Below are 107,547 nucleotides of genomic sequence, written 5' to 3'. Positions count from 1 at the left end.
GAGCCTCCAGCGCCCTTGCGCCGGAGGACCTGGACGCCCTCGACCGGCTGCTCGACACCGACGGCCCCCTGAGCATCCTGCGCCGAGGCGACCTCGCCGTCCGCACCGAACGCACCGTGTGGAGCGCGCGCCGCGACGGAGGGAGTTTGGGCTTGAAAGCAGCTATCCGGAGCTGATCACTTACGCGTAGTAATGGGTGCGCGGTCCGACCGGCCGTCCATGATCGAAGGAGCCGCCACCCATGACCCGCTTCCGCACCACAGGTATGGCCCTGATGGGCACCGCGGCACTGTTCGCCCTGACTGCTGCGCCCGCCCATGCCGCCCCCGGTGACGTCACGACCTCCTGTGCCAGCGTGCTCACCCCGGCCGGCTTCGTCGACGTCAGCTGGGGCTACAGCAGCAGCTGCGGGACGCAGAGCTTCAGCCCCAACATCAAGCAGATAAAGCAGCTCACCGGCCTCCCCGTCGGCACGGTGGTCCAGGCCTGCGCCTCCACCTACCAGCCCGCCGGCTGGATCCAGACCCAGTCGTACTACACCAGCAGCTGCGTCTACTCGTCGAACCCCAGCTTCAACAACAACGCATGGACCCTGAAGCGCGTCTCCTGACCCAGCGCGTGACGCAGCGGCAGAAACCAGGACAATCCATAGCCGATGCCGCCGTGGAATGCCTGGCTGAATCCGATATGTGAGGTGAGCGCTTCATCCATCGGACTGATAACTTCCGCGAGTTGATCTTGTCGGCCGCATCCGCCCGGTACCTTCACGGGCGGATGCGGTGACGGCCACCCCTCGCGCAAGGAACCCACATTGCTCCGCCCCGTACCGCTCCGGCCCACCCGGCCCGCCCGTCTCGCCTCCCGCGCCGCAGCTGCGGCCGCCCTGCTCGTCCTGCTGCCCGCCGTCCCGGCCGCAGCCGACGCAACCCCGCACCTCGACTCCGTCGAACAGGAGCTGCGTCAGGTCTCGCCCGGCCTCGAAGGCCGCGTCTGGGAACGCACCGCGGGCAACACCCTCGATGCCTCGACACCCGGCGGCGGCGACTGGCTGCTCCAGACCCCCGGTTGCTGGGGCGACAGCGCGTGCACGCAGCGGCCCGGTACCGAACGCCTGCTGTCGAAGATCACCGAGAACGTCTCCCAGGCGAAGCAGACCGTCGACATATCCACCCTGGCGCCGTTCCCGAACGGTGCCTTCCAGGACGCCCTCGTCACCGGCCTGAAGGCCTCGGCGGCGCGGGGCAACAAGCTCAAGGTGCGCGTCCTCGTGGGCGCCGCACCGATCTACCACCTGGGCGTGGTGCCGTCGAAGTACCGCGACGAGCTCGTCGCGAGGCTCGGTGACGACGCGCGGAACATCGACCTCAACGTCGCCTCGATGACGACCTCGAAGACCGCGTTCTCCTGGAACCACTCCAAGATCCTGCTGGTCGACGGCCAGTCGGTGGTCACGGGAGGGATCAACAGCTGGAAGGACGACTACCTGGAGACCACCCACCCCGTGGCCGATGTCGATCTGGCGCTGAAGGGGCCGGGCGCCGCCTCGGCGGGCCGCTACCTCGACGAGTTGTGGTCCTGGACCTGCCGGAACAAGAGCAACATCGCCAGCGTCTGGTTCTCCTCCTCCAACGGCACCGCCTGCATGCCCGCCATGCCGAAGGCCGCCGCGGCCCCGGCACCCCAGGGCGACGTACCCGTCCTCGCCGTCGGCGGGCTCGGGGTCGGCATCCAGCGCAACGACCCCGCCTCGGCCTTCCGGCCGCAACTGCCCACCGCCCCCGACACCAAGTGCGTCGTTGGGCTCCACGACAACACCAACGCTGACCGCGACTACGACACGGTCAACCCCGAGGAGAGCGCTCTGCGGACGCTGATCTCCTCGGCAGACCGGCACATCGAGATATCCCAGCAGGACGTCAACGCGACCTGCCCGCCGCTGCCGCGCTACGACATCCGCGTGTACGACGCGCTCGCCGCCAAGCTGGCCGCCGGGGTGAAGGTCCGCATCGTGGTCAGCGATCCCGCCAACCGCGGCGCCGTCGGCAGCGGGGGCTACTCCCAGATCAAGTCCCTCGCCGAGATCAGCGACACCCTCCGCGACCGTCTCGCCCTGGTCACCGGCGACCGCGCCACGGCCCGCACCAAGATGTGTGCCAACCTCCAACTGGCCACCTTCCGCAGCTCGTCCGCGCCGACCTGGGCGGACGGCCACCCGTACGCCCAGCACCACAAGGTAGTCGCGGTGGACGACGCTGCGTTCTACCTCGGCTCGAAGAACCTCTACCCCGCCTGGCTCCAGGACTTCGGGTACGTCGTCGAGAGCCCCCGAGCCGCCCAGCAGCTCACGGACCAGCTTCTGACCCCGCAGTGGCAGTACTCCCGCCAGACCGCCACCGTCGACCACGAACGGGGCATCTGCCCCGCCGCCTGAGCCGACGGGTGCCACTGCGCCGCCCGACGCCTACACCTGCGACGCCTGGTGATCCGGGACCTGCTCGACCAGGCTGGTGCCACTGCCCGCCTGGGACTCCCACGTCCATGTCTCCTCCAGACGGAGGCGGCCGTCGGGCAGCTCCCTCACGAGGGAGACGCAGTGCCCGGAGGCGGTCGTGCCGTCGGTGCGGAGCTGGACGTAGCGGAAATCGAGGGTGTCGCCGGCCCGGGTGCCCACCAGGTGTCCCCTGACGACGTCTCCACCGGAGTACTCGGCCCAGACGCGGCCGACTTGCTCGTGGTACTCGAACCGGGTCTGCCGGCCGACCTGACCGGGCGCCTGGTCGGCCACGGGGACGAAGACGAGGCCGTCGAGCGAGCGCGTCATGGTGACTCCTGTGCGATGGCGGTCCGGTCCGGCCCCGGCGGCGTGGACGGTCCGGACCACCCTAGACGTCAGCGGAGGGCGGGGATCACGTCGCGGGTCTCGTCCACCTCGATGCCCGTGGTGCGCAGGCCCAGCGCGCCAGGAGGCGTCTCGTCCGCGCAGACGGTGCCCCGTGCGGGCAGCGCCAGGGTGGCGAGGTACTCGGTGGCCAGGGTGCTGACGCACGCGCTCCGGTTGTAGGCGGTGTGTCCTTCGGCGGCGAACGTCAGCAGCCGTCCGTTGTCCAGCGTCGCTGCGAGCGCGACGGCGTCCTGGTACGGGGTGTCAGGGTCCCCGGTCGTGCCGAGGACCAGGATCGGCGCGGAGCCGGCCGCCCGGTAGGAGCCCTCGAAGCGGCTCGGGCGCTCGGCCTGCCACTGGGCGCAGGTGGGCGCGTGGTTGTGGTCGTAGGTGGGCGGTCCGAGGCCGATGGGGGCTCCCAGCAGCGGGGCGGCTGCGACGTGGGCACTGACGAGCGTGCCCAGCAGCAGCGGGCCCGCCGGGTAGACCCGGTCGGCGCACTCCACGGCCGTGTTGACGTTGAGGAAGTCGAAGGATCCGGGTGAGGGCGGGTTCAGCAGGAACGAACCCTGGCGATCCTGGGCCGCCCGCAGGGCCTCTCCCAGGTACGGCCAGATCTCCTTGCCCGCGTTGATGTTGAACATCAGCCGGTAGGCGAGGGTGTAGCCGGTGGCCGGGCGTCCGCCGGCGGTGATCACGGGGTCGGCGTCCAGCGCCCGCTTGAGCTGTTCGAAGGCCTGGCGGGGCCTGCCCTCGCCGAAGCCGCAGGTGGTGGCGTTCTGCGCGCACCAGTCGAGGAACCGGCCGACCGCCGCGTCCAGTGCCACGAACTGCGCGCCGTCGTAGGCGTACGGCACGTCGGCGTAGAGGCGCGGATCGTAGGCCCCGTCCAGGACCATGGCACGCACGCGCCGCGGGAACTGCGCGGCGTAGACGGTGCCGACGTAGCTGCCGAAGGAACGGCCGTAGAAGGAGAGCGTCTCCTCGCCGAGGGCCTGGCGCAGCAGGTCGATGTCCTTGGCGTTCGATCCGGTACCGATGAACGGCACGAGGTCGCCGGAGCGCTGCTGACAGGCGGTGGCGAAGTCGAGGCCCTGCCGTACGGCCCCGCGCAGGGCGCCGGGGCCGGGCACACCGCGCGCGGCGTCCACGGCGGCCGCGTACTCGGTGTCGTTCCAGCACTCCACCTGCCCGCTGCGCGCCACGCCGCGCATGTCGTACCCGACGACGTCGAAGGCGTCGCGGAGGGAGGCGGGGAGCGCGTCGTAGCTGTTGCGGGCGAAGTCCACGCCGGAATTGCCGGGTCCACCGGGGTGCAGCAGGAGCACACCGGTGCGGCGGGCGGGGTCTGCGGCGAGCTTGCGGGTGACCGCGAGCGGGATGGTACGCCCGTCCGGATGACGGTGGTCCAGCGGTACCCGGGCGGTCGCGCACTCGAAGCCGTCCCCCGGGCCGGCGCAGGGCCCCCAGGTCAGAACGGGCACGGGCGGGGCGGCGGGGGTCGTTGCCGTGGCAGCCCCGGGCGAGGTCCCGAGGAGCGCGGTGACCGCGATCAGCACGAGGGCTATGCCCCACACCCCTCGCTTGCGCGGGTCATGAGCCAAACGGGTCTCCATGCAGCGGTCCTCCGTCAGCAGGTGGTGCGCAACGGACGACACCGTAGGCGCCGTCCACCTCCTGTGTCGGCCCACCAGGAGTTGATTCCTCTGTACCACTGGGGGAAGAGTCCGGCTACAACCAGAGTTGTACGTCCCGGGCATGCGCCATGGTCCGCTGCTCAGGCGAACGTGTAGACCAGGACGATGGAGACGATGGCGATGGCCGCCGCGGCGAAGACCGCCGCGGCGACCGCGAGGACGGTGGCTGCGACACGTTCCACGCCGCGACGGTGGTGGTCCGGTTTCCATTCACGCTGGTTCATGCGCCCAGCTTGTCGCCGCGGACCGGATGCCGCATGAGTACGTGTACTCAGTCAGCGGCTCCGGCGTTGCGCCTCCACGATGCGGCGGACCGTCCCGTCGACCCCGGCGCGGCTCTGCACCCGTTCGGAGAAGGCCGGGAACTGGCCGGCGATGGCGCTGAGGAGCTTCAACTCGACCGGGGCGACATTGACTTCGCACAAGTTGCGCTCCACGGCCCGGATCACGCCCCGCGCCACCTGGTCCGGCGAGACCGTCCGTGCGCCGCCAGGGGGAGTTGCCCCGGTCGCGGCGAACATGCCCGCGTCCCGGACGTATCCGGGCTGGACCAGGGATACGCCCACTCCGGTGCCGTGCAGATCCTGGCGGAAGGCCAGAGCGAAGCCGCGCAGCCCGAACTTCGTCGCGTTGTAGAGGGACGACGACTTGGTGGCCGCCTTCCCGGAGATCGAGCCGACGAGGGCGATGTGCCCCCGGCCCGCCGCGACCATGCGGGGGGCGAGCAGGCGCGTCAGCATGACCGGTGCCCGTAGGTTCACCGCGAGGGCGCGGTCGATCTGCTCCGGGGTGTAGTCGAGGAGCTCACCGCTGGACGGCAGGGCGGCGTTGGCGATGAGGATGTCGGTCTCGGGGCATGCCTCGGCCAGGCGGGCGACATCGGAAGCTTCGGAGAGATCGGCGACGACGGCCCGGGCGCCGAGTTCGTCCGCCACTGCCTTCAGGGCCTCCTCGCGGCGTCCGGTGACGATCAGCCGCGCTCCCTTCGCGGCGAGCGAGCGGGCCAGTGTCAGGCCGATGCCGCCCGTGACTCCGGTGACGAGAACGGTCGATCCGGTGATGCGCATGTGCATGCCTCCCTGTCGTTCGTTCGAACGAACAGTAGGGATCAGCTGCGTGTCGTGTCCATGCCTTGACGCGCCTGTCGTGGGACCGGGGCCGGAACTCGCCGTCCGGCCGCCATCGGCGGGCCGACGCGTACGGAGGTGTGTGACCATGGCGACCACGGCCGAGTGCGGCAGGCAGGGAGGGGCATCGTGGAACAGCCGGCCCGACGGGCCCGGGTGGACGAGCGCGCCGCCGACGGCCGCGCCGAGCGTGGACGCCAGACCCGGGTGAAGATCGCCGAGGCCGTCCTCTCCCTGCTCGACGACGGGGAATCCCACTTCCCGGCGGAGCGGGTCGCCGAACGCGCCGGTGTGTCCCGGCGCCTCGTGTTCCACCACTACGCCGACCTGTCCCAGCTGGTGGAGACGGCCATCGCGCGTCGGCTGGAGCAGCTGATGGAGCAGATCAGACCGCTGCCCGCGGACGGCCCGCGGGCCGTCCGGGTGGCAGCGCTCACGGAGCAGCGGGCCCGGATCCTGGAGTGGATCACGCCGGCCCAGCTGGCGCTGATGAGACTGGAGACACCACGCGAGCGCGTCGACGAAGTCACCCGCCAGGTCCTGGACTTCGCCCGGGCGCGACTGGCGGAGGTCTTCGCCGAAGAACTCGGACGCTTGCCCGCCGCGCGCAGGGCCGAGGTGCTCCACGGGCTGGACGCGGTGACCACATGGGGCGCCTGGTACCACTGGCGAAGCAGCGGCCTGAGCATCGCATCGGCCACCCGCACCATGGACACGGCGGTCCACGCCCTGCTCGCCACCGCGGATCCGCACCACGGGCCGGCCCCCGACGGGGACGCCGCCCGTGATCCGGCGCGATAGATTGGGCCCGTGATCGACTTCCTTGGTGGCGCCCCGGTAGTCGGCAGTCTCGATGTCGAGTGGCATGCGGGATGGCCGTCACCCAAGCACGACCCTGCTCCGGAGATCCAGGTCCACGCGTACACCGAGGACACGTTGATCCTGCGTCAGAACAAGTCCGTGCACTACGAGGCGCCCTTCCTCTTCCTGCTCTTCGGGAACGAGGGCGCGCTGCTGATCGACACGGGTGCCACCTCCGCCCCCGGCCACTTCCCCCTGCGGGCGACCGTCGACGCGCTGATCGAGGACTGGCTGACGCGCAATCCACGAGCGCGGTACGAGCTGACGGTCGCCCACACGCACGGCCACGGCGACCACGTCGCGGCCGACGGACAGTTCGCCGACCGACCCGGCACCACGGTCGTCGGCATCGGACTGGAGGAGGTCACGGCCCACTTCGGGCTCGCCGACTGGCCGCACCGGACGGCCGAACTGGATCTGGGCGGACGGGTCCTGGACCTGGTCCCCGGTCCGGGACACCACCGCGCCGCGCTGGTCTTCTACGACCGGCACACGGGCCTGCTGCTGACCGGGGACTCGCTCTACCCCGGGCGGCTCTACGTGGAGGACCGTGCCGCGTTCTCGGAGACCGTGGACCGGCTCCTAGAGTTCTGCGCGACCCGCCCGGTCACGTACGTCCTCGGCTGCCACATCGAGATGGCCACCACTCCCGACACCGACTACCCCAGAGGTACCACCCACCAGCCGGACGAGCTCCCGCTCCAGCTCACCACCGCCCATCTGCGCACCCTGCGCCAGGCCCTCGATGCGACCGCGGGGCAGTCGGGCTCTCACCCCTGCGGCGACTTCATCGTGGTGTACACCGCCTGACTGGCGGCGTCGGAGGGAGCGGAGCCCCGCGACAGCCGGGCGTGCAGCGCGGGGCCGCACGCCACGACGAAGGCGAACAGGAACGCGGCGGTGACCAGGTTCGGGTCGGAGAACCACCGGCCGGCGATCCGGTCGACGAGCAGGGCCACCGCCACGAGCAGCATCTTCGCGGCCAGCAAGCCGAAGAAGAGGCGACCGCTGACCGGGACGCGCCCGGTGCGGGCGAGTCGGCGGCGGACCAGGCGCACCGCCACGCTCACGCCCAGGATCAGCAGCAGGAGGCGCAGCGCGTGCTCCCACGCGGGCGTGTCCCCGCCGAGGGCCCACACGGCCGCCATGACCGCGCCCACGACGGCATAGGCCGCTCTGTGCCCGCGCCCGGCCGCCGCACGGCCTTCGCGGCCTTCACGGGCGGGAGGCGCCGGGGGTACGTGGTCACTGGTGATGGACATGGCTATCCTTTCGCCGCAAAACAGACTCTTCGGCCCCGAGTGCCACAAAACAACTTGCACTCCGAGTGTCATTTGTTTGGTTGCGGCCGTCAAGCCCCTCCAAGGACCCCCGCGCACCAGGGGACCGCGCCGCACGAAGCCGGAGCCGGCTCCCGACGTAGGCTGCGTACGGCAGGCGAGGGAAGGAAGCCGACGTGGCCGAAACGACGGTGGCCGAGGTGATGGCCGAGCTGGCCGCGCTGGAGGACCCGAAGGCACGCGCGGTGAACGAGAAGCACGGTGACGACCACGGTGTGAACCTCGGCAAGCTCCGCGCGCTCGCGAAGCGGCTGCGGACCCAGCAGGAGCTCGCACGCCGGCTCTGGGAGACGGAAGACACCGCGGCGAGGCTGCTGGCGCTCCTCATCTGCCGCCCGAAGGCGTTCGAACGCGACGAGCTGGACGTCATGCTCCGCGAGGCGCGCACACCCAAGGTGCACGACTGGCTCGTCAACTACGTGGTCAGGAAGAACCCGCACGCCGAAGAACTGCGCCTGGCCTGGTCGGCCGATCCGGATCCCGTGGTCGCGAGCGCCGGATGGGCGCTGACCTCCGAACGCGTGGCCAAGCAGCCCGAGGGCCTCGACCTCGAAGGACTGCTCGACGTCATCGAGGCGCAGATGAAGGACGCCCCCGACCGCCTGCAGTGGGCGATGAACCACTGCCTGGCCCAGATCGGGATCGAGCACGCCGAGCTCCGCACCCGGGCCATCGGCATCGGTGAGCGCCTGGAGGTGCTCAAGGACTACCCGACGTCCCCGGGCTGCACCTCGCCGTTCGCGCCCGCCTGGATCGCCGAGATGGTGCGCCGGAAGCACGACGCGTAGCCCTCGACCCCCCCACACGCCACCTCCCGACCTCACCTGGGCGGACCCGACCCCCGGGACCGGAATTCGTTGAGACGGGCTGCCTGGCGCGTCAGGTGGTCGCGTTCGGCGAGGTTCGGTGCCTTCCTGGCCGCGTCGGCGTACAGCCGTGCCGCCGTCACCAGGTCACCGTCGCGCTCGTGCAGGTACGCCGCCACCGCGGCCCGGCGGGGCAGCGCCTCGTCCAGCTCCGCCAGCGCCGCCAGGCCGGCGCGCGGTCCGTCGGCCTCGCCGACGGCCACCGCACGGTTGAGCCGGACCACCGGGCTGTCGGTGAGGCGCGCCAGCTCGTCGTACCACTCGACGATCTGCACCCAGTCGGTCTCCCCGGCCGTGGGCGCGTCGGCGTGCAGCGCCGCGACGGCGGCCTGGGCCTGGTACTCGCCCAGCCGGTCACGGGCCAGAGCGGCCTGCAGGACCACGACGCCCTCGGCGATCGCCCTGCGGTCCCACCGGCCCCGGTCCTGCGCAGCGAGCGGCACCAGGCTGCCGTCGGGCGCGGTCCGGGCAGCGCGCCGGGCGTGGTGGAGCAGCATCAGCGCCAGCAGGCCCGCCACCTCGGGATGGTCGATCGACGCCGCGAGCTGCCGGGTGAGCCGGATGGCCTCGGCGGCGAGGTCGACATCGCCGGAATAGCCCTCGTTGAAGACCAGGTACAGCACGCGCAGCACGGTGGCGACGTCACCCGGCTCCTCGAAGCGCACACCGGAGACGGTGCGCTTGGCCCGGCTGATGCGCTGCGCCATCGTCGCCTCCGGCACCAGATAGGCCTGGGCGATCTGGCGGGTGGTCAGCCCGCCGACGGCGCGCAGCGTGAGCGCGACCGCGGACGACGGAGTCAGGGACGGGTGGGCGCACAGGAAGTAGAGCTGGAGCGTGTCGTCCACCGCGGGCGCGGGCCCGGGCGCCGGCTCCTCGTCGACACGGTCCTCCCGCCGGCGCCGGGCCACGTCCGCCCGGGTCGCGTCGAGGAACCGGCGCCAGGCCACGGTGATCAGCCAGCCCTTCGGATCCCGAGGGGGATCCTCGGGCCAGACGCGGACCGCCTCGACCAGCGCCTCCTGCACGGCGTCCTCGGCCGCCGCGAAGTCGGCTCCGCGGCGGACGAGGACTCCGAGGACGCTCGGCGTGAGGCTCCGGAGCAGGGCCTCGTCCATCGGGGAGGTCACTCGGTGATGGTGGGCGGCGCGGTCAGGAACGGGCGCAGCTCCAGCCACTCGTGGATCGGCTTGCCACCGGCCCCGGGAGCGGCCGAGAGTTCCCCGGCCAGTTCGACGGCCCGCTCGTAGCTGTCCACGTCGATCACCATCCAGCCGGCGATGAGGTCCTTGGTCTCGGCGAACGGGCCGTCGGTGACCGGCGGGCGGCCTTCGCCGTCGTACCGGACGAACGTCCCCTCGGGAGCGAGCGCCTGACCGTCGACGAACTCGCCGGTCCCCTCGAGACGGGCCGCGAAGTCGTGCATGTACTGCACGTGGGCCGTGATCTCCTCCGGAGTCCACTGGTCCATGGGCACGTCGTTGACCGCGGCCGGGGCGCCACGGTAGTGCTTCAGCAGCAGGTACTTGGCCATCGTGCTTCTCCTCGGTACTCGTGCGACCCATTCTGGTCGCCTTCACCGCGGGGACGGAGCCGCTCACCGGTTCTCGACACGGGCGGCGGAACTTTTTTCAATCCGCCGGAACCCGAGCCCGCGGCCGCCCGCGCCGGGGCAGTGTTCAGGCCATCGTTCCGTCACCTGATCGGCCGATCAGGTCCTAGAGTGTGCGCGTGACCAAGCAGAACTCCGAACTCATCGCCGGGCGGTACCAGCTGCTCGAACGCATCGGCCAGGGCGGCATGGGCCGGGTCTGGCGAGGCGTCGACCAGCAGCTCTTCGGACGCGAGGTCGCCATCAAGGAGATCCTCTTCCCGCCGGGGCTGGACGACGGCGACCGCGCCACGCTGCTCGGGCGCTTCACCGGCGAGGCCCGGGCAGCGGTCACTCTCAGCCACCCGGGGATCATCACCATCCACGACGTCGTGGAGCACCACGGTGCCCCGGTCATCGTCATGGAGTTCATCCGGGGGGAGTCCCTCGCCGCGGCCATCCGGCGCCAGGGCCGGCTGCCGGTGCAGCGGGTGGCGGAAATCGGCGCCGCCATGCTCGACGCGCTCGCCGAGGCGCACGACGCGCGGATCGTCCACCGCGACATCAAGCCGGACAACGTGCTCCTGACCAAGGACCGGGTCGTCATCACCGACTTCGGCATCGCCCACCTCGCCGATGCCACGACCAAGCTCAGCCACAGCGGGATCGTCATCGGCACCCCGCAGTACATGCCGCCGGAGCAGCTGGAGGGCAAGCGGCCGACTCCGGCGAACGACCTGTGGGCGCTCGGCGCCACCCTCTACCACGCCGTCGAAGGCCGTCCGCCGTTCGACGCCGAGGGGCTCCACGCCCTTGCCGTGGCCGTCTTCACCCGCCCCCACCTGCCGCCGGCCCACGCCGGCCCGCTGGGCCCCGTACTGGACGCGCTCCTCACCAAGGACCCGGCGGAGCGTGCAGGAGCCGCCGAGGCCGCCGAACTGCTGGCGTCGGTGCTGGGGCCCGCCCGCTCCAGGGCAGGCGTGGGCACCGAGGCCGCAGACACCGCCGAGCCCGCGCCCGTACCCGTACCGGATGCGCCGACGGTGACCGCTCCCACCCCGACGGAGCCGGAGCCGCCGTCCCTGCCACCCCTGCCGACGCCCACGGCCAGGGACTGGGCGTCCACCCCCGACGCCCCCCGCCGCCCCGTACCGGACCGGCCGACCGTCCGGCCCACACCCACGCCCGTACCCCCGGCCGAGGACCTGGTCTCGCTCGGCGGGACGGTCCCGGAAGGACGCAGCCAAGGAGCCTCCACCCGGCGGCGCACCCTCACCCGGCGCTCCGCCGTCCTGGGCATGGCGGTGGCCACGCTCGCCGTCGGCTCCGCTCTGACCTGGACCCTGACCCGTGACGGATCACCCGGCGGCGGTAGCGGCGGAGGAGGTGGCGGCGGCGGTGCGGCCGGCAGCGGATCCTCGGCTTCCCCCGTCACGGTGGTGATCGGTGTGGACGCACCCCTCAGCGGCGGCCTGTCCTCCTGGGGCGTCGGCATCAAGAACTCCGCAGACCTGGCGGCCAAGACCGCCAACCGCAAGCACCACGTCCCCGGCGTGAACTTCGAGATCAAGGCCCTGGACGACGAGGCCAGTCCCGTCAAGGGCGGGCCGAACGCCACTCGGTTCATCGCCGACGACAAGGTGCTGGGCGTCGTCGGACCGCTCAACTCCGGCGTCGCGAAGACGCTGGTCGAACCGCTCGCACAGGCGAACCTGATCAACGTGTCACCGGCCAACACCGACCCCGCGCTGACGCTGGGCCCCCACTGGGCGGACGGCGCCAAGTCCCGCCCGCACAAGACCTACTTCCGCACCGTCGCCACGGACGTCGACCAGGGTCCGTTCGCCGCCCGGTACCTCCACGACGAAGCCGGGAAGACGAAGCTCTACGTCGTCGACGACAAGAGCGCCTACGGTACGAGCCTCACCTCCGGGTTCACCGCCGAGTTCACGAAGCTCGGCGGAACCGTCGTCGGCGCGGACCACGTCGATCCCACGGGCAGCGATTTCGCAGGCCTCGCCGCGAAGGTCCGGGCCTCCGGCGCCGACGCCGTGTACTTCGGCGGCTACTACACCACGGCCGGGCCGCTCTCCGAGCAGCTCAAGCAGGCGGGCGTGACCGTTCCGCTGATGGGCGGCGACGGCGTCTTCGACCAGCAGTTCATCACGACCAACCCCAAGGCCGAGGGCGACCTCGCCACCAACATCGGCGTCCCCGCCGAGAACCTGACGGGAGGAGAGGACTTCCTCTCCCGGTACCGGACGGCGGGCTACCCGGAGGAGGCCGGTTCGTACGGCCCCTACGCGTACGACGCGGCCTGGACCGTCATCGAGGCGGTCAAGGCCGTGGTGGCGGCCAACGGCGGCACCCTCCCGGCGGACGCCCGGGCGAAGATGCCGCAGGCCGTGGCGGGGCTCGCGTTCGACGGCGTCACGGGCCGCGTCTCCTTCGACGGCTACGGCGACACGCTCAACCGCTCGCTGACGGTGTACGCGGTGAAGGGCGGCAGCTGGACCGCCGTGAAGAGCGGACCCCGGACCCCCTGACCAGCTCGTCCACGTCCCGGACCTGCCCCGACCTGCCCTGACCCGACCTGCGAGACCATCGTCCCCGCCGGGGAACCGTTTGCCGCTGCGGCCTGCCGCGGCCCGGAGTGAAGTCGGAGCCTGCCGATGCTGGCCCTTGAATACGGGTACCCGGTGCTGCCGGGCGCAGCCCTGGAGACCCCCGGAGTCGCGGAGGTGCTACGGCGCCGGGAACGCGGGCTGCGCCGCGGGGGATGGGCGATGGCCGCGGAGGCGGCGCTGCTGGTGGCGGTGTTCGCAGCGGTCGGCCCCGGGTCGCCGCTGGCGGTGGGGACGGCCGTGGCGCTGGTGCCCGTGTTCGCGGTGACCGCCGGCCTGACCTTGCTGTGGCAGCGGGCGAGGCGCCGGGAGCGGCTCGTACTGGCCACCTACGGATGGCAGGTGTGGCCCTGTGCCGGCCGGGAGGTCCGGGTCGTGGCCGGCGAGGGGGAGCGGGCGGGCGGCCGACGCTGGGCCTCCGACGGCCGGGTCGTCCTGCTCGGGCCGGACGGCCAGAGCATCTGCTCGTTCCCGCCGCCCGGCGCCGACTGGGACGGCCCGACGCCCGCGGTGGGCCAGGAGGTGTGGTTCGCCGGGGACACCCGCTTCGGTGGTGTGCTGGCGCTTCCGGGCGGGATGCCGTTCCGCTACGTCACCCGGGCCGAGCCGGGGCGCCGCCAGGGTTCGGTCGCCGAAGACGAACTGGCCCGCCGCGCCGGGCTGCTGGGGCGGGGCTGAACGGGCTCAGGTCTGGCACTGCTTGGTGGCTGCGGGCGACCAGCCGCTCCAGGCAGCGCCGTCGGCCCGGGCGTGCACACGGATCTCGACCTTCACGGGGCCGCACACCCGGGTCGTACTTCCCACTTCGACGGGGCCGATGCTCTCGCCGGCCCGGACGTAGGTGCGCCCGCTGCCGACCTTCTCCCAGTGACCGCCTTTGACCACGCGGAAGAACGCCTCGTACGACACGTTCAGCGGCTTCGTCCCGGTGTTGCGCGCCCTGATGTACGCCGTGATCTCGCGGGTGGGGGCCTTGCCGAGGGACCCCCGCTCGGCGCTGATGCAGCCGTTGACGGCCACCCGGCCGGTCGACGTCCCTCCGCCGCACGCGACTGCCGCGGCGTGCGCGTCGGCGGGCATCGTCAGCATGGTCAGGGCGAATGCGCCGAGGACCGTTCCCGTACGCCTCAAGTGCAATGTTCCGTCCTCTTCTTCGGGTCTTCGGTTCTTCGAGCCGGTTCTGGAAAGACCATGGCTCGACCCGGGGCACGAAGAGCAGGGTCTCCTCGGGTTTTCGCCCGAATGGGCGCAGGGCGGGCCGTCGGTCTGAAAGCATCGGCAGTCCAACGACCTGGGGGGTACCCGTGCGCGCACGCGCTGCTGTGATCGCTGCTGTCGTCACCGTCCTGTTGGCCGGATGCAGTTCGTCCCCCGCCGAAGAGCTCGAGGACTGGTACTCGGACGGCGGTGAGAAGCAGATCAAGCAGATGGCGGAGGACGCCGGGGAGGTCGCCAAGGCGAGCGGTCACAAGCTCGACATCGTCGGGGAGGCCTGCCAGAAGCTGGCGAAGCACCTTCCGGCCGCCGAGAAACTGGATCCGATCCCCGACAAGGCCGCCCGGATACGGTGGGAGCGCGCACTGACGGAGCTCCGTGCCGGGTCGGACCAGTGCATCGCCGGCGTCGCCGCCAACGACGTGCCGACGGCCCAGGAAGGCGTACGGAAGGTCCAGCTCGACGGCCTCCACGTGCTGCCCGACGTCACCGACCGGATCAGGACGGTGCTGGCGGAGAAGTGAGTTCCGCGGGCCGCCGGGACCGGCGCGGGCGCCCGTGGTTGCGGCCGCGCCGGATACGCCGGCGGCTGACCTGGAGCCGGGCCGGCGCCTCGGGGTCCTGAGCCGCCAGCCCGGCGAGTGCCGGGTGCGGAATCTGCCGGGTCAGCCCCTGCGCAAGGTGGGCCTCCCGGCGGGTGCCGTCGCGCAGCCTGCCGTACCTCACCAGGCAGCCGATCTGCACGACCAGCGCGCAGCAGGTCACGATCGCCGCCGTCCCTTCCACCGCCCCGGTCGGATCGGTACCGATCATGGGGAAGGCCGTCCCCGCGATCACTGCCAGCCCGATCCACACGGCCGACGTGGCGAGGCGGCCCGTCCCGCCGGGTTGTGCGGGAAGCCGGGAGCGCAGGCGCTCGCGGCAGGCGGCGTGGAAGTCTTCCCGCACCGTGCGGAATGCGGCGTCGCGCAGGACGACGTTGCCGAGGGGAGCGGGCGCGGTGCGCCGTCGCAGGGCGGCGAGCAGGGCGTCCGGCACGGGGTGGCCGACCAGGACCCGCGGGTCGGCGCCGGCTTCGGTGAGGGTGAGGTTGCCGCGGCGGTTCACCGTGACCAGCCCGTCGAGCAGCAGCCTGGCGGCAGCGGCCTGGGCGTCGTCCCAGAGCAGCCAGAGGCCGCAGGCGGCGTGGTAGGGATCCGACGACCAGCTCGGCGGCCCGCCGGGCGGCGACCCGCCACCACCTGCGCTCCTGGAAGGTCCGCATGGCGAGGACCCCGTACAGCACAGCGGTGACGGGCAGTACCTCGGAGGCGAGTGCGACGGGGTCCACGCGCCGAGATCGGGACGAGGCACCGGGGCGCGTACAGCCGATATCTGCGATCCGGCCGGGTCCGGTCCGGTCCGGTCCGGCCCGGCCCGGCCGGGTCCGGCTCGGCAGGCCCGGAACCGGTCCGGCCCGTCGGAGGAATCTCCGGCCCGCGTCGCGATGAGTTCGGGCCCCGCGGCCGGTCTACCCTTCAGACCCATCGTCCCGGAGGAGCGCCAGATGACCGATACGACGACTCTCGACCTCGGACCACAGACCCGGATCGTGGCCCGTCTCGTGGCCGGCGTCCCGGACGCCCGGCTCACCGGCCGGACGCCCTGTCCCGAGTACGCGGTCAGCGGCCTGCTGGGGCACCTGGCAGGCCTCGCCGTCGCCTTCCGTGACGCCGGCCGCAAGGACCTGGGGCCCATGACGGACACCGTCCCCGACCCGGCCACGATGTCCCTGCCCGCCGACTGGCGTGAGCTGCTGCCACGGGTCCTGGGAGAACTGGCCGAAGCCTGGGAGGATCCGGCCGCCTGGACCGGTATGACCCGCGCGGGCGGTCTGGACCTGCCCGGTGACGTCGCGGGTGCGGTGGCCGTCGACGAACTGGTGCTGCACGGCTGGGACCTGGCCCGGGCCACCGGCCAGGAGTACGTGCCCGATCCGGCCGCGCTGAGCTCCTCGCACGCGTTCCTGCTCGCAGCCGTAGAGGAGGGCAGCACCGGCGACATCTTCGGCCCCGTCGTACCCGTACCGGCCACCGCCCCGCTGCTGGACCGGGCGGTCGGGCTGAGCGGGCGTGATCCGGGCTGGACACCGCCGTCGCCGTGACGCGGCACGCCCGTCACCGCAACGCGCAGGGCCCGGCACGTTCCCGGATCGTCCGGGAGGCGCCGGGCCCATGACCCGCGGCGGTACGGCTCACACCAGCTCGGGCTGCGGCTCGCGTCGCTGTTCCGGCAGGTGCACGGGTACGGCAGCCCGCTCCCACCGCCTGGTGGTCCGTACGTAGCCGAAGATCACCGAGGCCATCGACAGCATGATCAGCGGCCCGAACACCCACGGATGTGCGGCCATCTCCGACGACAGGTAGCGGTACGACGTCAGGATCGCGGCGAAGACGACGGTGCCGAAGACGACGAGCCGGATTCCCTGCCGGTCCCAGCCACGGTCGTACGCGCGCAGCCCCGCCTCGATCGTGAGCGTGAAGACCACACCGGCGACGATGTCCCCGCCGTAGTGGTAGCCGAAGCCCAGGGTCGCGCCGAGCGTGGCGATCAGCCAGAACGTGCCCGCGCACCGCAGCGCCAGGGGACCCTTGCGGGAGTGGAGGAAGATCGCGGTGGCCCATGCGGTGTGCAGGCTGGGCATGCAGTTGCGCGGGGTGAACTCGTCGAAGGGCATCGGCTGAGGGGTGCCGATCGGCGGGGGCGTGTTCGGCCACAGGTCGGCCACGGCCCACTGGGCCCCGTCGGCGCCGTAGGCGAAGATGGGGCCGACCACCGGGTAGATCATGTAGATGCCCGGGCCGAGCAGGCCGATGACCAGGAAGGTGCGCACCAGGTGGTGGCGCGGGAAGCGGCGCTCGACCGACACCCTGCGCAGCTGGTAGAGCGCGACGACGACGGCGGCCACCGCGAGCTGAATGTAGACCCAGTCGAGGACGTGGGCGCCGATCGAGCCGGTGGCCTCGACGATGCGGCCCACCACCCATGACGGGTTGCCCAAGGCGTGATCGGCGGTCGCCACGTACTGGTCGAGCACCATGGGGCGCGTCTTCGACGTGATCAGCAGCCACGCGTAGCCGGTCTTCCGGCCGGCCACCAGCAGCAGGGCCAGGCCGACGCCCTTCAGCAGCAGGGCGCGGTCGCGGCCCGTCCGACGCGTGAGGGCGATGACGGCGCAGGCCAACGTCACCCACAGGGCGCCGTTCCCGTACATCATCTCGGCGTCGACCGCCCACCGCACGAGCCAGAAGACGAGGTCGATGCCGATCGCGGCGCCGAGCGCGATGAAGCGCTGCCGCCAGGGGAGCACGACCAGCATCAAGGCCATGCTGACGTACAGCACCGTCCCCGACCTGGGGGCGAAGATCACTTCGCGCGCCTGGTCGGTGATCGGCCCCGGCTTGCCGTAGTGACGCGCGGCGATCTCCAGCGCAATGAAGAACCCGAGGGCCACCACGCCCACCGCGACCCACAGCATGGTGCGGGGCCGGCGCGGTGCCGTGGACCTGAAGCTGCCGTCTATTCGCGAAAGGACGCGTTCTACCGTAGATATCAATTTTCAGCCGATTTATTATATTTTGAACGTGATCGTTGCGAGCTCGAACATGTTAACGGAGCGGGGCGCTGACATGAATGCCGCGGCCGCGAAGCAACGATTGTGCGGCGTGGTGCGTCCGGGGAGGTGTGCGGGTCGGCCTTGGGTGTGGCCCGGCCCCGTCGAGGGGGTTCCTGTGGCACAGGACGTGGAACGGGAGCGCGGCGCGCAAGCGGCACCGAACGCGCACGAGCGGGTCCTCGCAGAGGGCCGGCGGGTGATGCGGGAGGCCCTGCGCACGAGCCGGAGCTGGGCGCACTTCGGTCTGGCGCTGACGGTCCTGGTGCTCGGGGCGGTCGGGTACTCGAACGGCCCTCAGTGGCCGTCGATCATCGGCGGCGTGTTCGCGCTCTGGTTCGCGCCGGCCCTGGCCGTCGTCCGCAGCCGCGGCGGGCGGGGCGCGAAGGCGATCGGGCGTGCGTACATCGCGACCTTCGGCTGGGCCGCGTGGCTCTGACCCGCCCCGCCCCGACCGACCCGACTTGACGTGACTGTTCCTGCGGGATTCAGAAACCGTCCCCTGGCTGCCCGTGCCGAAGAGAAGTCCGCCACGAACTCGTGCACGACAGGGATGAGTTGGCTCTGGTGTTGATGCCCGGAACCCGAACTGTCCGCTACGGCATGGGGCCGGCCCCGGACGGCAAGGTCCGGGGCCGGCCAGGGTCTTGCTCGCCCCTACGCTGGTCAGTCCGCGGTGCGGCGGAGGTCCGAAGTGCGCTGCTGGGGCAGGGTCCGCAGGCGCCGCGGCCTGCGCTGCGAGGAGCGGTCAGCACCGGATCCGCGGCGGTGCCGGGCCGTGCCGTGTTCGGACGTCGTACGCCCCGCCGGAGGCGCGAGTACGAGCGCGGTGATCATCGCCACCACGATGCCGAGGATGATCACGGTACCCATGGACATGCGTGCCGCCTTTCATCGGTTCCTCAATGACCTGTAGCTCAGTGTTACCACTCTGTGACTCTTTAAACACGGTGCGTCACTCGCGAAGGGAATTCGCAGCGGAACGTGGCGGGATATGGCCTGCGCCGGTGAACGGACGAGGTGATCCGAGGAGTTCCCCGACGAGGAACACAACACCCCCACCCGGTACGGAAAGTGCCGGGGTCGAAGGGCTGTGCATTCCCGTGGGCCGAAAGGCGGCTGACCTGTGCGAAAGCCGTGTCGCCTGTGTGCGTGGGGTGCCCGGGGCCCGGTGCGCGGTGCGTCCGGTTCAGCGCTGAAGGGCGGTGAGCCAGTCGGTCAGCAGGCGGTTGACCTCGTCGGGGCGTTCCTGCTGGATCCAGTGGCCGCAGCCTTCCAGCAAGTGGGAGGCGGACAGGGCGGGGAGGGTGGCGGGGTAGGCGTTGATGGCGTCGGCCATCCAGGTGGTGGAGGCGTCCAGGGCGCCGCCGATGAACAGGGACGGCTGCCGGATCGGGGCCCCACGGTGGGGGGCGAGGTCCTCCCAGTCGCGGTCCATGTTGCGGTAGCGGTTGAGGGCGCCGGTCAGGCCCGTGCGCTCGAACTCCGCGGCGTAGACGCCGAGGTCGTCCTCGCTCAGCCAGGCGGGGAGCTCGCCTGTGGGGAAGCGGTCGCGCAGTCGGCCGCCGTGGGTGACGAAGTGCGGGTCGGGCCCGCCCTGGGCGGGCAGGGTGTCGCCGGACAGCGCCGCGTAGAAACCGGCGAGCCAGCCCCGGACGTCGGGCTCGATCTCCGCCTCGGCACGGCCGGGCTCCTGGAAGTAGGAGACGTAGAACTCCTGCTCAGGACCGCCGATCCGGCCGAAGACGTCGGAGGGGCGGGGGCCGCCCGGCGGTGCGTAGGGGACGCTCAGCAGGCCGACGGCGCGGAAGACCTCCGGGTGGAGCAGCGCGGACGAGGCGGCGATGTTGGACCCCCAGTCGTGGCCGACGACCACGGCGCTCTCCTCGCCGAGGGCGCGCACCGCGGCGACGTTGTCCTCCACGAGGTCGAGCATCCGGTAGGCGTCGGTCGCGGCGGGCTTGGAGGAGCGGCCGTAGCCGCGAACGTCGATCGCCACCGCCCGGTAGCCGGCGGCGGCGAGGGCCGGGAGCTGGCGGCGCCAGGAGTACCAGGACTCGGGGAAGCCGTGCACGAGCAGGACCAGCGGGCCGGTGCCCTGCTCGACCAGGTGCAGGCGCCCGGCCGGGGTCTCGACGGTGCGGTGACGGTGTTCGGCGGTCGGCTCGGGCCGCATGGGCTTCTCCTCGGTTCGCGGGGCGGACGCGGGTACCCGTCGATCATGCGGCGCGGAGGCGGCCCGATGCGATCAGCCTTGCCATTCTGGCAAACTCGCAGGACAGGGCGGTGGGGCGGCAGGGTGTGCGGCGGGAAGGAGCGGGAACAGTGACGGACGGCGACTGGGCCGGCGCGATGGCGGCGATGGGGCCCAGGCTGCGAGCCGCGCGCGAACGGCACGGCGCCACGCTCGCCGGCATCAGCCGCGCGACCGGCATCTCGTCGAGCACGCTGTCGCGGATCGAGACCGGCCGGCGCAAACCCACCCTGGAGGTGGTGCTGCAACTGGCGAAGGAGTACGGCGTCTCCCTGGACGAGCTGGCCGGTACCCCACCCGCCCCGGTGGCCGAGCCGCGCACCTCGGCGCCACTGACCTTCGGTGACGACAAGGCGGTGCTGCCGCTCACCCGGTACGTCGGCGGTCTGCACGCCCACAAGCACGTACTGCCCGCCGTCGAGGATCCGCCCGTACGGCCCCGGCAGGTCTCCCACGAGGGCTACGAGTGGCTGTGCGTCCTGTACGGGCGGCTCTGGCTCGCGCTGGGCGGCCAGGACCTGGTCCTGGCCGCCGGGGACGTCGCCGAGTTCGACACCCGCACCCCGCACGGGGTGGCGAACGCGGGCCCCGGCGGGCCGGTCGAGTACCTGATCCTGTTCGGGCCGCAGGGCGAACGACTGCGGCCGCGGACCAAACCGGCCCCCGGGCGCGGCGCCCCGTAGCCCTCAGCTGCGCGGCAGTGGGTTGCCGCCCATCCCGATGGCGCGGCGAAGTCCGTTGGCCGTGTGGTGGTTTGGCCAGGTGGCCGGCACGTGATCAGGGCCGTTGACCGTTCGGGGGCCGAACCATCGGCAGGCCTGCCGGCCAGCCCCGTGCCGCGCCCGGAACAGAAGCCTGACGGTGGGCGTGAGGCCCGTACGGCTCCAAGAGCGGGGGGATTCGACATGTCCGAAGTGGTCTCGTCAGACGGCACGGCAATCGCCTGTGAGCAGCACGGCGACGCAGGTCCGGCGGCAATTCTCGTCGGCGGCACCTTGATGACCCGGTTCCGGCACACACCGCTCGCCTCGCTGCTGGCAGGTGACTTCAGCGTCATCAACTACGACCGCAGGGGCCGCGGTGAAAGTGGCGACGGCCCCGTTTACGACGTTCAGCGCGAGGTCGACGACCTGGAGGCGCTGATCGAGCGGGTGGGCGGGGGCGGGCCGGTGCTGCTCTTCGGGATGTCCTCCGGAGCCGTCCTGGCCTTGGAGGCCGTGGCCAGGGGGAGCGCGGTGTCCGCCCTGGCCCTGTACGAACCGCCGTTCATCGTCGACGACGCCCGCCCACCGCAGCCCGCCGAGTACGTCGACCGCATGAAGGCGATCGTCGCTCGGGACGAAGCCATCGCGCAGATGCGGCGCACCCCGGTCTGGGCCGCGTGGGAGGCAGCCGCCCCGACCCTGCCCTACGACGGTCAGCTGATGGCCGACTTCATGTCCGGCCGGCCGCTGCCCACCGACCGCCGGCGGTCCGTGAAGGTGCCCGTACTCGCCGGCTACGGCAGCGCGAGCGAGACGTACCTGGCCAACGGGGCGAAGGAACTCGCCGCCCGCCGGGACAACTACACGTTGCACGCCCTCCCCGGCCAGACCCACAACGTCGACCCACACGCCCTCGCGCCTGTGCTGACCACGTTCTTCGCAGCGGCGGGATAGGTCCCGGTCGGGAAGGGACGTCGAGATCAGCGCGTTCAACCCCGCCCGGGTCTCTCAGCGACCTGGACGGTCGCTTGCTGGGGGGCCTTCTCGCCCCACCCCGGGTTGATCTCCGGGCCCACCCGCAGGGGCCGTACGGCCGCGCGAGCCCCCTGGGCGGCGGCGCCCGCTGACCGGGCATCGGCTGGAGTGCCTGCCGGAATTGGCTGGCAGGTGCATGACGGGTTGGTGGGGTGCGGGGCTACCTTCTTAGGGCTCCGGAGAGGCGGCTGTCCGAACTCGCGGGCCACAGGCGGGCGGTGGCGGCGTCTCCAGTGCCCCGGTTCCGCCGAGGGGCCGGGTCCCCCCACGCCTGAAGGAAGACGACCATGTCTCTGGGTACCTGGCTGAAAGTCGGCACATCCGCTGCCGCGCTGGTCCTCGCGGCGGCAACCGCCGCGACCGCGGCACCCGCACCCGTACCGGACTCCACCGCAGCGGTAGTGACGCTCCGCTACGACGACAGCCGGGCCGGCGGCTGGGAAGCGGCCATCGCGGCCGGGGTCGCCTCCTGGAACGCGAACGTCAGCAACGTACGGCTGGTGGAGGCCGCGCCCGGGACCCGGGCCGAGATCGTCATCGTGGCCACCACCGGCTGGCCGCAGGCCACCCTCGGTCCGGTCCGTCCCGGGCGGCAGGTACGAGTCGAACTCGGCGCGCAGGCCGTGAGCCAGGGGTACGACAAGACGCGCATCGCTGCGCACGAGCTGGGCCACAGCCTGGGCCTCCCGGACACCAAGCCGGGGCCGTGCTCCCAGCTGATGTCCGGGTCCAGCGCCGGGACGGCCTGCGCCAACGCGGTGCCCAACGCGACCGAGCGGTCCCGCGTGCAGAACGCGTACGCGAACGGGCTGGCGGCAATCGTGCCGACCGACGGCCGGGTACTCATCGACGCCCCCTGACCGGCCGGGTCAGCGGTTGGGTCGGTGTGGGAGCCTGGCCGGAACGAGACACCTGGACGGCAGCCGTACCGACCCACTGGAAGCCGCTCCGCGCTCGGGTACTGCTTCTGCGGTGTGCGTGGGAGGGAGACCCATCCGACCCTGTGCATCCGTGAGTTCGGCCCGGCGAGGCGAGGCGGCGGCCCCGCCTCGCCGGACACCCGCGATGGCGGACGGTATCCAACTCCCGGCCGTCACGGCCGCGGAGGCCGATACGGAGGCCCCGCCCCGCTCCCGTCGCCGCCCCCTGAACCGGGCGACGGAATGGGGCCGACGCCCGCGGAGCGAGAGCCTGGTGAGCCCGAACGCGAAGATCCGGCCCCCTCTGCTCCGGGCGGTGCCACGGCTCGGGCCGAGAAGACGCATCCGGGTCGAGGCGTACGACCAAGGCGCATGGCACCAGGTCCGGGCTCGCCCTACGACCCCGACCTTCTTTCTGGCCACAGGCATGGACGTTCCGGCGGGCAGTACGGTCGAGATCCCGGTCCGCGTCACACTGCCGACGCTCTGCTCGGTGAGATCTGGCTCGAAGCCGCGTGCGGCAGCCACCTCAGCCAAGAGGTGCACTCCACCTCCGAGCCCGTCCGGACCGAGATCGTCCGCCCGAGCGAGGAAGGCCCGGGCAACGGCGAGTTTCCCGGTAACGGGGACCCAGGTACCCAGCACCCCTGCCGACCCCTCAGCCCGAGCCCGAGCCCGGTGCCGTGCTGGCCGAGGTCTGCCTGATCCGCACGCATATCGTTCGCGCGGTTCGACTGCTCGGTGGCAGAGTGCGGTGATGGATCAAGCAGAGGTATTGCTCATCGGAGGGCGCCCGGGCGTCGGCAAGACGACGGTCGGGTGGGAGGTCTCAGCACGTCTGCGCGCCGCGACGGTTGCGCACTGCGTCATCGAAGGCGACTTCATGGGGCAGGCCCATCCCGCTCCCGAAGGGGACCCCCGACGCAGGAGGATCGCCGAGCGCAATCTGACGGCGCTCTGGTCGAACTACGCCGAGCTCGGGTACCGCCGCCTGATCTACACGCACACGGTGAGCGTCCTGGCCGAGAACGAGGGCATGTTCCAGCGCGCCATGGGTTCGGACGTCAGGATCGTACGCGTCGTGCTCACCGCCTCGGATGCCACCGCCCGCGAGCGGCTGACCGGTCGGGAGCTGGGCTCGGAGCTGGAACACGAGCTGGAGAGCAGCACCCGTAAGGCGCGGGTTCTGGAGGAGCAGACGCCCCTGGACACGGTGCGCGTGGCGACCGACGGACGTTCCGTGGTCGACATAGCGGGCGAGGTGGTGGGCGCTACCGGCTGGCTGCCCAGCGCCTGCGGTTAGGTTCTTCGCCGTCGTCGGGGGCGAGGTCGTGGCCCTCGAACCACAGGGCTGCGGCCACCTCGAGGACCGCGGGGCGGTCGGGCCGGCGACGGGGAGCACGGGCAGCACCGTGCTCCCCCTCGGCACGCACCGCGCGCTGCCGGTGAAGACCCGTGCGAATCCACTCCTCAAGAGAGCTGCCTCGGTCCTCACCAGGTCCCAGCCGTCGGCGAGCTGGGTCGTTCGAGAGGTCCTGGCGAGTCTGTGGGTCTTCGCAGGCCAGGAACGCGGAGAGGCAAGCCGATCGGTAGTCGTCGCGGAGATCCGCCAGCGCCTTCAGTGCCGCCTTGCTCTCCTCCGTCGGTACTCCCCGGCGCAAGTCCTCCATGGAGGCGTACTGGAGCTCCGGGCGAGCGAAGTACCAGGCCATGTCGGCACCGACCTTTTCGGAGTCGGAGCCGGTCCGCATGTGGTCAATGATCGCTCTCTGGACCTGGCGGTGGCCGCAAGCTGCGACCCGCTGGCAGAACGAGCTGCAGTATGCCGCTGCGGCATTGATCGTGCACTGCGGCCAGAGTGAGGAGGCCCGCGTGCTGCCGTGTCGCCGCGGGGTCCTTGGCTGCGGCCTCGCCGAGCTGGTATCGCTTCACCTCGTTGCGGTGGTACTGGTGCTCATCTTCCATGATCGGCCGCAACTGCCAGTTCGGGCAGAAGATCGCAAGGAGCTCGTCCAGCAGGGGTTCAAAGTCAACTTCCCGCCCGGCTCGGTCAGGGAGCATCTCTACTGGCATTCCGTGGCCCTCCCTGGTTCAGATGTCTCAGCCCAATGAGAGCCTCGGCTCAGGCCAGGCCGTCTCTTCCGGTCAGCCACCTCCGCAGCGCGGCACTGGGCGCGCAGCGTCCGGCCGGCGGCCGCGTCGCAAGCCCTGGCGCGCCCGGAGCGGCTACCGCGCTTCAGCTGCCCGCGCGCAGGCGGTCACCTGCGCCCCGGCGGTGTCGTCGCCGACATGCGAATTTACTACAGGCCCGCTATAGGAACGCTATACTGCAAAATTTTACGAATACTTGAGGTTGACGTCTTTGGCGGGCTCCAAGCAGGATCGGCAGTGGGTATTCAAGAGGGGTGGGCGGGGATCGAGTTCTTCGTTCTCGCTTTATCTGGACGTCACCCCGCCGGTTCGCCTTTGCAACTCAAAGGAATATTCCAAATGACGCCTCATGCCACGCTCGCGAGGATTCGCGAATACATGGTGGGCCCCACTCGGTTCATGACCCTGGTCTCCTGTTTCGAGCTCGGCATCATCGACAGGCTCCGGGAGAATTCCGGTCTCACAGCGTCCGAGCTCGCCGAGACGGCCGGGGCAAAGCCGGACGCCGTGGAGCAGCTCCTGCTCCTGCTGGTCAAGGAAGGCTTCGTCTCGTACGACGAGTCGACCGGGGGCTACTCCCTCGACGCACTCGCGGACGTCCCCCAGTCCGACCTCGAACACGTGCTCGCCGGACTGCAGATGATCAAAGGCGCCGCGCTCAGGCAGCTGTACTACCTCACCGAGAGCGTGCGGTCCGGTTCCCTCGTAGGTCTGAAGGAGCTGTACGGATTCGAGGGAAACCTGTACAACGCCATGGCCGTGCACACGGAACTGCGCGAGCCCTGGGCGAAACTGATGAACAGCGAGACGAAGCGCATCGACCCGTGGTTCTTCGAGAACATCGACATCGCCGCCGGCGCACAGGTCATCGACGTCGCCGGCAACACGGGGCTCGGGGCGATCCACACGTACAAGCTGAAGACCTCGCCGGGGCTTCGGGTGACGACCTTCGACCTGCCCCCGAAGGAGGCGGAGTGCCTGGAGAACTTCCGGGCGCACGGCGTGGAGGAGCACTGCTCGTTCATCGGCGGTGACGTCTTCGCCGGGATCCCCAAGGGCTTCGACACCGTGCTGATCAAGCACTTCCTGCCGATGTTCGACAAGAGTGAGGTGTTGCGGATCCTCCGGGCCGTGAACGAGTCGCTGGAGATCGGCGGTGAACTCAACATCCTCACACCGGTATACCCCGAGGACACCAAGGACGCCGACTTCCGCTCCATCGATTTCTTCCCCGCTTTCTTCCTCGGCTGCGCCATGGGTCAGGGCGGGCCGCAGAAGATGTCGACGTACCAGCGATGGCTCGAGGAGTGCGGGTTCAAGGTCACGAAGGCGATTGCCGAGGAGGCCGCCAGCATGCCTCCTGAGGCATTGCCGGTGGACGCCATCCTCTGTGCGACGAAGATCGCCTGAACCATCGATCCCGCCGCATCAGGGCCGGGGACCGATTCTCCGGTCTCCGGCCCTCGCGGCTTCTGCTCCATGGGAGCGCCATCGACGCAAGCCTGCGAGGGCGGGCGGTATAGGGGCAGGCCCTGGGTACCGGAACGGGGCCCGGGGCGAAGCCGGCTCCGACGGGGCCGAGCGGGTGTGCACTGCGGCGCCCATGCATTCATCGCGGATGGCTAGGAGTTTTGGCAGGACGCGGATCCTGGCGAAGCCGGCGGCCCTTGTGAGAGCGGGGATTTCGAGACCGCGGTCGCCTTTTCCCTCACCGACGACGGATCGGTTCGCTGGGTGACTGTTGGGCTGCGGTGCCAGAAGGATGGTGTCGCAGGGGTCCATGCCGACTTGAAGATCGACTACAGCCCCACGGACCACCTCCCGACCATGGTGTAGGGCTCCAGGACGTCCAGGTGCTGCAACCGCTGCCCCAGTACCCGCCTCAGCGACGGATGGCTCTGGGAGAGCAGGCCGTGATGCCGGGTCGCGACCCTGGTGCCTCGCCGGCCAGGTCGCCGTCGAACCCGACGATCATCTCCAGCTCGGCGATCCGCCGCATTGTCGGCCCCGGGAAGGCAAGCCACGGGGCAGCCCGTGTCCTTCGCGACCGTCAGCGGCAGAGCGCCGATCGAGGTCGTCCGGTCGACCCGGGTGACGGCGGCGGCGTGGTGTTCGCCCTTGCCGCGGTCCGTCGATGCCTTCGGATTCGGTGACACCACCCCCTCGGATCATGAACGACAAGGGGGAGGGGGCGTCATGCCGGACCCGAAAGGGGGCGGGCCGACCTGCCAGTTCTCCTGGCTGTTCGTCGGCTGTGCACGGCAGGTCCGTCCGCTCTGGCTCGACTACGCTGGTGGAGCCATCCCACGTGAACGAAGGACGCATATGGCTCGCCCCTACAACCCCGGACCGAAGCAGTTCGTCTTCGCTGTCGGCGATGGCAACGACCAGCAGGTCTCCGTGGGCGACCCTCAGGAAGCCTACGTAGCGTTCTCCGCGTTCTTCCGTGGTCGAGATTCCGACACCTACACCATCAAAGATGAACTGTCGGGGCAGGGGTTGGTACTCATGCCCGGGCAAGGTGTGATCTCCCGGATCAGAGATGCGGACCGACCCCGGTCGGAATACCTCCAGGTCGACAGGGGCAATCGCTTCCTTCCGAGCGCGATGCTCTTCTTCGAGAACGGATATGCCGGACTCGACCGCTTCGGCCAGTGGTTCTCCGACCTCGCCGACCTCGACGCGTCACCGGAGACCCGCGGTGCCGCCCGCGCCGCCGCGATCACGACAGAAGCAGCGGCGATCGAAGAAGTCGCGCGGATCTGGGCGGATTCGGGCTACGTGGACCCGAGCGACCAGTACTACGTCTTCTTCGACTCGCATGGTGTCGACGATGACCGGGCCGAACGAGCCGAGCTGCTCAAGCTGATCGAGTTCCTCGGTCTCGAACGAGTCGACGCCCCGGCCGAGGCCGCCGGGGGCGAAGTCTGGGTGCGCACCGACACCCGCCTCGACGACGAATTCGCACGGTGGTCGTGAACAGATCGTGCGGGGCAGGGCTGCACCATCGCGGTGCTGCAGGCCGGCGCCGTTCCGCGGGAGCCTGAGTCCATGAGAGACATCGTTTTCACGCGGCAGAGCGGCTGGATCCCGAACGTGATCCGCGAGGACGGCGAGCTGAAGCTGATGCTCGGCGCCGGGGCCGACGCGAACCACGAGCCCCGCACGTTCACGTTCTCGATCAGCGAAGCCCATCTTGCGGTGATCCGGGAGGACCTGGCCAGACACCTGCTGCTGTGGAGTGCGGTCCTTCCGCTGTGCGACGCCGCCGGAACCCGGGGCCGGCTCGACGAGGACGCTGCCGTCGCGCTCCTGGACCCGATCCTCCTTGCCGCGCCCGCGGACGTCGACGCGCTCTTCCAGCGCATCCGGTGGGACAGGAGCCGGCTCATCGCCCACGGGGCCGACATCGGTCTACTTGAGCACGGTCAGGTATGCGCAGCGATGCGCGCGGCGACAGAGACGTCAAACGAGAAACGAGCTCAGGAGTACCACGCGGACCGCCGTCGCGCCGAGCGCGGAGCAGTACTCGGTCCACTGGACGCCGCGATTCTGCGGTACACGGGCCAGTATCTGCACGGCTCGACGGTTCCGAGGCGGATACCCGATGCCGTCGACCCCGCGCTGCTGCCCGAGGTCATGCGGGTGATCGCCACTGCGGAGCAGGCGTGTGCCGGGATGCGGATCGGCCGCGATCCGCGACGGGGGAAGCACGCCACGGACAAGCGCGACTGGAATCGGATGGAGACGACGGTCGACGCGGCCGTGCGCCGTGCACACCCTGAGCTCGTCGATGACGCGGTGCGGACCGTGAGCTTCCTGATGTGCTCGGAGGCCGCGGCCCGCTCCAGGAACACGCCCCTGGAGGATGACGAGGAGGCGGCCGGCCACCACGCTGACTTCGGCGGGAGCGCAATGAAGACGGTCCTTTCGTTCACCGACGACAAGGGCGTCGAGAAGAAGTGGCTACGCGGCAGTGCCCGCACCGCCGCCGCGGAGTTCTGGGAGTTCGTCGGCGAACGCTCTGCCGCGGACAACGAAGTGTTCACCATCGAGGACGAGGAGAGGGGCGAAGGGATCCAGCTCCACTTCTACGCGGACTCCATCGCCCGGATCACGACGTTGCGCGAGGGCGAAGGCGGGGCGGATCCGGAGTACCGGGTCGAGTACAGCCTGGTCGACGGGATCAGCGGGTACCGGACCCTGGTGAGCGCCTTCGCCCGCGGCGGCTGCGCCGCACTCGGACAGCACGGCCCCTGGATGTCGGATGTCGCCGAGTTCGAGCGCGCGCGTAGGCGTAGGCGGCGCGACGCCCGGTAGTCCCATCGGGAGCCCGGGACAGCAGGTCGTCGAAGCCCGGGTGCGAGGCGTACCCCTCTCGAAAGCGACTGGTACTCGGGCGCCAGACCGGGAGGGGGTCGGAAGAGCGACTGGATTCCCGTCCGCCCGGTAGGCGTGGCCGCGGCGCGGGATCCCGCGGCCGCGGCTCCTGGTCTGCTCTCACGTACCGCTCGGCTGGATCATCTTCCGGCCCGCGGTGCTTCCGCCGTCCACGGTGATCGACGCACCCGTCATGTAGGGGAAGTCGTCGGACGCGAGCCCGAGCACCGCGCGCGCGATCTCCTCGGCTTCAGCCATCCGTTCGAGACCGTCGACGTTGAGCGGGCCCCATGCCTGCTTGTACTTCGCCCAATCGGCGTCCGGGATTCCCGGCGGGCGGACGAAGGGTGTATCGGTCGTGCCGGGCAACAGGGCGTTGAGCCGGATCCCCTTGGGTCCGTACGCGAGGGCTGCGGCCTTCACCATGCCCTGCACCGCCCGCTTGCTTGCGGTGTACGCGGCGCCGTTCGGCCGCGCCTGTTCGGCCGCTGATGACGACGTGCAGATGATGACGCCGCGCTGCGCCTTGAGCATGTGCGGAATCTCGTACTTGATCGCGAGGAACACGCCCCGGGCGTTGGTGGCCTGCACGTCGTCCCACTCCTCGACGCTCATCTCATGGGGTAGTTTGCCGCCGCCGATGCCCGCGTTGTTGAAGGCGACGTCGATGCCGCCGTAACGGCTCGCGACTCGGTCCACGAAGCCGCGAACTTGGGTGTCCAGGCGGACATCGGCCTCGATGTACGTGGCTTCGCCGCCCGCGTCCCGGATCTCGCGTTCCACCTGACGCCCCAACTCGGCTCGTCTGCCGCAGAATCCGACATGGGCGCCCTCAAGGGCGAACGCCTTCGCTGCCGCCCTGCCTATGCCGGAGGTGCCACCCGTGATGAGCACGGACTTTCCCTGGAAGCGTGCGGCCTTGGTGCGGGACCTCGACCGGGTGCCGGTCGCGTGGGCGGTGGTGCCGAAGGCCGCGCTTCCCAGCCCCAGAGCGGCCGCACCACCGAGGAGGGAGCGCCGTCCCATGGCGGTGGATCCTGTGTCTGTGTCTGTGCCTGCGTCTGCGCGTGCGTCGGCGTCGGCGCTCGTGGCCGTAGGTGCATCAGTGTCCATGCCGTTCACTCTCGCCGCCCGACCCGGCTTCCCGACTCCTTCCACGGGCCGGACATGGCGGCCGGTGGGAGGAGTCGGCCTCCTCCCGTGGCAGGACCCGGGCGTACGGGCATCCGCCTATCGTGGGGGTGTGAACAGAGCTTGGATCGAGCCTGTGTTCGACAGAAGATTCGCCGGCCTGCGGATCCTGGTGCTGGCCGGCGTCATGGCCGGCTATGTCCTCCTTCTGCAGAGGCCGTCCGGGGCACGCGACGGGGGCCTCGCCGCAGCCGGGCTCGTGCTGTGCCTGGCCGCGGGGAAGTGGGTGTTCGGCGCGCTCCTGGCGCAGTCGGGCCTGCTCGTTGCCGCACACGCGCTGGGCGCGAGCACCGTTTCTTCGCTGAAGGTGCTGGCCGCCGTCACTCTCTTCGAGCTGGCGGTACAGCAGTCCGGACGCTGCCTCGCCGCCGGGGCGACAGGACTGGCACTCGCTGTCGCCGTGAACCGCTTCGAAGATCTGCCCGGCGAACTCCTGCCAGTGCTCTACAAGATGGCGATCGTCGCAGGCCTGCCGCTGCTCCTTGGCGCGTACGTACGCGTGACCCGCGACGCTGCGGTGCAGGCCCGTCGGCACGCGGAACAGCAGCAACTCCGTGCGGAACAAAAGCTGTTGGCCGCTCGTGTGGCGGAGCGCACGATCATCGCACGCGAGTTGCACGACCTCGTGGCCCACCATGTGTCCTCCATGGTGCTGCGCGTCGGTGTTGCCCGGCATGTCACCGCAGCCACGAGTACCACTGACCCGCGGATCACCGAAGTCCTCGACGACCTGCACGCCAGCGCCGGCGCGGCACTGACCGATCTGCGGAGCCTGGTCGCCGTACTGCGAGCCCCGGACCGGACCGGTCCCGACACCGGCCCCCTGGTCGAGCCCGGAGCTCTGCCGGCGGCTTTGGAGTCGGTGGTGGAGCACAGCCGCCGAACCGGACTGACCGTAACGGCATCCGTGGATCCCCGCGTCGCGCGGCTCGACGCCGTACGTGGCCTCGCGGTCCTCCGCCTGACCCAAGAGGGCCTGGCCAACGCGGCCAAGCACGGCGGGCCCGGCGCGCATGCCGAGCTGGCCGTGCGGGTGGCCGACGATGCCGTTCACGTGACGATCCACGACGACGGCGCCGGAAAGTCCCGGCCACCGGCCTCCGCTCCTTCCGGACACGGCTTGATCGGCATGCGGGAACGCGTGGACCTGCTCGGCGGCCGGCTGCAAGCGGGCCCCACCGCTCAGGGCTGGCACCTCACGGCCGAACTCCCCGTCCTCACCTTCGACATGGAGCCCCAGCCGTGATCCGCATCCTCATCGTCGACGACCAGCAGCTCGTCCGCATGGGACTGCGCATGCTCTTCGAGCAGGCGCAGGACATCGAGATCCTGGGCGAGGCGGACAACGGCGCGGAGGCGGTACGACTGGCGGAACACCTGACTCCCGACGTCGTCCTCATGGACTTGAGAATGCCCGGCGTGGACGGCATCACGGCCACCCGTCGCATCCTGGCTGCACGCCCCGCCACCCGGGTCGTCGCCCTCACCACGTTTGACGACGACGACCATCTCTATCCGGTGCTCGCGGCCGGAGCCTGCGGTTTCCTCGTCAAGGACACCCCACCGGCCGAACTGCTGGAGGCCGTACGCCGGGCCGCCAACGGAGAGGCCCCCTTCAGCCGTGACGTCCTTGACCGCCTCGTCGCCCAGGCTCTCCACACCCGTTCCTCCTCGGACACCCCTACGGACATCCCGGTGCCGGCCATCACCCCGCGCGAGCGGGAGGTGCTCGGACTGCTCGGCGTAGGCCTGTCCAACAAGGAGATCGCCGACCGGCTGCACCTCGGGATCACCACGGTGAAGACGCACGTGGCCAGCCTGATGGCGAAGACGGGCCGGGACAACCGCATCCGTCTCGCTGTACTCGCCGTCCTCACCGGCATCACGCCGAACTGAGCCGCCCGAGCTGCTGCTGCCGTCACGACGTAGAGGTGGTGGTCGCGGGCGCGCGGCACCGTGCCGAAGTGGCAGGAGGGGTCACTTCATCAAGCAGAGCTGGCGGTACGCCTCGTCGTAGGCGACGTCGTAACCGACGCGGTAGCCGTTCTGGTACGCGGTGATCAGTGCATCCGGCTTCGTCGGTGGGACCAGGTTCGCGTGCTCCCGGGTGCAGGTCAGCCGGGCGTCCTCCTTGCCCCAGGTGGCTCCCGCCGCCTGGCCCGCGGCGGCCATGCTCTCCGGTGTCTGCGTCTGCGGCGGCTTCTGGGCCGGAGGAAGCTTCGGCAGGTCGCAGTTCCTCTCGTACGTGTGGGTGAAGGCCCCGTTGTAGCCGTCCACGTAGCCCTGCCGCTTCCCCTGCTCGTGCGGAGTGGGGTTCACCGGCGCGAGCGGGGGCGGGAGTTTCCGGCAGGCCAGGCCGTCCTGGTAGCCGGCTGCCGTCCCCAGCCTGAAGCCCTCGCGGCAGCCCAGGTGGTACGGGCCCTTGGGCTGGCTCAAGAGGTGGCAGACGTTCGGGACGGCGGGAACGGCCGCGGCGGCCGGCGCGGCCGGAGCGAGCGTGAGCAGGGCGATGAGCGGCGCAGCGCCGAATGCAGTGAGTCGTGCTGCTGTGCTGTTACCGGTCATGGCCGTCCCCCTGGTGGCGCAGTGGACGATGACGGGGTTGGAGGCCGGCGCGGGGAGGGTGGGTACGCACGAGCCTGTTCATGACGCTCCTCGTGGGACTGCGCGAGCCGGATGCCCGTCGGCCCGAGGTGGGGAGCAGGATGCAGGGAGCTGAGCGGACGGGGCTGGTCCGCAGCCTTCGCGCCGTTTGCCGGTCGGCTGGCGAAGGGGGGCGCCGAAGCGCGTCTCTTCACCTCCATCGTCCCGCTCCCTTGGCACGGTGTCGACCGGTAGCTTGCCCGAGCCGGGGCCCTCTACCGCCGGGCTTCCCTTCTGTTCCCCCAAGAATGCAGCCACGGCCCATGAGCCAGGAATGATCGTGAACCTGCGGTCCACGGCGGAGATCACCGACCTTCGGATTCAGCTGGCCCAGCCGAGCGTTGCGACATGGGCCCGTCGAGGGGCGTCCCAGCCACGGCCACTGCCGATGTGAATCACTGCCGGCGCAATGACCGGGCCAGCCGGACCGACCGGCCGCGACCGCACGGTGCGCCCGTCTACCGGACTGCGCGGAGGCGTTCGACCTGCTTGGTGATGACATCGGCTGGGAAAGAAGAGGTTCCGCCCACGCTGACCGCCGAGGGGAGCCGGCCCGTGCATCCTCGCGCCGACGTGCGTGAGCGTGACGGCACAGCGCCGTGCTTGGCGGTAGGGAGCGCGGGTAGATTTTCGTCCGGCGGCGATACGGACGGCTGCCCGGCGGTAAGTCGACGTGGAGGAGCGCCATTTGGAACTCTTGGGCGAGGGCGGCCAACGGCTGCTGCTGGGTTCTGTCGGGCTCCTCGTCATATCGGTCTCCGTCGCACTCGCCGTGCGGACATGCAGCCGGTGGCTGCTCGTCCGCAAGACGTTCGACGAAGGGCTACCCACCGACGGCAGAGTGCTGGATGCCTACGTACTGACGGAAGGCCAGGGCCGGGCGGGCCTACAGCACGCCATCGTGGGCTTCCGCGCGGCCGACGGGCGCGAGTACCGGCTCGACATCGACACCGACCGGCGACGGCCCCTGGGCGCGCAGGTGCGACTGCGCTACCTCCCGTCGAGCCCGGAACGAGCAGTCCTCGTCGAAGCGGGCCGGGGCACCGTGCGTACGGTGCTCACCCTCCTGTTTCTGGTGGTCCTCGGGCTGGTCGGCGTCCTCCTCACGGTGCTGAGCCTGCTCTAGATCTTGCTTCCGGCAAGCGTGTCAACCCGCCCTGGCCGACCATCCAATCGACCGGCCACTGGCGGGCCACCCAGGTGGTGATGAGGCCGACGGACCCGTTTCCCCGCGACTCGATGGAATCCCGCCTCCCTGAGCAGCCAGGGGGGGCAGCAGCTCCGGGATGCCCTGAATGCCGATCATCTGGAAGGTCGGCGCGGAGCGCTGCCAGTCGGCCTCAGGCCCCAGGACCTCGATCTCTGCCACAGCGGCTCCTCCCCACGGCCACCCGCCAGCTGCTGATCAACCAACCTGGTCATTTTCGCCAGAACAGGTGGTGCGTCACACCGCTCGGGCTGGGTACGACATCGAGGTGGAACCGGTCGAGCAGCTCATCGGGGGACTCCCAGAGCCGTACTCCGGAGCCCAGCTTCACCGGTGAGACCGCCACGTGCAGGGTGTCGACGAGGTCGGCGTCAAGGAACTCCCGGATGGTGGTTGCCCCGCCGCCGAGCCGGACGTCCTTGCCCTGCGCCGCTTCCCGTGCCAGTTCGAGGACCGCAGCCGGGTCGGCGTCGACGAAGTGGAACGTGGTGTCGGAGAGCGTGAACGAAGGACGCTTGTGGTGGGTCATCACGAACACCGGGGTGTGGAACGGGGGCTCGGCACCCCACCACCCGCGCCAGTCGTGGTCCGTCCAGGGTCCGCGCTGGGGACCGAATTTGTTGCGTCCCATGATCTCGGCGCCGATGTTGCGTGCGTAGTCTCGCGTGAGGTAGTCGTCGAGGCCCCGGCTGCCTCCGGGGTCGGTGCGCATGGGCCAGCTCGCGGTGGCGCCGGCCCAGGAGAACAGCCTCTCGGGATCGACGTGCCCGAATGGCCTTTCGAGGGTCTGGTCCTCACCGGCACCGATCCCGTCACTCGAGACGTTGAAGTTCTGGACTCTGAGCAGCTGAGCCATGTGCTCCTCCTGTGTTGTCGACAGCGATGGTGAGACTTGCCGGGTCGGGAAAACTCATCGCTGCATGGGTGACGGGTCAGAAACTGGGCAACTCAGAGTACCGATCTGCCAGGTTTGCGTTGTTTATGTAGGCGCCTGTCGGGAGTGGGTGTCCCGGCCCGATGGCGACCGCTACATTGCGTGCGGCAGTGCATGGCGCCCGAGCCGAGCCGGCAGTGACGAGCGCCATGGTGGCCTTGGTGTCCCGTCCGGGTCCAGGCCCTTCGGCCAAAGCCAGGTGAGCCCCTGTGGTGTCAGGGGAAGGTAGTGCCGGAACCTCGGCGTCTCCATGGTCGGCGGCCTGCCGGGCCAGGGCTTCGGCTTCCTCCAGGCCCCCGGCCTCCACCCTCATGCCGACCATGACGTACAAGGCGTAGGCGCTGCCGTGGCCGGCGGCGCGGTGGAAAGGCGGTGGGGCCCGTTCTGGGTGGTGGTGAGTGCAGTTGGCAGGCCGCTGACCGAACGCGAGCAGCGTTTGTCGGCGGAGGTGGAGCAGGACCGCGGTGAGCAGGGTGCGGTGTTTGAGCGGAGGCTTCGCACCATGTGATGGGCAGGTTCTGGCGGCAACAGCAGCCTGAGGGTGCTCGCCGGGCTGGGGCAGCCGGTTTCGGATAAATGGAATCGGAAGATCATGACGTCGGCTTCGTGCCAAGCTTGGGTGAGGTGTCGCTACATGGCTGGGCCGGGCCTGGATGCATACGAGATCCTCAGGAAGGCCCAAGACCTTCAAGCCGCGAAGCGGGCAGCCGTGGCCCCGCTCGCGGAACTCCTCGCCACCCGGATCCGCTTGCAGAGCGAGTTCGCCGGGACCGAACGCCCGTACAGGAAGGCCTACGCCGTGGCGGCGGCAGGCTGGTGCTTCCGGACCGGCAGGCCGCGTCAGGCGGCCGGGAGAGGGATTCGGCTGCGCCCAGAGGGCCTGGGCAGGGCTCAGGCCGGAGGCCAGTCGCGGTCGGCTGTCGCCTCGCGGGCCAGGCGATGCCACTGGTCCACCCCGCCGGGCAGGGACCAGGCCCAGGTCGGCTGTTCCGCGGTGTCCAGGCCGTGGAGGAGGCGGACGAGCCGCGGGCCGGCGCCGGCGGCCCCGTCCGGGACGGTGGGGCCGTGGACGGCGCGCAGCTCGGCGAAGCGCGCCAGTTCGTCCTCGTAGGAACCCACGGCCTCATCGATGCGCGCGGCCCGGTCATCGCGTGCCACCGTGCGGTGCAACTGCAGGAGCGGGGGCTCGACGGATTCGGCGATCGCCGCGGCGAGCCGCGCGTGCCCGTCCAGGATCAGGTGGCAGTCCAGGCCGCTGACCCACCACAGCAAGACGGGCGGGAGCGTGCCCTCACGGGCCTGCTTGCGGTACGCCTTGACCCGGCTGTCGTCGGCATCGGGCATCGGTCGCAGCGCAAGGACCTCCCACCCGTGGGAATGGAGGAACCAGTCGATGTATCCGTCCGGATGGCCGTCGACGAGCATCGAGCTCCAGTACTGGGCATGCGATTCGTCGGCGTGGCGCCAGCGCCGGAGCGGGCTGTCGCACGAGAGCAGCCACCGGCCCTCGTGCAACGGGCTGTCCGGCGCGTCGATGAGGTACTGGGCGAAGCGGTGGGCCCACCGTTGCGGGCTGCCCGCCAGGGCGCGCGCCGCATCGGCGCGCAGCGGCGGGACGACGGAGCGGTACTCGTCGGTGCGCCAGAAGTCCACGCCGTCGAGTTGCTCGTCGACGACGGCGAGCAGCACGGGCCGCGACAGCCGGGAGACCAGGAGTCGCGGCCCGGCACTGAACACGCACAGCCCCGGCTGGTGGCGGTCCTGGACGTCCAGTGACAGGCCCACCCAGGTGCCGTCGGCCCGCCTGACATCGCTGCGCTGCATGCAGCGAGCGTAGACGGCTGCTGCGCGGGACCTCGAAGGCCACCCTGTCTCCCTGGCTGTCCGACATGACGGTGCCGGCCTCGCCGCCTTCGGCATCGGCAGATCAGTCCGTCGCTTCGCGGACGTCCTTCCCCTGCTCGGCGAACGCCTTGAAGTCCTGCATGTGCAGCCGCGACTGCTTGCGGAACGCGCCGGGCATCAGAAGTCCCACCAGCTTCATCAGGAAGCCGCTGAACCGGTATTCGTTCTCGCTCTCCCAGAGCGTCCTTTCCGGTCCTGCTTCGGTCAGCCGGTCGCGCACGGCGCTCCACATTCCCTCGCCGACGATCTCGCGGTCGAAGTGGACGACGCCCGATTTCGGAATCTCGCGCAGGTCCGCCGGTTCCCGGCGTGTGATGGTCTCGGTGCACTCCATCTTCCGCTGGCCCATCTGCATCACGACCCGCGACGTGGTGCCGAGCTGCCCGTGCTCCCCGCTCAGCGGCTCGTGGAGCACCAGGCCCCGCAGCCAGTTCGGCAGGTGTGCCGGGTCGGCGAGCAGCTGGGCCACCTTCTCCCGAGGCAGGGCGATCTCGATGGAGACGGTGTATTTCATGGGGCGCATCATTCTTTTCCTTCTGGGTGTGGGACAACGCGCTTTTGTACTGCTCCTCGTACTCCTCGGCTGAGGGCACTGGCTTCTTTGTCCATAAAGTAGAGGGCAGACGCCGATGATCTGCGGTAACCGTCCGCCATCGGGCTCGGTCGTCGCGGGCGAGGCCTGTAAGGTCACGGCCCGATGGCCGCGAGCAGGCGGCCAGTTGATGCACGGGGGGTCATCGCACATGCCTACACCTGAAGAAATCTGGGAAACCGCCGATCTGCCCGCGCGTCGGCTCGCCGGGGTGGCTCTGAATCCGTCCTCGCCGCAGGACGTACTGCTGCGGCTGCTCGCCGACGGTCCGGCGGCCGTACGGATGGTGCTGTGCCGGGACCGGATCCTGCCCGAAGCCGTTGTCAGCGCTGTGCTCGAGCACCCCGACACCCGCACCCGCTCGTTCTTCGCCCGCAACCCCCATGTCGATCCGGCACAACGGGCCCAACTGGTGGACGATCCGGAATGGTTCGTCCGTGCCCACCTCGCCGCGGCTCCCCGGGTCCCTGCCGGCAGTTTCGTCAGGCCACTGCCCGACGAAACGGCCGTGCACATGATCAGTACGTACGACGACGAACTCCTCCACGGCAACTTCTACCAGCAGACCTCCATCGAGCTGCGTCGGTCCATGCCCACCCATCCGGTCGCGAAGGTCCGCTGCTTGGGGGTCGGAATGTGGGATCTGCTGCCCGCCGGCGTACAGGCCGCACTGCTGGCAGACCCCGACGAGCACGTCAGGGAACGCGCACAGAGGCACGTGCAGAGCCAGGATCCGGCGTGGACGGAGCGCGAACTGCCTGACCGGGCGTGTCACGCACGCTGGGACATCCTCATGCACCGGGCCCTGAGCAGAACCGTCGTGGACAAGGTCCTCACCGCTCCGGTCGCCGAAGGAGAGCGGGCGGCGATCGCCCGCAACCCCAGCCTGCCCGCCGACGTGGTGGTCCTCCTGTCCGCCGATCCGGACCCGGAGGTGCGCGAGACCATCGCCCACCGCCCGGACCTCGGAGCTGCCGAGCGCCGTGCGCTCGCCGCCGACCCCGACCCGAAGGTCCGGCTCGCCCTGTCCGTGCACCCTGAGCTGAGCGAGGAGGAACGCGACGCGATCGACTACGAGATCCCCTTGGACGACTCGTTCCACTCGTATCCCGAGCCCTACGTGCCCCGGGACCCCGAGGACGTACGCCGAAACGCGGGCTCCGGTCACCCGCTGCTGCGCCGGAGGGCGGCCACGGACCGCTTCCTGCCGCTCGACCTCGTAGAGCGCCTGGCCGCCGACGAGGATCTCGGCGTACGCGTACAGCTGGCCCTGAACCATCCGGACGCCCCGGCTGCGCTGCTGCTGCGCAGCTTCCTGGAGTACGACGGCCATGAGCGTGCGCACCTCACCACCCGGCCGAACTTCCCCACCACCGGCCTGGCCGCCTTTGCCGACCACGACGACCCCGAGGTCCGCGCCCTGGCCGCCCTCGACCCCCGGACCGCGCCGGCAACCGTGGAGCGGCTCACCCGGGACCCCGACCCTGCGGTACGGGCCGTGCTGGCACGCCACCCGAATCTCCCGCAGCCGCGGCTGATGGAACTCCTCGACGACGAGGAGCTGGCCCACGTGGCCGCAGCGAACCCGGCCCTGGATCCCGTGGTGCTGCACCGGCTGGTGGCGATGCGGGGACAGTGGGACTGACCGCTGCTGTCGGCATGGCCCTACGGCTGGGGTCAGGCGGTGCGTGGCGGTCGGCGCGGCTCGGACCGGGCGCAGTGGACGCAGGTGGTCGCCGCCGGACGGATCTCCAGGCGCTCGGGCGCAATCGTCGTGCCGCAGACTTCGCACTGTCCGTACTCGCCCTGTTCGAGGCGTTCCAGCGCCCGGTCCAGTTCGTCCAGGTGCTCGCGTGCCCGCGCCATCAGGGCGGCCACGTGGGCCCGTTCGAAGGCGGTGCTGGCTCCCTCGGGGTCGTGCTCGTCGTCGACCGCGACCAGGGCGTTCGCCGCGACGATCCCGTCGAAGTCGCGGCTCAGCGCGGCCGTCCGTACGAGGGTGTCGGCGCGGTCGGCCGCGAGGCGTGCGCGGACCGCCGCGGAAGCGGCCGGGCCGCCGCGCTCATGGCCGTACGGGGAAGCTTCGCCCATGCAGGGGGCAACGCAGCGGTCGTGGTCCTTGATTCCCGCCGCACGGCGCCGGAGGGACGGCGGGCAACCCCTTGAGGAGTGCAGGAGCGCGCACGGAGCGGCGCAGGGCTGGACCTGGCGCGAAAGAGCGGTCGGAATCCCGCGCTCGGCCACTGCGCGGTTCGGTTGGCCGGTTCTGAGCCCAGGTGCTGACTGGTGTGCGGGCCGTTCTCGCAGGCGAGGTCCTGTGCCAGGCGCCGTCGGCTGATAATCGACTCTCGGCCTGGTGGCCTGATTCTGCTCTTTTGCCCTCCGTAGCCGTACCGCTTCTCTTGGCCCGTGCGCCGATGTGGCGACCACACCACTCGAACCCGTCCCTTGGAGGACCCATGGCATCGGCCCAGGAATGGAAGCTCGACGGCGGAACCGCGCGCCTCCTTCCCGCGAACGGCGAAGGCATCGTCAAGCCGCTCATTCTGGCGAGCAAGGCGGGAGCGGGTGTGACCGACCTGGATGCGCTCCAAGCCCGCCTCTACCCCGCCGCGTACTCGTTCGGCGATGCGGTGCGCGCCAGTGGCTACGACCTCGTCCTGGTCGGCTTCGACGACGGCGCTGCCCCTCTGGCGGACTTGGCGGACACGGTCGCGGAGGTTCTCCGGCGGACGGCGGCCGAGCAGACCGGCGAGGCCCCCCTGGCCGCGGGCGGCATCGGCCGGGGAGCCCTGGCGGTCCGCTACGCCCTCGCCAAGATGGAGAGCCAGGCGGAGGACCATCGAACCGCCACGTACGTCTCCTTCAACGGAACGGCGCCCTCCCCGGAGGAGAGGCCCGCGCTGGGCGCGCTCGGCAGCTGGCCGCGGAAGCTGAAGATGGTCAAGGTGGTCAGCGGCGACTTCACCAGCGAGCTGAGCGACGGCGACTTCGACGACAACACCACCGGCGCCGCGGACCCGGGCGGCCTGCTGATCTCCGACGCGCACGGCTCCTGGCTGCTGGAACACCTGGCCTAGGCTCCCGCGAGGGCCGTGGCGATGGCCGAGGCCACCGGGGTCGTCGGGCGTCCGATGAGCCGGGCCAGGTCGCCACTGGTCCCGGCCAGCCGGCCGCGCGAGATCGCCGCGTCCACGTCGACGAGGAGCGCCGCGAAGCCCTCGGGCACCCCGGCGCCGGTCAGGATGCCCAGGTGGGTGTCGGCCGGCACCTCGGCGTACGCGACCTCGCGGCCGGACTGGCCCGCGACCTCGGCGGCGTACTCCGCCAGGCTCCAGGCCGTGTCGCCGGACAGCTCGTAGACCGCGTCCAGGTGACCCTCGCCGGTCAGTACGACGGCGGCGGCCGCGGCGTAGTCGGCCCGCGCGGCGGAGGTGATCCGGCCTTCGCCGACGCTGCCGACGACCGTGCCGTGCTCCAGGACCGCGGCCAGCTGGGCGGTGTAGTTCTCGTGGTACCAGCCGTTGCGCAGGAACGTGTACGGCAGCCCCGAGTCGAGGATCGCCTGCTCGGTGGCCTTGTGCTCGGCCGCCAGGTCGAAGTCCGCCCCGGGCCCGCCGAGGATGCCGGTGTAGGCGAGCTGTGCCACGCCGGCCGCCTTCGCCGCGTCGATCACGGCGGTGTGCTGCGGCACCCGGCGTCCGACCTCGCTGCCCGAGATCAGCAGGACCCGGTCGCCGGCTCCGAAGGCCCCGGCCAGGGCGGCCGGCTCGTCGTAGTCGGCGACCCGGACGTCGATGCCGCGCGCGGCCAGGTCGGCCGCCTTCTCCTTGTCGCGTACGACGACGGCGACGCGCTCGGCGGGGACCCGTTCGAGGAGTTCCTCGATGACGAGGCGGCCGAGGGATCCGGTGGCTCCGGTGACGACGATGCGGCTCATGGTGCGCTCCTGGGTGGGGTCCGGCGGTGCGGGCGGGTCGGTTGGTGTCACCACCGTACGGAGAGCGCTAACTATTCGGAAGTACACACTTTTGGGTAAGGTACTTACATGCAGGTAAGTGTGAAGGCTCCCATGTGCCCCTCCCGCGGCGTGCTGGAACACGTCACCAGCCGCTGGGGCGTCCTCGTCCTCGCCGCCCTGGTCGAGCGCCCGTACCGGTTCAGCGAACTACGCCGCGAAGCAGCCGGAATCAGCGAGAAGATGCTGACCCAGACCCTCCGCACGCTGGAGCGCGACGGGTTCCTGCGGCGCGACGCGCAGGCCGTGATCCCGCCCCGCGTGGACTACTCGCTCACCGACCTGGGCCGTGAGGCCGCCGAACAGGTGTGGGCGCTCGCCCGGTGGACCGAGCGCCGTACGGCCGACGTCCAGGCGGCGCGCGCCGCGTACGACGAGGCCCGTAGCGCGTAGCCCGTAGGGCGTAGCACTTGGTCCACGGCGGCGGGCCGGGTGCCCGCTGCTAGCGTGCCGTCCATGATCAAAGGTGGGCCGGCAGGCCGGATAGGGCGCATGGCGGGGGACAGCGGGCCGGAGCGCGTGCTGATCGCCGCCAGTTTCACCAACCGGGTCGGCAACGGTCTGTTCAACGCGGCGTCGGCGCTCTACTTCACCTTGGTCGTGGGCCTGCCCGCGGTGCAGGTCGGCGCCGCGCTCACCATCGCCGGACTGATCGGCTTGTGCGCAGGGATACCCGGTGGGCATCTCGCCGACCGGCGCGGGGCGCGCACGGTCATGATGCTGGCCCTCGCGGTCCAGTCGATGTCGATGGCAGCCCTCGTCCTCGTCGAGAGCTGGGCCGCGCTCACGGTCATCGCCACGGTCGACCAGATCGCCGCAGCGATGGGCGGGGCCGCCTGGGGCGCTCTGGTGGTCCGGGTCGGGGGTGAGCGCCCGGCCCGGTTCCGGGCGAAGCTGCGCACCTTCGTCAACCTGGGCGTCATTCTCGGAACGGTGGGTGCCGGGCTGGCGCTGGCCGCCGACACCCGTGGCGCCTATGTCACGCTGATCCTCGGCAACGCGGCGAGCTTCGCCCTGTGTGCGGTGCTCCTGCTCCTGCTGCCGCGCTATCCGGTGCTGCCGGCACCGCCGCAGCAGCGTCGCTGGCTCGCTTTCACGGACCGCCCGTACCTGACGTTCACCGCCCTCTACGGGGCCATGGGCCTGCAGTACCCGGTGGTCTCCCTGCTCCTGCCGATCTGGATCTCCGAACACACCGAAGCGCCGCGCTGGACGGTGGCGGCGCTGTTCGCCGTCAATGCCGCCTTCTGCGTACTGATGCAGACCAGGATCGGCTCCCGTATCGAGACCCCGTACGACGGGGGCAGGGCCTTTCGCACTGCGGGTCTGCTCTTCCTCGTCAGCTGCCCGATGATGGCGCTGGCCGCTTACACCCCGGTCTGGGCGGCAGCGGGACTGGTCCTGGCGGCGATCTTCGTCCACAGCCTGGCAGAGGTCTGGGAGTCCTCGGCGGGCTTCGCCCTGGGCTTCGGTCTCGCCCCCGACCATGCCCAGGGCCAGTACCAAGGCCTCCTCGGTCTCGGCTTCAGCGCCGGCCAGGCCCTTGCCCCCGCGATCCTCACCACGGTGGTGCTGGGCCTCGGCACGACGGGCTGGCTGCTGCTGGGGCTGTTCTTCGCGGCGCTGGGCGCTGCCGGCCCCTCCCTTGCCCGCTGGGGCGTGCGGACCCGCCCGCAGCAAGGCGTTGCCGCGGTCACCCGCTGACGCAGCGGGGCCCTGGAGAGGGAGCGGACCGCAGGGCCCGGCCGGGCCCTGCGGTCCGCTGGCTCAGGCCGTCACGCGGGTTCGACGGGCAGCCACAGTTCGCAGGTCGCGGTGCTGAAGTCCGCCGCGCGCTCCAGGACCGCGACGATCGAGGGGCCTGGCCGCAGACGCCAGGGGTTGGAGGGGAACCACTCGGTCGCGGTCGCGGCCCAGGTCGTCTGCAGGGCCTGCGGATGCGGCCCGGCACTGCGGAAGACCGCCCACCGGCCGGCCGGTACCTCGATGGCGTCGAGGTCCTCGGGGGCCGGCGTGTCCCCGGAGACGGCGACCCCGTGCAGGTAGGTCAGTTCGCTGCCCTCCGCCCCGTCGGGGTCGAGGTCGTCGCAGACTTGCAGCAGGCCTCCCGGTTCGGCATCGGCGAGGGCCTTCAGCCGGAGGTGCTCCTGCGGCGGCAGTGCGGTGATGTGCTCCTGGATGTGCGGGTTGACGCCCTGGTGGATGAGCGGGACCCGGGCTGCGTGTCCGACCAGCCGGAACGCGGGGCGGTCGACGAGACGGGTGTCCATGGGGATGCTCCCTTCGACGGTCAGGCGGATCCTGAGCCGTGGTTGTGTGCGCAGGGGGCCTCCGTCGCGGCGCACGTCACGGGGGCCGGCGCCGTGGACCGCGCGGAACGCGCGTCCGAACGCCTCGGTCGAGCCGTATCCGTGCCGGACGGCGATGCCCAGCAGATCGTCCTCGCCGCGGACGACGTCGGCAGCGGCGACCGTCATCCGGCGCCGGCGCACGTACTCCGACAGCGGCATGCTGGCCAGCGACGAGAACATCCGGCGCAGGTGGTATTCGGTCGTGCCGAGCTCCCTGGCCAGTCCGTTGACGTCGAGCTCCTCGGCGAGGTGCTCCTCGACGAGGTCGACGAGCCGGTTGAGTTCCGAGATCACGAGGCCTCCTTTCGCTGTCCACCCTGCCGGAAGAACCCCGGCCGTACCCGACCGCTGCGGTCCGATCCGATCAGGCGCCAGCCGGTCCCGAGGCGGGCGTGTCAGTGCAGTCCGCTGTAGGCGGCCATCACGATCTCCATGCCGCGGTCGTCCTCCTGCTGGTCCCGGTCGCTCATCTGGTTCATGACGTAGGCAACCGTCATCCGCGAGCCCGGATCGCTCACGACCAGCGAGCCGCCCCAGCCGCCCCAGCCGAAGGTGTTGCCGAACCTGCCGAAGCCCGCCGTCCAGGACATCGGTGTCCGCAGGACGCGGTCATCGCCGTGGAACACCTCCTGCCATGCGGGCTCGCAGCCCTGGGGGGACAGCAGGCGTACGCCGCCGGCCGACCCCTGGTTCGCCAGTACCGACTGGACGAGGCCGACGGAGCGTGCGTTGCCGAAGCCGTTCACCGCGGGGATCTGCGCACGGCGCCAGGCCACGGAATTGGCGTCCTTGACCCGGATCGCGGGGCCGGTGTGCTCCCGGCGTGTGCCGTCCGGCCCGGGCGGTGCGCTGGCGGTGTACTCGTCGGTCAGCGCCGGCGGCGGGATGAGTGGTGCGACGCGGTGGTCGTGCTCGGCGGACAGCCCGATGTGGAAGTCCGCGCCCAGCGGCTTCGCCACTTCCCCGGCGAAGAACGCGCCGAGGCTGCGGCCGGTGATGCGGCGGACGATCTCACCGACCAGGAACCCGAAGGTGAGCGCGTGATAGCCGGCGGCCGTTCCCGGCTCCCATTCGGGGGCCTGCGCGGCGAGCCCCCTCGTCACGGCCTCCCAGTCGCAGAGCTCCTCGACCGCCGTCGGCCCGGACAGGTCCGGCAGGCCCGCCGTGTGCGACAGCACGTGCCGTACCAGCACGTTCTCCTTGCCGGCCGCGGCGAACTCGGGCCAATAGGCGGCGACCGGCGCCGACAGGTCGAGCTCGCCCCGGTCCGCCAGGACCAGTGCGCACAGGGCGGTCATGTTCTTGGTCGTCGAGTTCACACCGGTGAGGGTGTCGCGCTCCCAGGTGACGCAGCGGTCCGCGTCGGCGTACCCGCCCCAGATGTCGACCACCGGCTCGCCGCCGACGTAGACGGCCGCCGAGGCGCCCACGTCCTCCTTGGCGAGCGAAGCGGCAAGTGCCTCACGGACGGCGCCGAACCGCGGGTCGCAAAATCCCTTAATGTCAGTCATGGGGGTAATCCTCAGATGACGCCAGGGTCTCCTGCCCGACAGTTCCCGTACCGGATCTGTCGGGCGGGACGCGATCGGATTGCCTCTACTCCGTCATGACGGCCCGAGCGCGCAGGGCGGGCGTTCCTGCGGCGGGGACACGAGACGGAAGGACGGATACCCGTGCTGGAGCGGCTGAATCAGGCGCTGGACCACCTGGAGGGCTGCCTCGACGGGGAGATCGACATGGCCGAGGTGGCCCGGATCGCCGCGGTGTCGGAGTACCACTTCCGGCGGCTGTTCTCCGCGCTCGCCGGGATGCCCCTCCCGGTCTACGTGCGGCGCCGGCGGATGACGCTCGCCGGGGCCGAAGTGCTGGCCGGGGAACTGACCCTGCTCGATGTCGCGGTGCGCTACGGGTACGGCTCGGGCGAGGCGTTCGCCCGGGCGTTCCGGTCGGTGCACGGCATCGGCCCGGGCGAGGCCCGGCGCGCGGGTGCGGTGCTCACGGCCCAGCCGCGCATGTCCTTCCGTGTCGTCGTCGAAGGCAGCGCGGCCATGCGGTACCGGCTCGTGGAGAAACAGCGGTTCCGGATCATCGGCAGGAAGGCCCGGGTCCCGCTCGTGCACAAGGGGCTCAACGCGGCCGCCGCGGCGCACCTGGAGAGTCTGGGGGAGCGGGCGGTCGTACGGATGAAGGAGCTGGCCGAGGGGGAACCGGAGGGGATCCTGTCGGCGGTGGTGCACCTGACCGACAGCCGGGAGGAGGGAGCCGAGGTGGACTACTGGATCGGCGCGGTGACCGGTCCCGAGACGGCCGCCGAGGAGCCCGACGCCCTCGACACCCTCGACGTGCCGCCCGGGACCTGGGCGGTCTTCGACAACCACGGGCCCTACCCGAGCGCCCTCCAGGACCTGTGGCGGGACGTGTTCACACAGTGGTTCCCCTCGAACCCGTACACGACCCGGCCGGGCCCGGAACTCCTGCGGACACAGCCGGTGGAGGTCGGCACGCAGACCGGCTCCCAGCTGTGGATCCCCGTCGAGCGGGACACGGGGAGCGCCGGGGCCTGAACACCGAGGCGCGCGGCGCTCCGGTGCAGCGACGGGCCCGGCGGGAGGGCGCGTTCCGCGACCCGCGCGAGCTGCGGGGGCGAAACGAGGATGCGAAGCAGGAGCTCTGAGGGCTACAACGAGGGGATGACCTTCACGACCGTCTTCCTCTGTTCCAAGTGCGGCACCGCGATCACGCCGGAGCTGGCCGAGCTGGCCGCCATCCCCGATGTCTCCCGCGACGACCGCGACCGGGACAAGGAGACGCGCCGGGCACCTTCCACCGTTCCGCAGGGCCGCTACGCGATCGATCCCGAGCCCTGGGGAGCCCCCTACGTGGTGCAGGACGATCAGGAGGACCCGAAGCCGGCTCAGTCGCGCGGCCTCATGGTCTGCGGGGAAGACGGCTTCGTCATCTCGGCGGGCAGTCGACGGACGGTGCTGGTGCACCCCGAGGACGCCGCCGGCCTGCGGCCACTGCCCGGCTGGAAGAACAGCAGTGGGTGCTGCGGACCGACCGGCGACAAGGGGCTCAACCGGGCCTGCCCCTGCGGTGCCCCGGTCGCGACCCTCGCAGCGGACTGCTTCGGGCCCCACGAACTGCACCTGGACCCCGTCCGGACCTACGCGTTCTCGCAGGAGGACCGTCCGTCCGTCGCGTCCACGGGGACCAGGGACAGCCGTCAGCGAGGCGGCGTGACGAGCCCCATCTCATAGGCGGTGATCACGAGCTGGACCCGGTCCCGGGCGCCCAGTTTGGCGAGCAGCCGTGACACGTGCGACTTGGCGGTGGCCACCGTGATGAAGAGGTCCTGCGCGATCTCGGTGTTCGACCGGCCGCGTCCGACCAGGGTCAGCACCTCCCGTTCCCGTTCGGTGATGCCCTCGACCGGCCGCGGCGGGCGCGTCGAGCGCTCCGGGACGGCTTCGGGGCGCCCGACGAAGTCGGCGATCAGACGGCGCGTCACACCCGGCGCGATCAGCGCGTCCCCGGCGGCGACCACGCGGACCGCCGCGAGGATGTCGTCCAGCGCCATGTCCTTGACCATGAAGCCGCTCGCGCCGGCCCGGAGGGCGCCGTAGACGTAGTCGTCCTCGTCGAAGGTGGTCAGGACGAGGACGCGGGTCGTCGCCGGACCGGACATGATCAGGCGGGTCGCCTCGATCCCGTCCATGCCGGGCATCCGGATGTCCATCACCACGACGTCGGGACTGACGTCCCTGACCAGCTGGACCGCCTCGGCGCCGGTGCCGGCCTCACCGACGACCTCCAGGTCGGGGTGATCGGCCATGAGAACGCGCAGACCGGACCGCACCAGCGGCTGGTCATCGGCGAGCACCACGCGAACGGTCATCGGGCCTCCACCCGAACTCCGGCGCGTGCGGGCAGCGGCAGTCTGGCCGCCACCCGGAAGCCGCCCTCGGCCCGTGGCCCGGCGCTGAGGTGACCGCCCAGCAGGGCGACCCGTTCCCGCATCCCGATGATGCCGAAACCGCGGGCCGAGCCGTGCCCGGCAGTGGCACCGCGCCCGTCGTCGACGACCTCCACGGACAGTTCCTCGTTCCCGTAGTCGATGGCCACCCGGCAATGCCCGGTGCCCGCGTGACGGACCACGTTGGTCAGTGCCTCCTGCACGATCCGGTAGGCGGACAGGTCGACGTCGGCCGTCAGGGCACGCTGCTCCCCGCTGCGGCGCACGTCGACGCGTATCCCCGCTTCCGCGGTCGCCGCCGCCAGCCGTTCGACGTCCGCCAGCCCCGGCGAGGGTGCGAGCGGTGACGGCTCCGATACGGTCGCGCCCAGGTCGGCCTGACGGAGCGACACCAGCGTGCGCCGAAGGCCCGACAGGGTCTCCCTGCTGGTCGCCTCGATGGTGCGCAAAGCCTCGCGGGCCTCCGCGGGCTGGGTCCGGATGACCCGGCTGCCCACACCGGCCTGGATGGCGATGATGCCGATGCTGTGCGCGACCATGTCGTGCAGCTCCCGCGCGATCCGCAGCCGTTCGGCGGTCACCGCCTCGGCCACCTCCCGCGAACGCAGCGCCGCCGCGTGCTCGCGGCGCTCGCGGCTCAGCAGACCGACCGTGCAGGATGCGGCCGTCGCCAAGAGGGCGATCACGACGTTGACGGCCAGGTTGTCCCCGTGCGCGAAGACGCCGATGACCAGGAGTTGCACGGCGAGGGACACGGCCACGGCGACGATCGAGGCCCGCCGTGCGCAGGTGGCGACGATGAAGCCCAGGACGAGGTCCACCGCCAGGAACGACAGGAACTGGCCCTGATACCCCACCGACAGGTCCGCATGGACGGAACTCGGCGTGCCCACCACCACGGCGGTGGACCCGAAGAGCGCCACGGCCAGAGCCGGCAGCGGCGTCCGTCGCACCACGCCGACGAGCAGGCTCACGGCCAGCAGCGACCCGACACCGTGGACCGTGCCCGATGCCCGCGGCGCACCCCCCACCAGCAGACCCGTCATGAGCAGGTAGGCGGCAGCCCCCGCCCAGGCCACGGCCTTCGTTCTCGTCATCGGCGGCGTACCCCGCACTCGGGAACAGGGCCGCGGTGCGGGGCGCGCACGGGCAACGGGGTGATCGTCATGAGGTCCACTGCGTGAGACTAACCGGCCGCGGCCCGCGCGGCATCAGCCCCCGGACGTACGCCCACGGGCTGACCCGGCCGCGCGGTTGCCGCCCACGGCCCCATGTCCGGACGGCGGCCTCCCGGCAGTGTGGGTGCCGTGATCGAAGTCAACGAACTCACCAAGCGCTACGGCAGCAAGACGGCCGTCGACCATCTGTCCTTCACCGTGCGGCCAGGCCGGGTCACCGGATTCCTCGGCCCCAACGGAGCCGGCAAGTCCACCACCCTGCGGATGATCCTCGGCCTGGACGCACCCACCACCGGCTCCGCCACCGTCAGCGGCGTCCCCTTCCACCACCACCCGCGCGGACTGCGGCACGTCGGCGCCCTCCTCGACGCCGGACAGGTCCACGGCGGCCGCAGCGCCGCCGCCCACCTGTCCGCCCTGGCCCGAAGCAACGGCATCCCGCGGCGCCGGGTGGACGAGGTGCTCCAGGAGGTGGGGCTGGCCGACGCGGCGGGCCGTCGCGTCGGCGGGTTCTCCCTCGGGATGAAGCAGCGGCTGGGGATTGCGACCGCCCTGCTCGGCGACCCGCCCGTGCTCATGTTCGACGAGCCGATCAACGGCATGGACCCGGAGGGCGTGCTCTGGGTGCGCAGGCTCTTCCGGCGCCTGGCCGCCGAGGGGCGTACGGTCTTCCTCTCCAGCCACCTCATGTCGGAGATGGAGAACACCGCCGACCAGCTGGTCGTCATCGGCCGGGGCCGCCTCATCGCGGCCGAGTCCGTACGGGACTTCGCGGCCCGCGGCACCCGTAGCAGCGTCGTGGTGGGGACACCCCAGGCCGCCGAACTGGCAGCCGTGCTGACCGCGGCGGGCGCCACGGTCGAGCCGGAAGGCTCGGCGGGCGCCGAGAAGCTCGCCGTGACCGGGCTCCCGGCGGACCGGATCGGAGCGCTCGCCTTCGAGAACCGCATCCGGGTGGACGAGCTGACCACCCGCACCGCCTCGCTGGAGGCGGCCTTCATGGAACTCACCGCCGACAGCGTCGAATACCAGGCAGGACAGCCCCGATGACGACTCTCACCACCCCCGTTCCCCCGGCCGCCGCCGCCACCCCCGTCACCCTCGCCGGGCCACCCGCCCGCTTCAGCGACCTACTCGCCTCCGAGTGGATCAAGATGCGGTCCCTGCGCTCCACGCCATGGACGATCGCCCTCACCGTCCTGTTCGTCATCGGGTCCGCCGCCGTGGCCACCCTCGCGGACAACGCCGCCCGCTCCGGCCCCGCTGACTTCCTGCCCTACGACGCCTATCCGCCGGCCGGCTACTGGACGCTGATGCTCGTCGCCAGCAGCATGGGCGCCCTCACCGTGGTGAGCGAGTACAGCAGCGGCCTCATCCGCACCACCACCGTGGCCGTCCCGGCCCGCGGCGCGGTGGTGCTGGCGAAGGCGGCCGTCACCGCCACACTGTGGACCGCGGTCGGCACGGTCGTCTCCACCGGTTCCTTCCTGGTCTCCCAGGCCGTCCTCAGCGGTCGGCACGCCGCGGTCCCGCTCACCCACCCCGGGGTGCTCCGGGCGCTGGTGGCATCCGCGCTGCTGGCCCCCGTCTGCGCCCTGATCGGTCTGGGCCTCGGCGTCCTGCTCCGGCACAGCGCCGCGACCATGGTCACCAGCGTCCTGACCCTGCTGATGCTGCCGCCCATGTTCTCGGAGAGCGACCGCTGGTCGGCGGACATCAACCACGCGATGGTGTCGGCCGCCTGGAAGCGCCTGGTCCAGAACTGGGAGCCGGATCCCGCATCCCTGGGCCACACCGCCACGGTCCCCGGCTCCTGGACCGTGTACGCGCTCTGGCCGCTGATCGCGGTCGCACTCGCCGCGCTCGTCGTGAGGCGCCGCGACGTGTGAGCCTCGACGTGCTGCCGCAGGCCCTGACGGCACGGGGTTCCGCTCGCCCAGGGGAAGCCAACGGCCCATGCCCGTCTCGGCCGCGGTGACGCTGAGCAAGTGCTCCATGCGCGTGCCGCAGCCCGCGCAGTCAGGCCAGTTCGGTCGGTGCCGGCGGGGAAGACGAGGTCGGGCACATCCCGTGCGTACAGCTGGACCACCGTAACCATGGCGACCCGGTCGGGCCCGACGGGCACGTCGAGCGGCTTGTAGTGGTCCGTGACGGTTGAGTCTCCTGTGGGGGGAGACCTCAAGCTGGGGGCATGGACAGCGACAGCCTCTATTCCATCGGAGAACTATCCCGCCGAACCGGTCTGACGGTGAAGACCATCCGGTTCTACTCCGACCAGGGCATCGTCCCGCCGACCGACCGGAGCCCGGCGGGCTACCGGCTCTACGGCCCCGACGCACTCTCGCGCCTGGACCTGGCCCGCACGCTGCGCGACCTCGGGCTCGACCTGGCGACCGTGCGCAAGGTGCTGGACCGGGAGGCATCCATACCGGAAGTCGCGGAAGCACATGCCAATGCCCTGGACGTGCAGATCCACACCCTCCGCCTGCGCCGGGCAGTACTACGCGCCGTCGCCAGGCGCGACCCCACCCCCATGGAGATGGACCTCATGCACCGACTCGCCACCCTCACCCAGACCGAACGACGCCGACTGATAGCCGACTTCATCGACGACACCTTCAGGGACCTGGGCACCAACCCCGAGTTCGTGACCCTGATGAGGTCCGCCGTGCCCGAGCTCCCGGAGGACCCCACGCCCGATCAGGTCGGGGCCTGGGTGGAACTCGCCGAACTCTGCCAGAACGCGGACTTCCCTGCGGTGGTGCGACGCATCGCCGAGGAACAGGCGGAAGAGCCCTCCCCGCAGGACACCGGCAGTCTCCACGACGGTCTCAACCAGTCGATGCGAGAACGCATCGACGAAGCCGTGTCCGTCGGCATCCTTCCGCCCTCCGTCTCCACCGCACCCCTTGCCGATGTGCTCGGCGACCTCTACGGCCACGCGTTCGAGCGTGCCGGCGACGGCGATCTGCGCCGCTGGCTCCTCGCCCGCCTGCAGATGACCGCCGACCCGCACGCCGCGCGCTACTGGCAGCTCTTGGCGACGGTCAATGGATGGCCCGCATCCCCGACTCTCGCCCCCGTCCACACCTGGTTCACCACCGCCTTCCACGGTGCTCCTCCCGTGGCAGTGACGTCTTGAGCAGCGGAGGGCCGGTCATGCTCCTGTGGTGGAGCCGGGGCGGACGATCATCAGCACGGTGACGGTGGCCCACAGCAGGTTGAACACGCCGGTGAGCATGGCGAGGCGGGCAGCGGTGGTGCGGGAGGCTGGACCGGGACCGGGACCGGGACCGGAGCCTGGTCCAGGACGGAGACCGGGACCAGGGGCCTGCGCGGCAGCCAGGGCCTCGTCCTGGGCGGGCAGGATCAGCAGGCCCAGGACGGCGGCCGCCGCGGCGGTCAGGACGACCGAGGTGATCAGCCACCCGCTGCCGAGGACGCCGAGGCTGCCGGCCGTGGCGAACCCGAAGACGGGAACCGCGATGCCGATGCCGGCGTAGACGCGGCAGATGCGGTGCAGGGTGCGCAGGGTAGCGAGCGCCCCGGGGTCATCCGGGGCGCCGTCCGCGTGACGCAGCGCTTTGGGGAACATGCTCGCGGCGACCGTGACCGGCCCCACGGCCAGTACCGCCGCCAGGACGTGCAGGGAGAGGAGGAGTTTCGTCATGTTCAGTGCTCCGCCGCCGCCGGGACGGCGCGGCGCCGGCCGGTGACCTTCGAGGCCGGGAGGCGTCCCGCCTTGGACTTGCCGGTCAGGGTGTCGCCGTCGACCGTGACCGCGAAGGCCAGGTTCAGGCGCAGCGGCTTGGTGACCACCTGCCTCCAGGTGAGCCGGTCACCGTCGAGGGTGATGTCGCTGAGCGGGACGTCCTCTCCCGCCCCGCGGGCCGACCCGACAAGGGCACCGGCTTCCCCGGAGAGTTCGACCACGGCTTCGACTGTGCCGATGGGGGTGGAGACGGACAGGTCCCAGATGCCTTCTACGGCCATGGCGCTGTTGTTCCTCACGTATGTGCGGGCGGTTGAACAGTGCGGTGCGGTGCGTGGTCAGAGGCCGGCCGGTACGGGCCCTTCGTGGCGCCAGACCGTGCCGCGGCGCTCATGGGCGAACAGCTCCTCGACGGCGTGGGCGATCCGGGGGCCCACCTCGCGCTCCAGCAGGTACAGGCCCAGGTCGAGACCCGAAGTGACTCCGGCCCCGGTGACGAGGTCGCCGTCGTCGACGACCCGGGCGCTCACCGCATGGACCCCGGTGGCTTCGAGCATGTCCAGGCCCAGGTGGTGGGTGGTGGCGTAGCGGCCCTCCAACAGGCCGGCCATGGCCAGGACGAGCGAGCCGCCGCACACCGCGGCGAGCGTCACCTCGGGGTTGTCCCGCGCCTCCTTCAGCAGTGCGGGCAGTCCGGTCATCAGGGCGCGGCCCAGCAGCACCGGGATGAACTCGTCCTGCCGCCACTCCCCGGCCCCCGCTTCGTGCTCGGGTACCTCGCCGGGCTCTCCCACACGGCCCGAGGCGCCGGGGACCAGGACCAGGCCCGCGCGTACGGGGTCCAGGGCGGCCGTGGCGCGCAGCACCAGGCCGCCGGTGCCGCTGACCACGTCACGCGGCCCTTCGGCGGAGACCAGTTCCACACTCACCGCGCCCCCGGAGGCGGTGCCGCCGGCGTACAGGACTTCGTAGGGGGCGATGACGTCGAGCGGGTCGAAGCCGTCGAACAGGATGATCTGAGCGTGCACGGAGAAGTCCTTCGCGGGCGGTCGGCATCCGGCCCATGCCGGAATCGCTCCTGACGCTAACCGCCTGCCGGACCGTCTCCCAGTGGCATGAGTGACACCTTCCAACGGGATACCGCCAGAGCCATCGACAAGGCTCTGAACTGGCCGATGACCGAAATCCAGGCCCCCGAGACCGCGGCACGGGCGGCTGAGGGCAGGTACCTTCTGGCCATGCACACCATCGCCATCCTCGCCCTGGAGCAGGTGATCCCCTTCGATCTGTCCACCCCGATCGAGGTCTTCTCCCGCACCCGCCTCCCGGACGGGCGCCCCGGCTACCAGGTCCGCGTCTGCGCCGAGCAGCCGGAGGTCGATGCCGGTCTCTTCACCGTGCGCGTGCCCTGGGGGCTGGAGGGGCTCGGGGCCGCGGACACGATCATCGTTCCCGGCACCGCCGACCCCACGACCCCGCTCACGCCCGCCGTCCGCGACGCGCTGCGCGCAGCGGCCGCGAACGGTACGCGCATCGCCTCCATCTGCTCGGGCACCTTCCCCCTGGCCGCCACCGGGCTCCTCGACGGCCTGCGCGCCACCACCCACTGGATCGTGGCCGAGCTCCTGGCCGCCACCCACCCGGACATCGAGGTGGACCCGGACGTCCTGTACGTCGACAACGGCCAGATCCTCACCTCCGCGGGCGCCTCCGCGGGCTTGGACCTGTGCCTGCACATGATCCGCCGCGACTACGGCTCAGCCGTCGCCGCCGACGCCGCGCGGCTGTCCGTGATGCCGTTGGAGCGCGAGGGCGGGCAGGCCCAGTTCATCGTCCACGATCACGCGCCGGCCCCTCAGGGATCGGTGCTCGAACCGCTGCTGGACTGGTTGCAGGACAATCTGGGCTCCGCCCTCTCCCTCGCCGACATCGCCGCCCAGGCCGGAACCAGCACCCGGACCCTGATACGCCGCTTCCGCGAACAGACCGGTACCACGCCGCTCCAGTGGCTCCACCGCGCACGCATCCGCCAGGCCCAGCACCTCCTGGAGACCACGCAGCATTCCGTCGAACGCATCGGCGACCAGGTCGGATTCGGTTCTCCCACCGCTTTCCGCGACCGGTTCAAGAAGACCACCGGCGTCAGCCCACACGCCTACCGCCGCGCCTTCAGCTGATCATCCGAACCAGAACGGGAGCCGAGCCCTACCGGTGTGGCGCCGGCCATGCCGGTGACGAGTCCGTCCTCGACCAGGAGTGCCACTTCGGGTGAGTCCGCGGCCGGTACGGGTCGTCAGGGCCTGCCGCCGACCGATGCACCCGTCACACATGAGGTGAACGCAAAGTCGCAGGCAGCGAAGGAGAATTGACGAGCGGGTCCGTGACGGGCGGCGTCTTCCAGGACTTGGAGGCGGACGATCCGCCGGTGATCGCCGGGTAACAGGATCGCCGCCAGGCTTGGTTCGGGCGGGATGGGCAAGGTGTACCTGTCCCACACCCGGAGGCCGAGCCTCGCGATCAAGGTGATCCGGCCCGAGTTCGCCGAGGATCCCGAATTCCGTCGACGATTCCGTCACGGGTGGTGGAGGGAGTGTGGGAGCCGGTGCTCCGGCTCCGAGAGGCGCGGTGACTGAGGCAGGCCTCCAACCAGCGGCCTCGACCACCGTTCGCCAGCGACCTCGGGTCCGTCGCCCTGGCGGTCTCGACGTACTGCGCATAGCGGGCGCGCGCCTCGGTGAGGCTTTCCGATCCGTTGGGGCCGCCCCATACTTCATCGGCGTTCAGGTCGTCCTGCCCGTCGTCCTCCCAGCTGCATTCGTGGCAGATCTCGAACCCGCCCCGGGCCTCCAGGGTCGGGAGCTTGCAGCAGGGGCAGGCGTACGGGCCCGCGCCCTCCGGGCACGCCGCGCGCAACTCTCCGGGTGTCATCACGCCAGGAGTGTCGCAGCTCCCGCGGCTGCGGTCACCGGCATTACAGGCGGCCGGTCTCGGGAACCGTTTCCCGAGATCCTGCGTGACCTCTTGATGTGCAGTCGGCTGGTGAAGGGGAGCGAATGAGGATGCGGGCGCAGACGCGGACGATGATGAGCGTGGCGGTATCGGCATGCGTGGCGCTGATGGCGTGCGCGTGCGGTCCGGAGAAACCGAAGGCGGACGCGGACCCGAAGCCCTCGCAGCCGCCCGCGTCCACCCAGGCAGCGGAGCCGTCGGCCACGCCGTCCGCGACCGCAGGGACCGAGCAGCCCTCGCCCGCCCCGACCGGCAAGCTGCCCGCGCCCAAGACGAAGGAGCGCGCGATCCAGCGGTACGAGCAGTACCTTCACGGCCTCGGACAGGAGGACATCAACACCGTCTGCGAGGTGGCCGGGCCCGGCGCGAAGAAGGCCGAGGAGATGGGATTCGGCCCCTGCACGTCCACGTACGTCGTCGTGTTCCAGATGATTTCACCCGCGCAGAAGAAGGCCCTGCAGACCGCGACGGTCGATCCGCAGCGCGTCGTCGTGCGTTCGCCCGACAAGGTCGAGATGCCGCTCGAATCGGTCAGGTCGTCCGCCACCTTCTCCGAGAGCGACCTCGGCAGCTACACCCTGGAGTACCTCGGGAACGACTACTACATCACTGACGGGAAGTGACACGTAGTACGAGCCTCTGGAGGCCGCAGGCCTCGAAGAACTGGCCCCGGCCTGTCCGCGGACGCCGTCACCCACTCGCCCGCCGCCACGACAGCTCAGCCCAGCAGCCAGGACCGCCACCCCGGCCGACGGACAACCCCGATACCGGGGCCGGGGCCTGGCTGGTTCAGCCGAAGCAGATCCGGTCCGCGCCGGCCGGGTTCCCCGGCGTGATGCACGAGCGGGTGCCCGCGGTCCCCTGAGGTACGGGGACCATGGGGGTCGCCACGTACTTGCCGAGGTCCACGTGGCTCACCCACAGCTCCTGCGGCTCCGGGACGCCGGGGACGAACACCTCGACGCGGTCCCCGGGCTGGAGGCCCGAGGCCCGTACCCACACCGCCTGGCACAACTCCCCGTACCGCAGCTCCAGCTGCCGGGTCCCGGGCCCTGTGTCGGTGCGCAGGCTGGTGACCATGCCCGCGCCCCCGCACCCCATGCGCACCGGGTCCTTGCCCGCGCAACTCGTGGCTGCGCAGCCGGGGTTGCGTATTGGCGCCTCCTTGGTCCCGGCGCCTTCGGCGTGCCGCGGCCCGGACCCCTGGGGCAGGAGCAGGCCCGCGGTGACCATGAGGACGACGATGCCGCCCAGGACGGAGGCGGCCAGGACCACCCGCCGTCGGCGGCGTGTTCCTGGGCCGGGTACGGGTAAGGGGGCGGGGGTGCGTTCGGCAATGGGCGGTCCCGCAACCGGTCCCGCAACAGGTCCGGCGGGGGAGGCGGGCACGGCCCGGCCGCTCCAGGCGTTGTCCGCGAGCTCCCAGAGCGCGAGCAGCCTGCCGGGGTGCTCGTCCGCGACGGCGCACAGGACCTCGACCGCCTGCCGGGGCGGCGGCTGCTTGCCGTTGAGGTAGCGCTCCCAGGAGGACTTGCTGTACGGGGTGCGCCGGCCGAGGTCCACGAGGCTGAGGCCCGTCCGGCGGCGGAGCCCGCTCAGTTCGGCGGCCAGGTGCCGGCACTCCGCCGGCAGGGTCACCGGCGCAGCTCCGCCCAGGTCTTCGGGCCGACGATGCCGTCCGCGACCAGGCCGCGCGCCGCCTGGAACCGGGTCGCGGCCTCCTTGGTGTCCTGGCCGTAGAGCCCGTCGGTGCTCTTCGTACCGAAGCCGTGCTCGCGCAGCAGGCACTGGACCTCGACGACGTCGAAGCCCGTGCTGTTGGTGTCGAGGAGGATCTCGCGGTTGGTGCTGTGCCCGGCCCGCAGTTCGCCGTTCTCCCGGCCGAAGTCGCAGTCGTACGCCACTCCGCGCCGGTAGCCGGACTTGCCGGTGTCACCGGCGCCCGGCCCGTCGTCGGCCCAGGCGCCGCCGGTGAGCAGCCCCGCGCCGAAGGCCAGGACCACGGCCGCCGCGATCCCGGCGAGGAAGGTGCGCAGCGGGACGGTGCGCGGGGCCGCCGGCTCGGGTACGGGCTCCGGGCGTGCACCCGTACCGCCGCCGGCCGCTGGGGCCGGGGCGGGGGCCTGCTGTCGTGCCTGGGCGGCGACGTCGTGCAGCACCACCAGACGCGTCGGGTCCACCCCGCAGACCTGGGCCAGTTCCTCGACGGCCTCGCGGGGCACGGGCTGCTTCCCGTTGAGGTACCGCTCCCACGACGAGCGGCTGTAGCCGGTCTTCCCGGCGAGGGCGGCCAGGCTCAGGCCGCTGTGGTCCTTCAGCCGGCGCAACTCGGCGACGAGCCGGCGCTCCCGGCTGTCGAGCCCGGCAGGCAGTTCCTTCCAACGCGCCACTGGCTTTCCCCCTCAGTCGAGGGTCAGCATCGGGCCGCCACCTGCGCGATGCCAGTGCCGTGCACGCTTTGGCGGGATCCCACCTCGTCCCGGCGTCCCACGAAAGCATCCCGGCGCGGGGCGTCCCAGCAGGTCAGGGCGTGGGACGTCCCACGCTGACCCCGGTCTCCGGGCTCGCTGGACACCGTCGATGTTGGCGCACGAGAGTCGCTGCGAACACCGGGCCGGATGCCCGGTCGTCGACAACGGAGGAAGAGCAGCATGAACCTTCGCAAGCAGATCATCGTGACCGTGGCCGCGGCCGTCCTCGGCAGCGGACTCGCCCTCGGGGGCGCCGCCAACGCCGCCGGACCGGCGGCCGCGGCCCCCGCGGAACAGCGCGTCGCCCACAGCTGCAACTACTACGGCGGCACCGCACTCACCAAGACGGGCCAGACCGGCTCGGAGGCGGTGAAGCGCATCAAGCAGGTGCAGTGCCTCATCAACCAGAACACGAGCTACCCGACGTGGCTGGCGGAGGACGGCCAGTTCGGCCAGGCCACCTACAACGCCGTGCGCAGCGTGCAGAGCCACGCCGGCATCTCGGTCGACGGCGAGGTCGGCAGCAACACCTGGAGCAAGCTGCGCGCCGGCGTGTGGTGGTAGGGCGCAGCTGAGGTGTCGTACGACGTGTTGACGTCGACCATCTGACCCTTTGGTCACCGCAGGCGGGCGCTGGACGGTTGCCGCAGCCGTTCAGCGCCCGCAACCGACCTCCTTGGCCCGGCCTTTTGGGGAAGGCCGACCGTCACTGCCGGTGGCTCGACGCGTCCTCAGGCGCGGCTGCTCAGGGCCTCCTGGTCTGCGCGAGGATGCGCGCGGCGCCCTCGGCGAGGAGGTCGGCGGCGACGCAGGCGCCCAGCTTCTCCGGAGCGTCCACCGGCCCGGTGCCCGTCGTGGTGACCTGTGCGGTTCCGTCCAGTGAGGTGACGGCCGCCGACAGGTGCAGGAGGCCTTCCGGGGTGATCTGCGCCCACGCCCCCACGGGGACGGAGCATCCGCCGTGCAGTTCGGCGAGGAGGGCTCGTTCCGCACGGGCGCAGGCGTCCACGTGTGCGTCTCCGGTGGCTGCGAGGAGGTGCGCGGCCAGGGAGCCGGTGCGTACCTGGATACCGAGAGCGCCTTGCCCCGGGGAGGGGAGGAACTGGTGGGGGTCCAGGATCTCGTGGACCTCGGGCATCAGGCCCAGCCTGTTGAGTCCGGCGGCGGCCAGGAGGACGGCGTGGATGCCGCCCCGGCCGGCGTGCTTGATCCGGCCCGGGACGTTGCCCCTGATCGGGACGACGTTCAGGTCCGGGCGGAGCGCGAGGAGCTGGGCGATACGCCGCGGGGCGCCGGTGCCGACGACCGCACCCTTCGGCAGACCGGCCAGGGTGGCGCCGCACAGCACGTCACGGACGTCTCCGCGAGGTCCTGGGGAGGGCAGCAGCATCGTGCCCTCGGCCACGGTCGTCGGCAGGTCCTTCAAGGAGTGCACGATGACGTCGGCCTCGCCCTCGACCAGGGCGCGCTCCTGATCGCTGGAGAAGGCGCTCCCGCCGGTGGTCGCGGCGACCTCTGCGAGCGTCGCGGTCTGACGGTCCCGGTCCCCGCCCTCAGTGATCAGCACCCTCTTGAACCGCACGTCGGGGAAACGGGCGCGTAGCGGGTCCAGCCATTCCGCCGCCTGCTTCTTCGCGAGCGCGCTCGCGCGGGACCCGACGATGACCAGCGTCTCATCGCCCATTCGAGTCAACCCCTCGGCTGTGTAAGGATGTTGACGCGAAAGTCTACTTGCACCACAAGCGTGCAGTTTCCGACAGAACGTCACCAAAGGAGCCGCCTCCGCGCCTGGCCGACGGCCCGCCGGACGCCGGTGGGTCTACAGGGCCCACCAGCAGTACAGCCGCCGGTCGGAAGCCCGAGCGCGTCGAGCCAGCCCGGCGAGGCCTGCCAAGACCTCGGCCGTGGCCTCGACCCCGATCCCGATCTGCCGGAGTTCGTCGGTCATCGACCACGGCTCGGCACAGCGGACGAGGTCGTCGGGCGATGCCGAGGCGAGGGCGTCGATCAGCGTGTCCGTCAGGGTGACCACAAACGGCGGGCCGTCCTCAGGCTCGGACAGCAGCTGGCCGGACCGCGGGCTCCCGGTGGCCTCCTCATGGCTGCAGCCGGTCATGACGGCTTCGAGCTGGGCGATCGCGACGACCGGGTCGATGTCCTTGAGGAAGACCACGTCGAGTTCCGCCTGCCCCGGTCCTCCAGGAGTCCGCAGGACCCCGACGGCAGCCTGATCGTCAGGGGCAGAGAAGTAATCGCACAGCGGCATGCCGACGATTCTGGCATCCACGGCTGACAGTCCTGCCTCGCCAGGGGGCGAAGCCCTGAGAGCGTCGACGGCGACACTCCTGGACATGCGGGCTCAGCCACCGCCCTGGAAGGCCCACAGCACGAGAGCCACCGTGCACAGCACGAAGGTCGCCACGTGTGCGTAGACCAGGGCCGCAAGAACGCCGGACGCACCCAGGACCATTCCGCGGGTCTTTGTGCCCGGGCTGGTGGGCGGCCGCCAGGAGGCTGCCACGAGGGCCAGTGGAACGACGTACGGCAGAGCCAGCCACGGCGTGCCGTGAATGAGCGGGGAGGACCGGTATCCCCAGACACCGCCCAGCACCGCCGCCACGGTGAACAGGGCCGGGGCCAGCCACCACTGCGGGGCCGGGCGCCGCTGCGCGGCCGGAGGTACGAGGGGAGGTGTCGCGTTCATGGACCCATTGCACCGCCCGGTGCGCGCGAGCGCATGGGTACACCTACTCAAACGGCCTGGTCCGCCTACCTACGCACCGCCGTGCGCCGTCAAGGGGTCGGTCGACGGCGGGACGACGGTGGAGGCCCCGATTCGGCCAGCACGCCGTATTGCCGCCATTTCCTGACATTCCAGCCACACCGCCGCTGGCCTCCGGCTACACAGGAAGCCGGGGGCTGCCGTCGGCTGCCCCGGTTCCGGCGGGAGGTTCGGCGTTTGCTGACGATCAACGTGGCAGTACTGCTGGTGATCATCGTTGTCCTGCGGCTGCGGCGGCGCACCCAGGCCCGGAGCCGGTTCGACGAGAAGATGACCGTGCTCATCGTCCTGGCCCTGGGCATCATGCTGGCCCCGACCGATGGCGGCCAGGGCATCGTCGGCTTCCTCGGCCAGCTCGTCAGCGGCGTCTCCCAGGCGGGTCAGTGATCGCGACCGGCGCCCTTCGCGCATCCCCCGGGCGGCATACGGCCGACTCCGTTCCAGGGAGCGGCCGGTGAGTGGGCCTCGCCGTCCCGCCAGGCGCTCCGTCCGGCGACCCCGGCGTCCCCAGCGACCCCGACGGCGGAAGAACCAGCACACGGAGCAGGTGCTCCTCGCCGCGTTCGCGGCCACGGTCGTGCTCAGCCTGGTGACCGCCGCACTGCGGTGGCTGGCCGGGCACCCCTGGGTCGTGGCCCTCGCCGTTCTGGCAGCGGCCGGCGCGGGCGGGGCCTGGATGTGGCGACGCCGGGAGGCAGCGCGGTGGGAACAGGTCCGCGCGCAGGGCCTGCGCTACGCGGTGGAGCAGCTGGACCGTCTGCACCACACGCAGTTCGAGTTCGCGGTGCGCGACCTCATGCACCGGGACGGATGCGCGGACGCACAGCAGGTCGGCGGCCGCGGTGACAACGGCGCCGACGTGAAGGCGACCGACCCGTACGGACGGCTGTGGGTGATCCAGTGCAAGCACCGCAAGGCCGGCTCGTCAGGCAAGCCGGTCGGTACCCCCGACCTCCACGTCCTCAACGGCACCGGCCGCCAGATCCACCACGGTGACGTACTGGTCATGCTGACCAACGGCCGGATCACCAGCAACGCCGTTGACTTCGCCAGGTCCCAGCACCTCCACCTGGTGGACCGCCGGATCCTCGCCGAGTGGGCCGGCGGTTCCCGACCGCTGTGGGAACTGCTGCGCGCGGTACCTCCGCCCCGGCGCCCTTCCTCCCTGTCCTGAGGGGGCGGACGCCGGGGTGTGCGGGTGTCCGGGGTGCCTGCTGCCCTCGCTCCGCATCCACGCCGGTACCGGCCACCGCATCAGTGGTCGGCCTGCGGGTGCTGGCGGGTGGGCAGGGACGGGTCATGATCACAGTAAGGTGGCCCGTTGGGCGTGATCATGCAAGAGGGAAGACGGGCAAGGAAGTTGAATCGCATACGAACGACGGTGGCACTCGGTCTGGTGCTGTCCGCGGGTCTCATCACCGGGTGCTCCGGAGGGACGGACCCCGATGCCAAGACCAATGGCGGGGAGAAGACGGGGAAGGCCGCGGAGTCCGCTCCCGCAGCGCCGAAGGGCCCGGCCTACCAGGGCAAGCCGGTGCCCGGCCTGGCCGCGCAGCCCGCCTGGAGCCTGACGGACGATGAGGCGAGGCGCTGCGCGAGCAAGGCGTCCGAGAAGGAATCGTCGCGGCTCGACGTCTGCACGGTCGGGGACGCCGTCATCCTCACCGGCGAGCACGACGGGCCGTCAGGCACGAGCACCTTCACCGCACGGCTCCTCGACGCCAAGAGCGGCGAGCTGCGCAAGCAGTTCGACTTCGCCATCCCCGCGAACACCGGCACGTCCTCCCCGACGGTGGCCCTCGCGCAGGTGGGCGAGTGGCGGGACGGTTCGCCGGCCCTGCTGGTCCGCAACCGCGTCGACACACCGGCGGACGGCCTGAAGAAGGCCTCGACCCAGACCGTGCTGACCATGTACGCACCGTCCGGCGAGAAGCTGGGGAGCTCGTCCTTCGACGGGGACGCCCACATGTCCACGCCGCTCCGGAACGGCTACCTCATGGACACCAGCAGTTCCGGCAGCACCAAGCTCATCCCGATCGGTGACGGGGAGACCTTGACCACCGCGGCCTCGCACATCGATCTCAAGGGGGCGGTCGGCTCCGGCCTCGGCTACTCCTCGCAGAAGGACATCTCCTACCAGCCCTACGCTTGGTGGCTGACCGCCACGGACATCCGTACGGGCAAGAAGGCGTGGAACACCAAGGACCTCACGCCGCCGGCCGCCATCGCCAAGCTGGTCACCCCGACCAACGCGACCAGTGCGCGGCTGATGCCGTACCAGGGCGACAAGGCCCTCCTCGAATGGTCCTCGTACGGCAAATCCGAAGCGGTCATGACGCTGATCGACGTCAAGACCGGCCGCCAGCTCGCCGAGGGGCCGGCCATCGACACCAACGGCGCCATCGACGACGACGGCCTCGCCGTCTCCCCGGACGGCAAGACCGCCGTGGTGCAGTACGGCAAGGGCGCGGTCGCCTGGAACACGGAGACCGGCAAGGAGCTGTGGCGCCAGGCCCCGGACGAGGTGGACATCAAGCCGCGCGCCCTCCCGGGCAACGGCGTCCTCTACGCGTACCTGGAGGGCACCGGAGCTGCGCTCGACGCCCGCGACAAGAAGCTGCTGGCCTCCGGGATCGAGGAGATGCCGCAGTTCACGACGAACGGGTACGCCGCCGTCCGCGGCGCCGGGGGCCTCTTCGTCTTCGCGGTCCAGCCCATCTGACGGACGCCCCCGCCCCGTGCTCCGGCGCCGCCGGCGGGGGCGGGGGCAGACGTCGAACTCGGCTCACGGCGGCTTGTTCTCCAACCTCAGGTTGCTGCGGAGTGCTTGCCGGTGGGGAAAATGCGGTGCGTGCCCGCCACCACGCTAGGCAGACTCGCGGACATGACTGAGAAGATCACCCGCATCAACCCCGAGCAGCTGCATGAGACGCCCGGCTACCACCACATCACGGTGGTAGAGGCAGGGCGTACGGCCTACCTGGCGGGACAGTGCCCGCTTGATCGGAACGGTGACCTCGTCGGTGCCGGTTCCCTCGAGACGCAGGTCGACCAGGTGGTCGCGAACGCGCTCACTGCCCTGGCCGCGGTGAGTGCCCAGCCGCAACACGTGGTGCGGTCGGTGATCTACGTGCGGAGCGACGAGAGGGACCTGCTCGGAGCCGCATGGCGTCGGCTCACCGAGTCCGCCCTGGGGCCGGCGTTCACCACCGCCAGCACGCTCTTGGGCGTTGCCCAGCTGGGCTTTGCCGGACAGCTCGTCGAGGTGGATCTCACCGTGGCGCTGCCTGACTGACTTCGAACGGCGTATCGAACCGGATTGCCCGGCTGGGCATTCGCCGGTACGACCGGACGGCCGCGCACCCGAGGGACGGGGCCGGACGCGCCCCCGCCCCGGCAGAACTCGGCGAGTCTGCCGGGGCGAGCCGGACTACAGCGGTTCCCGTGCGGTCGTCGGGTCGTAGTTCCAGCCCCCCCCCCGACAGCCGCACGACGGTACAGAACGTCGCGGTCAGGAGGAGCTCAGGTCAGCGGACCTCGGTGACCCGGTGCTCCTTGCGCGCGCCACAGTTGGAGTTGTACACCTGCACGTGCACGTTGCTGATGCCACCGCCCCAGTCGACGCAGTGGCCCTTGCCGTACACGTAGGCCGGGCCCGCGTACGACGTGTACCGGCCGTAGTCCTCGCCCCGCTCCCAGGTTTCGGGGACTTCGATCCAGAGGGCCATGTCCACGGCCGCACCCGGGTTGTTGCGGATGGTCGCGACGCAGTTCTTGCCGTTCGAGGCGTTGTACGTCAGGTAGACGGTGCCCAGCGTGCCGATGGCGGCCGAGTTCACGGTCTTGTAGGCGCTTCCGCACACCTTCTGCGGAGTGGTGTTGGGCGCGGCGGTCGCGGGCGCCGCCAGCGCGGTCGTGGCCCCCAGGGCCAGGGCGGCGAGTGCGGTGGTGGTGACGACGGGACGGGTGAATTTCATGTTTCCCCCTGGTGGTCATTGGAGTTGGTCGCTCCTGCATGCTGTGACATGCAGGACGGCGGAACGGTTGCGCATCGTCAGCAAAAGTTGTGACCGTGCCGCTTTACCACCCCGCCGGCCGGCCGTCGGCTACGCCCGCCACGCTTGGTGGAGCTGCTGCTCACGGGTCCGATCCTCCACCGTGTGATGCGGGCTGCCGAAGCCGTCGTGCGTCTCTCTGACCGAGGGGACGTCGATTCGGCTGGAGGCCGAGCAGCTGTCGACGGACCGGGCAGCCCCAGACCACCGCCGGCGACGACGCGGAGCCCTACTTGACACCCTCCTGAACGGGATCCAGGGATTCCGGGGCGGCCGCACGCAGCGCCGCCTCGACCTGGCGGTTGCTGGTCATGGTCGCGGTGACGGCGGTCATGGTGAGGAGGAGGCCGGCGGCGGCGTACAACGGGGTCCGTACGTCGAAGGTGGTGGCCAGCCAGCCGCCGAGGAAGGCGCCGAACGGGGCGGCGCACATGGCGAGCATGCGGGAGGTGGAGGTGACCCGGCCCATGAGGTCGGCGGGGACGATCGCCTGTCGCAGCGAGGGGGCGAGCACCATCGTGGCGCCCATGCCCGCTCCGCAGACGGCGAGTGCGAGCCCGGCCACGTACGGGTTCGGGGCGGCGGCAAGGCCCAGGATGGCTAGCCCCTCGACTGCGGCCGTGCAGGTCAGCGCGGTGCCGGTGCCGAGTTTCCGGCCGAGGAAGGAGGCGATGCCCGCGCCGAGCAGTCCGCCGGTGGCCTCCGCCGTGAGGAGCAGGCCGAAGCCGAAGGTGCCGATGCCGAGACGGTCGTGCGCGAAGAGGGCGAGTACGGTCTCCACGGCGATGAAGGCGATGTTCCCGACCGCCGGACGCAGCGCGAGCCCGAGCAGCAACCGGTCCCGGAAGACGTACGAGGCCCCGGCCCGCGCCTGCCGCAGCAGCGACTCACGGGCCTGCGGTACGGGCCGGGGTACGGCAGGCAGCGACCGTACGAGCACCGCGGAGAGCGCGAACGACACCGCGTCGGCGAGCAGCGGAACCGCCCGCCCGAGCGCGAGCAGGGCGCTGCCCGCAGGCGGCCCCGCGAAGCCGGACGCGGCGGTCTGGGCGCCGCGCAGGCGGGAGTTGGCGCGCTCCAGGAGCGCGGGGTCGCGGCCGAGCAGGTCCGGCAGATAGGCCGTGGCGGCCGTGTCGAAGAAGAGCCCGCCGAGGGCGAGGAGGAAGGCGACGGCCGCGAGGAGCGGAATGCTCAGCACGTCGAGCGCGGCCGCGGCGGCGGGTATCGCGAGCAGTACGGCACGCGCCGCGTCCGTGACCCACATCGTGCGCCTGCGGTCCCAGCGGTCGACCAGCGCGCCGCCGAGCACCCCGAAGAGCAGCCACGGCAGCGTTCCGGCGGCCGTGACGACGGCGAGAGCCATCGGGTCCCGCGTCAGCGTCAGTGCGAGCAGCGGGAGCGCGGCATGCGACACCCCGTCACCGAGCGAGGACACCGTCTGCGCAGTCCACAGCCGTCCGAACCCGGTCGGCAGCTTCCGAAGGTCTGAGGTCATTTCGACTCCCCTTCGGCCTGCTGGCGCGCGGCCGGGTGGAACAGGGCGAAGACGAGTGAAGCGTCCGGCAGCGAAGGATCGGACAGCTCCCGGTACTCGACCGCCAGAGCCTCCAGCCGCGCCCCCAGCTCCGCGAACTGCTGCTCGGTGAGCCGCAGATGCACCATCCCTACGTGCCGCTCGCCATCCGCCGGCGCTGCTTCCAGGTCCGCCACCGCATGCCGCATCAGCACGTCCGGCCCTCCCTCGCCCGGATCCGGCAGCTCGATCGACCGCGCGGCCATGGCGTAGTACCGCTCGGTGACCCCCCGGACCTTCCGCGTCCGCACCACCTTCACCAGGCCGGCCCGCTCCAGCAGCCGTACGTGGTAGCTGGAACTCCCCTTCGCGAGGCCCACCCGCTCGGCGATCTGCGTGATCGTCGCGGGCTCGAAGCGGAGCACGGCCATGATCCGGTGGCGCGTGAGATTGGAAACGGCGCGGAGTTGCTCGTCCGTGGTGACGCGGAACGTCTCGGGAAGCTCATCGGTAGGCATGTCCCCAATGGTCAACACTTCTTGACCATTGGGCAAGGGATTTATGTTCCGGCTTCCGGAATCAACCCTCCTAGTTACGAGGAGCCGCGCTTCACCGGCCTCGGGAACGTCGGTACAGACGGCCTGGCTGCGAAAGCGGGTCGAGACGATGCTCGGTTGCTACAGCTCTGCCGCCTCCACCCCGGCCGTCGGCCCTCTGCGTCCGCTGCGTGATCCAGAGGCGCCAAAACTCGACGACGATGAGGACGGCACCGGCCATGAGGTCGTCCCGTAGGCGGCGAACGGTCCACCCGACCGTTGACCGAGCTGTGCTCCGTGGGTGCCAACTCGGTTGCGAAGGGCCTGGTCATCTACGCGAGGATGTCTTCATGAGCCGAGGGACAGATGGGGTACGCGAAGCAATCGCCGGCGAACTGAGCCTGATGGACCCGGGCGTGCGTACCTCGCCTTCAGGTGCCCGGCAGTTGCTGGATCCCGGCTTCGTGGAGGTCGGCGCATCGGGACGGCGGTGGACGTACGAAGAGATGCTTGCCGACCTGCCAGAGATGCAAGGCGCAGCTGAAAGCGGTCCGCGCCATGAGGCCTCGAACTTCTCCGGTGTGGTGCTGGCGCCCGGGCTCGTGCACCTCACTTACGAGACCACGTTCGACGGGAGCCGGGCACTGCGAAGCTCGCTCTGGCGCAAGCAGAGTTCAAGTGGGACATGGCGGCTGTACTACCACCAGGCCACTCCTATCCCGCTCGACGACGTATGACCGCGAGTCGCGCGCAGCTGCCCGTCAAGGTCCACTGCTGGTCCTGCGCTGAGTCGAGCAGGGGCCGCACCCACGTCCGCTCAGCCGTTACGGATCGCGACCGGCCCCACGAACCACTCGTGAAGCCGCTACATACGAGCATGCGAGCTCACCGGTCCCGAGGCCGGGGGAGGGCCGCGGTCGAGCAGCGGGCGCCGAGGTGGACCGCCCCCCCCCGCGGTCAGGCCGGGTTCTCGTCGGTCAGCGCAGGCATTGCGTGCGGACGCAGGACCATGAGCGGGCCTTCCGAAGTCGCCACCATGGCGAAGGGGAAGCGGTCGATCTCGAGACACAGCGCGACGTCATCGGGATGGACTCCTTGGCGCACCCCCTGCGCCAGTTCCGAGGCGGCGCGCGACTCGGCGGCGCGGCGGAGGAACTCAGCAGGATCCGTGTCCGCCTCGGTGACCCTCCGGGCGATGTACTGAGCACACGCCAGATCCTCGTCGGCCTGCCCGCCCTCGCCGGTGACCACGAAGGTGATGCTGCCGCTCCTGCGCGTCCGCAGCAGTCGAGCCGTTGCCTCCGCCACCACGAAGCCGGCGCACAGCACCAACGGCGCATCCTTGACCGCCAGGGCGCCGACCGTCCCCGCCGTGGTCTTCTGCACGACGGTCCGTCCACCGAGGTCCATGGACCGCAGCAGACCTGGCGAGTTGACGGTGTCGAAACCAGGCGCGGCCGGACCGTCCTTCAGCGCCACCCAATCCGGATGGCGGGCCTTGAGCGCCAGGGCCTCGTCCAGCGACCCGGCAAGAACGATCTTCTCCGCGCCCTGGCCGAAGGCCCAGGCGGCCACGGTGAAAGCACGCATGACGTCGACCACGACCGCCACGGACGGGACTTCGGCCAGGTCGTCGATACCAAGGAAACGGGCGTCCATCGGTTCATGATCGCGCATGCCCGACCCGAGGCGCCCGGAGAGTAGTGCGCATCACATCGCCGGCCCGCGGTGTCGGCCCCGGACCAGCCGAGTGGCGGCCGCGGGGAGGCCGCTCCTCACCCCCTCAGGTGCTTCCGCCGGAAGGTGATCCCCTGCATGCACGCCTTCAGGGCAGAGTTGCCAAGGACCTCGTCCGCCATGTGGTGACGTTTGGCCTCGTACTTGGGCGGCGCGCCCAAGGGGGCCTCCTTGCGTGGGATCGCCCTCAGGATGTCCTTCGCACGGGGGCCATCCGACATCGACTCCAGCAATTGCGCGGCGGCGACGACAGACGCGGGCAGACGGGGCTCCCGGATCAGACCGAAGCTGCGCAGCGCGTTGCAGGAGTCCTCGTACGAGTCACGCTTCAGGCGGAAGTACCCTTCGCGCTTGTCCGCGTAGAGGTAGACCCCCCACTTCCTGTGCTTGTCGGGGAATTCCTGGCTCAGCAGCTGCAGGACGAGCCAGGTGGCGACCTCGGCCGGGGTGAGAACCTGCACCCAGCCCTGGAGGAAGAAGTCGACGGGGATCGAGAACGTCCGGGTGACGCGGGGGTGCGGCAGGACGTAACGGTCCGGTGTGAGCGTCCCGCCGCTGCCGCCCTCCGGCATCAGTGAGAAGGCCGCGTAGTCCCGAGCGCCGTTCTTCTTGCGCGGCACGTGAACGAGGGCCTGCCCGCCGCCTCCGACGCCCTCCAGCGTGCGCAGGGCCCCTTGCACTTGGCGCACTCGACAGGACTGCCCGTCCCGGTACTGCAGGACTTCATCGTGCAGGTAGCCCTTCTGGCTGCTGTACGCGGCGTCGACCGCCACGAAGTCGGACCAGCCCAGGCGACCGGTGAGCTCCCGCCCGGACGACGTCCACGCCTCGCCGGGCTCAAGGCGGCAGTGTGCCTCGAAAACAGCGAGCAGGTAGAACCGCAGCGCGATGCCGCGCGGGTTCAGCAGCTGTGTGAGAGGCGGCGCCGGATCTTCCGGCCGCGAGTGCAACAGCGGAAGCCGCAGATGGACGCGGTCGGGGCGCCTTCCGTTCTCCCAGACCCTCTGCAGCGCCCTGTTCACCGGTTCGAACTGCCCGGTGTCCTGCAGCTGCTGCAGACGCCGGTAGCGACGGTCCACAGCCGTCAGCCCCTTGGGCATGAATCCCCCCGACCACGAGTTCGGCCTCAACGCTTTGATCCGCACAGTATGAAAGAGCTATAAGACTCTAGCGCGGATCAAAGCGTTGCCTGTGGCCACTGATGGACCCTCAGACGTTCCTCAGACTTGGTACTGCGTCCCGCAGAAGAAGGGGTGCAACGGCCGGCCGTTCGCACCGAACGCGAACGGCCCCATGGGAAACCCGGGGCCGTCTCAGTCCAAGCAAGCAGTGACCAGGAGCGCAGTGGAAACCAACCCCGACGACAACACCACCGTGAACACCACCGCGAGCCGGCCGGAACCCCTGCCCCAGCGATGGGCCATCATCCTCATCGCCGGTTTCGTGGCCGGCGCCGCCGTCTTCACCCTCGGCGGCATGCTGGCCGCCCTCGGGGCCGCCGGGGCCACGGTGATGGCCCTGCACCAGCTCATGGCGTGAACGGGATCGGGTGGGAGTTCCCCACGCGCACGCACCCCCACCCGATCCGGGGCATCGGCGATCGAGTCACCGGACCCGACGGCCCGGGCAGGCGCCCAATCCGCCGTCTGCCCCGCCTCAAAGGGGGCCGCACCGCCACAACGCCAGGACAAGACGCCGCGGCAGAGCCCCGCCGCCCGCAGGCGGCGCCCCGCAGGCACGCGCCGAAGTACCTCGGCGAGGACCTGCCGGCCCGAGCCGGAAGAGGTGCCGCTGATGCCTTCATGCCGTCGCGAGGCGTGAGAAGAAATCATTGCTCGCGGCGTCGATGCAGCGGTCGACCGTCTTGCTGCGCTGCGCCCCGTGACGCTCCCTTGCACCGTTCCCGTGGGCGACAGGTTCTCAGGTGATGTTGAAACCTCTCCGCGCGTCCCAGATGTCCGCTGCCACGATATAGACGACGTTCCGGGCCGGAATCACGATGTACTGAACACTGGCGGAATCACACCAGCTGGACCGCGTGAGGTCGTCGTTCGTGTACGCGAGGTGGGTGTCGGGGCCGTACGGATCCCTGGTGACCCTGCTGACGAGACTCAGCAGTGAGCGGCGGTCTTCGGGCGGGAGGTAGTCCCGGAACCTGCCGACCTGCTCGGTGTACACGGCGCTGAATTTCATGATGGTCGGAGCGTAAGTCCGCGCGTGCGAGTAGGCCATCAAATTCTGGTCGCCGGAGGGCGGAGGAGGAGCTGGTCGCTCCCAAGGCGGCGTGTGTCGGGCTTACGGATGGTCAGGTCCTCGTCGTGCTTACAGCAGTTGTGGCGGAAGTGGATTTCCATCTGCTGGTCATCGGCATCGGCACCCCGGACGTGCTGGATTTCCAGGTCCTTCACGCACCGCTTGCTGGAGAAGTCGTAGTGGTCGCGGGCAGCGGCGAAGCCCCGGGCTCCGGCCGGCAGATCGTCAGCCGGCGAGGGCAGGTGCTCCAGGTATCGACGAGGGTCCAAGACGCCGGACAGGTCGCCGATCTGCCCGTTCAGGTTGATGTACTCCATTGCCCTCGTTCCCCCTCGTGGACCTGTCGGCCGCAATGGAGCACGAGAGCAGCCCGGCCCCTCGGCCGGCCACGCACACCCTGATGTGGAAGCCCGGCGGGGCCTGGGGGCGTGGCAGTCCCAGCGGGTGGGGTCGGGGACGTGGGCGGTGCGTCGGAGCAGGGTTCGGCCGTGGCCGTTCGGGCCCGGGAGGAAGGCGACTTGCGTGAACGGCAGGCGCGGACCGAGGCCGACTGCCCTGGCGTAGGCCTCCTTCAGCGCGGACTACGTGGCGTACGACTTCGCCGAGTACGACGGAAACAGGAGCCGGGAGCAGGTGGCGAGGGAGGCGGCCCGGCCGGCTCGCCCCGTCGTCGCGGACATCACCCGGAGAGGCTCTGACGCGTCGGCCCGTCGTGCTCTGAGGCGCGGGCCGGCCCGGGTTGCCTGAAGTGGAGAAGTCTGCGCCTACAGGCCCGCACGGGCGAGGAGGGCTTCCGCCTGTTCTCGCGTGAGACTGGGCGGAGCCGGTGCAGGCGGCGGGCACGCGTGGGTGTTCCGCTGGAAGGAGAGGAACCAGTCGGTCAGGGGGTCGTCCGTCGCCAGGGTGGCCACGAGGCTCTCACGCACAGCCGGGGGAGTGTCCGCGCGGGCCGCGATCGCGTTGCGGACGAAGGGGTCCGGGTCCTGTGCCAGTACGTCCCGCAGCTCGGCTGACAGGTCCGGATGGGCGGCAACGGCCTTGCGAACACAGGAATCCGGATCCGCGGCCAGCTCCGGCGACGGGCCGGTGTGCCGGACGGTGGCGGCACGGGTGTGCGGATCGGCCAGGAGCACGGGCAGCAGGTCCGCCGGCGGGGTGTACGTCGAGGCGGCAGCGTTGCGGACGTTCGGATCGGGATCCGTCAGCAGAGCCCGGCGTACCGCCTCCGGGGTGTCCCGCCGGTGCTGGACGACCCACTGCCGCACATTCGCGTCCGGATCTCCGGCCAGGACGGTGAGGAGCTCGGGCGGCAGGTGATCGTTCATCGCGAGGAACATGCGCACCAGGGAGTCCTGGTCTTCCGCCAGCCGGGCCAGAAGTCCGGGCGGTGCGTCGGTGAGCGATGCTGCGACCGCGCCTCGGACGGACGATTCCGGGTGTTCCGCCAGGCGGAGCCTGACCTCGCTGGGCAGGGAGGAGTTGGCGGCGAGACTGCGTGCGGAGCCGAGTCCGATGATCTCCTCGATCGACTCCGTGGTCAGGTCCCTGCGGTGGAGTGCCGTCGCGCGGCGGGCCTGAGGATGCCGCAGCAACCGCCGTAAGAGGTCGGCGGGGAGCTCCTCCTGGACAGCAAGAGCGCTCAGTTCATAGTCCGGATTCATGAAGCGCAGGCTAATACTCCAGCTGTAGATCGTGATCTTCATGTCTGGCATGCGGCTTGTCGCTGGTAATGGCTGGTGCGGGATCGCTGCTGATGGCGGCGTCGCCAGTCGGACCAGCCGAGTCGGTGGGCGACATCGTGGAGGGGCTGGAAGACGAGCGTGATGAACAGGCGCTGGATCTCGTTACAGGACAACGGGACCAGCCCGTTTGGAGCGGAGTTGCGGGCGTGTTCGTCGGCGCGGACGACGGCCAGGAAGGCGTGAGCGAGCATCGCGAGGGTGACCCAGCGGGTCCAGGAGGGGTAGCGGCGGACTTGGTGCTCATCGAGTCCGGCCAGCCCTTTCTCGGTTTGGAAGGTCTCTTCCACACGCCATCTGGATCCGGCTACCCGCACGAGCTCGGTCAGCGGCGCCGGCTGGGGTGAGAGGCAGCGGTAGTAGGCGAGTTCGCCGGTGGTGCGGTTGCGGCGGATCAGGAGCTGGCGGCTGCCCGGCGCCGCCTCGGTGAGATCGATGACGGCCCAGTCGTAGAACCGCTGTCCTTTCGCACCGCGTCCAGCCGAGAGTTTCTGCCAGGCGCGCTTCGGCACCTTCTTCACCAGGGCGTCGGCGCGGAATGTGCCCGCACTGGTGGCCACTTCGGCCGAACAGGCCACCGCGAGGACATAACCGATGCCGCGTTCCTCCAGAGCCGTGCGCAGTTTCGGGTTGCTGCCGTAGACCTCGTCACCGGTGACCCAGCCCACGTGATGTCCGGCGTCCAGGAAGCGTCCGATCATCGTGCGGGCCAGTTCCGGCTTGGTCGCGAAAACGGTGTCGCCGCCGAGCCCCGCTGCCCGGCAGCGGTCCGGGGCGCTTGTCCAAGAGCGCGGGATATGCAGCTCCCGGTCCACCGCCGCGTGTCCCCGCTCGCCGGCGTAGACGAGGTAGACGGCGACCTGGGAGTTCTCGACCCGCCCGGCCGTTCCGGTGTACTGGCGCTGGACCCCGACCGTGTGAGTGCCCTTCTTCACGTCGCCGGTCTCGTCGACGACCAGCACTGCCGCCTCGTCGTGTAGGTGCTCGATGACGTATTCGCGGACGGCGTCGGCATCCCAGGAGGCCCGGCACAGCAGATGTTGCATGCCGTGCGGGCTGGCCTCCCCGGCCCACTCCGCGATCGTCCAGCAGTTTTTGCGCGGCAGGTCCGACAGCAGTCCGAGCACCAGCCGCCCGACCCGGCGCCGGGACTCAACACGAGCGAAACGGCCCGCGATGCGGCTTATCAGGCCCTCGAATGCTTCCTGCCAGCGGGCGGGGTCCACGCCGTGACTTACGGCCACCACCTGATCTTCTGTCTTCACGCAACGATGATCAACGGTGGCCGTACCCGTTCCCGCAGCGACCCCGCCAGCAAGATCATGATTGGGCGAGTCTGCCGTGGCAGGTGAGTGCTTCCGCCCTGTTCCCCGAAGGCACCGCCAACCGCGCTGTGGATGCCGTTGACAGCAGGGCTCGGTCAGTCGCTTTACCCGTAGTTCATGAACCAGTGAGTATCGAAAAAGCCGGCCATCGTGAACGGGTGATGCGGATCGATGAGGATGTGGCAGACGAACTCAGCGGCTTGGCAGTCGAAGGCGATGTCCTCACCGTCGAAGGACCGGACCACGACAGGCCAACGGTCGGGGTCACCGCCGTCGGCCCTCCAGCAATACAGGTTCTCGTGCTCCGTGCCTGCCCAGATGAGCAGGCCGTCCTCCCTGAGATCCGTCCACGGCTCCTGGTTCAGGTCCAGGAATCCGTCAAAGGCGCCCTTGCCGAACGTCTGGACCATGTGCTTGTAGTCGCTCGGCAGCGCGGTGCCCAGGCGGGACTCCATTTCCGCCCAGTCCATGTCCGGCCGCTGGTCGGACTGTGTCCAGCCGGTGATCAGTCTGAGCCGCTCCATCCAGTCGATGTCCTCGTCCTCGTCCTCGTCCGGAGCGACCCCCAAGGGTTTGGGCACCTCTCTGGGAGCGATTACCAGCACCGACCGCGCGGTCCCCTCGGCGTCCCGTGCCGTCCCCGTGCCAACCCACTGATCCCCGTACGCCCACGCCCGTAGCATCACGGCTCGGTCCTCGAAGGGGATGATGAGAGCCGCCCCCCTGGAATCGTCGACCGTCGGATCGGTGAAGCCATCGAGGATGAGGGTGCGCGGGGCGCCATACCTGCCTTCGAGTAGGTCGGTCAGGTCCTGCAGGTCCAGATCGCCGGGCAGGTACATGTAGCTGTTCCCGGGGCCGAGTCGGGCCAGTAGATCGTTGACGTCCGCTTGCGTGAGCTCCATGGCGGACAGTGAAGCGCACCGCACTGACAAAAGCCTTCGAATGTTTCCTGCCAGCGGGCGGGGTCCACGCCGTGACTTACGGCCACCACCTGGTCTTCTGTCTTCACGCAACGATGATCAACGCTGCCGTACGCGGCCCCGCCAGCAAGATCACGATCTACAGCTGGATTACTAAGCCGTTCCGGCAGCCTGTAGGGCCCGTTCCCGAAGCGAGGTCACGCCCGGGACGTCCGCCGCCGCGAGCCGGCCGCCCTCTCCATCGGCCGACTGGATTCGGTACGACGAGTGCGGGGACCTGGAGGCCGACACCTCGCACTGGATCCGAGCCTGACAACTGCCACTGGAGAAGGCGGACCTGTCGCTGCCCAGCTGTGCGAGGGCGTGTGCATGGGAGTCCCGGACAACTGCATTCCGTTCGGGACGTCCGCCAGGGAACGGCGGGCCGAGCCCCGGCGAGGCAGAGCCCGACGGCGGCCGGCTGAAGGGGCCTCCGGCAGCAGGTCCGGCGAGCTCAGTGTGCCGGCGCTGCGCTGCGGTGTTCCCGGGGGCTGACTCCGTACACCCGTCCGAACGCCGAGCTGAGGGCGAAGCCGTTGCCGTAGCCGACCTGACGGGCCACGACGTTCAGCGTGGCGTCGGACTTCCGCAGCAGGTCCGCGGCCAGGGCCGGGCGCCACTCCGTCAGGTAGGTCATCGGCGGCGTGCCGACTGTGCGGCGGAAGCACTCGGCCAGCGTGGCGTCGTTCGCAGGCTTTGCCGGGGCCTGGCCCTCCTCGGCCGCTCCGAGGCACGCTCCGACGCCCGCTCCGAGGCAGGATCCACCGCCCCCGGACTCCGCGAGCGCGTCCCGTCATGGGCTCGGCAGGGCTGGGGGCCTTCAGCGCGGAGTGTCGTCCTGGGCGAGTGCGTTCTCCCGCAGGTTCGGGTTGACGCCCAACGTCCGGCTGAACCAGGCGCCGTAGCGGTTGCCCAGGAAGGGAGCGGTTGCTCCGTGGAGGAGGATGCTCAGGCCGACGGTCACGGCGATGACCTCGCTCAGCAGGGTTCCTCCGGGCAGGTGCTCTTCGAAGGCGAGCAGGCCGAACACCAGGGAGGCGAGTCCGCGCGGACCGAACCAGCCGATGTAGGCCACGGACGCCGGGCGCAGACCGGTGCCGGCCAGTGCGAGGGCGACCGGCAGCATCCTGATGACGGTCAGGCTGACCAGCGCGTAGACGACCGGCCGCCACGACAGGTGCTGGAGCACCGGTCCCAGGATGACCGCTCCGAAGACGAGGAAGCTCAGCGAGGCGAGCAGCAGGCCGAGGCGTTCTGTGAACCTCGTGCTCTGCCCGGGGTCCAGGTTCCGCGGAAGGAGGTCCGGCCCGGTGATCGTGCGGCGCATGCGGATGCCGAAGGCCAGGCCTGCGACCCAGGCTCCGATGAAGCCGCTGCCCTCGGCTGCGGTGCACACCACGTATGCGATGACGGGAACGACCAACGTCAGGAACTGCTGCCATTCGGGGCTGCTCCACCCCCGGGAGTGTGACCAGCGCAGCAGGCTCGCGACGGTCCATCCGGCCGCGATGCCGATGGCACTGCTGAGCAGCAGCGCACGCAGGAAGGTCTCCGCAATGCCTGGATGGCCATGGCCCTCGGCCACAGCCGCCAGCGCGAGAACGAAGAACGGAAGGGCCAGACCGTCGTTCAGGCCGGACTCCACGGACAGGCCGCCGCGGACCAGGGCCGGCACCCGTTTGTTGGAGACCGCCTGCTGGCCGAGCGCGGCGTCCGTCGGCGCCAGGATGACGGCGACCAGGGCCAGCTCCCACACACTCAGGCCGGGCAGCAGGGGCCAGGCCGCCAGCCATCCCAGAGCCATCGTGAGCGGCAGGCCCACCGCGAGCAGCCGCAGCGGCAGGAACTCCTCCCGGCGCAGGTCCCCGGCCCTGATCCCGGCCGCGTCCGCGAACAGCACGAGCACCAGCGCGGCCTCCAGCAACGCCCGCGTGACCTCCAGGTCCCCCGCCGGGTCCAACAGGTCAAGGCCCAGGGGGCCGATCGCCAGCCCGCACAGCATGAACACCAAGGGCCCCGAGACCACCGTGCTCGACAAGCGCCGCGAGAGCGCCCCGTAACTGACGACCACACCCCCGGCGACCACGACGGCCCAGGCATTCATTCGCGCTCCTCACGGCGGGGCATCCGGTGCCGGGGCAGCCGCACCACGTCCGGCGTGCCAGGTGTCCCGGGTACGCCTTCTCACCGCATGCAGCGGTCCCCGCATCCGAACCTAAGGCGCTGGCCACCCTGCCGCGGGAGCCGTGCCCCGAACGGGCTCCGGCTTGCCCCGGTCGGTCCAAGGAACGGCCGCGGCCCCGGCCGGCCCCGAACCGCGGGACGCGCAAGCCGCCGGCCACGGCTCGCTTCTCCCCCCCCCCTCCCCTACACCGCAGTCCGTCTCCCTCGTCCTGACCTGCCCGCAGCCGCTGTGCCGTGTCGTGCCGTGCCGTCGCAAGGCGGCCCGGCCGGGAGTGGTGGGGGGTGTGACCCTCGCGCGAGCTGGGCATGAAGCCACACCGGTTCGGGCTCGGCGGCGGGCGGCGATAGGGTCGACATTCATCCGGGCGCTGGAAGGAAGTGGTGGAGGGTGTCCCGACCGCGGGTGGGCGTGGCCGTGCTGACGATGGGTGACCGCATGCCCGAGCTACGGGCCCTGCTGGACTCCGTCGCCCAGCAGGACGAGCCCGCCGCCCGGATCGTCGTGGTCGGCAACGGCTGCGCGCTGCCCGGACTGCCGGACGGCGTGGTCGGGGTGGAGCTCACGGAGAACCTCGGCGTCTCGGGCGGCCGCAACGTCGCCTGGCGGCGGCTGCGCGAGTTCGGGGACGTAGACGTACTCGTGGACCTGGACGACGACGGGCTCCTCGTGGCCACCGACGTCGTCAGCCGGATCGCCGACCTCTACGAGGCCGCCCCGACCCTGGGCATCGTCAGCTTCCGCATCGCCGACGAGACGGGCGAGACCCAGCGCCGCCACATCCCGCGGCTACGGGCCAAGGACCCGATGCGGCGCGGCTACGTCACGGCCTTCCTCGGAGGCGGCCATGCGTTGTCCATGCCCATGCTGGAGCGGACCGGCGGCTGGCCGGACGCCTTCTTCTTCACCCACGAGGAGACCGACCTCGCCTGGCGGGCGCTCGACGACGGGTGGGACATCCTCTACGAACCGCAGCTGGTGCTCCAGCACCCGAAGACCTCCCCGGCCCGGCACGCGGTCTACTACCGGATGACCGCCCGCAACCGCGTCTGGCTCGCGAAGCGGCACCTGCCCGCACCCCTGGTCCCCGTCTACCTCGGGGTCTGGACCGTGCTGACCGTGGCCCGTACCCGGTCGGCAGCCGGACTGCGCGCCTGGTCGGCCGGGTTCGCCGAAGGCATCCGCACCAGTGGCGGCCCCCGGCACCCGATGCGCTGGCGCACGGTGGTGCGCATGGCACGGCTGGGCCGGCCCCCGGTGATCTAGGGCGGGCACGTACCGAGCGCGCCGGCCAGTTGGCTTCGGGAGCGGCGGTCAGCGAGGGTGGGGCGCATGGTTTCGGTATTGCAGAACGTGGCGATCGACTGTGCGGATGCTTACGAGCTGGCCCGGTTCTGGAGCAGTGTGACGGGCCGTCCGCTGGATCCGGATGCCGGCCCGGGCGACCGGGAGACGCAGGTGGTGCTGGCGGAGGGCCCAGCGCTGTACTTCAACCAGGTGCCCGAGGCCAAGACGGTCAAGAACCGGATCCACCTGTGCCTGCGCCCCGAGACCTCGCGCGATCAGGAGGTGGACCGGCTGCTGGGCCTCGGTGCCACCTTCGTCGGCGATCACCGGAACCCGGATGGCTCGGGCTGGGCGGTCCTTGCTGACCCCGAAGGCAACGAATTCTGCGTTCTGCGCAGTGAGTCCGACCGAGCCGAGACGACCTAGCGGGCCGCCGCGCCGTCGGCGGCGGTCGCCCTCGGCTGCCGGACAGAGGGGAGGATTCCGCGAGCAGTGATGCGTCCTGCGGTGAGGCGGCAGCTGGTGGTCGTAGTGTCGAATCCTGTTCCGGAGGAGGACTTCTGATGCGCAGCGTGAACTACTCGATGGGTCTCTCGCTCGACGGCTACATCGTCGGGCCGGACGGCCGCCTCGACTGGACGGAGCACGACGAGGAGCTCTTCGGCTTCGTCACCGACGAGATCCGAGAGGTCGACGTCTACCTGTTGGGGCGACGACTGTACGAGACGATGCTGTACTGGGAGACCGCCGACCAAGATCCCTCGCTCGACGACGCGAGGCTCGAGTGGGCCGCGATCTGGAAGGCGATCCCGAAGGTGGTGTTCTCCACCACGCTGTCGGCGGTTGAGGGCAATGCCCGGCTGCTCTCCGGCGGCCTGGCGGAAGAGATCGAGCGGTTGCGGGCCGAGCCGGGGGAGGGCGTCATCGCGATCGGCGGCGCGACCCTCGCTGCCCAGGCGGTGGCGTCGGGTCTGATCGACGAGTACCGGACCAGGGTCTACCCGGTGCTGGTCGGCGGAGGCATTCCGTTCTTTCCCCGGCACGAGCACCGGGTGGATCTCGAATACGTCGAGACCCGCAGTTTCAGCTCAGGAGTCGTCTACCTCCGCCACCGAGTGGTGCGCTAGGTGGGCGCCGGGCAACTGCCCAGCAGAATGCGGTTTTGGCGCGGCCCTCGCCGGTAGGCGCGTATCGCTGGAAGTACTGCAGAACGGCGGGCGGGCCGACACCTGTGAAGTGGCAGGTCAGTAGGCCTGCTCTCCGCCGCAGGCGGGTGCCGGGTCTGCCGCGGGATACGGGCTGAGCATGGTGTCGAAGTAGCCTTCCGGGGCTGCCTCCAGGAAGGTCGACAGGTTTTCCAGGAAGGCGCGCAGCGGAGGCGTCGCATTGTGCCGGTCGAGGTCTTCCTGTGAGCGCCAGACCTCGTACAGGAAGAAGCGGCCGTCCTCGTGCTCGTGGAGGTGGTACTGCAGGTTGCCGGGCTCTTGCCGGGTGGGTTCCACGAAGGAGGAGAGGATGCGCCGGACCTCGTCCGCGCGCTCCGGCCTGGGGCGAAGGAAACCGTAGAGGGCAATGGGGTGAACGGTGTTGGTCATGGCCCTCACGCTAAAGTCTCACATCAATGTGAGATTCAAGGGTTTGTGAGGGGCGCCACATGAAGATCGGCGAGCTCGCCGCAGCGACGGGCACATCCGTCCGGCTCCTGCGCTACTACGAGGAGCAGGGCCTCCTGGCGTCCTACCGACTCGACAGCGGGCACCGCCGCTACGACGACACTGCCCCCGGCGCGGTCCACCGCATTCGCGCCCTGCTGGACGCCGGCCTCCCGACCCGTGTCATCCGCGATCTCCTGCCGTGCATCCGCCAGGACGGTACGGTCGCCGCATGCAAGCTGGAGACCCTCCAGGAGCACCTCCAGGGTCTGGACGACCGGATCTCGGCGCTTTCGGAAACCCGCACCTCACTGGCCGGGCTCATCGCCGCCACCCAGACCGCCACCCAGACCCACGCGACGGCACCCGCGTAGGCCCGCCACCGCCACCCTCACCCGCACCCCCACCGCGCGTCCGCGATCGTCGCCGACCCCGCCTCGTGCGGACAAGGAGACAGGGGGGGCCGACCTTCGCGCGGCGATTGCAGGGCCGACGGAGTCTTTGCTTTCGGGGGTCAGCCCCGCAGGGTGGCGATGGCCTTCTCGATGCGCCGTAGGCGCGTCTCGGGCCTCTTCGCGCTCTCGATGGCGCGCACGTGCTCGTGCTTGCGGCTGTAGGCAAGGCGGTCGTACGCAGCGCGGGCCACCGGGTCGCCGTCCAGGGCCCGGGCGAAGTCCGGGGGCTCGACGATGACGCGCGGCTCGGTGTCGAGCTCCAGCGAGACCTCGACCTCCTCGCCGATCGTGACCCCCGCGGCCTGCCGGTTGGCGTTGCTGAGGCCGAGAAGGTGGCGGCCTCGCATGATGGCGACCCGGCTCTTCCAGGAATGCCCGTTGACCGTGACCGTCACTGGCGGCCGCGCACCCCCGCCGAGCGCTGCTACCACCTCGGGCGGAACTTCCAGGCCCCGCATGGGCTCGGGTGGCTCGACGTGGGCCCAGAACTTCATGATCTTCCTCCTGTTGTTCTGCCGGCTGACTCACCGATGACGGCTGTGAGGTCCGAGACCGCGGCTACTCGGCGTAGGGCTGGTCGGTTCCCATGGCGCTGTAACCGAGACTCCAGACATAGCCGTCCGGGTCGGCGAAGGTGCCGCCGTACCCGCCCCACGGCAGGGCGCCGGCGGGCTTGAGGATCGTGGCACCGGCCTTCCGGGCCTCCGCCATGATCTCCTCGACCCGTGCCTCGCTGCGGACGACGTAGGTCAGAACGAGCCCACTGAAGCCGCTGCCTTCCGGGTCCGTGCCCACCTGCTCGGCCAGACCCTCGCGAGCGTAGAAGCCGACCGGCGAGGCGCCGTCCGAGTCGAAGAACACCGAGATGCCGTAGTCGTTCTGGATCTTCCAGCCGAGACCTTCGGTGTAGAACTGCTTGGCCCGGTCCATGTCGCGGACACCGAGGAGGATCGAGCTGACGTGTGCCTTCATGGCTTGCTCCTTGCACTGCGGATGGATGGCTGGATGGCGTGTGTTCGCCGGTCGACCGGTACGTCAGGGCGGGGAGTCAGGACGCCGCGGGGGCGGTCGGCGCGGCCGCCTCCCAGGCGAAACCGTCCGGGTCGGTGAAGGCGTCAGTCGTGCTGCCGATGACGATGCGGTGCGAGCCGGTGCCGTCGACGGGGACGCCCAGGTCCTTGGCCAGGGCACGGCGCTTGTACAGCGCCAGCTTGACGGGGCTGTCCTGACCCGGGGTGAACTCGGCGTACTTGCCGCCGAAGCTCTTGGCCACGGTCAGGCCTTGGCCGACGTAGAACTGCTTGGTGGCCTTCACGTCCTCGACGCCGATCAGCAGGACGACCTCGTCGATCTCGCGGGTTGCGGGGCCGGTGTCCTTCCTCGCCGAGGTTGCGATCTTCCAGATCGTCCCGTCCGGGGCCTGGACGACGCCGCCGTAGCCCCACAGCGACTTTGCGGCGGGCTTCAGCACCGTGGCGCCGGCCTTCACGGCGGCGCCGACGAAGCCGTCGACGGTGGCCGGCCCCGCCACCGTGAGCGCCAGGGTGAAGCCGCGGAACCCGGTGGAGTGCGCCTTGGACGCCCGCAGGCGTACGTACGTGTCCACGCCGAAGGCGCTGTAGAAGAGGCGGGCGGCCTCAAGGTCGGCCACCTCAAGGGTGACGGACGCGAGGGACGTGCTGGCTGCGGTGGAAGCGGTGGTTGCCATGACCATCACGCTACGGTCTGCGCGGCGGCCGGGGCTTCTCGATTCCTGACCGGTCTGGAGACCTGCTTCGCCACGCATGCCGGCATCCCCTCCACCTTGATCGCCGACCCCGCTGCGCGGGCCGCACCCGCACCTGCTCCCGCAGCACCGCCATGGTCGGCCGCGGCGTCCGCTGCCCGGCGCCGGAAGGCCCCGGGCGGCATGCCGACCAGCTCGGTGAAGCGGGTGGTGAACGTTCCCAGCGACGCGCAGCCGACCGCGAAGCAGACCTCGGTGACGCTGAGGTCGCCCCGCCGCAACAGCGCCGTCGCCCGCTCGATGCGACGCGTCATCAGATACGCGTACGGTGACTCGCCGTAGGCGGCCCGGAACTGCCGACTCAGGTGCCCGGCGGACATGTTCACATCGCGCGCGAGCGCCTCCACGTTCAGGGGCTGCGCGTACTCCCTGTCGATCCGGTCGCGGACGCGGCGCAGCCGCGCGAGATCATCCAGACGCTGCGCCTGCACGCGCGCACGCCGCCATTCGGGCTTGCACATGAGGACCCTCCCCGTCGTCTTTCGTGTTCCGTTTCCATCGACGCCTCCGAGCGTCCGGGGTGCCGCCCTGGCAGGTGCCCCGGACGCATCGGTCATGCGGCCCGGCCCGGCCCTGCCCGGCCTGCCGGACGCGACCAGCCGCCGGCCGGCCACTGCCGGACAGCAGCGGGACGGAGTCCGGGCTCGTCCCCGGTTCGACGAGGCCTTGGCGGTGGTGGCGATGCCTGCCGCACCGCCGCGTCGTCACGCGCACAGCTCAGCGCAGCTCCTGGATGCGGATCAGGTTGCCCGCGGGGTCGCGGAACGCGCAGTCGCGGACGCCGTACGGCTGCTCGGTCGGCTCCTGGACGACCTCGGTGTCACCGGCCTGCACCTTCTCGAACGTGGCGTTGAGATCCGGGGTGGCCAGCAGGATCCAGCCGTACGTGCCCTTGGCCATCATCTCGGTGATCGTGCGGCGCTCGTCCTCGGTGATGCCGGGATCGGCGGCGGGCGGCGCCAGAAGGATCGACGTGCCCGGCTGGCCGGCCGGGCCGACCGTGATCCAGCGCATCTTGCCCTGCCCGACATCGCTGCGCACCTCGAAGCCGAGGACGTCGCGGTAGAAGGCGAGCGACGCGTCCGGGTCGTCGTGCGGAAGGGAAGTCGTGTGAATGGTGATGTCCATGGTGAGCAGGCTAGAGGCGGCTCCTGAACCGCGCTTCTCGATTCCTGATCGATCCGCAGCCGCCCGGATGTGCACGGGCATGTCACACGGAGCCCACTCGCTTGCGCGCCGGGGCCCGCGGCAGCATCAGGTACTGAGATCGCCACGTTCGGCTTGAGCCCGACGGACGTCGTCCAGGTGCCGCGCCTGCCGCCGCGTGAGCAACTCGTCGACCGGTTCGAGCACGCGGTCCCATGCGCGTTCCGCTTCCGCCGAGTCGACGGGGGTGCGCGCGTAGTCCTGAGCTGCGGTGATGGCCCGGTCATAGAGGGCGAGGTCTTCTGGAAGTGCGGTCGAGCGCTCGCGCCGGAACCACTTGATCAGCCACGGTACGTCCCGGGACCAGTTCGGGTTCGCCAATGATCGCGCCCGCAGATATCCCAGTTGGTCCCACCACCGGCGACTGTGCCACTTTCGCGAGTTCGCCGGCGGCAGGCCGCGAGGCAGTTCCTTCATGGTGGCATTTTGCCTGGTGGGGGTGTCATCGGGCGACGGATCATCCCCTGAGCCTCGGTCGCCTGCCCTCGTCCATCCCCGGGGGGGAGAGAGAGAAGCCACCTTCCGACTGGATGTTCACGAGTCCGGCAGTGGGCGGAGGCTGCTCCGCCTGGGGCGTGGACCGTGCACGTTCGATCGCGAGGATCCTGGGTCGTGGGGTTGCAGTTGCCGTTGCGGCAGCTCCTACCGTCGTGACCAGGGCCGGAGAAACCGGCCCGGCGAACGCACGTGCAGGAGTCGCGATGGACTGGCCGATCGAGGACGTGGCCCGGATGTCGGGCGTTACCGCCCGGACGCTGCGCCACTACGACGAGACGGGCCTGCTGCCGCCGGCCCGGATCGGCGCCCATGGGCGCCGCTACTACGAGGAGCGCCAGCTCCTGCGGCTTCAGCAGATCCTCGTACTGCGGGGGCTGGGCGTCGGGCTGCCGGAGATCGGCCGGATCCTGTCGGAACAGGTCGACGAGGTGGATGCCCTGCGGGGCCACCACCAGCGCCTCCTCGCGGAACGGGACCGCCTCGACACACTGGCCGGCACCGTCTCCCGCACGATCGCCGAACTGGAGCAGTCCAGGAAGGACGGCAACCCCATGACCATCAACCGGCCGGAAAACCTCTTCGAGGGCGTGACACCCTTGCACTACGAGGACAACATGCGCGACTTCCCCGAACTCGCCGAAGAGGTCGCACGACGCGCCGGCGCGATGAGCCAGGCCGACGCCGACGCCGCGCACCGTGAGCGCACCGCGCAGATGGTCCGGCTGGCTGAACTCATGGCCGCAGGCCACCCGGCCGACGCCGACCCGGTCCAGGCCGAAATCGACGCCCAGTACCGGGCACTGGCCGAACTGCGCGCCGTCTCCGCCGAGGACTACCGGGCCATCGGGCGGTCCGTCGTCGACAACGAGACGTGGCGCGCGGCATACGAGGCCATCGTCTCTGGGCTGGCCGCGTACCAGCGCGACGCCATCGAGGCGTACGCGACCACCCGGCTGAACTGAGGTACGACGCAGCCGCCATCGGGGGAGAGGCGCGATGGCGGCTGCGTCGCGGTGGGTACTGCTCGCCTCCTGACCCCATTGTCAGAGGCCGGTGCGACGATTCCCGGACTGGCACGCGAGGAGAGACATGGGCACCTGGGACATCGGCCCCTTCGACAACGACACCGCCGCCGACTTCGGGGGTGACCTGGACGACGTGTCCTTGGAAGAACGCGAATCCATGATCCGCGGCGTGCTCGGACGTGCCGCCGACCCTGCGGACCACCTGGACACCTCCGACGGCGAGCGCGCAGTGGCGGCGGCTGCCCTGGTTGTCGCACAGCATCCCGACGGTGAGCCGGCGTGTTCGATCTACGGCCCGTCGGAGCCGCTGCCGCAGCTGCCCGCGGACCTCCGTACGCTCGCCGTCGACGCCCTGGACCGGGTGGCCTCCGAGCTGTCCGAACTGGCCGAGCTGTGGGGCGAAGCGGTGGACGGTCCGAAGTGGCGCAAGGACATCACCCGCCTCCGCGATGTCCTCGACCCTCCGATCCCGCCCCAAGAGCAAGCCCCGTTCGACATCTGACCGGTCATCCACAGTCACGGGCGGCCACAGAAGGCATGCGCTGTTCGTTCGCGTCTAGAAGGCCGGGCGGTCGAACCAGAACGATTCCTCGGGCAGGCCTTCGTAGACGTGGGCCCGCAGTGCCGTGGGGGTGCCGAAGGCATCGGCTTCGCCGCGGTAGACGGCGACCAGGGAGTGCGGCCCCCGCCACCAGGTGTCGGCCAGGCCTCCTACGCACTGCACCGGCTCGAGGCCGTGGAGGTCGAGGTCTTCCACGGCGGTTCCCCACACCGTGGTGACCCGGGTGGCCCAGAGCCGGGCGTGATGAGCCAGAGCCAGCGACTCGACCCACCCTTCGATACTGCTGTGCAGCGGGACCCTGCGCACGCCTCGCAGCCCGAACTCCCCGTGCGGGCCTATCAGGAAGCCGAACGCGACGGAGGTGCGCTGGTCACCGGCCGGGAACCACCAGCCCTGCTCGGCCGAGCCCTCGGGAACGTCCACGCTGAGGACGAGGGGTCCGCCTTCGTAGAAGGGGGCCGGCGGCAGCACGAGTCCGCCCCACCGTGCCTCGTGCTGCGCCGCCCGGTCGATGACCTCCGCGGGCACGCCCTGGCTCAGCCATTGCGCCCGGTACGGTTCCACGTCCCGGCGCTGTGTCCGGATCGCGTGAGCGGTGAGGTAGCGGGCGGACAACTCGCTCAGCCCTCGGGGCACGTCATGGCTCAGGTCGCTCACAGCCGCAGCGTAGCGCGGTCCCCTCCGGTGCCGGGCGGCGCTGCCCCGCACCGGAGGGAGGCGGCCGCGCCCAGGCCAGGGTCGCCGGGACGGGCGGCTACCGCCACATCCAGATGCCGGCAAGGCTGCTTGAGGGACCTCTGGTCAGCGGGGCGACCCGAACCGCAATCCGGCATCCCGCCTGGCGCCTCCGGCCCGAGGTTTGCCCATCAAGGGGGAACGACGCCGCGGAGGCGCACGAATGAGCAGCCAGTTCTCAGCTTGTGGTGCGCCTGCGGTGCACCTGCGGTACGCCGGTGATCCCGCCACCGCCCACCCCGCCGAGGCGTCCGATCCGGCGGCAGCGGCTCGATGCGTGCCGACTGGGCGTCAGTCGCCTCGTCGTCGGCAAGGGCATCGGCTTTTTCCTTGGCGCGTACTTGGCCGCCCGCTCACCAAGGCGGAACTCAACCCCGACCTGGCCTGGGCCGACGTCCTGGGCCTCGCCGTCCCGGCAGGCGGTCGGCGAACATGTCAAGGCAGCCGTCCTGATCGCCTCCGTCACCGCCGCGGTGTTGGCAGCCACGCTGCTGCGCTGCCGCAAGGCCCCCTCCTAGCGCCTCGACAAGCAAGAGACCGTCGACGCGGACGCTGAAGGCATCCCCGACATCCACCAGCGCGGAGAGGTAGAACAGACCACAACCACCACCACCCGGCACATCTGACCGCACCGGAGGCACCATGGCGATCACCCTGCTCCTCATCGCCATGGTGGTGGCTGCCCTCGTGGTCAGGACGGCAGTCGCCGAGATCCGCCGACCCGGCAGTGGACGGAGCCGGTGGAAGTTCCTCACCAACCCCCGGGCCCTCGCCACCGGAGGCCTCACCGCTCTGCTGCTCGGTCTTCTCGGCTGGGTAACCGCCGGACCCGTCGCGGCCGCCTGGGCCGTGCTCGCCGGCGCGCTCGTCGCCTACGTGGCCGGTGGTGGCGAGCGGGACGACTGACGGAAGCTGCCACGCCTGGCCGTTTTGGGTGGCCCGGTATGCGCGATGGCGTCTGCCGGACGGGGGTGGGTCCCGTGTGCCGAGCCCGTCCGCCGTGCTCACGCTGGCTTCCCAATGGAGAAGCCATTACGCCTCGGGCGTCAGCTGCGGGAAGCAGACTCGTTCTTCAGGTGTATGCGGTCGTTGTGCGGGGCTGGGTCGGCTGCTGGCGGCGGGTAGCAGTGTTGAGGCCGAGGGCGAGGGCGAGGGCGAGGGCGAGGGCGGCGCCGTTGGAACCGGGTTCGGCGATGGACCCTGACCCGGGTACGGCAACGGGCCGCAGGGACGACTCCGTGCGGCCCGTTGCCGACTGCTCTGGAGGTTCACCGGCTGAGGTGGGCGGACTGCCCCCAGGCGAACTCGAGGTCGTCCAACAAGAAGGCGTCCTCCTCCGCGTCGCCCCACTTGGCACGCATCAGGAACGGGGCACTCTCCATCCGCTCAACGATGATCAGACTCTCGGGCTGGCCGACCAAGAAGTACCGGCCGTAACCGGCGGCGGGAGGACTGCCCGGCCCGTACTCGCGCACCACCTGCTCCAGGCGCTCACGGTGCTGTTCGGCGAACGCCTCCAGGTGTTGCACGTAGCCGTCCCGCTCGTCCTCGCGTACGGCGCTGAGGGCCACGAGCGCGATCTCCTCCGACGCATCGGGGACCAGGAAGTGGCCTGGCTCGGTCAAGGCCCACGTGCATCGCCGCGCCGCAGCCAGGACCGCCTGCACATCTGGCGTCGGCACTGATTCCCGTACCGGAGCCTCCTGCGTGCGCAGCCCCTGGCCGTACGCGTCCAGATCCTGCTGGTTCATGCCTGCGCTGTACCTTCTCTTGCTTCCCGGGCGGTGGTTGATGACGTCCATCACGCCCACCTCATTCCGACCTTAGACGGCCAGGAACAGTCGTGCCGCCGCCGCCCGCACCGCCTGGAGCGGGCCGGCGTTCCCGGGCAGGACATCGGCTGTCTGGCGCTCGGGGACGGCCTGTTGCCGCCGACCGCCGGCTTCCTCGAAGCGGACCCTGAGTGCCTGATCGACTGTATTCCCCACACCGCGAGACCGGCGAAGGTCTCGCAGGCACTGTCGCTAAACGCCGTGTTCGGCGGCGCCAACGCGGCGCTTGTCCTGGCCGCCCGAGGGAAGCTACCCGAGGTCGTGGGGTTCGCGATCTCACGCTTTGGCCCGCTGGTGCACGCGGTGTCGACACAATGTCTGGAACCGCACCTCCACGGCTGCCGTCGCAGCCACCCCGGCGGTGGCGTTGGCGACGCCGACTGGCGGTGACGTGGGCGGCGCGGCAGCGTTCGCGGCTCAGGTCAGGACAGGGTGACGTTCTTCTGCGCGGGTCATGATGGAACGCGTAGAACTCGCCCCTGACGCTTCCGCATGCGTTCTCCTCCCGGCCGCACGGGATGTCAGGCCTGCTGACCTGAAGTGCCGCACGAGCATGGTTCTTCCCCGCAGTGCGGGGTCCCGTTGCCGTGTGGTGCTGCGCGGTAGCGGCCGGCTTCGGTCATCCATTCCAGGTTGGCGTGGGGCACGAGCAGGTAGGCGCAGGCTACTTTGCTGGCGGCGCGGGCCGTGCCGGGAGCCAAGGCAAGCCGGGAGAAGAGAGGAGACAGGGCTCGGGATGCCAGGTGCAGGTCGTGCATCCGCTCGCCGGTCCGGCGGATGACCCAGTCGATGGCCTCGGCGCGCGACAGCCCGAGTTCGTGCTCGGCGACCAGGACATGGTTGGTGAGGCTGCCGCCCCGCTGTTCCCTGGCCAGCGAGACGAGGTCGTTGCACCAGGCGGCGGCGTCGTTGGCCGCATCCGCGACTTCGGTCCAGGCCGGCGCGGTCGCCAGGGCGTGGGGAAGCTCGGTGCCCAGGATGGCCTCGCCGACCTCGTAGATGAACGTGGCGAACGTGGCCCGGCGGTGGGCCGGATATGCGGCGAGCGAGGTGGGACGGCCGGCCCGCCGCGTGTCGAGCTCCCAGAGGGTGGCCCTGCGGTTGCTCTCCAGACCAACGCGAAACCGGCGGCGCCAGTCTGGGCTCATCGGCGGCGCCGTGGCCCGCCAGAGCTCGTTGAAGGCCTTCACGAGGGATGCGCTGGAGGCAGGCTCTGCGTCGTCCTCGGTGATGCGGATGAAGCTGTTGAAGGTGTCGTCCACCTCGCGGGCATGCGCGGGGCGGGCCCGCTCGTCCCAGTGGTCGTCGAGCAGGCCGATCCAGGTGCACCAGCGGGTGAGCAGGGCCAACTGTGCGAAGCTCAGCTCGCTGAACATCCGGCCGGCCAGGCGGTGGCCGCCGATGCCACGAAGGCGGTGTTCGCCTGCGTCATCGGCGGTCAGGCCCACTTCCCGTGCCCAGGCGCGCGCCAGCCGACCGGCTCGCTCGGTGTCCGGGTGCAGGCGGCAGGTCCCGCGCAGTGCGGGGACCTGCGCGACCAGCGCCGCCTGGGGGCTCGTGGAGGTCAGCAAGGCTCGCCGAAGAGGAAGTTGCCGACGGCGTCGGGGTCGGCGGAGGTGTAGTACTCCCGGGTCGCGGTCAGCAGCTCGGCCACCGTGAGCTGTCCGTCGCCGTCTCCGTCGAGCTTGGCGAACGCGGTGGCACAGTGTGCCTCGGAGCGGCCGAAGGCATCCTGGAACACTTTGAATTCCTGCTGGTCGATCTGGCCGTCACCGTCCAGATCGAGGGCCGTCACCACCGCGCGCGCGGCCGGCTCGAAGAGGGCGTCGAACCGGTCGCCGTCCACGAAGTTCACGATCATGGAGCGCTCGAATTCGCCCCGGGAGAGCCGGCCGTCCTTGTTCTCATCGGCCACGGCCAGCAGACCGTCCCAGAAGGTGTCGAAGGAGTCCAGCACCGCGCGTCCCCGTTCCGAGGCGGGTGAGACGCCCAGACCCGTGAGGAGCCGGGCTCCGAGGCCCTGCATGTCCTCGAGGGCGGCATAGCCGCTGTTGGTCACATCGATGTGCTGGAAAGAGTTGTTGATCTTACGAACCTGCAGATCGGTGGCCATGCGCTGCTCCTGTCGAAGGGACGAAGATCGTCCTCAAGGTCATCCACCAAAAGAACGACCGCCCCCAGCACCCCGTTACGGGGCCCCTCAGTTGACGTCGGGTGGTCAGGCATGGTGAGGCCGTTCTGTGAAGCACCGCCGAGGCGCCCGCGACGACGCTGGATGTGCCACAGGCCGCGAGGGCTCGGCCCTGCTGGTCAGGCACTGGACCCGCTCAACCTCCGGCGGACCGGTAGACAGTCCCCTGGACCTGACCGGTCGTGATGGTGGGGCGGTCCGCCCGGACGAACTCAGGAGCGACGGCGACGAGCAGGCGGCCGGGCCCTTCCTGTGCGGGTCGGAGGCTCCCCGTCGGCGACCTGAGGGGTTCACGGCGCCCCTTGCAGGTTCCGGTCATCTCGGTGACGGGCCCGGTCCTCCTGGCGGCCGGCGGCGGTTGGTGTCTGGACAGCCGCGGCGGCGTCGGCCCGTCGACTGTGGCGGCGATGTTGATGACCCTATTCATGCCGACTGCGACGAGGCCGATGGGGAAAGGACACAACGCCGGGGGTCGTCCGGCCCCAGCCGGGTGCGCCCATGCGCCTGCGGGTGCGCCTGGTGCGGATGGTGTGCGGGTCGGCGTATGGGGGCCAGGCCCCCCGGCCCGGGAGCCGGTGTCGGAGGGTGCCTCGTCCGGTGCACGGCGGCGCTGCGCCTTCAGCCGCGACCGGGCAGGACAGCGAGAGGCAAGAGCCGGGCGAGGGGAAGTACTGGCGGGATGGACGGTGGGCTGCGCCATTACCTGTACCGGAATCCAGACCTCCGACCAGCGCGTCCTGGCTGAACCTGGTCGAGCGCTGGTTCGCCGAGCTCACCCAGAAGAAACTCAGGCGGGGGATCCACCGCTCCGTCCGGGCCCTCGAGCGTGACATCCGGGCCTGGCGGAGCGACTGGAACAACCAGCCCAGGCCCTTCGTCTGGACGAAGACCGCCGACGAGATCCTCGAAAAGGTCGCCGCCTGCTGCCACCGAATCTCTGACTCAGGTCACTAGGGAGCCACTGGTGCCCAGGAGGCGCATGCCCGGGTGTTGGCGCAGTGCCCCCGTACGCGCCGATGCTCCGAGGTCGCTGGTCGGAGTGCACTTTGCCGCCGTGCCGTGCGTCCGGCCGGGACGGGAACCGCTTTCGCCCTAGCGTGGGCCGGACCGATCCCGGCATACCGCCGCCGGGATCCCGGGCCCCGGAGGCACCCCACCATGACCGCCGAACTCACTGCGCTCACCGGCGACTACGTCCTTGACCCCACTCACACCCGGATCGGCTTCGTCGCCCGCCACGCCATGGTGACCAAGGTCCGCGGCGCGTTTCACCAGTTCGAGGGCACCGCCCATCTGGACGGGGCCACTCCGGCCCAGTCCACCGCCCAGGTGGTGATCAAGACCGAGAGCATCGATACCGGCGTCGAACAGCGGGACCAGCACCTGCGCACCAACGACTTCCTGGACGCCCCCAACTTCCCCGACATCACCTTTCGCAGCACTTCGGTCGAGCCTCAGTCCGACACCGAATACCGCGTCACCGGTGACCTGACGATCAAGGACACCACCCGCCCGGTCACCATCGACTTCGAGTACACCGGCAATGCTGTAGACCCCTACGGCAACCTGCGGGTTGGCCTGGAAGGATCGGTGGCCATCTCCCGCAAGGAGTTCGGCGTGACATGGAACGCGGCCCTGGAAGGCGGCGGCGTGCTCGTCGGCGACAAGGTCGTCCTGGAGTTCGACATCTCCGCGATCAAGCAGGGCTAGCAGTGCCCGACCTCCTGACCTGGGCCGGAGTGACTACTGACAGATCGCGGGGCTCATCCCCAGGCGGGAGCGACGCCCAGCGCCGCGCCGAAGGCCCGAAGCGTTGCGTGGTCCGATTCACAAGGGCCGTCCTCTCGGCTGGCCGACCGGGGGCACGCTCTCACCTGCTCGGACGAACTCGACGCACGGCTGCTCTGCTGGGAGCGGGCGGGGCTGCCGTGCATCGGCGACGCCGCCCATCCCACGGCGCCAGTCTTGGGCATCGGCATCACCAGGTCGGGCACGTGATCTGAGCCGGTTGCGGACCCCCGCTCTTTCCAGATGGCTGCCCGGAATGCTGCACTCACCTGGGGGAGTCGGGGCTCGACGACCAGACGGTGCGCCCCGTCCGTGGCCGTACGGCGGCGGAGCGGGCCACCGAGGAGATTCCCCAGCAGCCCGTCCCGCGCATGGAGTCCGGCTCCGGCCGATGCCGCCGTTCCCGCCGACCGGCAGCAGGCGGTAGGCGGCACCATCAGGGGGCAGCCGCTCTCGGTGCGCCTGCGCCTGCCCGTGACCGCGGCCGCCGGGGCAGGCGGCGAAGACTCAACGAGAGGGCCGGCAGACCCAGTCCGAGAGACCGGCCGCGCATGGTGCACCGGCCGGCAACTGGTACGCCCGACATGTGCTCGCCCGGATCCTGCCCGAGACGGCAGGCCGCACGTCCCGGCGGCCCTGTTGCAGGCCCACTCCCGCGATCTGGGTGACGACCAGGACTCTCTCGACGACGCTCCATGTACTCGCGCAGGAGTACCCGGCCGCCGAGCACAGAATCCTCCTGCCGTGCGCCGTCGGCAACGATGAGCCTGCGCAGGGCGGCGCTCCGCCTGCTCGGCTTCGTCCCCGCACCCGCTGACCTCGACCTGCTTGCCCACGCTGCGCAGGACTCGGACGAAGCGATCCGCAGCGTGGTCGCAGGCACACTCGGCAGTCATGGGACAGAGCGGGTGGCCATCGACCCGCGCCGCCGACCTCAAGAACCGCGGCTACACCAGCCTTGGAAGCCCGGGATGACCGCCACGAGTGAACGCGGCATCCCCACGCCCACTTCCACCTCCCCAGCAGCACCGAACCGGACCAGTACGAAGACCTCCTGGCCCTGGCCGAGGACATCACCCCGCTCGTACGTGCGCTCCCGCCGGACGCCGCGCACCTCGACATCACCGGCTCGCTCCACTCCTCACAGCGGGACGCCGAAGGCATCGCCGAGCTCCTGCGGCTGCGTGCACTCGCCCGGTACGGGGTAGAAACGACGTGCGCAGTCGCACCGAACCGGATGCTGGCCACGATGACAGCCGCCGCCACCTCGCCCGGCATCACCACCGTGATCGGACAGACCGACATCGACCGGTGGCTGTGGCCGCGCCCCGTCGCAGCCCTCTACGGAGGCGGCCCCGCGACCGCCGCCAAGCTGCGCACCCTTCGGCCTGCACACGATCGGCGACATCGCTGATACCCCCATGGCCACCCTGGTCCGGTTCTTCGGAGCCGCTGCCGGCCGCGCGCTTCCCGAACACGCCGAGGACAAGCCCCCCCCGCACGGTTCAGACCGGGCCGACCACAAAGTCGCTGGCCGCCGACCGGGCCTTCGAGCACGACGTCCGCGACCCGGGCCAACACGGGCGGGCCGTACTCGACCGGGCCGAGGAAGCCGCCGCCCGCCCGCGCAACGGACAGCAGGCCGCCGGCGGACTGTTCCTGTCTGTCCGCTACGCCGACCGAACGAGCAGCACACGAAGCCGGACCCTTCCCGCAGCCACGGCCCGGACCCGGCAGCTCACCGCCACCCCGTACGAGCTCTACGACCTGCTCGGCCTCCAGCGGGCCCGGGTCCGCGGCACCAGCCTGCGTCCCGCAGGACCTCCGCCCCGCGGCCCAAGCTCCCGAACAGCTCACCCTCGAGCCGACGACGACCACTCGCGTGCCGTCCAAGCGGTCACCGACCGCGCCCGAGCCCGTTATGGCCCGGCACACTCCGGCCCGCCACTCTCGCATCCAGGCGCATTCGCCGAGCGTGACTGCAACCTGTCGCGCTGTCAGTATCGCGCCGTACCGGGGACGGCCACGGCGCGCGGGCCCTGGACATGCCCTGCCGTATCTGCGGTCACGACCTCCAGGGCGGGCACGGTTTGTCCGTACCGGGCTTCCGGGCTCCACAGCGGCGATACGGTGGGGGCACACGCCAGAGACACCCCAGGAGCCCCGGATGAGCCAACGGCCGGCCACCGCGTCCGTGCCCGACCGTCAGCCCCTCGACGAGCACGCTGCCGTGTCCGTCCTCGCGTACGCGGCAGACCAGCGGGCGAAGGTCGATGTCCTCGCCTCCGTGCCGGAGGACATCGCTGCCCACGGTTACCCGTCGCCCGAGGCCGGAATGCGGCGGGAGACCGCCCGCGACGCCCACCTCGCCCGCCTCGCCGACGAGCACCCCCGTGTCGCCTGAGCACGCCGCGGGCCGCTCGCGCGTCATCATGGTGGAGCCGGCCCTCACTCAGCTCGCCAAGCTCACCGCGAACGAGACGCACCGCCTTGACCGTGCGATCGTCGCCATCAGCGTCAACCCCGAGCTCGGCACCGCCGTGCCTGACACCCTGCTGCGCGACTACGCGGACGAGATCGACGGAGTACGGGTCATCTACTTCGTCACCGCCCTGCGGACCATCACGATCGTGGCGTACGTCGAAGCCTGAACACTCCACCAGCCCCACGGGGCCGGGGGCCTTTCCGCCGACGCGGGGGTGGTCCGGAGGGCTGGGTCAAGGCCAGGCACAAGCCGATGTGCTCCCCGCCGACGCGGGGTGGTCCGATCGAGACGCCGCAAGCTACGTGACGCTGAATACCTTCCGGGCTCGCTCTGTGGGGGGCAACAGTGTGATGCCGGTTTGAAACGACACGGCTGGTCCTGGCAGGCGCTCGGCCACGGCCAGCAACCCTTCACCACCACTGCTCTCCTGGCGACCGCGGAAGCCGCCCGGCCCGCGATTCCGGCCGGCCTTCCCGATACCGTTCCCCTCCGCAGGGCTCCGTGACAGTAAGGGCGATGGGTCGGCAGCCCGGCAATCAGGCTGCCGACCGCGCGCTGTGATGGCAGGCTCCGCCCATGGCTTTCCTGCGTTGTGAAGCAGTCCGATGGGTCGATGACGAACCCCAGCCCGGCCTGGTCGAAGTCCGCTTCACCGACGCCCACCAGCGACAGTGGGCCTTCATCGACAAGTGGCCCGTCTTCACCGGCGACGGCCTGACCCCCAACTCCTTCTATCCCGTCGTAGTCGGCGTCCTCTGCGACGTCCTGACCGCCGACGACACAGCGAGCGCAGTTACGATCTCCGTCGCCCCCTGGTGCCTCGAATCTCTTGAAGGCGACGTCGAGTTCGAAGTACGGGCTGATCAACTGACCACCAACTGAGTTTCACGATCGCCGGGCCCGCCGACCTTGCGTCGGCAGTGCTTGCATTAGCTGCCATCAGTGCCCACCGGGGCACGCCTGCGGGCCGCTCACGGCGATCACCCAGCTCGCCACCAAGGAGACCCACCAGGCTCAGGGCGCTGCTCCAGGCCGATCCGATGTGACGATTCCAGGAGCCGGTGAGGGTGCGGCATCGTTGGGGCATGGGATCCATCAACTCCACCGGTCCCAGCCGTCCGCCGCGTGAGCAGATCCTTCCGCTGGGACCCGGCTGTGTGCAGGCTGTGCTTCAGCGGGATCTGGCGAGGAACCCCGGGCCTTCAGGCCCGGGAGGAATCGCTTCTTTGGACTGCTCCGACTCGCAGCCTGGTTCGGACGCTTTTGCTGCTCGATGTACTCCGCGATGATGCTGAGCGGCGCTCCGCTGCAGGATGCCGCGAAGTAGGACGGGACCAGAAGTGTGCGTCCCGCAGGTACTTGCGGATGTGGTCGGGGAACTCCTGCCGGAGCCGGCGGGCGGACACACCCTCGAGGGAGCCGACCAGCCGGGACAGGGCAACCTTCAGTAGTGCACCAGCAGGTGCACGTGGTCGCGCTCGCCGTTGAACTCGACCAGTTCTGTCTCGAAGTCCGCGCACACCGCGCGCATGACGTCTTCGCAGGCGCGTGAGGATCTCGTCGGTGAAGGGGCCGCGCCGGTACTTGGGCGTGAAAACCAAGTGGGCATGGAGGGTACAGACGACGGTTCTACCCCTGCGATTGTTGGGGTTTGTTCCAGCGAGGGCGCTCCAGGCCAACATCAAGGCCGGGAACTACGGCAGGCCGGGCTCGAGGCGCCGGGCCAAGGTGGAGTCGAAGCCGGTCACATTCCGGCCCGAGGCGGCGCAGCCGTTCGACGACCGGTGTCTGTCGTGGCAGTACGACGCCGGGACGGTGTCGGTCTGGACGGTGGCGGGCCGACTGAAGAACGTCCGCTTCGCCTGCTCGCCGGACGCGCTGAAGATGCTGCGCGAGCACCGCAAGGGCGAGTCCGACCTGATCGAACGCGACGGCGTGTTCTATCTGGCCGCGGTCTGCGATATCCCGGAGAAGCCGGTCAACGAGGACCCTGCCGGGTTCGTCGGCGTCGACCTCGGCATCGTCAATATCGCCACCACCTCGGCCGGCTACCGTGCTGCTGGCAGGGGCCTGAACCGCCACCGTGCCCGGCAGCTCGAACTCCGCCGCAAGCTCCAGGCCAAGGGCACCAAGTCCGCGAAGCGTCTCCTGAAGAAGCGCTCGCGGAAGGAAGCCCGGCACACCGCCAACATCAACCACATCGTCTCGAAGACGATCGTCACCACCGCTGAACGCACCGGCTCGGGTATCGCCCTGGAAGACCTCACGGGCATCCGCAGCCGGGTACGGCTCCGCAAGGACCAGCGGACCTCTCTGCACTCGTGGAGCTTCCACCAGCTTGCCTCCTTCGTGGACTACAAGGCGAAGCAGGCCGGGGTGCCCCTGGTGTACGTCGATCCGGCGTACACCAGCCAGCAATGCTCCGAGTGTGGCCACATCGACCGGAAGAACCGGGTCGATCAGGCGACGTTTGCGTGCCGGGCCTGCGGGCTCCTGGCGAACGCGGACGACAACGCGTCCCACAACATCGCCCGCAAGGGCGAGACCGTGTGGACCGCGGGGCGTGAGTCACGCGTCCCTGTCACCCCACAGCGGGGTGTCTGGACGGAGGACCCGACCCAGCAGCCAGCTGGGCGCTGCCTCCAAGCCCGGCCCTTCAGGGCCGGGTCAGGTTGACGCAGCCCGGTGCCGGACAGCCCTTGCCGGTGACGGGTCGAGGGAGCCGGAACGACCTCGGACAGGTGCCGTAGGACTACTATTCCGGCAGGCATGAATCTGAGGATGCAGGCGCGCGACAGGTGGACCGTCCTGTTGCCGTTGCAGGAGGGCGGAACCGTGAACAGGTCGGGCAGCTGCCTGCCTCAAGCCGACTCCGCCGGGCTGGCAGCATCCGTGTCTCGGCGAGGGCCTGCATCCTCGGCGGCAGCCTGTACCGCGGACAGCCCGCGCACCAGCGCTGCCCGGTCCAGGGGAGTCATATTCTCCAGCAGCCCGCTCAGGATCTCCTCGCGCCGGGCACGCAGCCCTGCCAGGTAGGCCGCGCCCCGGCGGGAGAGGCGCAGCTCCAGCTCGCGGCGGTCAGCGGGATTGTGGTCCCGGTCGATGAATCCGGCCGCGCCCAGTCGGTCGCACATGCGGCTGACCGCTGACGCTGTGGCCTTCAGCTTTGCCGCCAGGGTCCGCAGATTGACCATGCGCTCCTGCTCCAGCACGTAGAGCACGCGAACCTGGGAGAGGGACAGAGGAGCCGTGGAGGCGCTCTCTGCCTGCGACCACATCACCTCGAGGAACTCGAGGGCTCCGCGGACCGTACTGGCAGCGGCCTCGTCGGCGCTGCTGTGCCGCAACGCTTCCTCCGGTCGCCGTGACATGGGCGGAGCTTCCTTTCGTAACACGTTGCAACACGAGGCGGTAACCGAACGATGGACAGAATCACCGCGGTCGAGCGTGCCCTGCGCTCCGCCACGCCAGATGCGCTTCCCCGCGCCCTCAGCGAGGCCCTGGGCCTGCACTACGGGGCTGCGGATGTGACCCTGCTCATGGCCGACTACGCGATGACCATACTGCAACCGGTCACCACGCTGCCCTACACGATGGAACCCCTCCTGGTGCACACCAGTGCTGCCGGCCGTGCATTCAACTGGCAGCAGCCTCACACCGAGGATTCCACAGAGGCAGGCTTCGTCACTGTGCACCTGCCGGTGAGTGTCCGCGGCGACCGCATCGGCGTCCTGTCCGTGACCCTGCCCGCAGAGCGTCTGGACGCCGACACCGAGCGGGAGCTCCTGTACATCGGCGAGGTGCTGGGTCACGAGATCCTGGTCTGCGAGCGGGACACGGACCTGTACCTGCAGGCCCGCCGTGCCTCCCGGCTGACGCTGGCTGCCGAGATGCAGTGGCAGCTGCTGCCGGGCCGGTCCTGCAAGCGGCCCGAGTACGAGATCGGCGCTCAGCTGGAGCCCGCGTACGCCATCTACGGTGACAACTTCGACTGGTCGACCTCCGCCGACCACCTCACCCTGACCCTGTCCAACGGCATGGGTGAGGGGATCGAGGCGGCCCTGCTGACGAACCTTGCCGTCAACGCATTGCGCAACGCCCGCAGGGCGGGGCTGTCCCTGACCGACCAGGCCTACCTCGCGGACCAGGCCATCCACGGACAGCACCAAGGACGCCAGCACCTGTCGGTCCTGCTGCTGCGCTTCGACCTGGCCACCGGCGCCACCGAGATCGTGGACGCCGGATCCCCGAGAATGTGGCGGCTGCGGTCCGGCAAAGCCGAGCAGATCGAGCTGGACGCCCAACTGCCGCTCGGTATGTTCGAGGACACCCTCTACGCCGCCCAGGAGTTCCGGACCGAGCCGGGAGACCGCCTCGTCTTCGTCAGCGACGGCGTCTACAACGTCGCCTCGCCGGCCGGTGAGCGCTACAGCGAACACGCGCTGGCCCGCGCCCTGACCAGTACGCGCCTCCTGCCCGCCTCCCAGGTCCCTCGCGCCGTCCTGCACGAACTCGCCGGTCACCGCGGTGTCATCGAAGCGGACGACGACGCCATGGTCGTGTGTCTCGACTGGCACGGCAGGCCGGCCGGCGCGCAGTAGCTGCAGCGGACGCGACGTCAGAGGCCTTCCGTGGTGCCGGAGCGGCCCGGTATCGGATCCTCGGCGGCGCGCTGGCGCTGCCGGCCCGGGCCGGCGCCCTGCGCTCCTGCTTCCGGGGCGGTGAGGTACTCGAGCGTGCCGGTCAATTCGAGGAGCCGCTCCAGACGCAGGGGCCGCTCCTCGACGTACAGGCGGACACCGGCCGCGCTGGTGCGGCGGCGGATCATCAGCAGGGCCGACAGTCCGGAAGAGTCGACCGCGGTCAGCCCCGCGCAGTGCAGGCGCACCTCGTGCAGGCCGGTGTGCCCGGCCAGCACCGCTTCCACCGCCTCCAGCAGGATGTCCGCCCAGTAGTGATCGAGGTCACCGTGCAGTTCGAAGCGCGCGCTGTCCGGATCCTCCCGGTGCGTCAGGCGAAGAGGGGTGGGCGGAAGGAGGGTCATTCGGCGGTCCCGGAAGCGGAAGCGGAAGCGGAAGCGGAAGCGGTGAGGGGCGTACAGGTCAAGCGGGCGGCGCCGGCGCGGAGCATGCCCGCGGCGCGGGGAAAGTCCTTCAGCTCCCGGCCCAGGAGGTCCAGGGCGGGCAGCAGGGAGTGGGCGGGGACCCCGCGGGCGTTCAGGACGTCCGCGGTCCACAGCAGGAAGCGGGAGAACAGCTCGACGTCGCCGGTGTAGAGGGCGGCGCCGAGGAACTCCACGATATGAGAGAGGTCTTCGGCCGTGCGCTCGCGCTGGCCCTCGGTGTAGCCGCGCATCGCCGGGTACGCGTCCTGCAGGCCGGTGAACACCGTGCGCACCAGAGCGGGGCGGGCGCGCACGACGAGGGTGTACTCCTGGTCGCTCAGGTGGGGAAGGTCGTCGATGGGCTGATGGGCGGGCTGGGGGCGGTCAAGCGGACGGCGGGCCAGGTCATCGGCGGCGGTACGGGCATCAGGTGCCCAGGCGTCCGCACCCAGGAGGCGTGCGTACTGCCCGCCGGGGCCGAAGGCCGCCCCTCCGACCATGACGGGGACGCCTGCCGCCTGGCAGGCGGTGATCGTCGCATGTGCGGCGGGCAGCCGGGTGGGGATCGAGCTGGACAGGGCCACCGCGTCCGGTCCCGTGCGGTGCAGGTGCGCGATCAGGTGGGGCGTGGGGACCTGGGCACCGAGGTAGTCGACGTGCCACTCGCGCAACCGCAGCACCTCGGCCAGCAGGCGGGCGGGCAGGGCGTGCCATTCTCCGTCTACACAGGCGACCGTGATGCGGCGCCCGGTCGTGGACGCAAGGGCGTGAGGCTGACGGGCGAGTGCGGCGACGGCCCGCTCGCTGATGGCGGTCGCGGCGTGCTCCTGCGCGACGGTGATCCGATTGGCGGCCCACTCCTCACCGACCCGCCCCTGCACCGCGGCGATCACGTCGAGCAGGACGCTCTCGGCTTCCCAACCGTCGTCCAGGGCTCTCAGCACCACCGCCAGGGCGGCCGACTCGTCGAGAGCGAGGACCGCGTCCCACATCTCGGTGACCAACTGCCGGGGCGTGCATACGATGACAGGGTTCATGCGGTGAATCTGCCCCGCGTACGGCCGTCCACGGCGCTGAGGTGATTGGTTCGCGGAGCGGAGATCACCACGACGGCCATGTCGTCGTGGTCGCCGTCGCCCAGCCACTGGGAAGCGAGCATCTGGACCCGCTCCACCACCGCTTCGGCGGGCATGCCCGCGCACTCGGACAGAACCCCTTTCAGCCGTTCCTCGCCGAACATGACGTCACCCAGGGGACCGCCCCGAGCCTCGCTGATCCCGTCCGTGTACAGGAAACAGGCATCGCCGGCCGCCAGCGTGACCCTCGCCGTTTCGGTGGACAGGCTCGGGAGGACACCCACGAGGGTGCCCCGGGTGGAGACCTCCTCCACCCGGCCGTCGCTACGCAGGATCAGCGGCGCGGGGTGCCCGGCACTGGTCAGGCGCAGCTCGACGGAACTGCCGGTCCGGGCCGCGGAGGCCAGCACCATCGTGGCGAACCGGGCGTTCTCGGTGTTCAGCAGGGACGTGTTGAGCAGGCTCAGCATCCGATGATGGTCGTCCGCCATCGGTAGCAGGGCGTGCATCGTGTTGCGGATCTTCCCCGTCATCACGGCCGCCTGCAGGCCCTTGCCGCACACGTCACCGAGGACCACGAGGGAGGCGTCACCCTCCACCGGGGCGGGGTGCACGTCGTAGAAGTCCCCGCCGACCCGCTCATGACTCTTCGAGGGCCGGTAGCCGCCCGCATAGTCCACACCGGACACCTGGTGCAGGGTCGGGGGCAGGAGCTCCCGCATCAGGATCTCGGTTATCGACGCCTGCTCCGCGTACAGACGGGCCGCCGACATCGCAGCGCCCGCACGGGCCGCGAACAGCCGGGCGAAGACCTCCTCGCCCTCGGTGAATGCAGCATGGCCGCTACGGCGCAGCAGCACCAGTGCGCCGGCGGGCACGCCATGGCCGGGCAGCGGGGTGATGACGATCGAGCCGACCGTGCCGAACCCTTCCGGAAGCAACCAGTCGGGTGCAGCCGCAGGATCGATCCAGCGGGACGGAACCGGCGGAAACCCCTGCAGTGCCTCGCGCAGGCCGGGCACCATGGACGGATCCGCCGCCAGCGTCGTCGTCGTCGGCGCGCCGCTGCGCAGGCAGGACACCACCGGCAGCACACGGCCGTGAGAGGGCGCGATCACCAGGGCCGCGTCCGCGAGGTGTTCCGCCGCCATCTGCGCCGTGACGTCCATGCACCGTTCCAGGTTCAGGGACGACAGCAGCAGGTTGGAGGCTTGTGTCAGGAACGCGGTGCGCTCCTTCTCCATGTGCAGCGCCTTGCGGGCCAGGCGGTGGTCGGTGTCATCGACCAGCCACCAGGCGACCATCCCGTCGCCTTGCGCGATCGGGTGTGCCTCGAACACGCGCTTCCCGACCGGCCCCTGGACCGTCTGCCCGGCTTCCAGCCGCCGGAGCGCCGACGCTGCCACGTCCGCGTGCGCTGCAGACAGCCACTCCGGCGCGGCCTCGGCCATCGAAACCCCGGGACGGGCATGGGGAAAGACCAAGCCGGCCGCGTCGTTGACCACCGTCACGACGGCCCGGTCGTCCGCGACCAGCACCGGATAGGGGGCCTCGGCCCACGGAAAGCTCACCGTGGACGCGGCAGGGACTGCCTCGGTGTCATTCACCACGCATAGAAGGCCCGCTGTGCGAACCCCTCACCTCATCGCGTCGAAAACAGTTGCACTCAGGAAACTATCTGCCACCATGCCTCCTGGCGGCAACCGGAGCCCCGTCGCACAGACGTCCGCCACTTCCCCCACACCGGGCACACACACCCGCCACACACCAGAGACACGCCAGAGCCCTCAGCCGAAACCGATCCGAGCTGAACAAGGTTGCGAACGCCCGCATTTCGTCTGTCCGAGCCCCATCGGCCCGGGGCTACGTCAGTTCCGCGGCCCGGAAAGACCGTGTGACCCGGCAGGGTCGATCTCAGGGGTGGTTCGGGGTGGTACCCGCTGTGGCGGACTCGTCGGCTCCAGAGGATGAGGTCATGGCGATCTCGACACGACGATCTGTTCTTCGTTTCCTTGCCCCCGTGGTGTGGGCCGCGGTGGTCCTGGCGGCGGGTGCGGCCTTGTGGTCCCCCGGGGACACCGACCCGGGCCTGAGCCCGCTGGCTTACACCGTCAGCGACTTCGCAGCCCTGGACCGCGGGGGCCCGATCGAGACGACGATGGCCTTGTTGGGCGGGGTCTCGGCGGTGCTGCTCGTGGTGACGAGGAAACGGATCGCCATCATGCGGGGCCTGCCGTCCGTCCTGCTGGGTGTCTGGGCCGTGGGGCTCGTGGTGGCGGCGCTGGTGCCCACGGATCCGCTGACCTCGGACCTGAGCGCGCCTGCCCACGTGCACCGCTACGCCTCGGTGCTCGCCTTCACGGCCCTCCCGGCGGCTGGGCTGCTCCTGTCCCGGCGCATCGGTACGGGTCGCGGAGCGGAGGGCACGGCCAGGTGGCTGCGCGTGCTGTCGTGCGCCGCTTTCGCCGCCGCGGTGGTGATGGCCTACGCGGCGGGCCCCGGAGGCCGGGAACTGATCGGGCTGGCGGAACGCGTGCTGCTCGGTGGTGAGGTGGCCTTGCTCGGCGTCCTCGGCTGGTACGTGCACCAGCCGGTGCAGGCCGCATCCGTACGGTGCGGAAGCGGCACCCTGTGACGTGGCGAGGCCCGGAAAGGGCCCGTGGCCGCGTCGTACGAAGCCGACACGGGAGCCGGCCGTGGCGCCGACGGTCTCTTGGGGGAGCGGAGCCGCCCGAGACGCAGCCCCGTGAACTGTGCTCCGCGGACCGACCTCACCAGCGGACGCGGTGGCAACGGTGACGGGCCCAGGGCAAAGAGACTCGCTGCTGCACCCAGTGCGACAAAGCGTCGTCGGCGCGCAGGACGCTCCCGAACCGTCCGACCTCCTCGAGTGGCCCGGGTGAAGGCCCGGGCCACTCCGCCGTCTGCGGCGCACGGTGTGCCCGCGTTGGCCGTCGGCCGGTCAGTCGATGACGGCGATGGCCTCGATCTCGACGAGGAGGCCGGGTTCGGCCAGCGCTGCGACCCCGATCCCGGTGAGCGGCGGAGCGGGCAGGGGCCCGAGCGTGGCGCCTGCCCGCGCGACCCCTTCGACGAACAGGGGCATCTTGTCGGGGGCCCAGTCGACGGCGTAGACGGTCAGCTTCGCGACCTGGTCGAACGAGGCGCCGACCCCGGAGAGGGCGGCTGCGATGTTGAGGTAGCACTGCTCGACCTGGGCTGCGAGGTCACCCTCGCCGACGAGTACGCCGTCGGCGTCCCAGGCGACCTGTCCTGCGATGAAGATCAGCTTTGATCCGGTCGCAACCGCCGTCTGCCGGTAGAGGTCCACCTTCACCAGCCCCGCGGGGTCTGCCAGGTTGATGGTCATGCCTGCTCCTTGTCGTGAGGATCCGGGGGCGCGCCTTCGTCGAAGCGGGGCGGGCAACGCTCCCTTGTGGTTACTGGGTAACCGTAGGAGAGTGAGCACTGACGTGGAAGAACGCACTTTTTGGTGAGAGGGGAACCTCGTGGTGACCAAGCAGCTCAACGGCGGTTCAGGCGACGCGGACCTGAGGCGGGCGGACTCCCTGGCACGCGAAATCTTCTCGGACGTCGCCAACAAGTGGGCGCTGCTGATCATCGAGGCCTTGGGCGAGCGCACCCTGCGCTTCACGGAACTGCGCAACGAAGTAGAAGGCATCAGCCACAAGATGCTCACCCAGAACCTGCGGATGCTGGAGCGCAACGGGCTCGTCGTGCGCGACGTCTACCCCACAGTGCCGCCGCGGGTGGAGTACTCCCTCACGGAGCCGGGCCGGGACCTCCGCAAGACCGTGGACGTCATGTGCGACTGGACCCACCGGTACCTCCGCCACATCGAGGCATCACGCCACCGCTTTGCCGACGCCTGACCATCGAGGCATCACGCCACCGCTTTGCCGACGCCTGACCGCCGCCGGACACCCGGTCGAGGTCTCGGGTACCCCGCCCGGCTACGCAGTTCCTCTCGGGACCGCGGTCGGGGGCGTGCCCGCGAGGACGGCCCGCTGCCCTGCCCGCTGCGGCCGGACCTACGGTTGCGCCCTGACGCTGCCCGGCGGGTTTCGTGCCATCCCACCGCGGCCGTTGGCCCTGCATCCGTGGACGAGCAACTGTCCATGCTTGTGGATCGGTTGCCCGTGGTCAGAGGTGTGAAGCGCGTCGGGATAGAGGCTGGAGTTTGCGGGGTGTGAGGCAACATTGAGTCGACGTCTGGCGCCGGATCGGTTGAGGTCCCGCCGTGCTGCACGACGCCCCGACAGAGGCACAGCGTCGATCTCCGCGCGAGCTGGTGCGGCGATACAACACCTGAAAAGCTGCGTTGCATGGCCATAGCAAAAAAGGGCACTCGGGTTGTTGTCGTCGACGGGGAGCGCTACCGCTGGGTGGTCGCGCCCAACGACGAGCCTGGCGTGGCGATCGTCGTCCTGCATGAGGAAGTCGATGGACAGTGCATGGTGACGTGGGTTGAGCACGGCGTGGTGGTCGCACCGGGGTTGGTTGCCGGAGCCATCCGAGAGGCGTTGCTCCACCACGGTTGGACACCTCGGCTACGTCGTAGGCAGCTCACGTTGCGGTGTCTGGTGAGGAATCCGACCCCCACGAATCTGAAGCTGGTCGCTTGGCCGCCCGCGGCTTGAGCGAGCGGCTCGTCGACCGTCGAACTCGGTCAGGCCGCGGCGGGCGCGGGCCGCTCGGCCAGCTGACCATGTTCAAAGCGGGTGCCGGCTCGGACGAGGGCGACGAGGTGGGGTGCGGTGACCGCACGCCGGCGTGCCTGGGCGGACTCCACGAGCTTGAAGACCATGGTGAGGGCGGCGGTCGGGCTGCCGGCGCCGCGGGCATGCACCGGTTCTACCAGAGCCTCGCTCCGCGCGGACTCCACCGGCTCCTGGCCCGGCCGACGCCTCGTGCGGCGAGCGCGGCATGACGCCGGCCGACCCGGTGAAGTTGGCGTAGGGGCGTGAGGTGACCTGTCTGCCGGCGGCCGTGCACTCGTCGCTGGTGATGGTGGGGGACGAGGCGCTCACGATGCCGACGGCGCTCGTGCCGGCGAGGGTGGCCGCAGCCAGGGCGAGCCCAAGGATTCTTCGTATGCGCATGATGCCCTCCTCCTCTCGGGCGCCTGCGTTCCGCCTCGGGAGGGATGTGTCTCGGGCGAGGGCGCCCTCACTTCCAGCGGGGCGCTTTGGAGGGGGCACGCGAGGCGGGTTCGGGCGGGGGACGCGCCGCTGGCCGCCACTGCGGCCGCGGCCGGGCCGGTCACGCAGCCTTGGTCGGCGCGCTTGCGTGGTGACGTCACCCGACGACGCTCGGTCGGTCGCAGCCCGGCTGGGGGACGGCGGCACTCGTGGGTCCCCCCGGCGGCATGCCCTCCCACGCCCGTCCTCGACACCAGGCCGGGGCATAGGGCGCGGTCGGCGGGCTGGGCTTACGGTCGGGGGATGACTTCCGAATCACTGCGTTCCGTCACCGTCGAGCGGACCGGACCGGGGCTGTTCACCGCCACCAATGCCCGCGGGGGCACGATCACCTTCAGCACCGGGTCCGGGGAGGGGTTCACCCCTGTCGAGCTGTTGCTCGCCGCGATCGGCGGCTGTTCCGCAGCCGACGTCGACGTCGCGACGTCGCGGCATGCGGATCCCGTCGAGTTCTCCCTCGCCGTCAGCGGGCACAAGGTCCAGGACGAGGGCGGCGGAAACCTGATGACGGACCTCGAGGTCGCCTTCACCGTCGGCTTTCCGGACGGGGAGGGTGGGGACCGGGCCCGCGCGATCCTGCCGCGTGCCGTGAAGAGCTCTCACGACAAGCTCTGCACGGTCAGCCGTACGGTCGAGGCCGGCACCCCCGTCACGACCCGGCTCGTCGGGCGGGACGGGCCGGAGCCCACGCCGGGCGGGCACTCGCCCGCCTGAGGCGGCCGGCCCCGCCGGTACCTCAGAAAGGCAAGACAGCCCGGGAGCGAATCCGACCCCTGGCAGCCGGACGTCCTTCAGGCGCGCGGTGTCCGGCGCCTCCCCGGCGTCGATGAGCGGTGCCCGGGCGACAACCCGCGCACCCGCTGTGGCCCGAAACCCGCGGCGGGCGCCGGGGCGCCGGGGGACTCGGCCTCCGCCTCCGCCGCCGCGGCCATCGAGAGGCCGAGCGGAACGGGAGCATGAGAGGTCGGCCGCGCGCCGGCCATGTCGTGCGCGGCCTCGCGGCGCGGTGGTCGGGCGGCCCGGCGTCCAGCGCCCAGCGGGTTCCAGGAGCTGTCCGGGTGCAGGAGGTGGGCC

General features: G+C 70.6%; 118 protein-coding genes and 8 pseudogenes (2 of these 126 running past the window's edge). 63 read left to right on the top strand and 63 right to left on the bottom strand.

The window, feature by feature from the left end; genetic code table 11:
• The 3 genes from IO30_RS0104555 to IO30_RS0104545 form a co-directional block, all read left to right on the top strand.
• On the top strand, positions 1–176 hold the 3' portion of the coding sequence (locus IO30_RS0104555) for a class I SAM-dependent methyltransferase (RefSeq protein WP_051901933.1). 742 nt of this gene lie to the left of the window's left edge; only the last 176 of its 918 coding nucleotides appear in the window; its start codon lies off the left edge, out of view; it ends in the stop codon at positions 174–176.
• A 65-nt stretch (positions 177–241) separates the two neighbouring features.
• A complete protein-coding gene (locus IO30_RS0104550; RefSeq protein ID WP_031139492.1) occupies positions 242–610 on the top strand; it encodes a hypothetical protein in 369 nt (122 codons plus the stop codon).
• A 201-nt stretch (positions 611–811) separates the two neighbouring features.
• Entirely contained in the window at positions 812–2,431 is a 1,620-nt protein-coding gene (locus IO30_RS0104545; RefSeq protein WP_031139490.1) for a phospholipase D-like domain-containing protein, read from the top strand.
• A 30-nt stretch (positions 2,432–2,461) separates the two neighbouring features.
• On the opposite strand, the gene IO30_RS0104540 is transcribed toward IO30_RS0104545, so the two are convergent.
• The 3 genes from IO30_RS0104540 to IO30_RS0104525 form a co-directional block, all read right to left on the bottom strand.
• Entirely contained in the window at positions 2,462–2,821 is a 360-nt protein-coding gene (locus tag IO30_RS0104540) for an avidin-fold protein (RefSeq protein ID WP_031139488.1), read from the bottom strand.
• A gap of 68 nt (positions 2,822–2,889) precedes the next feature.
• Positions 2,890–4,497 (bottom strand): alpha/beta hydrolase, encoded by a 1,608-nt coding sequence (locus IO30_RS0104535; RefSeq protein ID WP_078904566.1) that lies wholly within the window; start codon positions 4,495–4,497, stop codon positions 2,890–2,892.
• Positions 4,498–4,853: 356 nt separating this feature from the next.
• Positions 4,854–5,645: an SDR family NAD(P)-dependent oxidoreductase gene (locus tag IO30_RS0104525; protein ID WP_031139484.1), complete on the bottom strand. Its 792-nt coding sequence runs from the start codon at positions 5,643–5,645 to the stop codon at positions 4,854–4,856.
• Positions 5,646–5,834: 189 nt separating this feature from the next.
• Here IO30_RS0104525 and IO30_RS0104520 point away from each other — a divergent pair, with 189 nt between their 5' ends.
• Together IO30_RS0104520 and IO30_RS0104515 are read left to right on the top strand one after the other, a co-directional pair.
• Positions 5,835–6,506, top strand: coding sequence for a TetR/AcrR family transcriptional regulator (locus tag IO30_RS0104520; protein ID WP_234321715.1), 672 nt, complete (start codon positions 5,835–5,837; stop codon positions 6,504–6,506).
• A gap of 9 nt (positions 6,507–6,515) precedes the next feature.
• Complete coding sequence (locus IO30_RS0104515) at positions 6,516–7,376, top strand: MBL fold metallo-hydrolase (RefSeq protein WP_031139480.1); 861 nt, start codon at positions 6,516–6,518, stop codon at positions 7,374–7,376.
• Here IO30_RS0104515 and IO30_RS0104510 read toward each other — a convergent pair.
• Entirely contained in the window at positions 7,337–7,828 is a 492-nt protein-coding gene (locus IO30_RS0104510; protein ID WP_031139478.1) for a hypothetical protein, read from the bottom strand. The genes IO30_RS0104515 and IO30_RS0104510 overlap by 40 nt on opposite strands.
• 221 nt (positions 7,829–8,049) lie before the next feature.
• On the opposite strand from IO30_RS0104510, the gene IO30_RS0104505 reads away from it, so the two are divergent.
• The gene (locus IO30_RS0104505; RefSeq protein WP_051859343.1) at positions 8,050–8,694 is read left to right on the top strand and encodes a DNA alkylation repair protein; all 645 of its coding nucleotides are present in this window, start codon (positions 8,050–8,052) and stop codon (positions 8,692–8,694) included.
• A gap of 32 nt (positions 8,695–8,726) precedes the next feature.
• Here IO30_RS0104505 and IO30_RS0104500 read toward each other — a convergent pair whose 3' ends face one another.
• Positions 8,727–9,890, bottom strand: coding sequence for an RNA polymerase sigma factor (locus IO30_RS0104500; RefSeq protein WP_031139474.1), 1,164 nt, complete (start codon positions 9,888–9,890; stop codon positions 8,727–8,729).
• 8 nt (positions 9,891–9,898) lie between these two features.
• On the bottom strand, positions 9,899–10,306 hold the full coding sequence (locus tag IO30_RS0104495; RefSeq protein WP_031139472.1) for a YciI family protein: 408 nt from the start codon (positions 10,304–10,306) through the stop codon (positions 9,899–9,901).
• A 197-nt stretch (positions 10,307–10,503) separates the two neighbouring features.
• Between IO30_RS0104495 and IO30_RS42980 the strand changes: the two genes are divergently transcribed.
• Positions 10,504–12,909, top strand: coding sequence for a bifunctional serine/threonine-protein kinase/ABC transporter substrate-binding protein (locus tag IO30_RS42980; protein WP_157853081.1), 2,406 nt, complete (start codon positions 10,504–10,506; stop codon positions 12,907–12,909).
• A gap of 126 nt (positions 12,910–13,035) precedes the next feature.
• On the top strand, positions 13,036–13,665 hold the full coding sequence (locus IO30_RS0104485; protein ID WP_031139468.1) for a hypothetical protein: 630 nt from the start codon (positions 13,036–13,038) through the stop codon (positions 13,663–13,665).
• 6 nt (positions 13,666–13,671) lie between these two features.
• On the opposite strand, the gene IO30_RS0104480 is transcribed toward IO30_RS0104485, so the two are convergent.
• Positions 13,672–14,118: a hypothetical protein gene (locus IO30_RS0104480; RefSeq protein WP_031139467.1), complete on the bottom strand. Its 447-nt coding sequence runs from the start codon at positions 14,116–14,118 to the stop codon at positions 13,672–13,674.
• Between the two features lie 173 nt (positions 14,119–14,291).
• Here IO30_RS0104480 and IO30_RS0104475 point away from each other — a divergent pair, with 173 nt between their 5' ends.
• A complete protein-coding gene (locus IO30_RS0104475) occupies positions 14,292–14,726 on the top strand; it encodes a hypothetical protein (protein WP_157853079.1) in 435 nt (144 codons plus the stop codon).
• Here IO30_RS0104475 and IO30_RS44325 read toward each other — a convergent pair.
• The gene (locus IO30_RS44325) at positions 14,701–15,309 is read right to left on the bottom strand and encodes a hypothetical protein (RefSeq protein ID WP_031139463.1); all 609 of its coding nucleotides are present in this window, start codon (positions 15,307–15,309) and stop codon (positions 14,701–14,703) included. The two genes, IO30_RS0104475 and IO30_RS44325, sit on opposite strands and share 26 nt — an antisense overlap.
• Positions 15,310–15,748: 439 nt before the next feature.
• Here IO30_RS44325 and IO30_RS0104465 point away from each other — a divergent pair, with 439 nt between their 5' ends.
• The gene (locus IO30_RS0104465; RefSeq protein WP_031139461.1) at positions 15,749–16,345 is read left to right on the top strand and encodes a TIGR03086 family metal-binding protein; all 597 of its coding nucleotides are present in this window, start codon (positions 15,749–15,751) and stop codon (positions 16,343–16,345) included.
• A gap of 90 nt (positions 16,346–16,435) precedes the next feature.
• Here IO30_RS0104465 and IO30_RS0104460 read toward each other — a convergent pair whose 3' ends face one another.
• Positions 16,436–17,719, bottom strand: coding sequence for a phosphatase PAP2 family protein (locus IO30_RS0104460; protein WP_031139459.1), 1,284 nt, complete (start codon positions 17,717–17,719; stop codon positions 16,436–16,438).
• 253 nt (positions 17,720–17,972) lie between these two features.
• Between IO30_RS0104460 and IO30_RS0104455 the strand changes: the two genes are divergently transcribed.
• The gene (locus tag IO30_RS0104455) at positions 17,973–18,293 is read left to right on the top strand and encodes a hypothetical protein (protein ID WP_237403340.1); all 321 of its coding nucleotides are present in this window, start codon (positions 17,973–17,975) and stop codon (positions 18,291–18,293) included.
• 227 nt (positions 18,294–18,520) lie between these two features.
• Here IO30_RS0104455 and IO30_RS0104450 read toward each other — a convergent pair whose 3' ends face one another.
• Both IO30_RS0104450 and IO30_RS0104445 read right to left on the bottom strand, forming a co-directional pair.
• Positions 18,521–18,733, bottom strand: coding sequence for a hypothetical protein (locus tag IO30_RS0104450; protein WP_031139455.1), 213 nt, complete (start codon positions 18,731–18,733; stop codon positions 18,521–18,523).
• Between the two features lie 310 nt (positions 18,734–19,043).
• Positions 19,044–20,030 carry an alpha/beta fold hydrolase gene (locus IO30_RS0104445; protein WP_031139453.1) on the bottom strand — a complete coding sequence of 329 codons (987 nt, stop codon included), beginning with the start codon at positions 20,028–20,030 and terminating at the stop codon, positions 19,044–19,046.
• A gap of 176 nt (positions 20,031–20,206) precedes the next feature.
• Between IO30_RS0104445 and IO30_RS0104440 the strand changes: the two genes are divergently transcribed.
• The 6 genes from IO30_RS0104440 (at position 20,207) to IO30_RS0104410 (ending at position 26,328) form a co-directional block, all read left to right on the top strand.
• Positions 20,207–20,791, top strand: a complete 585-nt coding sequence (locus IO30_RS0104440) for a helix-turn-helix domain-containing protein (protein WP_031139451.1) — start codon at positions 20,207–20,209, stop codon at positions 20,789–20,791.
• Positions 20,792–21,013: 222 nt separating this feature from the next.
• A complete protein-coding gene (locus IO30_RS0104435; RefSeq protein WP_031139449.1) occupies positions 21,014–21,766 on the top strand; it encodes an alpha/beta fold hydrolase in 753 nt (250 codons plus the stop codon).
• Between the two features lie 368 nt (positions 21,767–22,134).
• Positions 22,135–22,707, top strand: coding sequence for a snapalysin family zinc-dependent metalloprotease (locus IO30_RS0104430; protein WP_031139447.1), 573 nt, complete (start codon positions 22,135–22,137; stop codon positions 22,705–22,707).
• An 817-nt stretch (positions 22,708–23,524) separates the two neighbouring features.
• A complete protein-coding gene (locus IO30_RS0104425) occupies positions 23,525–24,070 on the top strand; it encodes an AAA family ATPase (protein WP_031139445.1) in 546 nt (181 codons plus the stop codon).
• Between the two features lie 407 nt (positions 24,071–24,477).
• Positions 24,478–24,879: a hypothetical protein gene (locus IO30_RS0104415; RefSeq protein ID WP_031139441.1), complete on the top strand. Its 402-nt coding sequence runs from the start codon at positions 24,478–24,480 to the stop codon at positions 24,877–24,879.
• Between the two features lie 417 nt (positions 24,880–25,296).
• A complete protein-coding gene (locus IO30_RS0104410; RefSeq protein WP_031139439.1) occupies positions 25,297–26,328 on the top strand; it encodes a class I SAM-dependent methyltransferase in 1,032 nt (343 codons plus the stop codon).
• Between the two features lie 443 nt (positions 26,329–26,771).
• Here IO30_RS0104410 and IO30_RS46715 read toward each other — a convergent pair.
• Positions 26,772–27,077 (bottom strand): annotated as a pseudogene (locus tag IO30_RS46715) (IS110 family transposase); the annotation flags it as partial.
• 37 nt (positions 27,078–27,114) lie between these two features.
• Between IO30_RS46715 and IO30_RS0104400 the strand changes: the two are divergent.
• Together IO30_RS0104400 and IO30_RS0104395 are read left to right on the top strand one after the other, a co-directional pair.
• A complete protein-coding gene (locus IO30_RS0104400; RefSeq protein WP_308443079.1) occupies positions 27,115–27,897 on the top strand; it encodes a DUF6357 family protein in 783 nt (260 codons plus the stop codon).
• A 72-nt stretch (positions 27,898–27,969) separates the two neighbouring features.
• Positions 27,970–29,238 (top strand): DUF6357 family protein, encoded by a 1,269-nt coding sequence (locus IO30_RS0104395; protein WP_031139435.1) that lies wholly within the window; start codon positions 27,970–27,972, stop codon positions 29,236–29,238.
• 180 nt (positions 29,239–29,418) lie between these two features.
• Here IO30_RS0104395 and IO30_RS0104390 read toward each other — a convergent pair whose 3' ends face one another.
• On the bottom strand, positions 29,419–30,192 hold the full coding sequence (locus IO30_RS0104390) for an SDR family NAD(P)-dependent oxidoreductase (protein WP_234321712.1): 774 nt from the start codon (positions 30,190–30,192) through the stop codon (positions 29,419–29,421).
• A gap of 349 nt (positions 30,193–30,541) precedes the next feature.
• On the opposite strand from IO30_RS0104390, the gene IO30_RS0104385 reads away from it, so the two are divergent.
• Both IO30_RS0104385 and IO30_RS0104380 read left to right on the top strand, forming a co-directional pair.
• On the top strand, positions 30,542–31,735 hold the full coding sequence (locus tag IO30_RS0104385) for a sensor histidine kinase (RefSeq protein WP_031139430.1): 1,194 nt from the start codon (positions 30,542–30,544) through the stop codon (positions 31,733–31,735).
• On the top strand, positions 31,732–32,385 hold the full coding sequence (locus IO30_RS0104380) for a response regulator transcription factor (protein ID WP_031139429.1): 654 nt from the start codon (positions 31,732–31,734) through the stop codon (positions 32,383–32,385). Before IO30_RS0104385 ends, IO30_RS0104380 begins: the two co-directional genes overlap by 4 nt.
• 81 nt (positions 32,386–32,466) lie before the next feature.
• On the opposite strand, the gene IO30_RS0104375 is transcribed toward IO30_RS0104380, so the two are convergent.
• Complete coding sequence (locus tag IO30_RS0104375) at positions 32,467–33,054, bottom strand: hypothetical protein (RefSeq protein ID WP_031139427.1); 588 nt, start codon at positions 33,052–33,054, stop codon at positions 32,467–32,469.
• A gap of 766 nt (positions 33,055–33,820) precedes the next feature.
• Here IO30_RS0104375 and IO30_RS0104370 point away from each other — a divergent pair.
• Positions 33,821–34,258, top strand: coding sequence for a DUF3592 domain-containing protein (locus IO30_RS0104370; RefSeq protein ID WP_031139425.1), 438 nt, complete (start codon positions 33,821–33,823; stop codon positions 34,256–34,258).
• 292 nt (positions 34,259–34,550) lie between these two features.
• On the opposite strand, the gene IO30_RS0104365 is transcribed toward IO30_RS0104370, so the two are convergent.
• On the bottom strand, positions 34,551–35,195 hold the full coding sequence (locus IO30_RS0104365; RefSeq protein WP_031139423.1) for a dihydrofolate reductase family protein: 645 nt from the start codon (positions 35,193–35,195) through the stop codon (positions 34,551–34,553).
• A gap of 328 nt (positions 35,196–35,523) precedes the next feature.
• Between IO30_RS0104365 and IO30_RS0104360 the strand changes: the two genes are divergently transcribed.
• Complete coding sequence (locus IO30_RS0104360; RefSeq protein ID WP_031139421.1) at positions 35,524–35,781, top strand: hypothetical protein; 258 nt, start codon at positions 35,524–35,526, stop codon at positions 35,779–35,781.
• Positions 35,782–36,164: 383 nt separating this feature from the next.
• Here IO30_RS0104360 and IO30_RS0104355 read toward each other — a convergent pair whose 3' ends face one another.
• Together IO30_RS0104355 and IO30_RS0104350 are read right to left on the bottom strand one after the other, a co-directional pair.
• On the bottom strand, positions 36,165–37,097 hold the full coding sequence (locus IO30_RS0104355) for a hypothetical protein (RefSeq protein ID WP_031139420.1): 933 nt from the start codon (positions 37,095–37,097) through the stop codon (positions 36,165–36,167).
• Positions 37,098–37,200: 103 nt separating this feature from the next.
• Positions 37,201–37,692 (bottom strand): SRPBCC family protein, encoded by a 492-nt coding sequence (locus IO30_RS0104350; RefSeq protein ID WP_031139418.1) that lies wholly within the window; start codon positions 37,690–37,692, stop codon positions 37,201–37,203.
• Positions 37,693–37,981: 289 nt separating this feature from the next.
• On the opposite strand from IO30_RS0104350, the gene IO30_RS0104345 reads away from it, so the two are divergent.
• Positions 37,982–39,415: a hypothetical protein gene (locus IO30_RS0104345; RefSeq protein WP_237403339.1), complete on the top strand. Its 1,434-nt coding sequence runs from the start codon at positions 37,982–37,984 to the stop codon at positions 39,413–39,415.
• A 32-nt stretch (positions 39,416–39,447) separates the two neighbouring features.
• On the opposite strand, the gene IO30_RS0104340 is transcribed toward IO30_RS0104345, so the two are convergent.
• Entirely contained in the window at positions 39,448–39,861 is a 414-nt protein-coding gene (locus IO30_RS0104340) for a TraR/DksA family transcriptional regulator (RefSeq protein WP_031139414.1), read from the bottom strand.
• A 368-nt stretch (positions 39,862–40,229) separates the two neighbouring features.
• On the opposite strand from IO30_RS0104340, the gene IO30_RS44320 reads away from it, so the two are divergent.
• Positions 40,230–40,850, top strand: coding sequence for a hypothetical protein (locus IO30_RS44320; RefSeq protein WP_031139413.1), 621 nt, complete (start codon positions 40,230–40,232; stop codon positions 40,848–40,850).
• On the opposite strand, the gene IO30_RS0104330 is transcribed toward IO30_RS44320, so the two are convergent.
• Entirely contained in the window at positions 40,847–41,710 is an 864-nt protein-coding gene (locus IO30_RS0104330) for an SDR family oxidoreductase (protein WP_031139411.1), read from the bottom strand. The two genes, IO30_RS44320 and IO30_RS0104330, sit on opposite strands and share 4 nt — an antisense overlap.
• 108 nt (positions 41,711–41,818) lie before the next feature.
• Between IO30_RS0104330 and IO30_RS0104325 the strand changes: the two genes are divergently transcribed.
• Positions 41,819–42,181 (top strand): winged helix-turn-helix transcriptional regulator, encoded by a 363-nt coding sequence (locus IO30_RS0104325; protein WP_031139409.1) that lies wholly within the window; start codon positions 41,819–41,821, stop codon positions 42,179–42,181.
• 99 nt (positions 42,182–42,280) lie between these two features.
• On the top strand, positions 42,281–43,492 hold the full coding sequence (locus tag IO30_RS0104320; RefSeq protein WP_037892993.1) for an MFS transporter: 1,212 nt from the start codon (positions 42,281–42,283) through the stop codon (positions 43,490–43,492).
• Positions 43,493–43,563: 71 nt separating this feature from the next.
• Here the strand turns inward: IO30_RS0104320 and IO30_RS0104315 are convergent, their stop codons facing one another.
• Together IO30_RS0104315 and IO30_RS0104310 are read right to left on the bottom strand one after the other, a co-directional pair.
• Positions 43,564–44,433 carry an AraC family transcriptional regulator gene (locus IO30_RS0104315; protein WP_031139405.1) on the bottom strand — a complete coding sequence of 290 codons (870 nt, stop codon included), beginning with the start codon at positions 44,431–44,433 and terminating at the stop codon, positions 43,564–43,566.
• Between the two features lie 101 nt (positions 44,434–44,534).
• A complete protein-coding gene (locus tag IO30_RS0104310) occupies positions 44,535–45,650 on the bottom strand; it encodes an EstA family serine hydrolase (RefSeq protein WP_031139403.1) in 1,116 nt (371 codons plus the stop codon).
• Between the two features lie 162 nt (positions 45,651–45,812).
• On the opposite strand from IO30_RS0104310, the gene IO30_RS0104305 reads away from it, so the two are divergent.
• The gene (locus IO30_RS0104305) at positions 45,813–46,703 is read left to right on the top strand and encodes an AraC family transcriptional regulator (RefSeq protein ID WP_031139401.1); all 891 of its coding nucleotides are present in this window, start codon (positions 45,813–45,815) and stop codon (positions 46,701–46,703) included.
• A 126-nt stretch (positions 46,704–46,829) separates the two neighbouring features.
• Positions 46,830–47,399 carry a hypothetical protein gene (locus IO30_RS0104300; protein ID WP_237403338.1) on the top strand — a complete coding sequence of 190 codons (570 nt, stop codon included), beginning with the start codon at positions 46,830–46,832 and terminating at the stop codon, positions 47,397–47,399.
• Here IO30_RS0104300 and IO30_RS0104295 read toward each other — a convergent pair.
• Together IO30_RS0104295 and IO30_RS0104290 are read right to left on the bottom strand one after the other, a co-directional pair.
• Positions 47,366–48,037 (bottom strand): response regulator, encoded by a 672-nt coding sequence (locus IO30_RS0104295; RefSeq protein WP_031139397.1) that lies wholly within the window; start codon positions 48,035–48,037, stop codon positions 47,366–47,368. The two genes, IO30_RS0104300 and IO30_RS0104295, sit on opposite strands and share 34 nt — an antisense overlap.
• Positions 48,034–49,212: a sensor histidine kinase gene (locus IO30_RS0104290; RefSeq protein WP_037892991.1), complete on the bottom strand. Its 1,179-nt coding sequence runs from the start codon at positions 49,210–49,212 to the stop codon at positions 48,034–48,036. The genes IO30_RS0104295 and IO30_RS0104290 overlap by 4 nt, the downstream gene beginning before the upstream one ends.
• A gap of 210 nt (positions 49,213–49,422) precedes the next feature.
• Between IO30_RS0104290 and IO30_RS0104285 the strand changes: the two genes are divergently transcribed.
• From IO30_RS0104285 to IO30_RS0104275, 3 genes are all read left to right on the top strand, one after another.
• Entirely contained in the window at positions 49,423–50,343 is a 921-nt protein-coding gene (locus IO30_RS0104285) for an ATP-binding cassette domain-containing protein (RefSeq protein ID WP_031139393.1), read from the top strand.
• Complete coding sequence (locus IO30_RS0104280; protein ID WP_031139391.1) at positions 50,340–51,182, top strand: ABC transporter permease; 843 nt, start codon at positions 50,340–50,342, stop codon at positions 51,180–51,182. Before IO30_RS0104285 ends, IO30_RS0104280 begins: the two co-directional genes overlap by 4 nt.
• A gap of 302 nt (positions 51,183–51,484) precedes the next feature.
• Positions 51,485–52,435 carry a MerR family transcriptional regulator gene (locus IO30_RS0104275; protein ID WP_031139389.1) on the top strand — a complete coding sequence of 317 codons (951 nt, stop codon included), beginning with the start codon at positions 51,485–51,487 and terminating at the stop codon, positions 52,433–52,435.
• 15 nt (positions 52,436–52,450) lie between these two features.
• On the opposite strand, the gene IO30_RS0104270 is transcribed toward IO30_RS0104275, so the two are convergent.
• Genes IO30_RS0104270 through IO30_RS0104260 form a run of 3 tightly spaced genes read right to left on the bottom strand, consistent with a single transcriptional unit; the run spans position 52,451 to position 54,033 of the window.
• The gene (locus tag IO30_RS0104270; RefSeq protein ID WP_031139387.1) at positions 52,451–52,963 is read right to left on the bottom strand and encodes a membrane protein; all 513 of its coding nucleotides are present in this window, start codon (positions 52,961–52,963) and stop codon (positions 52,451–52,453) included.
• Positions 52,964–52,965: 2 nt separating this feature from the next.
• Positions 52,966–53,286, bottom strand: coding sequence for a hypothetical protein (locus tag IO30_RS0104265; RefSeq protein ID WP_031139385.1), 321 nt, complete (start codon positions 53,284–53,286; stop codon positions 52,966–52,968).
• Between the two features lie 57 nt (positions 53,287–53,343).
• Positions 53,344–54,033, bottom strand: a complete 690-nt coding sequence (locus IO30_RS0104260) for a DJ-1/PfpI family protein (RefSeq protein ID WP_031139383.1) — start codon at positions 54,031–54,033, stop codon at positions 53,344–53,346.
• Positions 54,034–54,243: 210 nt separating this feature from the next.
• Between IO30_RS0104260 and IO30_RS0104255 the strand changes: the two genes are divergently transcribed.
• Both IO30_RS0104255 and IO30_RS46710 read left to right on the top strand, forming a co-directional pair.
• Complete coding sequence (locus IO30_RS0104255) at positions 54,244–55,182, top strand: GlxA family transcriptional regulator (RefSeq protein ID WP_031139381.1); 939 nt, start codon at positions 54,244–54,246, stop codon at positions 55,180–55,182.
• A 203-nt stretch (positions 55,183–55,385) separates the two neighbouring features.
• Positions 55,386–55,578 (top strand): annotated as a pseudogene (locus IO30_RS46710) (serine/threonine-protein kinase); the annotation flags it as partial.
• Here IO30_RS46710 and IO30_RS42960 read toward each other — a convergent pair.
• Positions 55,523–55,933 (bottom strand): CPCC family cysteine-rich protein, encoded by a 411-nt coding sequence (locus IO30_RS42960; RefSeq protein ID WP_078904565.1) that lies wholly within the window; start codon positions 55,931–55,933, stop codon positions 55,523–55,525. The pseudogene IO30_RS46710 and the gene IO30_RS42960 overlap by 56 nt on opposite strands.
• Positions 55,934–56,094: 161 nt before the next feature.
• On the opposite strand from IO30_RS42960, the gene IO30_RS0104250 reads away from it, so the two are divergent.
• Positions 56,095–56,637 carry a hypothetical protein gene (locus IO30_RS0104250; RefSeq protein ID WP_157853077.1) on the top strand — a complete coding sequence of 181 codons (543 nt, stop codon included), beginning with the start codon at positions 56,095–56,097 and terminating at the stop codon, positions 56,635–56,637.
• A 166-nt stretch (positions 56,638–56,803) separates the two neighbouring features.
• Here the strand turns inward: IO30_RS0104250 and IO30_RS0104245 are convergent, their stop codons facing one another.
• Together IO30_RS0104245 and IO30_RS0104240 are read right to left on the bottom strand one after the other, a co-directional pair.
• On the bottom strand, positions 56,804–57,652 hold the full coding sequence (locus IO30_RS0104245) for a helix-turn-helix domain-containing protein (protein ID WP_051901863.1): 849 nt from the start codon (positions 57,650–57,652) through the stop codon (positions 56,804–56,806).
• Positions 57,649–58,404: a helix-turn-helix domain-containing protein gene (locus tag IO30_RS0104240; protein ID WP_031139375.1), complete on the bottom strand. Its 756-nt coding sequence runs from the start codon at positions 58,402–58,404 to the stop codon at positions 57,649–57,651. The genes IO30_RS0104245 and IO30_RS0104240 overlap by 4 nt, the downstream gene beginning before the upstream one ends.
• Before the next feature lie 261 nt (positions 58,405–58,665).
• Between IO30_RS0104240 and IO30_RS41675 the strand changes: the two genes are divergently transcribed.
• A complete protein-coding gene (locus IO30_RS41675) occupies positions 58,666–59,049 on the top strand; it encodes a peptidoglycan-binding domain-containing protein (RefSeq protein ID WP_051859331.1) in 384 nt (127 codons plus the stop codon).
• Between the two features lie 181 nt (positions 59,050–59,230).
• Here the strand turns inward: IO30_RS41675 and hemC are convergent, their stop codons facing one another.
• The 3 genes from hemC to IO30_RS0104215 all read right to left on the bottom strand — a co-directional run bounded on the left by hemC (position 59,231) and on the right by IO30_RS0104215 (position 61,189).
• Positions 59,231–60,169: a hydroxymethylbilane synthase gene (hemC, locus tag IO30_RS0104225; protein WP_031139371.1), complete on the bottom strand. Its 939-nt coding sequence runs from the start codon at positions 60,167–60,169 to the stop codon at positions 59,231–59,233.
• Between the two features lie 135 nt (positions 60,170–60,304).
• Complete coding sequence (locus IO30_RS41670; RefSeq protein ID WP_078904530.1) at positions 60,305–60,772, bottom strand: hypothetical protein; 468 nt, start codon at positions 60,770–60,772, stop codon at positions 60,305–60,307.
• Between the two features lie 72 nt (positions 60,773–60,844).
• Positions 60,845–61,189, bottom strand: coding sequence for a hypothetical protein (locus IO30_RS0104215; RefSeq protein ID WP_031139367.1), 345 nt, complete (start codon positions 61,187–61,189; stop codon positions 60,845–60,847).
• Between the two features lie 255 nt (positions 61,190–61,444).
• On the opposite strand from IO30_RS0104215, the gene IO30_RS0104210 reads away from it, so the two are divergent.
• From IO30_RS0104210 to IO30_RS0104195, 4 genes are all read left to right on the top strand, one after another.
• Entirely contained in the window at positions 61,445–61,654 is a 210-nt protein-coding gene (locus tag IO30_RS0104210) for a hypothetical protein (protein WP_031139365.1), read from the top strand.
• A gap of 160 nt (positions 61,655–61,814) precedes the next feature.
• A complete protein-coding gene (locus IO30_RS0104205; RefSeq protein ID WP_237403336.1) occupies positions 61,815–62,441 on the top strand; it encodes a restriction endonuclease in 627 nt (208 codons plus the stop codon).
• Positions 62,442–62,648: 207 nt separating this feature from the next.
• A complete protein-coding gene (locus tag IO30_RS0104200) occupies positions 62,649–63,989 on the top strand; it encodes an outer membrane protein assembly factor BamB family protein (RefSeq protein ID WP_031139361.1) in 1,341 nt (446 codons plus the stop codon).
• Between the two features lie 162 nt (positions 63,990–64,151).
• Positions 64,152–64,562, top strand: coding sequence for a RidA family protein (locus IO30_RS0104195; RefSeq protein WP_037893085.1), 411 nt, complete (start codon positions 64,152–64,154; stop codon positions 64,560–64,562).
• Positions 64,563–64,794: 232 nt separating this feature from the next.
• Here IO30_RS0104195 and IO30_RS0104190 read toward each other — a convergent pair whose 3' ends face one another.
• The 3 genes from IO30_RS0104190 to IO30_RS0104180 form a co-directional block, all read right to left on the bottom strand.
• Positions 64,795–65,244, bottom strand: a complete 450-nt coding sequence (locus IO30_RS0104190) for a hypothetical protein (RefSeq protein ID WP_031139358.1) — start codon at positions 65,242–65,244, stop codon at positions 64,795–64,797.
• Between the two features lie 307 nt (positions 65,245–65,551).
• Entirely contained in the window at positions 65,552–66,817 is a 1,266-nt protein-coding gene (locus tag IO30_RS0104185; RefSeq protein WP_031139356.1) for an MFS transporter, read from the bottom strand.
• Complete coding sequence (locus IO30_RS0104180; protein WP_031139354.1) at positions 66,814–67,353, bottom strand: ArsR/SmtB family transcription factor; 540 nt, start codon at positions 67,351–67,353, stop codon at positions 66,814–66,816. Before IO30_RS0104180 ends, IO30_RS0104185 begins: the two co-directional genes overlap by 4 nt.
• A 368-nt stretch (positions 67,354–67,721) precedes the next feature.
• Between IO30_RS0104180 and IO30_RS0104175 the strand changes: the two genes are divergently transcribed.
• On the top strand, positions 67,722–68,108 hold the full coding sequence (locus IO30_RS0104175) for a nuclear transport factor 2 family protein (protein ID WP_031139352.1): 387 nt from the start codon (positions 67,722–67,724) through the stop codon (positions 68,106–68,108).
• Between the two features lie 220 nt (positions 68,109–68,328).
• Here IO30_RS0104175 and IO30_RS0104170 read toward each other — a convergent pair whose 3' ends face one another.
• Both IO30_RS0104170 and IO30_RS0104165 read right to left on the bottom strand, forming a co-directional pair.
• A complete protein-coding gene (locus tag IO30_RS0104170) occupies positions 68,329–69,030 on the bottom strand; it encodes a 2-phosphosulfolactate phosphatase (protein WP_031139350.1) in 702 nt (233 codons plus the stop codon).
• 116 nt (positions 69,031–69,146) lie between these two features.
• Positions 69,147–70,208 (bottom strand): hypothetical protein, encoded by a 1,062-nt coding sequence (locus IO30_RS0104165; RefSeq protein ID WP_031139348.1) that lies wholly within the window; start codon positions 70,206–70,208, stop codon positions 69,147–69,149.
• A gap of 244 nt (positions 70,209–70,452) precedes the next feature.
• Between IO30_RS0104165 and IO30_RS0104160 the strand changes: the two genes are divergently transcribed.
• Positions 70,453–70,647 (top strand): DUF3040 domain-containing protein, encoded by a 195-nt coding sequence (locus IO30_RS0104160; RefSeq protein ID WP_031139347.1) that lies wholly within the window; start codon positions 70,453–70,455, stop codon positions 70,645–70,647.
• 381 nt (positions 70,648–71,028) lie between these two features.
• Here the strand turns inward: IO30_RS0104160 and IO30_RS0104155 are convergent, their stop codons facing one another.
• The 7 genes and pseudogenes from IO30_RS0104155 to IO30_RS0104125 all read right to left on the bottom strand — a co-directional run bounded on the left by IO30_RS0104155 (position 71,029) and on the right by IO30_RS0104125 (position 77,491).
• The gene (locus tag IO30_RS0104155; protein WP_031139346.1) at positions 71,029–71,301 is read right to left on the bottom strand and encodes a hypothetical protein; all 273 of its coding nucleotides are present in this window, start codon (positions 71,299–71,301) and stop codon (positions 71,029–71,031) included.
• A 38-nt stretch (positions 71,302–71,339) separates the two neighbouring features.
• Entirely contained in the window at positions 71,340–71,678 is a 339-nt protein-coding gene (locus IO30_RS0104150) for a hypothetical protein (protein WP_051901862.1), read from the bottom strand.
• A gap of 447 nt (positions 71,679–72,125) precedes the next feature.
• Positions 72,126–73,064, bottom strand: coding sequence for a hypothetical protein (locus IO30_RS0104145; RefSeq protein ID WP_157853075.1), 939 nt, complete (start codon positions 73,062–73,064; stop codon positions 72,126–72,128).
• Positions 73,061–74,344, bottom strand: coding sequence for an IS701 family transposase (locus IO30_RS0104140; RefSeq protein ID WP_031139341.1), 1,284 nt, complete (start codon positions 74,342–74,344; stop codon positions 73,061–73,063). Before IO30_RS0104140 ends, IO30_RS0104145 begins: the two co-directional genes overlap by 4 nt.
• 185 nt (positions 74,345–74,529) lie before the next feature.
• Positions 74,530–75,330: an SMI1/KNR4 family protein gene (locus tag IO30_RS0104135; protein WP_031139339.1), complete on the bottom strand. Its 801-nt coding sequence runs from the start codon at positions 75,328–75,330 to the stop codon at positions 74,530–74,532.
• 511 nt (positions 75,331–75,841) lie between these two features.
• A pseudogene (locus tag IO30_RS0104130) lies at positions 75,842–76,069 on the bottom strand (helix-turn-helix transcriptional regulator); the annotation flags it as partial.
• A gap of 138 nt (positions 76,070–76,207) precedes the next feature.
• Positions 76,208–77,491, bottom strand: a complete 1,284-nt coding sequence (locus IO30_RS0104125; RefSeq protein ID WP_031139336.1) for a cation:proton antiporter — start codon at positions 77,489–77,491, stop codon at positions 76,208–76,210.
• Between the two features lie 468 nt (positions 77,492–77,959).
• Between IO30_RS0104125 and IO30_RS0104120 the strand changes: the two genes are divergently transcribed.
• From IO30_RS0104120 to IO30_RS0104110, 3 genes are all read left to right on the top strand, one after another.
• The gene (locus IO30_RS0104120; RefSeq protein ID WP_031139334.1) at positions 77,960–78,835 is read left to right on the top strand and encodes a glycosyltransferase family 2 protein; all 876 of its coding nucleotides are present in this window, start codon (positions 77,960–77,962) and stop codon (positions 78,833–78,835) included.
• A gap of 66 nt (positions 78,836–78,901) precedes the next feature.
• The gene (locus tag IO30_RS44315) at positions 78,902–79,282 is read left to right on the top strand and encodes a VOC family protein (protein ID WP_031139333.1); all 381 of its coding nucleotides are present in this window, start codon (positions 78,902–78,904) and stop codon (positions 79,280–79,282) included.
• Between the two features lie 137 nt (positions 79,283–79,419).
• Entirely contained in the window at positions 79,420–79,983 is a 564-nt protein-coding gene (locus IO30_RS0104110; RefSeq protein WP_031139331.1) for a dihydrofolate reductase family protein, read from the top strand.
• Between the two features lie 117 nt (positions 79,984–80,100).
• On the opposite strand, the gene IO30_RS0104105 is transcribed toward IO30_RS0104110, so the two are convergent.
• The gene (locus IO30_RS0104105) at positions 80,101–80,451 is read right to left on the bottom strand and encodes a putative quinol monooxygenase (RefSeq protein ID WP_051859328.1); all 351 of its coding nucleotides are present in this window, start codon (positions 80,449–80,451) and stop codon (positions 80,101–80,103) included.
• 59 nt (positions 80,452–80,510) lie between these two features.
• Between IO30_RS0104105 and IO30_RS0104100 the strand changes: the two genes are divergently transcribed.
• Positions 80,511–80,882 (top strand): MerR family transcriptional regulator, encoded by a 372-nt coding sequence (locus tag IO30_RS0104100; RefSeq protein WP_031139327.1) that lies wholly within the window; start codon positions 80,511–80,513, stop codon positions 80,880–80,882.
• Positions 80,883–81,022: 140 nt separating this feature from the next.
• Here IO30_RS0104100 and IO30_RS0104095 read toward each other — a convergent pair whose 3' ends face one another.
• The 6 genes from IO30_RS0104095 to IO30_RS0104070 form a co-directional block, all read right to left on the bottom strand.
• A complete protein-coding gene (locus IO30_RS0104095) occupies positions 81,023–81,457 on the bottom strand; it encodes a YdeI/OmpD-associated family protein (protein ID WP_031139325.1) in 435 nt (144 codons plus the stop codon).
• 64 nt (positions 81,458–81,521) lie between these two features.
• Positions 81,522–81,935, bottom strand: coding sequence for a VOC family protein (locus tag IO30_RS0104090; RefSeq protein WP_031139323.1), 414 nt, complete (start codon positions 81,933–81,935; stop codon positions 81,522–81,524).
• A gap of 76 nt (positions 81,936–82,011) precedes the next feature.
• On the bottom strand, positions 82,012–82,677 hold the full coding sequence (locus tag IO30_RS0104085) for a VOC family protein (protein ID WP_031139320.1): 666 nt from the start codon (positions 82,675–82,677) through the stop codon (positions 82,012–82,014).
• The gene (locus IO30_RS0104080) at positions 82,677–83,210 is read right to left on the bottom strand and encodes a helix-turn-helix transcriptional regulator (RefSeq protein ID WP_031139318.1); all 534 of its coding nucleotides are present in this window, start codon (positions 83,208–83,210) and stop codon (positions 82,677–82,679) included. The genes IO30_RS0104085 and IO30_RS0104080 overlap by 1 nt, the downstream gene beginning before the upstream one ends.
• 256 nt (positions 83,211–83,466) lie before the next feature.
• Positions 83,467–83,877: a VOC family protein gene (locus tag IO30_RS0104075; RefSeq protein WP_031139316.1), complete on the bottom strand. Its 411-nt coding sequence runs from the start codon at positions 83,875–83,877 to the stop codon at positions 83,467–83,469.
• Positions 83,878–84,003: 126 nt separating this feature from the next.
• Positions 84,004–84,372, bottom strand: a complete 369-nt coding sequence (locus IO30_RS0104070; protein ID WP_157853073.1) for a hypothetical protein — start codon at positions 84,370–84,372, stop codon at positions 84,004–84,006.
• Positions 84,373–84,656: 284 nt separating this feature from the next.
• On the opposite strand from IO30_RS0104070, the gene IO30_RS0104065 reads away from it, so the two are divergent.
• The gene (locus IO30_RS0104065; protein WP_031139312.1) at positions 84,657–85,415 is read left to right on the top strand and encodes a MerR family transcriptional regulator; all 759 of its coding nucleotides are present in this window, start codon (positions 84,657–84,659) and stop codon (positions 85,413–85,415) included.
• Positions 85,416–85,542: 127 nt separating this feature from the next.
• The gene (locus IO30_RS0104060; RefSeq protein ID WP_037892982.1) at positions 85,543–85,980 is read left to right on the top strand and encodes a DUF4259 domain-containing protein; all 438 of its coding nucleotides are present in this window, start codon (positions 85,543–85,545) and stop codon (positions 85,978–85,980) included.
• A 54-nt stretch (positions 85,981–86,034) separates the two neighbouring features.
• Here IO30_RS0104060 and IO30_RS0104055 read toward each other — a convergent pair whose 3' ends face one another.
• Positions 86,035–86,697, bottom strand: coding sequence for a hypothetical protein (locus IO30_RS0104055; protein WP_031139307.1), 663 nt, complete (start codon positions 86,695–86,697; stop codon positions 86,035–86,037).
• A gap of 720 nt (positions 86,698–87,417) precedes the next feature.
• On the opposite strand from IO30_RS0104055, the gene IO30_RS0104050 reads away from it, so the two are divergent.
• Positions 87,418–87,681 (top strand): hypothetical protein, encoded by a 264-nt coding sequence (locus IO30_RS0104050; protein ID WP_031139305.1) that lies wholly within the window; start codon positions 87,418–87,420, stop codon positions 87,679–87,681.
• Between the two features lie 362 nt (positions 87,682–88,043).
• Here the strand turns inward: IO30_RS0104050 and IO30_RS0104045 are convergent, their stop codons facing one another.
• Positions 88,044–88,526: a hypothetical protein gene (locus IO30_RS0104045; RefSeq protein ID WP_051901858.1), complete on the bottom strand. Its 483-nt coding sequence runs from the start codon at positions 88,524–88,526 to the stop codon at positions 88,044–88,046.
• Between the two features lie 33 nt (positions 88,527–88,559).
• On the opposite strand from IO30_RS0104045, the gene IO30_RS46285 reads away from it, so the two are divergent.
• A complete protein-coding gene (locus IO30_RS46285; protein ID WP_031139301.1) occupies positions 88,560–88,997 on the top strand; it encodes a hypothetical protein in 438 nt (145 codons plus the stop codon).
• Between the two features lie 131 nt (positions 88,998–89,128).
• Here the strand turns inward: IO30_RS46285 and IO30_RS0104035 are convergent, their stop codons facing one another.
• On the bottom strand, positions 89,129–90,178 hold the full coding sequence (locus IO30_RS0104035) for a terpene synthase family protein (protein WP_051901856.1): 1,050 nt from the start codon (positions 90,176–90,178) through the stop codon (positions 89,129–89,131).
• A complete protein-coding gene (locus tag IO30_RS0104030) occupies positions 90,172–90,720 on the bottom strand; it encodes an EF-hand domain-containing protein (protein WP_031139297.1) in 549 nt (182 codons plus the stop codon). Before IO30_RS0104030 ends, IO30_RS0104035 begins: the two co-directional genes overlap by 7 nt.
• An 801-nt stretch (positions 90,721–91,521) precedes the next feature.
• Between IO30_RS0104030 and IO30_RS46700 the strand changes: the two are divergent.
• The 8 genes and pseudogenes from IO30_RS46700 to IO30_RS40050 form a co-directional block, all read left to right on the top strand.
• A pseudogene (locus IO30_RS46700) lies at positions 91,522–91,752 on the top strand (IS630 family transposase); the annotation flags it as partial.
• Between the two features lie 204 nt (positions 91,753–91,956).
• The gene (locus tag IO30_RS0104025) at positions 91,957–92,508 is read left to right on the top strand and encodes a YceI family protein (protein WP_031139295.1); all 552 of its coding nucleotides are present in this window, start codon (positions 91,957–91,959) and stop codon (positions 92,506–92,508) included.
• Between the two features lie 1,132 nt (positions 92,509–93,640).
• Positions 93,641–93,784 (top strand): annotated as a pseudogene (locus IO30_RS48000) (hypothetical protein); the annotation flags it as partial.
• Between the two features lie 51 nt (positions 93,785–93,835).
• Entirely contained in the window at positions 93,836–94,000 is a 165-nt protein-coding gene (locus tag IO30_RS46695; RefSeq protein ID WP_237403335.1) for a hypothetical protein, read from the top strand.
• Positions 93,997–94,335: pseudogene (locus IO30_RS47995) on the top strand (DinB/UmuC family translesion DNA polymerase); the annotation flags it as partial. The gene IO30_RS46695 and the pseudogene IO30_RS47995, both read left to right, overlap by 4 nt.
• Positions 94,336–94,753: 418 nt before the next feature.
• Entirely contained in the window at positions 94,754–94,990 is a 237-nt protein-coding gene (locus tag IO30_RS0104015) for a hypothetical protein (RefSeq protein WP_031139293.1), read from the top strand.
• Entirely contained in the window at positions 94,980–95,237 is a 258-nt protein-coding gene (locus IO30_RS0104010) for a hypothetical protein (protein ID WP_031139291.1), read from the top strand. The genes IO30_RS0104015 and IO30_RS0104010 overlap by 11 nt, the downstream gene beginning before the upstream one ends.
• Positions 95,238–95,647: 410 nt before the next feature.
• Positions 95,648–95,953 (top strand): hypothetical protein, encoded by a 306-nt coding sequence (locus tag IO30_RS40050; protein WP_037892979.1) that lies wholly within the window; start codon positions 95,648–95,650, stop codon positions 95,951–95,953.
• 372 nt (positions 95,954–96,325) lie between these two features.
• On the opposite strand, the pseudogene tnpA reads toward IO30_RS40050, so the two are convergent.
• Positions 96,326–96,711, bottom strand: a pseudogene (gene tnpA / locus IO30_RS40045) (IS200/IS605 family transposase); the annotation flags it as partial.
• Between tnpA and IO30_RS0103995 the strand changes: the two are divergent.
• On the top strand, positions 96,662–97,747 hold the full coding sequence (locus IO30_RS0103995; RefSeq protein WP_373316438.1) for an RNA-guided endonuclease InsQ/TnpB family protein: 1,086 nt from the start codon (positions 96,662–96,664) through the stop codon (positions 97,745–97,747). The pseudogene tnpA and the gene IO30_RS0103995 sit on opposite strands and share 50 nt — an antisense overlap.
• 185 nt (positions 97,748–97,932) lie before the next feature.
• On the opposite strand, the gene IO30_RS0103990 is transcribed toward IO30_RS0103995, so the two are convergent.
• Positions 97,933–98,442, bottom strand: coding sequence for a MarR family transcriptional regulator (locus IO30_RS0103990; protein ID WP_031139288.1), 510 nt, complete (start codon positions 98,440–98,442; stop codon positions 97,933–97,935).
• Positions 98,443–98,493: 51 nt separating this feature from the next.
• Here IO30_RS0103990 and IO30_RS0103985 point away from each other — a divergent pair, with 51 nt between their 5' ends.
• Positions 98,494–99,672 (top strand): PP2C family protein-serine/threonine phosphatase, encoded by a 1,179-nt coding sequence (locus IO30_RS0103985; RefSeq protein WP_031139286.1) that lies wholly within the window; start codon positions 98,494–98,496, stop codon positions 99,670–99,672.
• A 17-nt stretch (positions 99,673–99,689) separates the two neighbouring features.
• Here the strand turns inward: IO30_RS0103985 and IO30_RS0103980 are convergent, their stop codons facing one another.
• The 3 genes from IO30_RS0103980 to IO30_RS0103970 are packed head-to-tail and all read right to left on the bottom strand — an operon-like array spanning position 99,690 to position 102,789.
• Positions 99,690–100,115, bottom strand: coding sequence for an STAS domain-containing protein (locus IO30_RS0103980; protein ID WP_051901852.1), 426 nt, complete (start codon positions 100,113–100,115; stop codon positions 99,690–99,692).
• The gene (locus IO30_RS0103975) at positions 100,112–101,212 is read right to left on the bottom strand and encodes a cobalamin B12-binding domain-containing protein (protein WP_031139282.1); all 1,101 of its coding nucleotides are present in this window, start codon (positions 101,210–101,212) and stop codon (positions 100,112–100,114) included. The genes IO30_RS0103980 and IO30_RS0103975 overlap by 4 nt, the downstream gene beginning before the upstream one ends.
• Positions 101,209–102,789 (bottom strand): PP2C family protein-serine/threonine phosphatase, encoded by a 1,581-nt coding sequence (locus IO30_RS0103970; RefSeq protein WP_031139279.1) that lies wholly within the window; start codon positions 102,787–102,789, stop codon positions 101,209–101,211. Before IO30_RS0103970 ends, IO30_RS0103975 begins: the two co-directional genes overlap by 4 nt.
• A 437-nt stretch (positions 102,790–103,226) precedes the next feature.
• Here IO30_RS0103970 and IO30_RS0103965 point away from each other — a divergent pair, with 437 nt between their 5' ends.
• Positions 103,227–103,886 (top strand): DUF998 domain-containing protein, encoded by a 660-nt coding sequence (locus IO30_RS0103965; RefSeq protein WP_078904019.1) that lies wholly within the window; start codon positions 103,227–103,229, stop codon positions 103,884–103,886.
• Positions 103,887–104,213: 327 nt separating this feature from the next.
• Here IO30_RS0103965 and IO30_RS0103960 read toward each other — a convergent pair whose 3' ends face one another.
• The gene (locus IO30_RS0103960) at positions 104,214–104,621 is read right to left on the bottom strand and encodes a RidA family protein (protein ID WP_031139275.1); all 408 of its coding nucleotides are present in this window, start codon (positions 104,619–104,621) and stop codon (positions 104,214–104,216) included.
• Positions 104,622–104,760: 139 nt separating this feature from the next.
• Between IO30_RS0103960 and IO30_RS0103955 the strand changes: the two genes are divergently transcribed.
• Positions 104,761–105,144, top strand: a complete 384-nt coding sequence (locus IO30_RS0103955; RefSeq protein ID WP_031139273.1) for a winged helix-turn-helix transcriptional regulator — start codon at positions 104,761–104,763, stop codon at positions 105,142–105,144.
• Positions 105,145–105,941: 797 nt separating this feature from the next.
• Here IO30_RS0103955 and IO30_RS44300 read toward each other — a convergent pair.
• A pseudogene (locus IO30_RS44300) lies at positions 105,942–106,115 on the bottom strand (IS256 family transposase); the annotation flags it as partial.
• Positions 106,116–106,716: 601 nt separating this feature from the next.
• Between IO30_RS44300 and IO30_RS0103945 the strand changes: the two are divergent.
• Positions 106,717–107,187 (top strand): OsmC family protein, encoded by a 471-nt coding sequence (locus IO30_RS0103945; RefSeq protein ID WP_051859322.1) that lies wholly within the window; start codon positions 106,717–106,719, stop codon positions 107,185–107,187.
• Between the two features lie 77 nt (positions 107,188–107,264).
• Here the strand turns inward: IO30_RS0103945 and IO30_RS0103940 are convergent, their stop codons facing one another.
• Positions 107,265–107,547, bottom strand: the 3' portion of a protein-coding gene (locus tag IO30_RS0103940; protein WP_031139267.1) for a hypothetical protein. Its footprint extends 152 nt past the window's final position; 283 of the gene's 435 nt are visible here — the last part of the coding sequence; its start codon lies beyond the right edge, outside the window; its stop codon occupies positions 107,265–107,267.

It is taken from the genome of Streptomyces xanthophaeus, from assembly GCF_000725805.1.
Classification (GTDB): domain Bacteria; phylum Actinomycetota; class Actinomycetes; order Streptomycetales; family Streptomycetaceae; genus Streptomyces; species Streptomyces xanthophaeus.
The sequence above is the reverse complement of the archived record's forward strand: the minus strand, read 5'-3'. Positions and strand labels throughout refer to the sequence as shown.

Bases quoted from the DNA above. Each gene is read 5' to 3' on its own strand.
- IO30_RS0104540 (WP_031139488.1), bottom strand. From the start codon at position 2,821: ATGACGCGCTCGCTCGACGGCCTCGTCTTCGTCCCCGTGGCCGACCAG.
- IO30_RS0104170 (WP_031139350.1), bottom strand. From the start codon at position 69,030: ATGGACGCCCGTTTCCTTGGTATCGACGACCTGGCCGAAGTCCCGTCC.
- IO30_RS41675 (WP_051859331.1), top strand. From the start codon at position 58,666: ATGAACCTTCGCAAGCAGATCATCGTGACCGTGGCCGCGGCCGTCCTC.
- IO30_RS0104060 (WP_037892982.1), top strand. From the start codon at position 85,543: ATGGGCACCTGGGACATCGGCCCCTTCGACAACGACACCGCCGCCGAC.
- IO30_RS0104350 (WP_031139418.1), bottom strand. From the start codon at position 37,692: ATGAAATACACCGTCTCCATCGAGATCGCCCTGCCTCGGGAGAAGGTG.
- IO30_RS0104105 (WP_051859328.1), bottom strand. From the start codon at position 80,451: ATGACCAACACCGTTCACCCCATTGCCCTCTACGGTTTCCTTCGCCCC.
- IO30_RS0104125 (WP_031139336.1), bottom strand. From the start codon at position 77,491: ATGAATGCCTGGGCCGTCGTGGTCGCCGGGGGTGTGGTCGTCAGTTAC.
- IO30_RS0104190 (WP_031139358.1), bottom strand. From the start codon at position 65,244: ATGAAATTCACCCGTCCCGTCGTCACCACCACCGCACTCGCCGCCCTG.
- IO30_RS0103965 (WP_078904019.1), top strand. From the start codon at position 103,227: ATGGCGATCTCGACACGACGATCTGTTCTTCGTTTCCTTGCCCCCGTG.
- IO30_RS0104030 (WP_031139297.1), bottom strand. From the start codon at position 90,720: ATGGCCACCGATCTGCAGGTTCGTAAGATCAACAACTCTTTCCAGCAC.
- IO30_RS0104430 (WP_031139447.1), top strand. From the start codon at position 22,135: ATGTCTCTGGGTACCTGGCTGAAAGTCGGCACATCCGCTGCCGCGCTG.
- IO30_RS0103980 (WP_051901852.1), bottom strand. From the start codon at position 100,115: ATGACCCTCCTTCCGCCCACCCCTCTTCGCCTGACGCACCGGGAGGAT.
- IO30_RS0104510 (WP_031139478.1), bottom strand. From the start codon at position 7,828: ATGTCCATCACCAGTGACCACGTACCCCCGGCGCCTCCCGCCCGTGAA.
- IO30_RS0104445 (WP_031139453.1), bottom strand. From the start codon at position 20,030: ATGCGGCCCGAGCCGACCGCCGAACACCGTCACCGCACCGTCGAGACC.
- IO30_RS0104175 (WP_031139352.1), top strand. From the start codon at position 67,722: ATGAGCCGAGGGACAGATGGGGTACGCGAAGCAATCGCCGGCGAACTG.
- IO30_RS46695 (WP_237403335.1), top strand. From the start codon at position 93,836: ATGACAGCCGCCGCCACCTCGCCCGGCATCACCACCGTGATCGGACAG.
- IO30_RS0104525 (WP_031139484.1), bottom strand. From the start codon at position 5,645: ATGCGCATCACCGGATCGACCGTTCTCGTCACCGGAGTCACGGGCGGC.
- IO30_RS0104330 (WP_031139411.1), bottom strand. From the start codon at position 41,710: ATGAGCCGCATCGTCGTCACCGGAGCCACCGGATCCCTCGGCCGCCTC.
- IO30_RS0104150 (WP_051901862.1), bottom strand. From the start codon at position 71,678: ATGGAGTACATCAACCTGAACGGGCAGATCGGCGACCTGTCCGGCGTC.
- IO30_RS0104180 (WP_031139354.1), bottom strand. From the start codon at position 67,353: ATGCCTACCGATGAGCTTCCCGAGACGTTCCGCGTCACCACGGACGAG.
- IO30_RS0104495 (WP_031139472.1), bottom strand. From the start codon at position 10,306: ATGGCCAAGTACCTGCTGCTGAAGCACTACCGTGGCGCCCCGGCCGCG.
- IO30_RS0104435 (WP_031139449.1), top strand. From the start codon at position 21,014: ATGTCCGAAGTGGTCTCGTCAGACGGCACGGCAATCGCCTGTGAGCAG.
- IO30_RS0104045 (WP_051901858.1), bottom strand. From the start codon at position 88,526: ATGAACCAGCAGGATCTGGACGCGTACGGCCAGGGGCTGCGCACGCAG.
- IO30_RS0104505 (WP_051859343.1), top strand. From the start codon at position 8,050: ATGGCCGAGCTGGCCGCGCTGGAGGACCCGAAGGCACGCGCGGTGAAC.
- IO30_RS0104440 (WP_031139451.1), top strand. From the start codon at position 20,207: ATGGCGGCGATGGGGCCCAGGCTGCGAGCCGCGCGCGAACGGCACGGC.
- IO30_RS0104360 (WP_031139421.1), top strand. From the start codon at position 35,524: ATGGTCGGCGGCCTGCCGGGCCAGGGCTTCGGCTTCCTCCAGGCCCCC.
- IO30_RS0103960 (WP_031139275.1), bottom strand. From the start codon at position 104,621: ATGACCATCAACCTGGCAGACCCCGCGGGGCTGGTGAAGGTGGACCTC.
- IO30_RS0104375 (WP_031139427.1), bottom strand. From the start codon at position 33,054: ATGACCGGTAACAGCACAGCAGCACGACTCACTGCATTCGGCGCTGCG.
- IO30_RS0104135 (WP_031139339.1), bottom strand. From the start codon at position 75,330: ATGGAGCTCACGCAAGCGGACGTCAACGATCTACTGGCCCGACTCGGC.
- IO30_RS0104155 (WP_031139346.1), bottom strand. From the start codon at position 71,301: ATGAAATTCAGCGCCGTGTACACCGAGCAGGTCGGCAGGTTCCGGGAC.
- IO30_RS0104290 (WP_037892991.1), bottom strand. From the start codon at position 49,212: ATGACGAGAACGAAGGCCGTGGCCTGGGCGGGGGCTGCCGCCTACCTG.
- IO30_RS0104340 (WP_031139414.1), bottom strand. From the start codon at position 39,861: ATGGGCGAAGCTTCCCCGTACGGCCATGAGCGCGGCGGCCCGGCCGCT.
- IO30_RS0103945 (WP_051859322.1), top strand. From the start codon at position 106,717: ATGACTTCCGAATCACTGCGTTCCGTCACCGTCGAGCGGACCGGACCG.
- IO30_RS0104065 (WP_031139312.1), top strand. From the start codon at position 84,657: ATGGACTGGCCGATCGAGGACGTGGCCCGGATGTCGGGCGTTACCGCC.
- IO30_RS0104425 (WP_031139445.1), top strand. From the start codon at position 23,525: ATGGATCAAGCAGAGGTATTGCTCATCGGAGGGCGCCCGGGCGTCGGC.
- IO30_RS0104085 (WP_031139320.1), bottom strand. From the start codon at position 82,677: ATGGTCATGGCAACCACCGCTTCCACCGCAGCCAGCACGTCCCTCGCG.
- IO30_RS0104165 (WP_031139348.1), bottom strand. From the start codon at position 70,208: ATGCCCAAGGGGCTGACGGCTGTGGACCGTCGCTACCGGCGTCTGCAG.
- IO30_RS0104500 (WP_031139474.1), bottom strand. From the start codon at position 9,890: ATGGACGAGGCCCTGCTCCGGAGCCTCACGCCGAGCGTCCTCGGAGTC.
- IO30_RS0104400 (WP_308443079.1), top strand. From the start codon at position 27,115: ATGCCGGACCCGAAAGGGGGCGGGCCGACCTGCCAGTTCTCCTGGCTG.
- IO30_RS0104075 (WP_031139316.1), bottom strand. From the start codon at position 83,877: ATGGACATCACCATTCACACGACTTCCCTTCCGCACGACGACCCGGAC.
- IO30_RS0104185 (WP_031139356.1), bottom strand. From the start codon at position 66,817: ATGACCTCAGACCTTCGGAAGCTGCCGACCGGGTTCGGACGGCTGTGG.
- IO30_RS0104050 (WP_031139305.1), top strand. From the start codon at position 87,418: ATGGCGATCACCCTGCTCCTCATCGCCATGGTGGTGGCTGCCCTCGTG.
- IO30_RS0104535 (WP_078904566.1), bottom strand. From the start codon at position 4,497: ATGGAGACCCGTTTGGCTCATGACCCGCGCAAGCGAGGGGTGTGGGGC.
- IO30_RS0104025 (WP_031139295.1), top strand. From the start codon at position 91,957: ATGACCGCCGAACTCACTGCGCTCACCGGCGACTACGTCCTTGACCCC.
- IO30_RS40050 (WP_037892979.1), top strand. From the start codon at position 95,648: ATGGCTTTCCTGCGTTGTGAAGCAGTCCGATGGGTCGATGACGAACCC.
- IO30_RS0104145 (WP_157853075.1), bottom strand. From the start codon at position 73,064: ATGAAGATCACGATCTACAGCTGGAGTATTAGCCTGCGCTTCATGAAT.
- IO30_RS0104310 (WP_031139403.1), bottom strand. From the start codon at position 45,650: ATGACTGACATTAAGGGATTTTGCGACCCGCGGTTCGGCGCCGTCCGT.
- IO30_RS0104460 (WP_031139459.1), bottom strand. From the start codon at position 17,719: ATGCTGTGGGTCGCGGTGGGCGTGGTGGCCCTCGGGTTCTTCATTGCG.
- IO30_RS0104215 (WP_031139367.1), bottom strand. From the start codon at position 61,189: ATGAACGCGACACCTCCCCTCGTACCTCCGGCCGCGCAGCGGCGCCCG.
- IO30_RS0104100 (WP_031139327.1), top strand. From the start codon at position 80,511: ATGAAGATCGGCGAGCTCGCCGCAGCGACGGGCACATCCGTCCGGCTC.
- IO30_RS42960 (WP_078904565.1), bottom strand. From the start codon at position 55,933: ATGACACCCGGAGAGTTGCGCGCGGCGTGCCCGGAGGGCGCGGGCCCG.
- IO30_RS0104080 (WP_031139318.1), bottom strand. From the start codon at position 83,210: ATGTGCAAGCCCGAATGGCGGCGTGCGCGCGTGCAGGCGCAGCGTCTG.
- hemC (WP_031139371.1), bottom strand. From the start codon at position 60,169: ATGGGCGATGAGACGCTGGTCATCGTCGGGTCCCGCGCGAGCGCGCTC.
- IO30_RS0104070 (WP_157853073.1), bottom strand. From the start codon at position 84,372: ATGAAGGAACTGCCTCGCGGCCTGCCGCCGGCGAACTCGCGAAAGTGG.
- IO30_RS0104110 (WP_031139331.1), top strand. From the start codon at position 79,420: ATGCGCAGCGTGAACTACTCGATGGGTCTCTCGCTCGACGGCTACATC.
- IO30_RS0103990 (WP_031139288.1), bottom strand. From the start codon at position 98,442: ATGTCACGGCGACCGGAGGAAGCGTTGCGGCACAGCAGCGCCGACGAG.
- IO30_RS0104450 (WP_031139455.1), bottom strand. From the start codon at position 18,733: ATGTCCATGGGTACCGTGATCATCCTCGGCATCGTGGTGGCGATGATC.
- IO30_RS0104465 (WP_031139461.1), top strand. From the start codon at position 15,749: ATGACCGATACGACGACTCTCGACCTCGGACCACAGACCCGGATCGTG.
- IO30_RS0104365 (WP_031139423.1), bottom strand. From the start codon at position 35,195: ATGGCTCAGCTGCTCAGAGTCCAGAACTTCAACGTCTCGAGTGACGGG.
- IO30_RS44315 (WP_031139333.1), top strand. From the start codon at position 78,902: ATGGTTTCGGTATTGCAGAACGTGGCGATCGACTGTGCGGATGCTTAC.
- IO30_RS0104265 (WP_031139385.1), bottom strand. From the start codon at position 53,286: ATGGCCGTAGAAGGCATCTGGGACCTGTCCGTCTCCACCCCCATCGGC.
- IO30_RS0104410 (WP_031139439.1), top strand. From the start codon at position 25,297: ATGGTGGGCCCCACTCGGTTCATGACCCTGGTCTCCTGTTTCGAGCTC.
- IO30_RS0104485 (WP_031139468.1), top strand. From the start codon at position 13,036: ATGCTGGCCCTTGAATACGGGTACCCGGTGCTGCCGGGCGCAGCCCTG.
- IO30_RS0104270 (WP_031139387.1), bottom strand. From the start codon at position 52,963: ATGACGAAACTCCTCCTCTCCCTGCACGTCCTGGCGGCGGTACTGGCC.
- IO30_RS0104195 (WP_037893085.1), top strand. From the start codon at position 64,152: ATGACTGAGAAGATCACCCGCATCAACCCCGAGCAGCTGCATGAGACG.
- IO30_RS0104395 (WP_031139435.1), top strand. From the start codon at position 27,970: ATGAGAGACATCGTTTTCACGCGGCAGAGCGGCTGGATCCCGAACGTG.
- IO30_RS0104255 (WP_031139381.1), top strand. From the start codon at position 54,244: ATGCACACCATCGCCATCCTCGCCCTGGAGCAGGTGATCCCCTTCGAT.
- IO30_RS0104295 (WP_031139397.1), bottom strand. From the start codon at position 48,037: ATGACCGTTCGCGTGGTGCTCGCCGATGACCAGCCGCTGGTGCGGTCC.
- IO30_RS0104015 (WP_031139293.1), top strand. From the start codon at position 94,754: ATGAGCCAACGGCCGGCCACCGCGTCCGTGCCCGACCGTCAGCCCCTC.
- IO30_RS0103985 (WP_031139286.1), top strand. From the start codon at position 98,494: ATGGACAGAATCACCGCGGTCGAGCGTGCCCTGCGCTCCGCCACGCCA.
- IO30_RS0104325 (WP_031139409.1), top strand. From the start codon at position 41,819: ATGCAGGTAAGTGTGAAGGCTCCCATGTGCCCCTCCCGCGGCGTGCTG.
- IO30_RS0104300 (WP_237403338.1), top strand. From the start codon at position 46,830: ATGACCTTCACGACCGTCTTCCTCTGTTCCAAGTGCGGCACCGCGATC.
- IO30_RS0104415 (WP_031139441.1), top strand. From the start codon at position 24,478: ATGTCGGCACCGACCTTTTCGGAGTCGGAGCCGGTCCGCATGTGGTCA.
- IO30_RS0104280 (WP_031139391.1), top strand. From the start codon at position 50,340: ATGACGACTCTCACCACCCCCGTTCCCCCGGCCGCCGCCGCCACCCCC.
- IO30_RS0104275 (WP_031139389.1), top strand. From the start codon at position 51,485: ATGGACAGCGACAGCCTCTATTCCATCGGAGAACTATCCCGCCGAACC.
- IO30_RS0104090 (WP_031139323.1), bottom strand. From the start codon at position 81,935: ATGAAGGCACACGTCAGCTCGATCCTCCTCGGTGTCCGCGACATGGAC.
- IO30_RS0104095 (WP_031139325.1), bottom strand. From the start codon at position 81,457: ATGAAGTTCTGGGCCCACGTCGAGCCACCCGAGCCCATGCGGGGCCTG.
- IO30_RS0104355 (WP_031139420.1), bottom strand. From the start codon at position 37,097: ATGCAGCGCAGCGATGTCAGGCGGGCCGACGGCACCTGGGTGGGCCTG.
- IO30_RS0103975 (WP_031139282.1), bottom strand. From the start codon at position 101,212: ATGAACCCTGTCATCGTATGCACGCCCCGGCAGTTGGTCACCGAGATG.
- IO30_RS0104550 (WP_031139492.1), top strand. From the start codon at position 242: ATGACCCGCTTCCGCACCACAGGTATGGCCCTGATGGGCACCGCGGCA.
- IO30_RS44320 (WP_031139413.1), top strand. From the start codon at position 40,230: ATGGCATCGGCCCAGGAATGGAAGCTCGACGGCGGAACCGCGCGCCTC.
- IO30_RS0104320 (WP_037892993.1), top strand. From the start codon at position 42,281: ATGGCGGGGGACAGCGGGCCGGAGCGCGTGCTGATCGCCGCCAGTTTC.